The 115,343-nt window shown below is 70.4% G+C and carries 89 protein-coding genes, 1 tRNA gene and 5 pseudogenes (2 of these 95 running past the window's edge); 44 read left to right on the top strand and 51 right to left on the bottom strand.

Features of this window, described 5'->3' with window-relative positions; all coding sequences use genetic code 11:
• From FBY22_RS35215 to FBY22_RS35270, 12 genes are all read left to right on the top strand, one after another.
• Positions 1-882, top strand: the 3' portion of a protein-coding gene (locus FBY22_RS35215; protein WP_174267338.1) for an ABC transporter substrate-binding protein. The gene continues 480 nt to the left of window position 1, outside the view; the window shows 882 of its 1,362 coding nt (coding positions 481-1,362); its start codon lies off the left edge, out of view; it ends in the stop codon at positions 880-882.
• Entirely contained in the window at positions 883-1,851 is a 969-nt protein-coding gene (locus FBY22_RS35220) for a carbohydrate ABC transporter permease (protein WP_142152018.1), read from the top strand.
• Positions 1,852-1,853: 2 nt separating this feature from the next.
• The gene (locus FBY22_RS35225) at positions 1,854-2,747 is read left to right on the top strand and encodes a carbohydrate ABC transporter permease (protein WP_142152019.1); all 894 of its coding nucleotides are present in this window, start codon (positions 1,854-1,856) and stop codon (positions 2,745-2,747) included.
• A gap of 7 nt (positions 2,748-2,754) precedes the next feature.
• Entirely contained in the window at positions 2,755-4,020 is a 1,266-nt protein-coding gene (locus tag FBY22_RS35230; protein ID WP_142152020.1) for a 6-phospho-beta-glucosidase, read from the top strand.
• The gene (locus tag FBY22_RS35235) at positions 4,011-4,982 is read left to right on the top strand and encodes an N-acetylglucosamine kinase (RefSeq protein WP_142152021.1); all 972 of its coding nucleotides are present in this window, start codon (positions 4,011-4,013) and stop codon (positions 4,980-4,982) included. Before FBY22_RS35230 ends, FBY22_RS35235 begins: the two co-directional genes overlap by 10 nt.
• A 218-nt stretch (positions 4,983-5,200) precedes the next feature.
• A complete protein-coding gene (locus FBY22_RS35240) occupies positions 5,201-6,646 on the top strand; it encodes a hypothetical protein (protein WP_142152022.1) in 1,446 nt (481 codons plus the stop codon).
• 14 nt (positions 6,647-6,660) lie between these two features.
• The gene (locus tag FBY22_RS35245) at positions 6,661-7,704 is read left to right on the top strand and encodes a glutamate ABC transporter substrate-binding protein (RefSeq protein WP_142152023.1); all 1,044 of its coding nucleotides are present in this window, start codon (positions 6,661-6,663) and stop codon (positions 7,702-7,704) included.
• 55 nt (positions 7,705-7,759) lie between these two features.
• Complete coding sequence (locus FBY22_RS35250) at positions 7,760-9,088, top strand: hypothetical protein (protein WP_142152024.1); 1,329 nt, start codon at positions 7,760-7,762, stop codon at positions 9,086-9,088.
• Positions 9,085-11,583, top strand: coding sequence for a serine/threonine-protein kinase (locus FBY22_RS35255; protein WP_142152025.1), 2,499 nt, complete (start codon positions 9,085-9,087; stop codon positions 11,581-11,583). The genes FBY22_RS35250 and FBY22_RS35255 overlap by 4 nt, the downstream gene beginning before the upstream one ends.
• A gap of 3 nt (positions 11,584-11,586) precedes the next feature.
• Positions 11,587-12,906, top strand: a complete 1,320-nt coding sequence (locus FBY22_RS35260; protein ID WP_142152026.1) for a PP2C family serine/threonine-protein phosphatase — start codon at positions 11,587-11,589, stop codon at positions 12,904-12,906.
• A gap of 97 nt (positions 12,907-13,003) precedes the next feature.
• Entirely contained in the window at positions 13,004-14,350 is a 1,347-nt protein-coding gene (locus FBY22_RS35265) for a VWA domain-containing protein (RefSeq protein ID WP_142152027.1), read from the top strand.
• Positions 14,351-14,405: 55 nt separating this feature from the next.
• Complete coding sequence (locus FBY22_RS35270; protein WP_142152028.1) at positions 14,406-15,764, top strand: FHA domain-containing protein; 1,359 nt, start codon at positions 14,406-14,408, stop codon at positions 15,762-15,764.
• Between the two features lie 4 nt (positions 15,765-15,768).
• Here FBY22_RS35270 and FBY22_RS35275 read toward each other — a convergent pair whose 3' ends face one another.
• Entirely contained in the window at positions 15,769-16,758 is a 990-nt protein-coding gene (locus tag FBY22_RS35275) for a methyltransferase domain-containing protein (RefSeq protein WP_142152029.1), read from the bottom strand.
• A gap of 67 nt (positions 16,759-16,825) precedes the next feature.
• Between FBY22_RS35275 and FBY22_RS35280 the strand changes: the two genes are divergently transcribed.
• From FBY22_RS35280 to FBY22_RS35295, 4 genes are all read left to right on the top strand, one after another.
• Positions 16,826-17,239, top strand: coding sequence for a globin (locus FBY22_RS35280; RefSeq protein WP_142152030.1), 414 nt, complete (start codon positions 16,826-16,828; stop codon positions 17,237-17,239).
• A gap of 124 nt (positions 17,240-17,363) precedes the next feature.
• Positions 17,364-20,609 (top strand): ABC transporter permease, encoded by a 3,246-nt coding sequence (locus FBY22_RS35285; RefSeq protein WP_142152031.1) that lies wholly within the window; start codon positions 17,364-17,366, stop codon positions 20,607-20,609.
• Position 20,610: 1 nt separating this feature from the next.
• On the top strand, positions 20,611-23,325 hold the full coding sequence (locus FBY22_RS35290) for an FtsX-like permease family protein (RefSeq protein WP_142152621.1): 2,715 nt from the start codon (positions 20,611-20,613) through the stop codon (positions 23,323-23,325).
• A gap of 322 nt (positions 23,326-23,647) precedes the next feature.
• Positions 23,648-24,616 carry an ATP-binding cassette domain-containing protein gene (locus FBY22_RS35295; RefSeq protein WP_142152032.1) on the top strand — a complete coding sequence of 323 codons (969 nt, stop codon included), beginning with the start codon at positions 23,648-23,650 and terminating at the stop codon, positions 24,614-24,616.
• On the opposite strand, the gene FBY22_RS35300 is transcribed toward FBY22_RS35295, so the two are convergent.
• The 9 genes from FBY22_RS35300 to FBY22_RS35340 all read right to left on the bottom strand — a co-directional run bounded on the left by FBY22_RS35300 (position 24,617) and on the right by FBY22_RS35340 (position 33,942).
• The gene (locus FBY22_RS35300; RefSeq protein ID WP_142152033.1) at positions 24,617-25,294 is read right to left on the bottom strand and encodes a hypothetical protein; all 678 of its coding nucleotides are present in this window, start codon (positions 25,292-25,294) and stop codon (positions 24,617-24,619) included.
• Entirely contained in the window at positions 25,291-25,704 is a 414-nt protein-coding gene (locus FBY22_RS35305) for a thioesterase family protein (protein WP_142152034.1), read from the bottom strand. Before FBY22_RS35305 ends, FBY22_RS35300 begins: the two co-directional genes overlap by 4 nt.
• A gap of 2 nt (positions 25,705-25,706) precedes the next feature.
• Positions 25,707-27,371 (bottom strand): energy-dependent translational throttle protein EttA, encoded by a 1,665-nt coding sequence (ettA, locus tag FBY22_RS35310; RefSeq protein WP_142152035.1) that lies wholly within the window; start codon positions 27,369-27,371, stop codon positions 25,707-25,709.
• Between the two features lie 124 nt (positions 27,372-27,495).
• Complete coding sequence (locus FBY22_RS35315) at positions 27,496-27,666, bottom strand: hypothetical protein (protein ID WP_260845265.1); 171 nt, start codon at positions 27,664-27,666, stop codon at positions 27,496-27,498.
• Positions 27,667-27,716: 50 nt separating this feature from the next.
• Positions 27,717-28,052: a hypothetical protein gene (locus FBY22_RS35320; RefSeq protein WP_142152036.1), complete on the bottom strand. Its 336-nt coding sequence runs from the start codon at positions 28,050-28,052 to the stop codon at positions 27,717-27,719.
• 60 nt (positions 28,053-28,112) lie between these two features.
• Positions 28,113-29,531 carry a Cys-Gln thioester bond-forming surface protein gene (locus FBY22_RS35325; protein WP_142152037.1) on the bottom strand — a complete coding sequence of 473 codons (1,419 nt, stop codon included), beginning with the start codon at positions 29,529-29,531 and terminating at the stop codon, positions 28,113-28,115.
• A gap of 267 nt (positions 29,532-29,798) precedes the next feature.
• On the bottom strand, positions 29,799-30,263 hold the full coding sequence (locus FBY22_RS35330; RefSeq protein ID WP_142152038.1) for a single-stranded DNA-binding protein: 465 nt from the start codon (positions 30,261-30,263) through the stop codon (positions 29,799-29,801).
• 178 nt (positions 30,264-30,441) lie between these two features.
• Entirely contained in the window at positions 30,442-32,331 is a 1,890-nt protein-coding gene (locus tag FBY22_RS35335; protein ID WP_142152039.1) for a YfjP family GTPase, read from the bottom strand.
• Between the two features lie 3 nt (positions 32,332-32,334).
• Positions 32,335-33,942 carry a dynamin family protein gene (locus FBY22_RS35340; RefSeq protein ID WP_142152040.1) on the bottom strand — a complete coding sequence of 536 codons (1,608 nt, stop codon included), beginning with the start codon at positions 33,940-33,942 and terminating at the stop codon, positions 32,335-32,337.
• A gap of 320 nt (positions 33,943-34,262) precedes the next feature.
• Between FBY22_RS35340 and FBY22_RS35345 the strand changes: the two genes are divergently transcribed.
• The 4 genes and pseudogenes from FBY22_RS35345 (at position 34,263) to FBY22_RS35360 (ending at position 36,846) form a co-directional block, all read left to right on the top strand.
• Positions 34,263-34,335: transfer RNA gene (locus FBY22_RS35345), tRNA-Arg, on the top strand.
• 500 nt (positions 34,336-34,835) lie between these two features.
• Positions 34,836-34,988, top strand: a pseudogene (locus FBY22_RS46100) (IS701 family transposase); the annotation flags it as partial.
• 700 nt (positions 34,989-35,688) lie between these two features.
• Entirely contained in the window at positions 35,689-36,180 is a 492-nt protein-coding gene (locus tag FBY22_RS35355; RefSeq protein ID WP_142152042.1) for a hypothetical protein, read from the top strand.
• 384 nt (positions 36,181-36,564) lie between these two features.
• The gene (locus FBY22_RS35360; protein WP_142152043.1) at positions 36,565-36,846 is read left to right on the top strand and encodes a chaplin; all 282 of its coding nucleotides are present in this window, start codon (positions 36,565-36,567) and stop codon (positions 36,844-36,846) included.
• Between the two features lie 62 nt (positions 36,847-36,908).
• On the opposite strand, the gene FBY22_RS35365 is transcribed toward FBY22_RS35360, so the two are convergent.
• The 8 genes and pseudogenes from FBY22_RS35365 to FBY22_RS35395 all read right to left on the bottom strand — a co-directional run bounded on the left by FBY22_RS35365 (position 36,909) and on the right by FBY22_RS35395 (position 41,045).
• Entirely contained in the window at positions 36,909-37,775 is an 867-nt protein-coding gene (locus FBY22_RS35365; protein WP_142152044.1) for a tyrosinase family protein, read from the bottom strand.
• On the bottom strand, positions 37,759-38,259 hold the full coding sequence (locus FBY22_RS35370; protein WP_142152045.1) for a tyrosinase cofactor: 501 nt from the start codon (positions 38,257-38,259) through the stop codon (positions 37,759-37,761). Before FBY22_RS35370 ends, FBY22_RS35365 begins: the two co-directional genes overlap by 17 nt.
• A gap of 293 nt (positions 38,260-38,552) precedes the next feature.
• A pseudogene (locus FBY22_RS45495) lies at positions 38,553-38,796 on the bottom strand (hypothetical protein); the annotation flags it as partial.
• Entirely contained in the window at positions 38,778-39,275 is a 498-nt protein-coding gene (locus tag FBY22_RS35380; protein WP_142152046.1) for a DUF5949 family protein, read from the bottom strand. The gene FBY22_RS35380 and the pseudogene FBY22_RS45495, both read right to left, overlap by 19 nt.
• Positions 39,276-39,430: 155 nt before the next feature.
• Entirely contained in the window at positions 39,431-39,721 is a 291-nt protein-coding gene (locus FBY22_RS35385) for a hypothetical protein (protein WP_142152047.1), read from the bottom strand.
• Between the two features lie 182 nt (positions 39,722-39,903).
• The gene (locus FBY22_RS45500; protein ID WP_260845266.1) at positions 39,904-40,194 is read right to left on the bottom strand and encodes a hypothetical protein; all 291 of its coding nucleotides are present in this window, start codon (positions 40,192-40,194) and stop codon (positions 39,904-39,906) included.
• Positions 40,160-40,630, bottom strand: coding sequence for a hypothetical protein (locus FBY22_RS45505; RefSeq protein WP_260845267.1), 471 nt, complete (start codon positions 40,628-40,630; stop codon positions 40,160-40,162). Before FBY22_RS45505 ends, FBY22_RS45500 begins: the two co-directional genes overlap by 35 nt.
• Positions 40,631-40,805: 175 nt before the next feature.
• The gene (locus FBY22_RS35395; RefSeq protein WP_142152048.1) at positions 40,806-41,045 is read right to left on the bottom strand and encodes a chaplin; all 240 of its coding nucleotides are present in this window, start codon (positions 41,043-41,045) and stop codon (positions 40,806-40,808) included.
• 338 nt (positions 41,046-41,383) lie between these two features.
• On the opposite strand from FBY22_RS35395, the gene FBY22_RS35400 reads away from it, so the two are divergent.
• From FBY22_RS35400 to FBY22_RS35435, 8 genes are read left to right on the top strand one after another with little or no spacing between them, the layout of a single operon-like run.
• Positions 41,384-42,790: a glycosyltransferase family 4 protein gene (locus tag FBY22_RS35400; RefSeq protein ID WP_142152049.1), complete on the top strand. Its 1,407-nt coding sequence runs from the start codon at positions 41,384-41,386 to the stop codon at positions 42,788-42,790.
• Positions 42,787-44,214, top strand: a complete 1,428-nt coding sequence (locus tag FBY22_RS35405) for an exopolysaccharide biosynthesis polyprenyl glycosylphosphotransferase (RefSeq protein WP_142152050.1) — start codon at positions 42,787-42,789, stop codon at positions 44,212-44,214. Before FBY22_RS35400 ends, FBY22_RS35405 begins: the two co-directional genes overlap by 4 nt.
• A gap of 9 nt (positions 44,215-44,223) precedes the next feature.
• The gene (locus FBY22_RS35410) at positions 44,224-45,588 is read left to right on the top strand and encodes an O-antigen ligase (RefSeq protein WP_142152051.1); all 1,365 of its coding nucleotides are present in this window, start codon (positions 44,224-44,226) and stop codon (positions 45,586-45,588) included.
• A complete protein-coding gene (gene murJ / locus FBY22_RS35415; RefSeq protein WP_142152052.1) occupies positions 45,585-47,471 on the top strand; it encodes a murein biosynthesis integral membrane protein MurJ in 1,887 nt (628 codons plus the stop codon). Before FBY22_RS35410 ends, murJ begins: the two co-directional genes overlap by 4 nt.
• Positions 47,461-48,216: a polysaccharide deacetylase family protein gene (locus FBY22_RS35420; protein WP_142152053.1), complete on the top strand. Its 756-nt coding sequence runs from the start codon at positions 47,461-47,463 to the stop codon at positions 48,214-48,216. The genes murJ and FBY22_RS35420 overlap by 11 nt, the downstream gene beginning before the upstream one ends.
• Complete coding sequence (locus FBY22_RS35425) at positions 48,213-49,361, top strand: glycosyltransferase (RefSeq protein ID WP_142152054.1); 1,149 nt, start codon at positions 48,213-48,215, stop codon at positions 49,359-49,361. Before FBY22_RS35420 ends, FBY22_RS35425 begins: the two co-directional genes overlap by 4 nt.
• A complete protein-coding gene (locus tag FBY22_RS35430; RefSeq protein ID WP_142152055.1) occupies positions 49,358-50,008 on the top strand; it encodes a lipopolysaccharide biosynthesis protein in 651 nt (216 codons plus the stop codon). Before FBY22_RS35425 ends, FBY22_RS35430 begins: the two co-directional genes overlap by 4 nt.
• Positions 50,005-51,099, top strand: coding sequence for a GNAT family N-acetyltransferase (locus tag FBY22_RS35435; protein ID WP_142152056.1), 1,095 nt, complete (start codon positions 50,005-50,007; stop codon positions 51,097-51,099). Before FBY22_RS35430 ends, FBY22_RS35435 begins: the two co-directional genes overlap by 4 nt.
• 19 nt (positions 51,100-51,118) lie before the next feature.
• On the opposite strand, the gene FBY22_RS35440 is transcribed toward FBY22_RS35435, so the two are convergent.
• Together FBY22_RS35440 and FBY22_RS46105 are read right to left on the bottom strand one after the other, a co-directional pair.
• Positions 51,119-52,435 (bottom strand): glycoside hydrolase family 26 protein, encoded by a 1,317-nt coding sequence (locus FBY22_RS35440; protein ID WP_142152057.1) that lies wholly within the window; start codon positions 52,433-52,435, stop codon positions 51,119-51,121.
• A gap of 295 nt (positions 52,436-52,730) precedes the next feature.
• Positions 52,731-52,955 (bottom strand): hypothetical protein, encoded by a 225-nt coding sequence (locus tag FBY22_RS46105; protein ID WP_174267339.1) that lies wholly within the window; start codon positions 52,953-52,955, stop codon positions 52,731-52,733.
• A gap of 124 nt (positions 52,956-53,079) precedes the next feature.
• Here FBY22_RS46105 and FBY22_RS35450 point away from each other — a divergent pair.
• A pseudogene (locus FBY22_RS35450) lies at positions 53,080-53,559 on the top strand (dimethylaniline monooxygenase); the annotation flags it as partial.
• A gap of 70 nt (positions 53,560-53,629) precedes the next feature.
• Here FBY22_RS35450 and FBY22_RS45810 read toward each other — a convergent pair.
• The 6 genes from FBY22_RS45810 to FBY22_RS35480 form a co-directional block, all read right to left on the bottom strand.
• Positions 53,630-54,523, bottom strand: coding sequence for a chaplin family protein (locus FBY22_RS45810; RefSeq protein WP_142152058.1), 894 nt, complete (start codon positions 54,521-54,523; stop codon positions 53,630-53,632).
• Positions 54,524-54,637: 114 nt separating this feature from the next.
• Complete coding sequence (locus FBY22_RS35460; protein ID WP_313905472.1) at positions 54,638-54,889, bottom strand: chaplin; 252 nt, start codon at positions 54,887-54,889, stop codon at positions 54,638-54,640.
• A gap of 393 nt (positions 54,890-55,282) precedes the next feature.
• Positions 55,283-56,572: a glycosyltransferase gene (locus FBY22_RS35465; protein ID WP_222127824.1), complete on the bottom strand. Its 1,290-nt coding sequence runs from the start codon at positions 56,570-56,572 to the stop codon at positions 55,283-55,285.
• Between the two features lie 11 nt (positions 56,573-56,583).
• Positions 56,584-57,591, bottom strand: a complete 1,008-nt coding sequence (locus FBY22_RS35470) for an alpha/beta hydrolase family protein (protein ID WP_160159948.1) — start codon at positions 57,589-57,591, stop codon at positions 56,584-56,586.
• A gap of 441 nt (positions 57,592-58,032) precedes the next feature.
• Complete coding sequence (locus FBY22_RS35475; RefSeq protein WP_142152061.1) at positions 58,033-64,749, bottom strand: type I polyketide synthase; 6,717 nt, start codon at positions 64,747-64,749, stop codon at positions 58,033-58,035.
• A gap of 35 nt (positions 64,750-64,784) precedes the next feature.
• Positions 64,785-66,506: a fatty acyl-AMP ligase gene (locus tag FBY22_RS35480; protein ID WP_142152062.1), complete on the bottom strand. Its 1,722-nt coding sequence runs from the start codon at positions 66,504-66,506 to the stop codon at positions 64,785-64,787.
• A 738-nt stretch (positions 66,507-67,244) separates the two neighbouring features.
• On the opposite strand from FBY22_RS35480, the gene FBY22_RS35485 reads away from it, so the two are divergent.
• Entirely contained in the window at positions 67,245-68,651 is a 1,407-nt protein-coding gene (locus FBY22_RS35485; RefSeq protein WP_142152063.1) for an MFS transporter, read from the top strand.
• Here FBY22_RS35485 and FBY22_RS35490 read toward each other — a convergent pair.
• A pseudogene (locus tag FBY22_RS35490) lies at positions 68,648-68,953 on the bottom strand (integrase core domain-containing protein); the annotation flags it as partial. The gene FBY22_RS35485 and the pseudogene FBY22_RS35490 overlap by 4 nt on opposite strands.
• Before the next feature lie 60 nt (positions 68,954-69,013).
• Between FBY22_RS35490 and FBY22_RS35495 the strand changes: the two are divergent.
• From FBY22_RS35495 to FBY22_RS35510, 4 genes are all read left to right on the top strand, one after another.
• Positions 69,014-69,256 carry an IPT/TIG domain-containing protein gene (locus FBY22_RS35495; RefSeq protein WP_260845341.1) on the top strand — a complete coding sequence of 81 codons (243 nt, stop codon included), beginning with the start codon at positions 69,014-69,016 and terminating at the stop codon, positions 69,254-69,256.
• A 15-nt stretch (positions 69,257-69,271) separates the two neighbouring features.
• Complete coding sequence (locus tag FBY22_RS46110) at positions 69,272-69,397, top strand: IPT/TIG domain-containing protein (protein WP_399212585.1); 126 nt, start codon at positions 69,272-69,274, stop codon at positions 69,395-69,397.
• A 389-nt stretch (positions 69,398-69,786) separates the two neighbouring features.
• Positions 69,787-70,044 (top strand): hypothetical protein, encoded by a 258-nt coding sequence (locus FBY22_RS35505; RefSeq protein WP_260845268.1) that lies wholly within the window; start codon positions 69,787-69,789, stop codon positions 70,042-70,044.
• 31 nt (positions 70,045-70,075) lie between these two features.
• Positions 70,076-70,882 (top strand): DUF2637 domain-containing protein, encoded by an 807-nt coding sequence (locus FBY22_RS35510; protein WP_142152065.1) that lies wholly within the window; start codon positions 70,076-70,078, stop codon positions 70,880-70,882.
• 1,680 nt (positions 70,883-72,562) lie between these two features.
• Here the strand turns inward: FBY22_RS35510 and ccrA are convergent.
• Positions 72,563-73,873 carry a crotonyl-CoA carboxylase/reductase gene (gene ccrA, locus FBY22_RS35520; RefSeq protein ID WP_260845269.1) on the bottom strand — a complete coding sequence of 437 codons (1,311 nt, stop codon included), beginning with the start codon at positions 73,871-73,873 and terminating at the stop codon, positions 72,563-72,565.
• A gap of 455 nt (positions 73,874-74,328) precedes the next feature.
• Here ccrA and FBY22_RS35525 point away from each other — a divergent pair, with 455 nt between their 5' ends.
• From FBY22_RS35525 to FBY22_RS35535, 4 genes are all read left to right on the top strand, one after another.
• The gene (locus FBY22_RS35525) at positions 74,329-74,736 is read left to right on the top strand and encodes a rodlin (RefSeq protein ID WP_142152066.1); all 408 of its coding nucleotides are present in this window, start codon (positions 74,329-74,331) and stop codon (positions 74,734-74,736) included.
• Between the two features lie 236 nt (positions 74,737-74,972).
• Complete coding sequence (locus FBY22_RS45530) at positions 74,973-75,083, top strand: LCP family protein (protein WP_260845270.1); 111 nt, start codon at positions 74,973-74,975, stop codon at positions 75,081-75,083.
• Positions 75,068-75,601, top strand: a complete 534-nt coding sequence (locus FBY22_RS35530) for an LCP family protein (protein WP_260845271.1) — start codon at positions 75,068-75,070, stop codon at positions 75,599-75,601. The genes FBY22_RS45530 and FBY22_RS35530 overlap by 16 nt, the downstream gene beginning before the upstream one ends.
• Positions 75,602-75,750: 149 nt before the next feature.
• On the top strand, positions 75,751-76,155 hold the full coding sequence (locus FBY22_RS35535; RefSeq protein ID WP_142152067.1) for a rodlin: 405 nt from the start codon (positions 75,751-75,753) through the stop codon (positions 76,153-76,155).
• Between the two features lie 63 nt (positions 76,156-76,218).
• Here FBY22_RS35535 and FBY22_RS35540 read toward each other — a convergent pair whose 3' ends face one another.
• From FBY22_RS35540 to FBY22_RS35555, 4 genes are all read right to left on the bottom strand, one after another.
• Positions 76,219-78,138 carry a long-chain fatty acid--CoA ligase gene (locus FBY22_RS35540; protein WP_142152068.1) on the bottom strand — a complete coding sequence of 640 codons (1,920 nt, stop codon included), beginning with the start codon at positions 78,136-78,138 and terminating at the stop codon, positions 76,219-76,221.
• A gap of 70 nt (positions 78,139-78,208) precedes the next feature.
• Positions 78,209-79,771, bottom strand: a complete 1,563-nt coding sequence (locus FBY22_RS35545; RefSeq protein WP_142152069.1) for a VWA domain-containing protein — start codon at positions 79,769-79,771, stop codon at positions 78,209-78,211.
• A gap of 172 nt (positions 79,772-79,943) precedes the next feature.
• Positions 79,944-80,804 carry an ABC transporter permease gene (locus FBY22_RS35550; protein ID WP_142152070.1) on the bottom strand — a complete coding sequence of 287 codons (861 nt, stop codon included), beginning with the start codon at positions 80,802-80,804 and terminating at the stop codon, positions 79,944-79,946.
• Positions 80,801-83,452: an alpha/beta fold hydrolase gene (locus FBY22_RS35555; protein WP_174267340.1), complete on the bottom strand. Its 2,652-nt coding sequence runs from the start codon at positions 83,450-83,452 to the stop codon at positions 80,801-80,803. Before FBY22_RS35555 ends, FBY22_RS35550 begins: the two co-directional genes overlap by 4 nt.
• A 26-nt stretch (positions 83,453-83,478) precedes the next feature.
• Here FBY22_RS35555 and FBY22_RS35560 point away from each other — a divergent pair.
• From FBY22_RS35560 to FBY22_RS35570, 3 genes and pseudogenes are all read left to right on the top strand, one after another.
• Positions 83,479-83,643: pseudogene (locus FBY22_RS35560) on the top strand (NmrA family transcriptional regulator); the annotation flags it as partial.
• Between the two features lie 722 nt (positions 83,644-84,365).
• Positions 84,366-84,629: a hypothetical protein gene (locus FBY22_RS35565; RefSeq protein ID WP_142152071.1), complete on the top strand. Its 264-nt coding sequence runs from the start codon at positions 84,366-84,368 to the stop codon at positions 84,627-84,629.
• Positions 84,630-84,782: 153 nt separating this feature from the next.
• Positions 84,783-86,090 (top strand): nucleotide sugar dehydrogenase, encoded by a 1,308-nt coding sequence (locus FBY22_RS35570; protein WP_142152072.1) that lies wholly within the window; start codon positions 84,783-84,785, stop codon positions 86,088-86,090.
• Here the strand turns inward: FBY22_RS35570 and wecB are convergent.
• From wecB to FBY22_RS35600, 6 genes are all read right to left on the bottom strand, one after another.
• Positions 86,078-87,178 (bottom strand): non-hydrolyzing UDP-N-acetylglucosamine 2-epimerase, encoded by a 1,101-nt coding sequence (wecB, locus tag FBY22_RS35575; RefSeq protein ID WP_142152073.1) that lies wholly within the window; start codon positions 87,176-87,178, stop codon positions 86,078-86,080. The two genes, FBY22_RS35570 and wecB, sit on opposite strands and share 13 nt — an antisense overlap.
• On the bottom strand, positions 87,175-87,828 hold the full coding sequence (locus tag FBY22_RS35580; RefSeq protein ID WP_142152626.1) for an acyltransferase: 654 nt from the start codon (positions 87,826-87,828) through the stop codon (positions 87,175-87,177). Before FBY22_RS35580 ends, wecB begins: the two co-directional genes overlap by 4 nt.
• Positions 87,829-87,930: 102 nt before the next feature.
• Positions 87,931-88,923: a Gfo/Idh/MocA family oxidoreductase gene (locus FBY22_RS35585; protein ID WP_399212399.1), complete on the bottom strand. Its 993-nt coding sequence runs from the start codon at positions 88,921-88,923 to the stop codon at positions 87,931-87,933.
• A gap of 41 nt (positions 88,924-88,964) precedes the next feature.
• Positions 88,965-90,062 carry a DegT/DnrJ/EryC1/StrS aminotransferase family protein gene (locus tag FBY22_RS35590; RefSeq protein ID WP_222127826.1) on the bottom strand — a complete coding sequence of 366 codons (1,098 nt, stop codon included), beginning with the start codon at positions 90,060-90,062 and terminating at the stop codon, positions 88,965-88,967.
• Positions 90,063-90,222: 160 nt separating this feature from the next.
• The gene (locus tag FBY22_RS35595; protein WP_142152075.1) at positions 90,223-90,756 is read right to left on the bottom strand and encodes a low molecular weight phosphatase family protein; all 534 of its coding nucleotides are present in this window, start codon (positions 90,754-90,756) and stop codon (positions 90,223-90,225) included.
• Entirely contained in the window at positions 90,753-92,225 is a 1,473-nt protein-coding gene (locus FBY22_RS35600) for a polysaccharide biosynthesis tyrosine autokinase (RefSeq protein WP_160159950.1), read from the bottom strand. Before FBY22_RS35600 ends, FBY22_RS35595 begins: the two co-directional genes overlap by 4 nt.
• A gap of 306 nt (positions 92,226-92,531) precedes the next feature.
• Here FBY22_RS35600 and FBY22_RS35605 point away from each other — a divergent pair, with 306 nt between their 5' ends.
• Positions 92,532-93,206, top strand: a complete 675-nt coding sequence (locus FBY22_RS35605) for a hypothetical protein (RefSeq protein ID WP_142152077.1) — start codon at positions 92,532-92,534, stop codon at positions 93,204-93,206.
• Between the two features lie 394 nt (positions 93,207-93,600).
• Here the strand turns inward: FBY22_RS35605 and FBY22_RS35610 are convergent, their stop codons facing one another.
• From FBY22_RS35610 to FBY22_RS35625, 4 genes are read right to left on the bottom strand one after another with little or no spacing between them, the layout of a single operon-like run.
• Positions 93,601-94,794 (bottom strand): glycosyltransferase family 4 protein, encoded by a 1,194-nt coding sequence (locus FBY22_RS35610; RefSeq protein WP_142152078.1) that lies wholly within the window; start codon positions 94,792-94,794, stop codon positions 93,601-93,603.
• Complete coding sequence (locus FBY22_RS35615; RefSeq protein WP_142152079.1) at positions 94,781-95,755, bottom strand: D-glucuronyl C5-epimerase family protein; 975 nt, start codon at positions 95,753-95,755, stop codon at positions 94,781-94,783. The genes FBY22_RS35610 and FBY22_RS35615 overlap by 14 nt, the downstream gene beginning before the upstream one ends.
• Positions 95,752-96,975, bottom strand: coding sequence for a glycosyltransferase family 4 protein (locus FBY22_RS35620; RefSeq protein WP_142152080.1), 1,224 nt, complete (start codon positions 96,973-96,975; stop codon positions 95,752-95,754). The genes FBY22_RS35615 and FBY22_RS35620 overlap by 4 nt, the downstream gene beginning before the upstream one ends.
• Complete coding sequence (locus FBY22_RS35625; protein ID WP_160159951.1) at positions 96,972-99,506, bottom strand: O-antigen ligase family protein; 2,535 nt, start codon at positions 99,504-99,506, stop codon at positions 96,972-96,974. The genes FBY22_RS35620 and FBY22_RS35625 overlap by 4 nt, the downstream gene beginning before the upstream one ends.
• Positions 99,507-100,199: 693 nt before the next feature.
• Between FBY22_RS35625 and FBY22_RS35630 the strand changes: the two genes are divergently transcribed.
• Together FBY22_RS35630 and FBY22_RS35635 are read left to right on the top strand one after the other, a co-directional pair.
• Complete coding sequence (locus FBY22_RS35630; RefSeq protein WP_142152082.1) at positions 100,200-101,507, top strand: glycosyltransferase family 4 protein; 1,308 nt, start codon at positions 100,200-100,202, stop codon at positions 101,505-101,507.
• Positions 101,504-102,121 (top strand): acetyltransferase, encoded by a 618-nt coding sequence (locus tag FBY22_RS35635; protein WP_142152083.1) that lies wholly within the window; start codon positions 101,504-101,506, stop codon positions 102,119-102,121. Before FBY22_RS35630 ends, FBY22_RS35635 begins: the two co-directional genes overlap by 4 nt.
• 135 nt (positions 102,122-102,256) lie before the next feature.
• On the opposite strand, the gene FBY22_RS35640 is transcribed toward FBY22_RS35635, so the two are convergent.
• From FBY22_RS35640 to FBY22_RS35680, 9 genes are all read right to left on the bottom strand, one after another.
• Positions 102,257-103,420, bottom strand: coding sequence for a DegT/DnrJ/EryC1/StrS aminotransferase family protein (locus FBY22_RS35640; RefSeq protein ID WP_160159952.1), 1,164 nt, complete (start codon positions 103,418-103,420; stop codon positions 102,257-102,259).
• On the bottom strand, positions 103,413-104,129 hold the full coding sequence (locus tag FBY22_RS35645; RefSeq protein WP_222127827.1) for a sugar transferase: 717 nt from the start codon (positions 104,127-104,129) through the stop codon (positions 103,413-103,415). Before FBY22_RS35645 ends, FBY22_RS35640 begins: the two co-directional genes overlap by 8 nt.
• Positions 104,126-105,901 (bottom strand): SDR family NAD(P)-dependent oxidoreductase, encoded by a 1,776-nt coding sequence (locus FBY22_RS35650; RefSeq protein WP_142152085.1) that lies wholly within the window; start codon positions 105,899-105,901, stop codon positions 104,126-104,128. Before FBY22_RS35650 ends, FBY22_RS35645 begins: the two co-directional genes overlap by 4 nt.
• Positions 105,902-106,311: 410 nt before the next feature.
• Positions 106,312-108,006: a DUF4012 domain-containing protein gene (locus FBY22_RS35655; protein ID WP_160159953.1), complete on the bottom strand. Its 1,695-nt coding sequence runs from the start codon at positions 108,004-108,006 to the stop codon at positions 106,312-106,314.
• Positions 108,007-108,365: 359 nt separating this feature from the next.
• Complete coding sequence (locus FBY22_RS35660) at positions 108,366-109,835, bottom strand: GGDEF domain-containing protein (protein ID WP_142152087.1); 1,470 nt, start codon at positions 109,833-109,835, stop codon at positions 108,366-108,368.
• Between the two features lie 79 nt (positions 109,836-109,914).
• Positions 109,915-111,534: a response regulator gene (locus tag FBY22_RS45535; protein ID WP_313905477.1), complete on the bottom strand. Its 1,620-nt coding sequence runs from the start codon at positions 111,532-111,534 to the stop codon at positions 109,915-109,917.
• Entirely contained in the window at positions 111,474-112,724 is a 1,251-nt protein-coding gene (locus tag FBY22_RS35670; protein WP_222127828.1) for a PAS domain S-box protein, read from the bottom strand. The genes FBY22_RS45535 and FBY22_RS35670 overlap by 61 nt, the downstream gene beginning before the upstream one ends.
• A gap of 340 nt (positions 112,725-113,064) precedes the next feature.
• Positions 113,065-114,552, bottom strand: a complete 1,488-nt coding sequence (locus FBY22_RS35675; RefSeq protein ID WP_222127829.1) for a glycosyltransferase — start codon at positions 114,550-114,552, stop codon at positions 113,065-113,067.
• A protein-coding gene (locus tag FBY22_RS35680; protein WP_142152090.1) for a HEAT repeat domain-containing protein crosses the window boundary here: on the bottom strand, positions 114,549-115,343 show its 3' portion. 306 nt of this gene lie beyond the right edge of the window; the window shows 795 of its 1,101 coding nt (coding positions 307-1,101); the start codon falls outside the window, past its right edge; the stop codon is at positions 114,549-114,551. Before FBY22_RS35680 ends, FBY22_RS35675 begins: the two co-directional genes overlap by 4 nt.

Consider the following 115,343-nt stretch of genomic DNA (forward strand, 5'->3'; position numbering starts at 1 on the left):
CCGCTGCTGGGCGACGCCTACGGGCTCTACTACAACAAGACGGCGTTCGCGAAGGCCGGCATCAAGGCCCCGCCGAAGACCTGGTCCGAGTTCGAGGCCGACGCCAAGAAGCTGACGATCCCCCAGGGCGACAGCTACAAGCAGCTCGGGTTCATGCCGGACTACCACGGCTGGGAGACGACGACCGAGCACTACTTCGGGCAGTTCTCACCGACCTACTTCGACAAGGCCGGAAAGTCGCGGCTCGCCACCGACCCCGCCTTCGAGGCCGGCTTCACGATGCAGAAGAAGCTGGTGGACGAACTCGGCGGGTTCAGGAAGCTGGAGACCTACCGCTCCAAGCTCGGCGACGAGTGGGGCCCCAAGCACCCCTTCCACACCGGTCAGGTCGCCATGCAGCTGGACGGCGAGTGGCGCCTGGGGATGGCCCTGGACGCCAAGCCGAAGTTCGACATCGGCGTCGCCCCGCTGCCCGTCCCCGACGACCAGGCGAGCCAGTACGGCAAGGGCTACATCACCGGCACCATCGCCGGCATCGCCGCCACCAGTCACAAGCAGAACGCGGCCTGGGAGTTCGTCAAGTACATCACCACGGACACCGACGCGGTGGTGGGCTTCTCCAACGGCATCCACAACGTCCCCTCGACGCTCGCGGCCCTGAAGTCGCCGAAGCTGAAGTACGACCCGCGCTTCAAGACGTTCCTGGACATCGCCGCGAACCCGAACTCCACCACGTCGCCCGCCTCCATCAACGGCGGCGTCTACCTCACGACGATCCAGCAACTCGGCTACGACTACGAGAGCGGAAAGGTCACCGATCTCAAGGCCGCACTGAAGAAGACGGCCGCGCAGATCGACACGGACATCGCGCAGGCGAAGTAGATGTCCGCGATCACCCTGACGTCGAAGGGCCGCAGGTCCGGCCTCGCCGCGAAGCGGCGGAAAAAGGCACTGCGCACCCTCGCCTTCATGTCGCCCTGGTTGATCGGCTTCGCGGTGTTCTTCGCGTACCCGCTGATCTCGACGGTCTACTTCTCCTTCATGCACTACGACGGCTTCAAACCGCCGACGTGGAGCGGCACGAAGAACTGGACCTACGTCTTCGAGCACTACCCCTTCTTCTGGCCGGCCCTGCGCAACACCCTGTGGCTGGTGCTGGTCATGGTGAGCCTGAGGGTCGTGTTCGGCCTCGGCGTCGGCATGCTGATCACCAAGATCAAGACGGGCACCGGGGTGTTCCGCACCCTGTTCTACCTGCCCTACCTCGCCCCGCCGGTGGCCGCGACGATGGCGTTCGCCTTCCTGCTCAACCCCGGCACGGGCCCGGTCAACTCGATCCTGGAGAAGGTGGGCATCCCGGCCCCCGGCTGGTTCAACGACCCCTCCTGGTCCAAGCCGGCCCTCACCCTGCTCGCCCTGTGGGGCATCGGTGACCTGATGGTCATCTTCATGGCCGCGCTGCTCGACGTACCGCGGGAGCAGTACGAGGCGGCCGAGCTGGACGGGGCATCCGCCTGGCAGCGGTTCCGGTTCGTGACCCTTCCCAACATCTCGCCGATCGTGATGTTCGCCGTCGTCACCGGCGTGATCCAGACCATGCAGTACTACACGCAACCGCTCATCGCGGGGAAGGTCGCCTCGGGCGTGATCCAGGGCGCGGGCACCCAGTTCGAGCCCGGCTACCCGGACAAGTCGACCCTGACCCTCCCCCAGCTCGTCTACAACCTCGGCTTCCAGCGCTTCGACTACGGCTCCGCGTGTGTCGTCGCCCTCGTCCTGTTCGCCCTGTCCATGGCGTTCACCGCGTTCCTGATGCGGCGCCGGGGCGGTCTCAACCTGGCAGGTGACTGACCATGACCCAAGTCCTGGAGCGGCCGGTGCGGTTGAACGCGCCGGTCTCCCCCGCCGAACGCACCGCCCGCCGCAGGTCGCTGCTGCAGTGGATAGCCGTCCACTCCCTCGGCGTCGCCGCCGCGCTCTTCTTCGTCCTGCCCTTCGTGTTCGTGTTCCTGACCTCCCTGATGAGCGACACCCAGGCCCTGAGCCGGGACCTGATCCCGCACACCTGGGAATGGGGCAACTACAAGAAGGTCTTCGACACCCCCGGCTTTCTGACCTGGTGGAAGAACACCCTGATCTACGCGGGGCTGGGCACGGTCCTCACCGTCGCGTCGTCGATCCCGGTGGCGTACGCGCTCGCCAAGTTCCGCTTCCGGGGCCGCAATCTGTCGCTGATGCTGGTCATCTCCATGATGATGCTGCCGCCCCAGGTGATCATCATCCCGATGTACCTGTTCTGGGCGAAGCAGCTGGACCTCTCCGGCACGCTGTGGCCGCTGATCATCCCGATGGCGTTCGGCGACGCGTTCTCCATCTTCCTGCTGCGCCAGTTCCTGATGACCATCCCGAACGAGTACATCGACGCCGCGAAGGTGGACGGCTGCGGCGACCTGCGCACCCTGCTGAAGGTCGTGATCCCGATGGCCAGACCGGGGATCGCCGCCGTGGGCCTCTTCCAGTTCTTCTACGCCTGGAACGACTACTTCGGCCCGCAGATCTACGCGTCGGAGAATCCCGGCGCCTGGACCCTGTCCTACGGCCTGGAGTCGTTCAAGGGCGCGCACCACACCGACTGGAACCTGACCATGGCCGCGACCGTGCTGGTCATGGCCCCCGTGATCCTCGTGTTCTTCTTCGCCCAGAAGGCGTTCGTCGAGGGCGTCACGCTCACCGGAGTGAAGGGTTAGACACCGTATGAAGCTCACCGTGGTCGGCGGAGGGTCGACCTACACCCCCGAACTCATCGACGGGTTCGCCCGCCTGCGCGAGACCCTGCCCATCGAGGAACTGGTCCTGGTCGACCCGGCCGCCGAGCGCCTGGGACTGGTCGGCGGCCTCGCTCGCCGCATCTTCGCCAAGCAGGGCCACACCGGCCGTATCGTCACCACCTCCGATCTGGACGCCGGTGTCGAGGGCGCCGACGCGGTGCTGCTGCAACTCCGGATCGGCGGACAGGCCGCGCGCGAGCAGGACGAGACCTGGCCGCTGGAGTGCGGCTGCGTGGGCCAGGAGACCACCGGCGCGGGCGGCCTGGCGAAGGCGCTGCGGACGGTCCCGGTGGTCCTCGACATCGCCGAACGGGTCCGCCGTGCCAACCCGGACGCCTGGATCATCGACTTCACCAACCCGGTGGGCATCGTCACCCGCGCCCTGCTCCAGGCGGGCCACAAGGCGGTCGGCCTGTGCAACGTGGCGATCGGCTTCCAGCGCAAGTTCGCGAACCTGCTCGGGGTGACGCCCGCCGACATCCACCTGGAGCACGTCGGCCTCAACCACCTCACCTGGGAGACCGGCGTACGGCTCGGCGGCCCCGAGGGCGAGAACGCGCTGCCCGCGCTGCTGGCCGAGCACGGCGACGCCATCGCCGCCGACCTGCGCCTGCCGCGTGACGTCCTCGACCGCCTCGGCGTGATCCCCTCCTACTACCTGCGCTACTACTACGCGCACGACGAGGTCGTGGAGGACCTGCGCACCAAGCCCTCCCGCGCCGCCGAGGTGGCGGAGATGGAACGGCAGTTGCTGACGATGTACGGCGACCCGGACCTGGCCGAGAAGCCGGCCCTGCTGGCCAAGCGGGGCGGCGCCTACTACTCGGAGGCGGCGGTGGACCTCGCGGCCGGACTGCTCGGCGCAGGAGGGTCGCCGTACCAGGTGGTGAACACGCTCAATCGCGGCACACTGCCCTTCCTGCCCGACGACGCGGTGATCGAGGTGCAGGCGGCCGTGGGCCCCAAGGGGCCGACCCCGCTGCCCGTCCCCGCCGTCGACCCGCTGTACGCGGGGCTCACGGCGAACGTCACGGCCTACGAGGACCTGGCGCTGGAGGCGGCCCTGCGGGGCGGCCGGGACCGGGTGTTCCGGGCCCTGCTCGCGCACCCCCTGGTCGGCCAGTACGCGTACGCCGACGCCCTCACCGACCGACTGATCGCACACAACCGGGAGCATCTCGCGTGGGCATGACCGCACGTGTCCTCGCCGTCGACGCGGGCAACAGCAAGACCGACGTCGCCGTCGTGGCGGCCGACGGCACCGTCCTCGCCACGGCCCGCGGCGGCGGCTTCCGGCCGCCGGTGGTCGGCGTGGAGGCGGCCGTGGACGCCGTCGCCGCGGCGGTGGCCAAGGCCTTCACCGCCTCCGGGGTGGCGTCCGTCGACCATGTCTCCGCCTGCCTCGCCAACGCCGACTTCCCCGTGGAGGAGGAGCAGTTGGCGGCCGCGCTGCACGCGCGCGGCTGGGGCGGGTCGGTGGAGGTCCGCAACGACACCTTCGCGATCCTGCGGGCCGGCGTCACCGAGCCGCGCGGGGTCGCCGTCGTCTGCGGCGCCGGCATCAACTGCGTGGGCATGCGCCCAGACGGCCGCACCGCCCGCTTCCCGGCGCTCGGCCGCATCTCCGGCGACTGGGGCGGCGGCTGGGGCCTGGCGGAGGAGGCGCTGTGGCACGCGGCGCGCGCGGAGGACGGGCGGGGCGGACCGACGGCTCTCGCCCGCACGCTCCCGGCCCACTTCGGCCACCCCACCATGCTGGCGCTCATCGAGGCGCTGCACCTGGAGACGGTGGCGCCCGCCCGCCGCCACGAACTGACGCCGGTGCTGTTCGCCACCGCCGCGGACGGCGATCCGGTCGCCCGCGCGATCGTCGACCGGCTCGCGGACGAGGTCGTCACCATGGCGACGGTCGCCCTGACCCGCCTCGGCCTGCTGGAGGAGGAGACACCGGTCCTGCTGGGCGGCGGCGTACTGGCCGCCCAGCACCCGCAGTTGAACGACGGCATCCGCGACCTGCTTTCGGCGCGCGCCCCGAAGGCGGTGCCACGGGTGGTGACGGCGAGTCCGGTGCTGGGGGCGGCACTGCTGGGGCTTGACAGGGTGGGAGCGCAACCTGAGGTGCACGAGCGGGTGAGGGCGCACTTCGAGCGCTGACCTGGTGGGAACCGAACTGATTCCGGCGGCGTATTCATGGGCAGGGGGTGGTGCGGGACTCGGGATCGCGCGCCGGTGTCGTGTCTTCCGGGGGGGGCGACCCCCGGGCCCCCGGCGCAGGAGCACTGCGATCCGATCAAGATCCAGTGAAGGCCGGTGCGGATGTCGGTCCCGGCGGCGATACTGGCGGCGACGGATGGCCATGGGGGAGGTCAACAGTGACAACACCGCCGAAGAGCAGTGCGGCGCCACCGGGTTCCGGCGTGCCCACCCTGCCCGCCGTACCGCCGCAGCCCGGGTCGCCCGCGCCGCCGGGCCCCGCCCAGGCGCCGCAGCCCGCTCCCGCGCGCCGCACCGCCTTCGCCGAGGGCGTCGACCGGCTGCGCGGTGCCGCCACGACGGAGCCGGGGCGGCTGCGCATCATCGGCGCGCTGCTCGCCCTCCTGGTCGTCGCGTTCGGCGCGGTCGCCGCCTGGGAGATGACGGACCGGGCGAGCGCCGCGGACGACGTCCTCAACAGCAGCCAGCCGCTCAGCTCCGACGCGGCCGAGATCTACGCCTCCCTCGCCGACGCCAACACGGCCGCGGCCAGCGGCTATCTCGCGGGCCCGCAGGAGAAGCCCTCGGTACGGCAGCGCTACCAGCGCGACATCGACACCGCGGCGGCCAAGCTGGTCACGGCGGCCGCCAGTTCCAAGGCCGGGTCGGAGTCGGCGAAGACCATCGCCGACCTCAACAAGCTGCTGCCGACGTACAAGGGCCTGGTGGAGACGGCCCGCGCCAACAACCGGCAGGGCTTCCCGGTGGGCGGTGCCTACCTGCGCGCCGCGAACGAGACGATGCAGCAGCGGATGCTGCCGAAGGCCGAGGCGCTGTACCAGCGGGAGAACCAGCGGCTGAACTCCGACTACGCGGACGCCAAGGCGTTCCCGTGGGCCGCGGCCTGCCTCGGAGTCGCCGCCCTGGCCGCACTGGCCTGGTGCCAGCGGCGCAACTACCTGCGCACCAACCGGGTCCTCAACCACGGGCTGGTCACCGCCTCGGCGGCCTCCGTGGTGGTCCTGCTCTGGGTGGTCGTCGGCCACACCGTCGCCCGCGCCGGCCTGAACGACTCCTACGACCACGGCGTCCGCTCGCTGAACGTCCTGCACGACGCCCGCATCGCGTCCCTGACGGCCCGCAGCGACGAGAACCTCAGCCTGATCCGGCGCGGCGCGGACACCACCCTGGTCGGCGACAAGCCCAAGGACGCGTACGCCGTCGGGTACGACACGCAGATCGCGAAGCTGGCCGGCTCCCTCACCAGGGCCCGCTCCCTCGCCGACGACACGGCGGGCAGGAAGCCGGTGAAGGACGCCGACGGCTACATGCAGGCCTGGAAGGACCGGCACGAGGTCGCCCAGAAGAAGAACGACCAGGGTGACTACCAGCAGGCCCGCGACAAGGTCATCGGCGTCGGCAAGGACCCGACGAGCGTGTGCTTCGACAACGTCGACGCGGCGCTGCAGAAGGCGCTCACCCACGAGGACCGCGAGTTCCGGCAGGCCGCGCGCGGCGGCCGGGACGCGCTGGACGGACTGCCGTACGGGGCCGCCGTGCTGGCGGTCCTGGGGGCGGCCGGCGCGGTGCTGGGCATCGGCCGCAGGCTGTCGGAATACCGGTGAGAGGGGGCGTGACGATGAACGCACGGCGTCTGGCACAGCGTCTGCGGGCCGGCCTGCGCGGCTGGGGCGGAGTGAGTGCGATGGCGGTCGTGTGCGCCCTGGCGCTGGCCCTCGTCCTGCTGCTGCCCCGGACCCAGTCCGTCGGCGCTGCCGCGACCGGCGCGGGCCAGGGCCTCGCCCACGGGCTGCGGGCCAAGGCGGACAAGAAGTGTGACAACGGCAAGTACCCGCAGGACCAGAGCCTGTCGCCGTCCGGCACCAGCGCCACGCAGAAGAACGTCGACACCATCAAGACCCGGGGGCGTCTGGTCGTCGGCGTGGACACCAACAGCTACCGCTGGGGCTACCTCAACCCCAACAACGCCGACGGCGAGCTGGAGGGCTTCGACATCGACCTCGCCCACCGGATCGCCCGCGACCTGCTCGGCGACGGGGACAAGGTCACGTTCAAGGCCATCCCCACCAGCCGCCGGATAGACGCCATCAACGACGGCGAGGTCGACATGGTGGTGCGCACCATGACGATCAACTGCGACCGCCTCGGCCAGGTCGACTTCTCGGCGCCCTACTTCAAGACGGGCCAGCAGGTCCTCGCGCCCAAGAACTCCTCGATCACCGGGTACAACGCGACCCTCGCCGGCAAGAAGGTGTGCTCCGCGGACACCTCCACCGCCCACGACAACCTGACGACGGACAAGGGCAAGAGGATTCCCGCCTCCACCGACATCGGCACGGTCGTCCCCAACCAGCTCGACTGCCTGGTGAAGCTGCAGCTCGGCGAGGTCGACGCGGTCGTCACGGACGGTGCGCTCGCCGCCAGCCAGGCCGCGCAGGACCCGACGGTTGAGCTCAAGGGCGGCCTGTTCACCGACGAGTACTACGGCGTGGCGATGAAGAGAGGCTCGGAGGATCTGGTACGCCAGGTCAACCGAACCCTGGCGAACTACATCAAGGACGGCGGCTGGGCCGACTCGTACCAGAAGTGGCTGCACCCCACCATGGACCAGAACGGCAGGAAGTCGCCGTCGGCGACCCCTCCCGAAGCCACCTACCGGTGACCGATCATCGACTGACGGACGACTGACGGATGACGACAGCAGCGAGAGGTGATCGATGGGCGTCACGGACCCCGCCGGGCCGGTGATGGACCGGGACGAGGTGGACCGTGCGCTGGCGCGGCTCGGCGCGGAGCACGAGGCGATCGAGACCTCGCTCCTCGCCCTGCAGGACCACGCGGGCCGCAGGCTCCTCGAAGGTGCCGAGCTGACCGGTGTCACCAAGGAGCGCTGGGCGTCCGCGGAGGCGTCGATCACGCTGCTGTGGGCGTACTTCGACGCCTACTCCGACGCGTTGCGCTCCGCACGGGAGATCCGTGCCCGCCGCCGCTGGTCCAGCCGCGAGGACCTGGTGGAGCTGACGGAACTGCTGCGCGGCGAGTCCGTCACGCTCGCCGGTTCCACGACCGCCGTGGCCAACGCGCCGACCCTGCAGGGCGGTTCGGGCCGGCTGAGCGAACAGTTCTCGCTGTCCGCGCTGGTGGACCGGATGAACGAGCTGTACGCGACGAGCCTGGACATGGTCGTCGCGGCCGACGCGGTGTGGTCGGCGCTGCCCGCCCGGATCGATTTACTCGCCGCGGAACTGCAGCGCACCCGCAAGCTCGCCCACTCCGTCGGTGTGCGCCCCGGTGAGCACCCGGCCGGCGACGACCTGGAGCGCATCACGCGCACGCTGACGTCCCTGCGCGAGCAGGTGGTGTCCGACCCGCTCGCGTACTGGGTCCCGGCGCAGGGCAGTTCGGCGCCCGGCGGCGGCCGGCCGGACCTGACGGTGTACGACCGTCAGGCGCGCGCCCTGGAGGACGTGCGCCGGGAGATCGACGCCGTGCTCACCGTCCGGCAGGACGCCGAGCAGCGGCTGATCCGGCTGCGGGACGTGCTCAGCCGCGCCGACCGCACGCTCGCCGAGGCGCGTACCGCGCGCGGCGAGGTCCTCGCGAAGATCGCCGCGACGGAGGTGCCGGTGGTCAGCGGCCCGCCGACCGCGCTGCAGGAGCAGCTGGCGACGGCCGCCGAGTACCGCAGACACGCCCAGTGGCACCGCCTGTCCCCGCTCCTGGAGTCGCTGGAGCAGAAGGCGGAGGACGAACTGCTGCGCGCCCGCGAGTCGTTGACCGCGGTCACCGCGCCGCTGGCGGTCCGCGCGGAGCTGCGCGGCCGTCTCGACGCGTACAAGGCGAAGGTCGCCCGGCACGGGCTCGCCGAGGACCCGTTCCTGATCGAGCGGTACGACGCGGCGCGCCGCATGCTGTGGAGCGCACCCTGCGACCTGCGCGTGGCCGAGCAGGCCGTGCTGCGTTACCAGCGGGCGGCCGCCGAGCTGCTCGGCGCCCCGCGCGTGCCGGGGCAGGGCGGTCCCGAAGACCGTGGGGGTGAGTCATGAGCCAGGTACAGCAGACCTGCCAGCGGCCGGACTGCGAGGGGTTCTACGAGGACGTCGGCGGCGGCGAGCTGTACTGCGACACCTGCGGTCTCGCGCCGGTCGTCGCGCCAGGGGGCCCCTCCTCCGCGCGAGGCTCCACGGGCTTGCGCCCGGCCGGCGACAACGACGGTTCGGGCAGCGCCGGTTCGCGCCCGACCGGCCGCGGCAGCTCGCGTACGTCGTCGCAGTCGTCGAAGTCCCGGCGCTCGGTGTCGGGGCGGCTCTCGCGCTCCCTGTCGGGCCGGTCCACGGGCCGTTCGGTGTCGGTGCGCAGCTCCGGTTCCAGCTCCGGCACGAGTAGCCGCGGCCGGCTGGGCGCGGGCCTGGTGCAGGTGCCGGACGTGCCGCGGCCCGACCCGCGCGCGATGGTGCTGGAGAACCCGGAGGTGCCCGAGCGCAAGCGGTTCTGCTCGCGCTCGGACTGCGGTGCGCCGGTGGGCCGTTCGCGCGAGGAGCGGCCGGGCCGTACGGAGGGGTTCTGCACCAAGTGCGGCCACCCGTACTCGTTCGTGCCGAAGCTGAAGGCCGGCGACGTGGTGCACGGCCAGTACGAGGTCGCGGGCTGCTTGGCGCACGGCGGGCTCGGCTGGGTCTACCTGGCGGTGGACAAGGCGGTGTCCGACCGGTGGGTGGTCCTCAAGGGCCTGCTGGACACCGGCGACCAGGACGCGATGGCGGCGGCGATCTCCGAGCGGCGCTTCCTCGCCGAGATCGAGCACGCCAACATCGTGCGGATCTACAACTTCGTGGAGCACCTCGACCAGCGCACCGGCTCCATGGACGGCTACATCGTCATGGAGTACGTCGGCGGCAAGTCGCTGAAGGAGATCGCCAACGGCCGCCGCACCCCGGACGGCAAGCGGGACCCGCTGCCGGTGGAGCAGGCGTGCGCGTACGGCATCGAGGCGCTGGAGGCGCTCGGCCATCTGCACAGCCGCAACCTGCTGTACTGCGACTTCAAGGTCGACAACGCCATCCAGACCGAGGACCAGCTCAAGCTCATCGACATGGGCGCGGTGCGCAGGATGGACGACGAGGAGTCGGCCATCTACGGCACGGTGGGCTACCAGGCGCCGGAGGTCGCGGAGGTCGGCCCGTCGGTGGCGAGCGACCTGTACACGGTGGCCCGCACCCTGGCCGTGCTGACCTTCGACTTCCAGGGCTACACGAACGTCTTCGTGGACTCCCTGCCCGACCCGGACCACATCGAGGTCTTCCGCGAGTACGAGTCGTTCTACCGCCTCCTGGTCCGCGCCACCGACCCCGACCCGGCCCGCCGCTTCGCCTCCGCGCAGGAGATGGGCGAGCAGCTGACCGGGGTGCTGCGGGAGGTCGTGTCGCTGCAGACGGGACGGGCGCGGCCGGCGCTGTCGACGCTGTTCGGCCCCGAACTGCGGGTCACGGACGCGGAGTTGTTCCCGAAGCTGGACGGCGAGGTGTCCCGGCTCGGGGCGCGGGCGGTGCTGCCGCGCAAGGGGCGGGCCCCCTCGCCCGGGTCCGGCGGCGGTTCCCCGGCGATCGTCAAGCCGGTGAACTCCCCCGCCGCGGCCCTCGCGCTGCCGATCCCCCGCGTCGACCCCGCGGACCCCAACGCCGGTTTCCTGGCGGGCCTGATGACGACCGCGCCGGCCGAGCTGCTCGGGGCGCTCGCGGCGGCGCCCGCGCAGTCGGTCGAGACCCGGCTCAGGCAGATCCGGGCCTGGCTGGAGAACGGCGACTCCGAGGCCGCCGTCACCTCGCTGACCACCCTGGAGGACGAGGAGCCCGACGACTGGCGGGTGGTCTGGTACCGGGGCGTGGCCGCGCTGGTCACCGGCGACCAGGAGGGCGCGGCGCTCGCCTTCGACGCGATCTACGACGCCTTCCCCGGCGAGGTGGCGCCGAAGCTGGCGCTGGGCCTGTGCGCGGAGGTGCTGGGGCAGCTGGACAACGCCGCCGAGTACTACCGGCTGGTGTGGTCGACCGACCCGAGCTACGTGAGCGCCGCCTTCGGGCTGGCCCGCGTCCAGCTGGCCGCCGGGGACCGGCGCGGTGCCGTGGGCACGCTGGAGTCGGTGCCGGAGTCGTCCATCCACTACACGGCCGCGCGGGTGGCCGCCGTACGGGCGCGGCTGCGCGGACGCACGGCCGTGCCCGGGGACGTACCGTTCCTCGAGGACCTGACGGCGGCCGCCGGGCAGGTCGAGGCGCTGGACGCGTACGGTCTGGACCCGGCGCGCCGGGAGCAGTTGTCGGCCGAGGTCCTCGGGTGCGCCCTGGACTGGATACTCTCCGGGGGCCGGGGTTCCGCGCCCGCGGGACGGCGGACGCTGCTCGGCAGCGAGCTGGACGAGCGGGGACTCCGCTTCGGCCTGGAGCGTTCGTACCGCACGCTGGCCCGGCTGGCACGGGGCGGCGAGGAGAGGATCGACCTGGTGGAACGAGCCAACCGTTACCGCCCCCGGACGTGGGTGTAGTTGATGTCGCAGATGCCCCAGTTGTCCGCCTGCCCGAGCTGCGAATGGCCGCTCGAGTCGGGTGACCGTTTCTGCGGTGCGTGCGGATACGACCTGTCCGCACTGCCGCCACGGCCGGACGACCACCCGACGATCGCGCTGAGCAGCCCGGCGGCGGGCCACGACGGCGTGGACCGGCCCGTCGCGCCGGAGCCGGCCGGAGCGGGTACCCCCGCGGCCGCCGCGGCGCCGGCCGAGCCGGGCGGCACGGAGTCGGGCGGTGTCCCGCTGCCGCCGCAGCAGCCGCCGACCGGTTCGCCGGTCTCCCCGGCCTCCGGTGTGCGCTTCGACCGGCCGCCCGAGCCCGAGGAGTACCCGTTGCAGGCGCCCGACCCGCGCGTCGCCGACCTCTCCGCGCCCGGCGGGGAGCCCACGCTGTGCGTGGCCTGCCGGGCGGGCCGCGTGGACAGCGACGGCTACTGCGAGAACTGCGGGCACGCCCAGCCCCGGGAACGCGACCACATGGAGCAGGAGTGCGGCCCGCTGGCCGCCGTCAGCGACCGCGGTCTGCGCCACCACCGCAATGAGGACGCCTTCGGCATCGGCCACACCGCCCTGCCCGACGGCTCCCCCGCCTCGGTGGCGATCGTCTGCGACGGCGTCTCCTCCGCGACCCGCCCCGACGACGCCTCCTACGCCGCCGCCCGGGCCGCGAGCGAGTCGGTGCTCGCCGCCCTGCCCCGGGGCACGCACCCCCAGCAGGCCCTGCACGAGGCGATCGTCGCCGCCTCGCACGCGGTCAACGCCCTGGCCGCCGAGCCCGCCACGGCCCGCGAGCACGCCCCGCACCAGAACGCGCCCGCGTGCACGATCGTCGGCGCCGTCGTCACCTCCGGCCTGCTGGTCGTCGGCTGGGTCGGCGACAGCCGCGCCTACTGGATCCCGGTGGACCGCTCCTCGCCCCCCGCCCGGCTCACCGAGGACGACTCCTGGGCGGCGCAGATGGTCGCCGCGGGCCTGATGAACGAGGCCGAGGCCTACGCCGACGAGCGCGCCCACGCGATCACCGGCTGGCTCGGCGCGGACGCCTACGAACTGGACCCGCACACCGCCTCCTTCAAGCCGGACCGGCCGGGTGTGGTGGTGGTGTGCACGGACGGGCTGTGGAACTACGCGGAGGGGGCCCAGGAGATGGCCGAGGCCGTCCCCGCGGACGCCGACCGGCACCCCCTGCACAGCGCCCGGGTGCTGGTGGGTCACGCCCTGGACGGCGGGGGCCACGACAACGTAACAGTGGCCGTCGTGCCGTTCCCTGCCGTGTCTCAGGGGGCAGGATCGGCCTGAGGCCGAGAACGGGGAGGCCCGGCGGACCGGAGGGGACCGGGCCGCTTCAAGTCATCGCCTCACGGCTGTGAGGTGCGCGAGGGGGATTCGATCAGGCATGGCCAATTTCTCGAAGTCGAACGTGCCGCAGTTCTCGATGGACGTGTACCAGAACGAGTACCTGCCCGAGGGCGGCCGCGAGGTCAACGCGATCGTCACGGTGACCGCCACCGGCGGCGGCACCGTCGGCAGCGCGGTCAGGGCACCTCAGCTGTACTCGCCCGGCCAGGGCCCGTCCGCGGCCGTGGCGGTCATGGTCGACTGCTCCGGCTCGATGGACTACCCGCCGACCAAGATGCGCAACGCCCGCGACGCGACAGCGGCCGCGATCGACACCCTGCGCGACGGGGTGCACTTCGCGGTGATCGGCGGCACGCACGTCGCCAAGGAGGTCTACCCCGGCGGTGGACGCCTGGCGGTGGCCGACGCCACCACCCGGGAGCAGGCCAGGCAGGCGCTGCGCAAGCTCAACGCGGGCGGCGGCACGGCCATCGGCACCTGGCTGCGGCTGGCCGACCGCCTGCTGTCCTCCGCCGACGTCGCCATCCGGCACGGCATCCTGCTCACCGACGGCCGCAACGAGCACGAGTCGCCCGAGGACCTCAAGGCCGCCCTGGACTCCTGCGCCGGACGGTTCACCTGTGACGCACGCGGCGTGGGCACCGACTGGGAAGTGAAAGAAGTCACAGGCATCGCCTCCGCCCTGCTCGGCACCGCCGACATCGTCGCCGACCCGGCCGGCCTCGCCGCCGACTTCACGCGGATGATGGAAACGGCGATGGGCAAGGAGGTCGGCGACGTCGCCCTCAGGCTGTGGACGCCGGTGGGCACGACCATCAAGTTCGTCAAGCAGGTCGCGCCGACCGTCGAGGAGCTGACCGACCGCCGCAGCGAGACCGGCCCGCGCGCCGGCGACTACCCCACCGGCTCCTGGGGAGACGAGTCCCGTGACTACCACGTGTGCGTGGAGGTACCCCCGGCCGGTATCGGCCGGGAGATGCTCGCCGCCCGCGTCTCCCTGGTCGTCCCGCAGCCCGACGGCACCGCGGAGAACCTGGGCGCCCAGGGCCTGGTTCGGGCCGTGTGGACCGACGACATGACGGCGTCCACGTCGATCAATGCGCAGGTCGCCCACTACACGGGGCAGGCCGAGCTGGCCCAGGCCATCCAGCAGGGGCTCGACCTGCGCAAAGCGGGAGATTTCGACGGAGCAACGGCCAAGCTGGGCCGGGCCGTTCAGCTCGCGAGCGTCTCCGGCAACGCCGATACTGCGAAACTGCTTGCGAAGGTGGTGGACGTCGTCGACGCCGCGACAGGTACTGTGCGACTGAAGGCGAAGGTCGCGGAGGCCGACGAGATGACTCTCGAGACACGGTCGACAAAGACTGTTCGTGTAAAGAAGTGACCGTAGAGACCCCACGCGAAGTGACCTAGAACGAACGAAGGAGGGACGCGCCGACATGCCGACCTGCCCGAACGGACACCAGTCGGGTTCCGACGACTGGTGCGAGGTCTGCGGTCACCGCATGGCCGGTGCCGTACCTCCGCCTCCGCCTCCGCCGCCCCCCGCGGGCGGTGGCTACGGCTTCCCGCCGCAGGGCACCCAGCCCGGCGGCCGCCCCCCGCACCTGTCCGCCGTACCGGACCCGGAGCCCGAGCTGTGCCCGCAGTGCCGCACGCCCCGCGAGGGCGGGGCGCCGTTCTGCGAGGAGTGCCGGTGGAACTTCCTGACCAACACGGCGACCTCGTACACCCCGGCCGCCCCGCGCCCGCCGGCCCCCGGCCCGAACGTGCGCTACCAGCAGCCGCCCGGCCCGTCGTACGGCGGCGGTGACTCCTACGAGTACCAGGGTTCCCGCCCCTCGCAGGTGAACCGCCCCGCCGAGTCGATCCCGTCCTTCGGCAGCGAGCCCTCGGGCCCCACCGCCTTCGGCAACGACCCCCGGCCGGGCCCCCCGCCCGGCTTCGGCAACGACCCGCGTCCGGGCGCCCCCTCCGGTTACGGCAACGATCCCCGCCCCGGCGGTGGCCCCGGTTACGGCAACGACCCCCGCCCGGGCGGCCCCTCGAACTTCGGCCCCGACACCTCCCGCCCCGCCCCGCCCGGCCCCGCGCCGACCGCGGGCGGACCGGGCGGTCCCGGCGGTGGCATCCCGCAGGCGTTCCAGCAGCCCGGTCCGGGCCCGTCCGGCCCGCCCGCCCCGCCGGCGTTCCCGCGGGAGACGCAGCGCCCGCCGCAGGGCGGCCCGTCCTTCGGCGGCACCGACGACGACTGGGTGATCTCCCCGCCGTCCTCCGGCCCCGGCGCACCGGGCGGCCCCGGCGGCGGCTACGGCTACCCGCAGCCCGGCTCCACCCAGGCCCCGCCCCCGCCCGGTCAGGGCTTCCAGCAGGCGCCGCCGCAGGCCGGTCCGGCGACCTGGACGGCGACCATCGGGCCGGACCGCGAGTACTTCATGGCGATGATGCAGCGTTCGGGTCCGGAGGCCGCGGGTCTCAACCTGCCCGCGTACTCGCCCGAGCAGCAGCGCACGCTCTCCGGCAACCAGATCACCATCGGCCGCCGCCGCCACTCCACCGGCGACACCCCGGACATCGACCTGTCGGTGCCGCCGGAGGACCCGGGCGTCTCGCACCAGCACGCGGTGCTGGTCCAGCAGCCCGACGGCAGCTGGGCGGTCGTCGACCAGAACTCGACGAACGGCACGACGGTCAACGGCTCCGAGGAGCCGATCCAGCCCTTCGTTCCGGTACCGCTGCAGGACGGCGACCGGGTGCACGTGGGCGCCTGGACGACGATCACCGTCCGCAGGGGCTGAGCGGTCAGCGGGCCGGCAGGGGCCAGACGTACGGCCCCTCCGGATCGTCCAGCCAGACCCACTCGCCGTCGCCGTGGACCGTGACGCCGTACCGCTCACGCCGCGGCATGCCCTCGCGCTCCCACAGGACATAGGCCTCCTGCGGGTCGAGGCTGCCGCGGGTGAGGGCGAACAGGAAACGGAACAGGTCGTCGCCCCGGGCGTGGGCCGGGATGCCGCCGAGGTGCGCCGGTTCCGGCTCGGGACGGCCCTGGCCGCGCAGCGGCACGAAGTAGGCCGGGGTGTGCAGGAAGCGGCCCTCGGCGTGGCCCGCGTCGTCGACGGTCAGGGCGATCAGGCCGGTGACGAGCGGGGTCAGGACCCGGGCGCCCGGCGCGCACTGGGCGAGCCAGGCGAGCGGGACCGAGGTCAGGGTGCAGGTCGCCATGATCCGGTCGAAGGGCGCGCGCTCGGGGACCCCGCGGGCGCCGTCGCCGGTGACGACCACGGGCCGGTGCCCGGCCGCGGCCAGGTGCTGCCGGGCTGCCTCCGTGATCTCGGGGTAGAGGTCGACCGTGGTGACCAGGTCGTCGTCGCCCAGCCGGTGGGCGAGCAGGGCCGCGTTGTAGCCGGTGCCGGTGCCGACCTCCAGGACCCGGTCGCCGTCCCGCACCCGCAGTTCGGCCAGCATCTTCGCCATGAGCGAGGGCTGGCTGCTGGAGGAGACCAGGTCGCCGTCGCGCAGCCGGGTGGCCAGCGGGGCGTCGGCGTACGCGCCGCGCATCCACTTCTCCCGTGCGCCCCGGTCCGGGTTCTCGCCCCACCGCCGCTCGTAGCCGCCCCGGACACCGACGTAGTAGTACGGCACGAACAGGTGGCGCGGAACCGCCTCGAACGCCTCCCGCCACACCGGGTCGCTCTCCCAGGCCCCGCTGAGCTCGATCTCCCGCACCAGCGCCGCACGCGCGGTGGCGGCGAGACCCGCCAGTTCGTCGTCGAGGGTGTGCGTGCCCATACGTCCACTGTGCACCCGGAGAGCACGGGACCTAAGCCTCAAGTCCTGGTTCCCCGGGTCTGAGAGCATGGGGGGCGTGAAAGAGATCCGGCGCGGCACGCTTGAGACGCAGACCTTCTACGAGCAGGTCGGCGGGGAGGAGACCTTCCGCCGCCTCGTCCACCGTTTCTACGAGGGTGTGGCGGACGACCCCGTCCTGCGGCCCATGTATCCCGAGGAGGACCTCGGGCCGGCCGAGGAGCGCCTCACGCTGTTCCTGATCCAGTACTGGGGCGGCCCGACGACGTACAGCGACAACCGCGGCCACCCGCGCCTGCGCATGCGGCACGCGCCGTTCGTGGTGAACCGCGAGGCGCACGACGCCTGGCTGCGGCACATGCGGACCGCCGTCGACGACCTGGGCCTGTCCGAGGAGCACGAGCAGGAGCTGTGGCGGTATCTGACCTATGCGGCCGGCTCGATGATCAACACCCCGGACTGAAACCGGGCTGAGACCGGTCACGATCCGGTCAAGTTCGATCTACAAGCGCTTTCCCGGGACCCCGCGCCTCTGACAGCATCGCCGGAAGGTCCGGACGGCGTCCGGACGGCCACGGGGGGTCGGGGTGACGGGGTTCGGTGCGGTCGCGCGGTTCGTCGTGCTGCGTGCCCGCGCTCACCGCCGGCTCCTGTCCGCCGCTCTGCTCACCGTCCTGCTGACCACGGCGGTCCTCGCCACCCTCACCGCCTACGCCGGCGCGATCGGCGACGCGGCGCTGCGCCACTCCCTGCGGGACCCCCGCAGTGCCGCCGACAGCGCCCTGGTCGTCAAGTCCGAGGTGCCCGCCGACCGGCGGGCCGCCGCCGACACCGCCGTACGACAGGCCGCGCGCCGCACCTTCGACGGGCTGCCGGTGACCGTGCGGACCCTGGTGCGGTCGGGCCCGTACGCGCTGCCCCGCTCACTGCAGCCGCCGGCCGCACGGTCCGGGGAGCCGGACCTCACCTACGTCGCGGCGCTCGATCCCACGCAGGTGCGGATCGTCGAGGGCCGGATGCCCCGGCAGGCCCCCGGCGTCGAGGCGGCCCTGCCGCAGAACGCCGCCCGGCGCCTGGGCCTGAAGCCCGGCGCCCGGCTCACCCTCACCGACCGGCTCGGCGGCCCGAAGGTGCGGGTCACGCTGACCGGCGTTTACCGGCCGGTGGCGGCCGGCGGGCCCTACTGGCGGCTGGACGACCTGGGCGGCCGCGGCATCACGACCGTCGACTTCACGACGTACGGGCCACTGCTCGCCGCCCCCGGCGTCCTGACCGGCGACAAGGTGAGCGCCGGGCAGTCCTCCTGGCTGGTGGCCGCCGACTTCTCCACGCTGACCACCGACCGGATCGGCGAGCTGCGCGCCGCGGCCCGCGCGGGCGGCGCGGCGCTGCGCAGGCAGCCCGCGCTCGGCGGTTCCACGGCCGTGACCACCGGGCTGCCCGACGTCCTCGACCGCGTCGAACGCTCCCTGCTCGTCTCCCGCTCCACCCTGCTGATCGTGGCGCTCCAGCTGGGCCTCCTCGCCGGCTGCGCCCTGCTGCTGGTGGCCCGGCTGCTGAGCGCCGAACGCACCGGCGAGACGCGGGTGCTGCGCGCCCGCGGCGCCTCCCGCGCCCGGATCGCCGCGTTCGCCGCGCTGGAGGCGCTGTTCCTCGCCGTGCCCGCGGTGGTGTGCGCGCCGCTGCTGTCGGGGCCGCTCACCCGGCTGATGGCCGGACAGGGCGCGCTGGCCCGGATCGGCCTGCATCCGGACGTGCCGGCCGCCGGCCGGCCGGGGGTCTGGCTGGTGGCGGCGGGCGTGGCGCTGGGCTGCGCGCTGGCGGTGACGCTGCCGGCGCTGACCGTCGAGGGGCTGCGGCCCGGGCGGGCACGGGCGCTGCCCGGCTCGGTGCGGGCGGGCGCCGACCTGGGGCTGCTGGCGGTGGCCGGGGTGGCGTACTGGCAGCTGGGCCGCCAGACCTCCGGGGCCGTCAGCGGCGACCGTTCGGGCACGCTCGGCATCGACCCGCTACTCGTCGCGGCGCCCGCGCTGGCACTGCTCGCCGGTACGGTGCTGACCCTGCGCCTGCTGCCCCTGGTGGCGCGGCTCGCCGAACGCCGGGCGGCCGGCGGGCGTGGGCTGACCGCCGCCCTGGCGGGCTGGCAGCTCAGCCGGCGTCCCATGCGCGGGGCCGGACCGGTGCTGCTGCTGGTCCTCGCCGTCGCCCTCGGCATGCTGGCCATCGGGCAGGGCGCCTCCTGGAGCCGTTCGCAGGACGACCGGGCCGACTTCGCGGCGGGCGCGCCGGTGCGTGTCCTGGGCGCCGGGGACGGCGGCCCCGGGCGCACCGAGACCTACGCGGCCGTCGCGCACGTACGGCGGACCGCCCCCGCCGTCCGCACCGAACTGCCGCTGTCGGGCGACCGTACGGCGACGCTGCTGGCCCTGGACACCGCGCACGCGGCGGACACGCTGCTGCTGCGCCGGGACCTGGCCTCCGAACCGGTGAGGCCGCTGCTCGCTTCGCTGGGCACGAAGACGCCGTCGGCCGGCGCGAAGGTGCCCGCGCCCACCGCCCGGCTGCGGCTGACGGCGACCCTGCACAGCACACCGGGCACGGCCACGACGGCGGACGTCACGGTGACCGTGGAGGACGCCTACGGCACCCCGTACCAGATACCGGCCGGTGGCCTGCCCTCCGACGGCCGCCCGCACACCCTCGGCATCCCGGTGTCCGCCGGGCCGTTGAAGCTCACGGGGGTGCAGCTCGTGCTGCCGGTGCCGGTCGGCAGGGCGGAGCGACAGCGGCTGACGCTGGGCGCGTTGACGGCCACCGGCACGGACGGACGCGCGCGGAGGATCGATCTGCCCGGCACCTGGAAGGCGGCCTCGTCCAGCGACAGCGACGCGTCGGCGCCGGACAGGAGCACCGACCCCACCACGCCGCGGGTGGGTGGGTCCGGATCGCCGACGGTTAAGTTCGGCACCGGGTACCTGCCGGACGCGATCCACTGGGACGCCGCGACGCTGACCCTGCGGATGCAGGTGGCACAGCCCGCGCCGCGCGAGGTCACGGCGGTGGCCACCGACCGCTTCCTCGCCTCCGTCGGCGCGCGCGCCGGACAGCGGGTGGACGTGACCGTCGCCGGGGAGAACGTGCCGGTACGGATCGCACGCGCGGTACGGGAACTGCCGACGGCCGGCGAGGCCGACGGAGGCGCGCTGCTGATGGACCTGCGGTCCCTGAACCGGCTGCTTCAGACCCGGTACGGGACCGGGGTCACGCCCACCGAGTGGTGGCTCGCCACCGGCCCGGGCGACTCGGCCCGGGTCGCCGCGGCGCTGCGGGCGCTGCCCGACCTGGACCCCGCACAGGTCGTCGTACGGGAGGAGACGGCGGCCCGGCTGCGGGACGACCCGTTCGGCGCGGGGCCGGAGGCGGCGTTCGCCGCGGCTGCCGGCGTGGCGGCGGCGCTGGCCGCGGTCGGCTTCGCGGTGAGCGCGGCGGGTTCCCTGCGGGAGCGGGGCGCCGAACTCGCCGTCCTGCGCGCCCTGGGCGCCCCGCGCCGCCGGCTGGCCCGCATGATCGCCGTGGAGCAGGGTGTGCTGGTGACGATGGCGCTGGTGGTCGGCACGGCGCTGGGGACCGTACTGACCCGGGCGGTGATCCCCCTGATCGTCCTGACCGAGAAGGCCACCCGCCCGGTGCCCGCGGTCCTCGTCGAACTGCCGCTGTCCGAGGTGGCGTTGCTCCTGGCGGCGGTGGCGGCGGCCCCGCTGGCGGTGACGGCGGCGCTGGCGGTGCGGCGGGGCGATCCGGTGGTGTCGTTGCGGGAGCAGGGGGGTGAGTGAGGTGCGTCCGGTCCAGGCGCCCTGGGTCCGTACCCGGCTGCGTTCCGCACCCGGTGCCGCGGTGGCGCTGGCGCTGCTCGTCGTGCTGACGGCGTGTCTGGCGGCGGCGCTGCCGCGGGCGGTCGACCGCTACGAGGACGCCGGTCTGCGACGGGCCGTCGACCGGGCAAGGCCCCAGAGCACCACGGTCGCGGTGTGGGCGCAGCCGCCCTCGCCGCTGCTGTCGCAGGAGCAGCGGGAGGCGGCGCTGCGGCCCGGCCCGCTCGCCGCCCGCTACGAGAAGATCCGGGCCGTCGTCGACAGCCCGCTCGTCCCCGACCGCGGCCAGTCGACGTACGGCGTACGCACCGCCACGCCCATGGAGGCCTCGGACGGCTGGCTGCCGCGGCCCAGCGGGCTGCCCGCGCGGATCTCCCTCGCCGCCCAGCACGGCCTCGGCGCGCACGTCACGAAGGTCACCGGCCGGCTGCCGCGCACCGGCGGACCGGTGACCGCGAGGACGCCCGAGGTGGAGGCCGCCGTCACCGCAGCGACGGCGAAGAGTCTGCACATCCGGCTCGGTGCACGCATCCACGTCCCGGCCGTGGGCCGCGCCTCCCTCGCCGTGCGGGTCACCGGCATCGTCACCCCGCGCGATCCCAAGGGCGCGTACTGGAGCACCCAGCCGCTGCTGCGCACCCCGGCGCTGGCCGTGGTGCCGAGCAACGACCCCAACAAGGACTACTACTGGCTCGGCGCGCTGCTGCTCTCCCCCGACGCGGCCCCGGCACTGCTGGGCACCTCCGCGGTCCCGTGGAGCTACTGGCAGTACGCGCCGACCGCCGGCTCCCTGCACTCGTACGACACCGACCGCCTGCGGTCCGTGATCGCGTCCCTGGAGGGCGGGCCCGGGCTGCGCCGGATCGGCGCGCTGACCGGGCCGACCACCACGGTGAGCACCGACCTCGACCAGGTGCTCGGCACGTACACCGCGCTGCGCGGCGGCGTCCGCCCACTGGTCGCCGTGGCCGCCTTCGGCGCCGGCACGGTCGCGGCCGTCGTCCTGCTGATGGCGGGCGGCCTCGCCGCCGACCGCCGCCGCACCGAACTCGCCCTGCTGCGCGCCCGCGGCGCCTCCCTGCGCGGCCTCACGGGACGGCTCGTCGCCGAGACCGCGGTGGTGGCACTGCCCGCCGGCGCGCTGGGATGCGGCGTCGCGCTGCTCGCCCTCCCGGGCGCCCGCGCCTCGTACGCGATCGCGGCGGCGGCGACCGTCACGGCGCTCGCCTGCGCCACGCCCGCCGTGCGGGCCGCGGTCGCGCACCGGGTCGTCCGCGTGCACGGCGGCCGGGCGGACGTGGCGTCGGTACGGCCGTCCCGGCGCCGTACGGTCGCGGAGCTGACGCTGGCCGCCGTGGCCCTGGGCGCGGTGGAGACGCTGCGCAGGCAAGGCGCGCAGGACAACCAACTCACCTCACTTGCACCGGTGTTGACCGCAGTGGTGGCGGCCCTGCTGCTGGTCCGTCTGCACCCGCTCCCGCTGCGTGCCCTGGCCCGCCCGGCCGCCCGGCTGCGCGGGACGGTGGCCCACCTGTCCCTGGCCCGGGCGGCCCGCACCTCCGCGTCGGCCGTCCTGCCGCTGCTCGCCCTCCTCACCGCCCTCACCACGGCGGCCTTCGGCGGCTCCGTCCTCGCGGGCGTGCACGAGACCCGCGACCGGGCGGCCCTCCTCGCGGTCGGGGCCGACGCCCGCGTCGAGACGTCGGCCCCGCTGCCGCCAGGTCTGGCCGAGCGGGTCCGACGGACGCCGGGCGTGCGGGGCGTGTCCGCGGTGAGCATCGGCTACCAGGCCCAGCCGGGCAACGGCACTCAGTCGGTGCCGCTGGCGGGCGTGGACCCGCGGGCCTACGCGGAGTTGGCGGACCGGACCGGCCTCGGCCGGTTCGGTGAGACCGACTTGACGGCCCGCACATCCTCCGGCGCCGTGCCCGCCCTGGCCTCCCCGGCGGTCGCCGAGCGGTACGGCTCGCGTCCCTTCCCCGTCCGCCTGGAGGACGGCAGCACCATCACCGTCCGCGTCACCGCCGTCCGCTCCCGCACCCCCGCCGTCACCGGAGACGACTTCCTGGTCGTCGACCGCGCCGCCCTGAGCCGCATCGCCGCCCGCCCCAACGCCCTGCTTCTGACCGGCGCCCACCTCGACGGCCCCGCCCTGCGGCGCGCCGCCGGCGACACGGCGAGCGTCCGGCTCCGCGCGACGGAAAGAGCCCGGTACGTCGACTCCCCCCTCCAGTCCGGCGCGGAGAACGTCTACACGGCCGCCGTGGCCGCGGGCGCCGGTTACGCCGTACTGGCCCTGCTCCTGTCCCTGCTCCGCGCCTCTCCCGAACGCGCGTCCCTGCTGGCGAGGCTGCGCACGATGGGCCTGACCCGCTCCCAGGGGCGCCGCCTGCTGGTCCTGGAGTCCCTGCCGCAGGCGGCCCTGGCCGCGGCGGGCGGCGCCCTGACGGGCTGGGCCACCATCCGGCTCCTCTCCCCCGCGATCGACCTGACAACCATCGCCCTGGCCACGCACGACGGACCCGCCGGCCCGGCGGCCCTGCGAACGGACCCGACGTCCCTGGCCCTCCCCGCACTGGCGGTCGTAGCGGTGACGGTGGGCGTGGCAACCGCCCAGGCCTGGTGGACGGGAAGACGGGGCTCGGTGGCGGAACTCCGAGCGGGAGACGCCAGATGACCCCACCACCAACTGCCCCAGCCGCAGGCAGTCCCACCGCTGGGGCAGCACAGACGGCCACACCCCGCCCTCACCTAACCGCAGCCAGTCCCACCGCCGGGGCAGCACGGACGGCCGCACCCCGTCCTCACCTAGCCGCGGGCAGTCGCGCCGCTGGGGCGGCACGGGTGGGCGTATCCCGTCCTCACGTAGCCGCGGGCAGTCGTGCCGCTGGGGCGGCACGGGTGGGCGCGGCGGCGCCCCGCAAGCGCGGGCGAGCGAAACCCCGTGACGGCCACCTCGACCCCGGGCCCCTCACCGACGCCACGCCCAGGAGACCTCGATGACCGCGACCAATCCCACCCTCGCCGACCTGACGACCCGCGCCAAGAACACCCGCACCCGCCCCGCCTACGGCCACGACGCCCTCATCACCTGCGACCGCCTGGTCCGTATCTTCACCACGGACGGCATAGAGGTCCAGGCCCTCCAGGGCCTCGACCTCCTGGTCCGCGAGGGCGAACTCATGGCCCTGGTGGGCGCGTCGGGCAGCGGCAAGTCCACCCTCATGAACATCCTCGCCGGCCTCGACACCCCCACCGCCGGCGCCGCCCGCGTCGCGGGCCAGGACCTGCTCACGATGACCGCGAAGGACCGCCTCGCCTACCGCCGCAGCACCGTCGGCTTCATCTGGCAGCAGACCTCCCGCAACCTCCTGCCCTACCTCACCGCCGCCCAGAACATCGCCCTGCCGATGCAGCTGGCCGGCACCCGCTCCCGCGCGTCACGCCGTGCCCACGCCGAACGCGCCCTGGAACTGCTGGAGTTGCTGGAGATTCCGGACTGCCGCGACCGCCGCCCGCACCAGATGTCCGGCGGCCAGCAGCAGCGCGTGGCCATCGCCGTCGCCCTGGCCAACGACCCCGCCGTCCTGCTCGCCGACGAACCCACCGGCGAACTCGACTCGCACACCGCGGAACACGTCTTCGCCGCCTTCCGCACCGCGAACGAACGCCTCGGCACCACCATCGTGATCGTCACCCACGACCAGGCGGTCGCCGGCGAGGTCCGCCGCACGGTCGCCATCCGCGACGGCCGCACCTCCACGGAGGTCCTGCGCCGCAGCGAGGTCGACGAGACCACCGGCCACGAGACGGTCGTCGCCCGCGAGTACGCCATGCTCGACCGCGCCGGCCGTCTGCAGCTTCCCGCCGAGTACACCGAGGCGCTGGGTATGCGTGACCGCGTCGCGCTGGAACTGGAGCCCGACCACATCGCCGTACGCCCCGACGACAGCGAGGACCGTACGTGATCAGCGGCGGACGCTGACGCCCAGGGCGGCCGCCCCGACTCCCGCCCGTCGTACGGCGATGGACCCGAAGGGAGTACGCAGCCGCAGCCACGCCCCGGAGGAGAACAGGTCCGCGGGCGTCCCGGGCCGCAGGAACCCCACGGACTGAGCGGCGTGGACGGCCCGCACCGGCAGGGGCGTGTCCCCGACCGTGCGGGACCAGATCTCCCGCCCGATCGCGTCCAGTTCGGCCCTGGTACGCCCCTCGGGCGCCAACTCCTGCGTGCGGGACCGGAATTCGGCCACCGCCGCGCCGACCATCGCGCGCAGCCCGTCGGGCGCGGGCAGCCCGGACTCCGGCCGCCAGCCGCCGCGCGGCGGCAGCACGCCGGCCCACGGCGGCCCGGTCACGGCGCCCGGAACGGCGGCCGTGGCGCCCGACTCGTCGACCGTCTCCAGGAGTTCACCGGCGGAGACGGTCACGTCGAGCGTGACGTCGAGACCGTTCTCGTACGGCTTGGCGAGCCGCACCGCGCGGATCGCCAGCACCTCGAAGGACGCCGGCCGCCCGAAGACGGCGAGCGCGGTACCGGCGGCCTGCAGCCGCACGGCCGCCGAACGGTCGTAGTGGATCAGCCTGGAGAGGAAGGCGGCGAGGTCCGCCGCCTCCCCCTCGTCGGCGAGATGGAGCACCGTCATGCGGCGACGGCCTCCTCCTCGGAGTCGTCCCGGTACTCCTCCAGGAAGTCCCGCTCCTCGGCGGTGATCCGGCGCGGCCGCTGGGCCTCGAAGTCGAACGGCACGACCACCGTGGAGGCACGCACGTAGACCACGTCGTCGTCCTTCACCTCGTAGGTGATGGTGAAGGACGCCGCCCGTATCTGACTGACCCACAGCTCGATGTCCACCGGGTGGTGCCGGTGGACGAGCTGCCGCTTGTAGTCGATCTCGTGCCGGGCCACCACCGACCCCTGCTTGAAGTCCTTCTCCGGACGGAAGAGGAAGTCGATACGGGCCTCCTCCAGGTAGCGGACGAAGACCGCGTTGTTGACATGGCCGTAGGCGTCCATGTCCGACCAGCGCAGGGGACAGCGATAGAGATGGCGCAAGATCAGCCCCGGGTCAGCTTCTTGTAGGTGGCACGGTGCGGACGCGCGGCGTCCGGTCCGAGCCGCTCGATCTTGTTCTTCTCGTACGACTCGAAGTTGCCCTCGAACCAGAACCACTTGGAGTCACCCTCGTAGGCGAGGATGTGCGTGGCGACCCGGTCGAGGAACCACCGGTCGTGGGAGACGACGACGGCGCAACCGGGGAACTCCAGCAGCGCGTTCTCCAGGCTGGAGAGCGTCTCGACGTCGAGGTCGTTGGTCGGCTCGTCGAGGAGCAGCAGGTTGCCGCCCTGCTTGAGGGTGAGCGCGAGGTTCAGCCGGTTGCGCTCACCGCCGGAGAGGACACCGGCAGGCTTCTGCTGGTCCGGGCCCTTGAAGCCGAACGCGGACACGTACGCCCGGCTGGGCATCTCGACCTGGCCCACGTTGATGTAGTCCAGCTCGTCCGACACGACGGCCCACAGGGTCTTCTTCGGGTCGATGTTCTCGCGGCTCTGGTCGACGTACGAGATCTTGACGGTCTCGCCGACCTTGATGGAGCCGGAGTCCGGGGTCTCCAGACCCTGGATCATCTTGAACAACGTGGTCTTGCCGGCGCCGTTCGGGCCGATGACGCCCACGATGCCGTTGCGCGGCAGCGTGAAGGAGAGATCGTCGATGAGGACCTTGTCACCGAAGGCCTTGTTGAGGTTGTTGACCTCGACGACGATGCTGCCGAGCCGCGGGCCCGGCGGGATCTGGATCTCCTCGAAGTCCAGCTTCCGCATCTTCTCGGCCTCGGCGGCCATCTCCTCGTACCGGGCGAGACGCGCCTTGGACTTGGCCTGCCGCCCCTTGGCGTTGGAGCGGACCCACTCGAGCTCTTCCTTGAGCCGCTTGGCGCGCTTGGCGTCCTTCTGGCCCTCGACCTTGAGACGGGTCTGCTTGGTCTCCAGGTACGTGGAGTAGTTGCCCTCGTACGGGTACGCGCGTCCGCGGTCGAGCTCGAGGATCCACTCGGCGACGTTGTCGAGGAAGTACCGGTCGTGGGTGATGGCCACGACGGTGCCCGCGTACTTGGCGAGGTGCTGCTCCAGCCAGTTCACCGACTCGGCGTCGAGGTGGTTGGTGGGCTCGTCGAGGAGCAGCAGGTCGGGCGCCTCCAGCAGCAGCTTGCACAGCGCCACACGCCGCTTCTCACCACCGGAGAGGGTGGTGACGGGCCAGTCGCCGGGCGGGCACCCGAGGGCGTCCATGGCCTGCTCCAGCTGGGCGTCGAGGTCCCACGCGTTGGCGTGGTCGAGGTCCTCCTGCAGCTTGCCCATCTCGTCGAGCAGTGCGTCGCTGTAGTCGGTGGCCATCAGCTCGGCGATCTCGTTGAACCGGTCGAGCTTGCCCTTGATCTCGGCGACACCCTCCTGGACGTTTTCCAGGACGGTCTTCTCCTCGTTCAGCGTGGGTTCCTGCATCAGGATGCCGACGCTGTAACCGGGAGAGATGAAGGCGTCACCGTTGGACGGCTGCTCCAGCCCCGCCATGATCTTCAGAACGGTCGACTTACCGGCACCGTTCGGGCCGACAACGCCGATCTTCGCTCCCGGCAGGAAGTTCAGGGTGACATCATCGAGGATCACCTTGTCGCCGTGCGCCTTGCGCGTCTTGCGCATGGTGTAAATGAACTCAGCCAAGAGAAACCGTCCGGCAGCTTGAAATCTGGCAGTGGGCAGATACACCCCATCTTGCCGTACGGCTACCCCTGGGCGGAAACGCGTTCCGGCCGCAGACTCTGACCTGCGGCTTTTACGGCCGGGGTCAGTCGGTGTCGCCGGGGCGTCCGGCGCCCGACCGGATCCAGGGCCAGGCGACGGTGCAGACCACGAAGGGGGCGACGAGCATCGTCAGCATCCACAGGCCGACGCTCGCCGGGGAGTAGATGTAGTACCGCCACCGTTCCGGCAGGAGCGAGGGGGCGAGGAGGAGCACGATCAGGGTGGCTCAGGTGGCCGGCACCGCCGCCGCCATGCGTACCGCCGTCATCGGCGTCGCCCCGGCGACAGGGCGGAAACGGCCACCGCGGCCACCGCCACCGCCCCCACCGCCCCGGCCGCGCGGAAGGCGCGGGTGGAGCGCCAGGACAGGACGGACCAGCGGGACTGTGCGGACAGCACCGAGCCCGTGCTCAGCCATGATCCCGCCGAGATCAGCGACAGCGCCGATCCGAGGGAGCCGACGGACAGCGTGCTGCCGACCGAGGCGGCGGACAGGACCGAGCCCACCGAGCCGATCGACAGGACGGAGTCCTGCGACCACAGGGACAGCACTGAACCAGAGGAGGTGCGGTGTACCCGTGACGCCTGTGGCTCGGTCATGGGGTCATCCTGCCTGCCGACCTTGCGGCTTCGCACGGAATTCCCCGCGCGCTGGCCGCGTCAGCCCCGCGTCCGCGCCTCCTCCTTCTTGCGGACCACGATCAGCGCCGCCCCACCGATCACCACGAAGCCGATCGCGACGCCCGCGATCAACGGGGTCGTGCCGGTGCCACCGGTCGCGGCGAGGTTGGTGTCGTCGGCGGTGCCGCCCACCGTCGCCGGGCTGGGCTCGCTGAGCGTCTGGACCGCGTCGCCGCTCTCGCTGCCCTGCGTCCTGCAGTCGAGGATCCCGGTGAAGCGCTGTTCGAGACCGCCGGTCCCCTTGATGGCGAAGTCGTAGGGCTGGTCCTCCTGCAGCGTGATCGTCATCGTCCGAGAGGCGCCCGCCGGAATGCTGTACTCGGTCCCCATCAGCGAGAACGTGAACGTCTCGTCACCCTGGTTGGCCGCGGTGAGGTCGACACCGCCCTTGGCGCAGTCCCGCACCGCGGAGAGGGCCGGTATGGCCCCCTTCTTCGCCCAGCTCGCGCTCGCGGTCGCCGAGACCGTGGACTCGCTGGAGCCGGCCAGGATCTGCGTCTGGCTGCGGCTGTCGGAGGTGAAGGCACGGCCGACGGGGACGGTGGTCGACCCCTGCACGGTCAGCTCGGCCGAGCCGGCCGTCGCGTCCTCGGGCACGTCGAAGAAGAGCCGGCTGCCGTCGGCGACGGTGGTGAGCGGCTTGCCGTCCTTGCCGACGATCCGTACGCCCGTGATGGCCGCGTCCGCCGGTGGGGTCACCGTCACGGCGGCGGCGTCGGTGTGCACGGTCACCGGACCGAGGAGCTCGCCGGGGTGCCCGGAGACCGCGGGCGGGTCGAGGGTCAGCGAGGCCTTGGGCTCCGCCACGTCGACGGCGCTCTTCTCCAGGTAGTCCGCGAGCCTTTCGGCCTGCGGGTCGACGGCGTCGACGTCGGCCCCGTCCGAGTAGCGCCAGATGGCCACCTGCGTGCCGGCCGCCGCGTCCTGCTCGCTCAGGCCGCCCCGCACACCCGCCTTGGCGGCGAGCGCCGCGAGGTCGTTGACCTGCGGGTAGGAGTTCTGCAGGATCCAGCGGATCCTGCCCGCGTCCCGGTTGGCGCCCAGTGAGGTCCCGCTCCAGGAGGTCTCGTGGTACCGGGCGTCGCGCTGGGTGGGGTTGTGCAGGTCGACGCAGTACGTCTGCAGGGTGCCGCCGCCGTCGACGGACATCTCGAACAGGCCCGCCGAGACCTGCTGGTCGCCGGCTGCCTTGTCGTGGATCACCGCGGAGCCGTAGGTCTTGAGCCCGCCTATGGTGGCGGTCGCCCCGCCCTGGGCATGTGGGGTCTCCGCGGCCACGGCCGCACCCGCACCGGTCAGCGCGCCGGCCGCCACGAGTCCGGACACCACCAACGCGGAGGCGAGCCGGGCCCTGGCCCCTCGCCTTCGCGCGCACAGCGCAGAGAACGAAGCAAACACGAATTCCCCTTCGAGCAGGACCCGTCAGTGTGGGGGAACGGTCCCACCAGCAGAATCAGCGGCCCCGAGCGCACCGGGAGCCATGCCCGGCATCCTAGGGATCCGACGCGCCACCCTTGACAAGTCCGATGATCGGACGGCCGATCCGACTCGGAATCGTTATCGCCGGGACGGTTCGCGGGCAGGGCTTATCGACAAATCCACCGGGTTGTTCGGGCGCATTCGCCGATAAGCCGCAGTCCGGTCAGCTCGGTACGGCTCCTGACATCACGTCACGGGGGCGGGTTCCGCCTCCAGTTGGGCAGGGTCGTCGGAATCGCCGGGCGGGGTCTCCCAGTTGGGCTCCGGCCGCGGTGCCGCGGCCGCCGGGTCCGTCCTGACCGCCCGCCGGAAGGCCGACGTACCGCGGGCGAGGTCGTGGCCGATCGCGATCGCGTCGAGGTCCGCCGACGTCCAGTTCTGTCCCTCGCGCACGTCGGTGCGCACCTTCAGCCTGCCCTGCACGACGACGGGGTCGCCCACGTTGAGGGAGGCCGCCGCGTTCGTGGCGAGCTGCCGGTTGGCCCACACCGTGAAGAAGTTGGTGTGGCCGTCGGTCCAGGTGTTGTTCTCCCGGTCCAGGTACCGCGCGGTCACCGCGAGCCGGAACCGGGCCGACGGTCCCGAGGCCAGCTCCCGGTACACCGGCCGGGTCGCCACGTTGCCCACGGCGCAGATGATCGTCTCGTTCATCGCGTATCCCTCCCTGACACGCGTACGGGCCCGTCCCGTACGGCTGCGTCTGCCGCCGCGACCACGCCTTTCGTGATCGCCGCACCGCCAGACTGCCTCCGTCGGGCCGAGCCCGCAGAGCCCTGTGGACAGCCCCCCGCCTGTGGAGAACTCCGTCACCTGGACGAGCGAACCCCCGTCACACCGCACCCACCCCCGCGACCTTCCCGTACTGCTCCCGCACCTCCCGGTAGCGCAGCAGTTCGGCCGCCACCGGGTCCAGGACCCGGGCCCGTCCGCAGCCGGCGGCGGCCTCCCGAAGTCGCCGTTCCGCCTCCGTGCCGTACCGCCGTGCGGGCCCCCTGGTCGCCATCCGGCAGCTCCACTCGATCAGCGGGCCGCCGACGATGCCGGCCATCATCAGCAGCACCGGCACTCCCAGGTTGGGTGCCATGAAGCCGATGATCTGCCCCAACAGCCACAGTCCACCGACCACTTGGAGGATGGTCATGGCGGCCTGGGCGAGTACGGCGGCCGGCCACCAGCCCGGCCGGGGCGGCCGCCCCGGTGGCAGTCCCGCGCGCGCCGCCAGTTCGTCCAGCGCCTCGGGCAGCCCCTGCGATCCCCGTACGGCCGCCTCGCGCACCGCCTGCGCCCACGGCGCGGGCAGTCCGGCCGAGGCCCGGTCGGCCAGGGTCCGCACCGCATGCTCCACGCGCTGGCGCGCCGTGGCCTCCTCGTCGGCCTGGGCGCGCAACAGCAGTCGTCCGGTGGCCGGTTCGGTCCGGTCCTGGTACCACCGCCACAGCCGCAGCCAGGGTGTCCCGCAGGCACGGTTGGCGTTGCGCGCCCAGGCGCGTTCGGCGGCCTCGCCCGCCGCCGTGGCGCCCACGGCGTCCGCGAGCCGGGCGGCGAACTCCTCGCGCGCCTCCTCGCTCAGGCCGGTCCGCCGCCGGGTGGCGTACACGGGCCGCAGACCGACCGCGGCGGCGTCCACGTCGGCCGAGATCCGGCGCGCCGGGGCGCCGCGCTCCGTCACGAACTGGCCGAGCAGCTCACGCAGTTCACCGACGCCGTCGCCGGTGAGCGCCGACAGGGCGAGCACGGTGGCGCCCGGTTCGCCGTACTCGCCGAGCGCGATCCCGTCCTCGTCGAGCAGCCGCCGCAGGTCGTCGAGGACCTGCTCGGTGGCCTCGCCGGGCAGCCGGTCGGTCTGGTTGAGGACGACGAACATGACCTCGGCGTGTCCCGCCATGGGCCGCAGATAGCGCTCGTGCAGGACGGCGTCGGCGTACTTCTCGGGGTCGACCACCCAGATGACCGCGTCGACGAGTGCCAGGACGCGGTCCACGTGCTCGCGATGCTGTACGGCGGCGGAGTCGTGGTCGGGCAGGTCGACCAGGACGAGTCCGTGCAGTTGGGAGTCGGCGTCGCCGTTCTGCAGCGGGCGCCGCCGCAGCCGGGGCGGGATGCCGAGCCGCTCGATGAGACTGGCCGCCCCGTCGCTCCAACTGCACGCGATGGGCGCGGCGGTGGTGGGCCGTCGTACGCCCGTCTCCGAGATGGGCACCCCGGCGAGCGCGTTGAACAGCTGCGACTTGCCGCTGCCGGTGGCACCCGCGATGGCGACGACGGTGTGCTGTCCGGACAGCCTGCGCCGCGCGGACGCCTCGTCCAGGACGCGGCCCGCCTCGGCGAGCGTGCGGCTGTCGACCCGGGTGCGCGAGAGGCCGACCAGTTCCCTGAGCGCCTCCAGCCGCGAGCGCAGCACGCCGGCGTGCGCGAGCGGGTCGGCGGGCTGCGCGGTGTGCGGGCGGATCTCCAAGGCCGCCGCCTGTTTGGGTGCCGCCCCCTCGGTGACGCGTCGCGCGATGAGCCCGTCGTCCCAGCTCTCGGCCGCTTCCGTGGAGTCGGTACGGCCGGAGTCGTCGTCGCTCTCCACGCGCGCGTGGGCGCGGCCGTCCGCGTCGGTGCGCTTCTGCGCGCGGCCCTCGTCCGAAGCGGCGTCGTCATGCTGGTCCATCTCGGTCACCGTCTCCCCCGCTCGGTCGGCGTGCTCGGTGTGGTCCTGGTCAGTGACGGCGGTCACCGGTCACCTCTCCTTCTGCAGTACGGACAGCGCGGCGATGAGCTCGGCCTGCGGTTCGACGTGCACGTCGAGCGCCTCCAGGGGCGCGAGCCGGCGTTCGCGCTCGGTGAGCAGCACCCGGTCGAGATGCTCGGCGAGCAGCCGTCCGCCCCGGTCGCGCAGCCGCAGCGCGCCGTGCGCGCCGATCCGCTCGGCGAGTCCCTCGCCCGCCGTACGGGCCCGGCGCCCGCCGAGCAGCGTGGTGGCGACGAGCGCCGCGACCGTCTCGGCGTCGGGGGCGACGCCGCGGTCGAGGTTGCGTACCTCCTCCTCGGCGAACTCCTCCAGCTCCCGCCGCCACCGTCGTACGGCCATCCCGATGCGGTGCTCGGCGCTCTCCAGGGACGGATCGCGCGCCGTGAGCTCCGGGGCGCGCGCCGCGGGTTCGCGCCGCCAGGCGTCGTCGACGCGCTCGTCAGCGGCGGTGACGGCGCACAGGAGCAGGGCGCCCAGGCTCTCCACGAGCGCGTCCAGCAGCTCACCCGCCGAACAGTCGAGCGGAAAGGCCCGCCACCGTTTCAGGGCGTCGCCGGCGAGGACGGCCCCGGCCTGCAGCCGCCCGCGCACGCGCGCGTTCTCGCTGTCGTACGCCGCCTCGACGGCCGAGGTGAGCCGCAGCGCGGCCGCGTACTGCGCGGCGGCGGCGCCGGCGAGTTCGGGCATCCGCGCCTTCAGCGAGTCGAGGACGCCGTGCGCGGTACGGGCCATGACGTGCTGCCGGGCGGCCGGGTCCTGCGTCACATGGACGAGCCAGGTCCGCAGCGGCGCCACGGCGCTGGCCGGCAGCAGCCCACCGCCCCAGGCGGACTCGGGCAGTTCGGGCACGGTGAAGCGGGGTACGTCGCCGAGGCCGGCCTTGGTGAGGAGCGCCCCGTACTGCCGGGACACCTCGGAGACCACCTGGTGCGGCACCCGGTCGAGCACCGTCACCAGGGTGACGTCGTACTGCTTGGCTGTGCGCAGCAGCTGCCAGGGGACGGCGTCGGCGTACCGGGCGGCGGTGGTGACCATGACCCAGATGTCGGCCGCGCAGATGAGTTCGGCGGCGAGGACGCGGTTGTCGGCCACCAGGGAGTCGACGTCGGGGGCGTCGAGGAGGGCGAGGCCCGGCGGCACGGTCTCGGCGGTCTCCACGCGCAGCACGCGCGCGGGATCCTCACCGGGCAGCAACAGGTCGTCCGTGGGCTCCCGATGAGGTGCCCACACGCGCGTGAGGTCGGGCAGCACGCGCATGCCGCTGAACCAGTGATGATCCTCCGGATGGCACACCAGGACCGGCGTCCGCGTGGTGGGCCGCAGTACGCCCGCCTCGCTCACCCGCCGCCCGACGAGGGAGTTGACGAGGGTCGACTTGCCGGCGCCGGTCGATCCGCCCACCACCGCCAGCAGGGGTGCTTCAGGCTCTCTCAGGCGGGGCACCAAGTAGTCGTCGAGTTGCGCGAGGAGTTCGTCGCGGTTGGCACGCGCGCGTGGAGCCCCCGCCAGGGGCAGCGGGAAGCGTGCGGCGGCGACACGGTCGCGCAGGGCGGAGAGTGCGTCGAGCAGCTGAGGCCGTACGTCCAAGGTCACCACATGTGAAGAATGCCCAATTTTAGGGGAATTCTGAAGCATATGCGTATGTCTGCGCGCCGACAGGACACAAGGGATGGAAGGGATGACTGGGACGCGGGCACAGTCCAGGCATAACGAGTGCACAACACCCGGTGCGTGAGGGCTCAAAAGCGATGCACGATTCGTACCTGCCTGCGATTATCAGGACCGCTTCACCGAACCTCCACATCGAGCCACGGAGGCGAAGCAACAGGGACAAGGATGCGGGAGCCCTATCCTTGTCCCCGGCAACGTCACGGATCGGCCCACACCCGGGCACCCACGACAGAGGCCACACACCGGCCCCCGTAGCTCAGTGGATAGAGCAGGCGCCTTCTAAGCGCTTGGCCGCAGGTTCGAGTCCTGCCGGGGGCGCACCGTCTCCGCCCTCCTTCGGGAGGGCGTTTTTGCTGGTCAGAGCCAGCATCGGCGGACATGGCAAACCCGGCCCCTCCCCTGGCGGTCAAGGGAGGACTCCGGGGCTGTCCGGCTGTCACCGGGTTTTGGCGGGTGGCCCTGTCGGATACGTGTCGAAGTTCTTTGGCCGAAGATCACCCAGCGTCGAGCAGCTCGGGGAGGTCCCCGGCGGCTTCGAGGTGCTTCTTCAGGTCCGGTAGCTGTCCGTCGACGCGCCGGGCGTCTCGCAGTCCCCAAGTCCCAGCAGGTGCCGGACTTCGGACGGGTCGATCACCTCTTCTCCCAAGCGCCCGACGAAGCATGGGAGCAACGTTCGTGCGGTGACGGCGCGAAGGGCCCGTGCGGCTACCGCTGGGCCGCCCTGCAGATCACTTCCATCGAGGACTTCGACGGCGAGATGCCCACCCACGAGCGGTGGGCACCGGCCCGCCGCAGCATCAGCAAGCCCGAGGAGATCGGTGCGCGTCGCCGGGATGCGCTGTGCCGTCGAGGAAGCCTTCCAGGCAGCGAAGAACGAATGCGGCCTCGACCAGTACGAAGTCCGCCGCTACACCGGCTGGATGCGGCACATCAACCCGGCCATGCTGGCGCATGCCTTCCTGGCCGTCATGGCCGCCGATGCCGCGGCAAAGGGGGCAGCCCTCACCGTGGCAGACGTTCGGCGACTCCTGGCAACTGGCCACTCATCCATCGCTGTTCACCAGCCCTTCTGCGGCGCACGCGCACTGAGATGGTCACACTGGCGCAGAGGACGCCAAGCCGTCGCCCGCCGCTGCCACTATCAGCGTCGGCTGCACACGATCGAGGGGCGGCCCGGAAAAGAGAACACGGGCCGGCAACTAGTAGTCGGCGGCCTTGACCGGCCGGGACGGAACCGAGACGGAGCACCGCAGGGCTGACCTGCGCTTACGGCGCCCTTGGGCTCAATCATCGCCGACTGAGTCGGTCTGCCCGGCCCGCGTCCCCGGTCCTGAAGAGAGCGCCTCGGCCGATCCGAGTCGCCGGTGACGTCACCCGCTCGACCCCGACCGGGGCAACCGTGCCGCGTTCCCCGGCGAGATAGCGGCAGGTCCGGGGGGCCGTACTGATTGCCCTTCGGGCCACTCATTCACAGTAATGGGAACCGCGGTACGAATTTCGTGCTTTAAACGCTTCTGACCTGATGTTTTCTGTCGATCACGGTCTCCTGGCGCCTCCTGCGGCCCGGGGTGAACAGGATGGCTGGATTGCCGCCGATCGCGTTGCGGGGCCTTCTGAAACACGGGGACATCCCCACCAGCTTCCTCATTCGCACACAGAGAAAGGCGCGGAATGCCATCCTTCAAGCGCTTCGGGTCCGCTGTCGCGTCGGCCGCGGTCCTGACCTCCCTGGCCATGGCTCTCTCCCCGGCGGCCACAGCGGCCACGACCCCGCAGATCACCAAGCATGTCCCTGTCGTTCAGGAAGTGAAGACCCAGGCCAGGTCGCTGACCTGCGCCGCTCTGAGCGCTCAGCTTTCTACGCAGCTGGAGGCCGCCCAGACTGCTCTGGCCGCCACGCCGCCCGATGTCGTCGCGGCCCAGGCGGCCATCACCGCGGCCCAGGCTACGGTCGTCCAGCTTCAGGCTCAGCTGTGTCTCCCGACGCCCCCCGTGACGCCGATCTGTGCGGCTCTCGCTCTTCAGCTCCAGCAGGACCTCAAGGCCCTGGTCGCGGCGGTGACGGCCATCCCGCCGAACCAGGACCAGATCACTCTGGCGCTGAACGCGGTGCTCACCACCAGCGCGGCACTCAAGGCCAACGCCTGTGTGAGCGCCGCCTGACCGACCGCTCCTCGCGCAGTGCCGACCCGAGGAGTTGTCAGGGAGGGCCGCTGATTCACTGAGCAAGCCCCACCTCGGTGTCTCCCAATGTGACGTTGGGATGAAGGGTCTTCACAGGCGGCAGCCTGTGAAGACCCTTCTTTCTTCGAGCATGCGGCAGAGCACTCGTTCGTGGGGCACGGTGGGAAAGTCCGTCCCGTCCACCTGACGCCCCGCTACACTCCCCGCCGCCACGCCACTGACCAGGTGCGTGCGCGTGCGTGCGGGTCTTCAAAAAGGGTGACGCACCGATGAACGCCGTGACCCTGCGCGAGGCTCGGCGTTGAAGGGGGAGTGCGACGGCGAGTGGTGCCGACGCACTTGCCTATCCAGAAGGAGAACGTGATGTCTCGCATCGCGAAGGTGGCCGCGGTCGCGCTCGGCACCGGTGCCGTCGTCGTCAGCGGCGCCGGCCTGGCCATGGCCGACGCCGGTGCCCAGGGCGCGGCCGTGGGCTCGCCGGGCGTGCTGTCGGGCAACGTCGTCCAGGTCCCGGTCCACATCCCGGTCAACGTATGCGGGAACACCGTCGACGCGGCCGGCCTGCTGAGCCCGGCCTTCGGCAACACCTGCGCCAACATCAGCGGCCACCACGACAACAGCGGTGGCTACGGGTACGACAACTGACGCACCCGCGGGAAGAGCCCCGGCACCTCTGGCGCCGGGGCTCTTCCCGTATCCGGGGCCGATCAGACGTACCGGTAGATCCGGCTGACGTCCTCCATCTGGTCCGGCGTCACGTCCCAGGGCGGCATCTTCTCGTGCCGGGCGACGATCCGCCCGTGCTGTTCGTCGCCCACGCCGGGCGGCTTGGCCGGCAGATAGCGGGCGCCCTTGTGCCGGGCCTGCCAGCGGGTCCACTGCAGATCGACGAAGGCGTGGTGGAGCCAGAACACCGGGTCGTTGACGGAGGCACCACCGACCATCGCGCCGCCGACCCAGCGGTGCACGCGATTGTGGTTGCGCCAGGTGACACTGCCCCGCCCGGTCCCCCACCCCTCTAGCTTGTTGCGGAAGCCCTTGGTGACGGTGGAGTTCCAGGGCGAGACGTCATAAACGCGCTCGCTGAGTGCCGACTCCAGCTCGCTTCGCGTAGGCAACGCGATGGGGGCACGGGCCCGCCCGAGGTCCCGGGTCAGGAACTTCCCGTCGGTGACACCCTCCTTGATGGTCCAATGGCCGGCCGCATAGGCGAACGGCCCGGTCGTCACCCGGTGGTCCGTGCGGCGCCCGTTCCCGCCGAGCAGGTCCGCGGTCCAGGGCGTCGAGGCCGCGGTGCGGTCGCGGGTCCAGTCCCAGTACGGCACGCTCACCGAGGAGTCGACCCTGCGCAGCGCTTTCTCCAGCTCCAGCAGGAAGCGGCGATGCCAGGGCAGGAAGGAGGGCGTCATATGCGCCGCGCGCAGACCCTTCTCCCCGTCGGAGGTGTAGTGCTCGATGTGCGTCCGCACGAACTCGTCGTACTCCCCCCGCCGTTTGACCTCCAGCATCGCGTTCACGAACCGCCGCTTCTCGCCGCTCGTCAGCGTGCTGACGTTCTTACGCGTGTACGTCATCGTCTTCCCCCATGTGCAGGTGTCCCCCCATGTCCGTCTGTTCGTCGCTCCTCGGCCTTGGCGCCATGTCCCGCAGGTGCTCCCCGGGCCCCACCTCGTCGACGGCGGCGCGGGCGGCCTCCAGGGGAGTCGCGTAGGAGCGGTAGTGGTCGACCATGCTCAGCCAGGTGCCGTCGGCCCGGCGCATCAGATGCAGCGGGCGTCCGTCGATGGTGACCTGCCAGTGCTCGCCGACGGCGCCGTGCGCCGCCATCGCGGTGGCGGTGGTCCTGAAGCCCTGGATGCGCCGGCCGTGGTAGGTCTCGTCGAAGGCCTCCTCGCCGAGCCGGGGCCCCCCGCTCGCGGGCCTCGAGGCGGCGACGACGGGCGCGAGGGCCAGCGCCATCGCGGGCGTCAGCAGCCCCCGCAGCATCTCCCGCCGTGTTCCGGCTCTCGTCGGCTCCCCCTCCGCGCCCACCGCCACCCCGCCTGCACTCACAACCATGACTCGCTCCTCGTCCGATCCGGGTCGCTCGGTTCTCCGAAGCGCTAACCGACCGTCGCGCCGTGCGGTCACCGTCGCGGGACCAACAGATGGACACAGGGTGCGCGGACCGACAGAGACAGTGCGTGGAGGCTGACGGCCGGACACGGGGTGCGGACGCCGCAGACGGCCATGAGCCGCGGGGTGTCGACGGACAGACACGGGCTGCGGGCGGGGGCCGACGGACGGACACAGGCACGTGAGAGGCCCCGGAGTGGTCGCGGTCGTCCGGGCCCGGCGGGTACGTCGTCCGGCTACAACCCGGGAGCGAGACCCAGGTTCGCGCCGGGAACCGTCTGCACGACCGGGGCCGGTACGCCCGCCTCAGGCGGCTTCAGGTCGGGCAGCCCGCCGCTGACCGGCAGCCGTGGCAGGACGTGCTCCGGGATGAGCCGGCCTTTGACGTACCGCGGCCCGCCGGGCCGGCGTCGGCAGGGGGATCTCGCCGCCGAGCCTGGGCAGTTCCATGCCCACCGCCGTCAGCCGCGCAGCCTGCGGGCCGGCAGGACGACGTGCGCCGCCGCGTTCAGGGTCTCCTCGGCGCCCACGAAGGCGGTGAAGGCCTCCGGGTCGACAGGCTTGCCCGGCTCGGCCTCGGGCCAGGGGCGGGAGGTGAACACCAGGTAGGCGTAGCCCCGTTTGGTGACCGCGGCGAGCCATTCCGGCGGCGGGGTGCACTGGGCATTGGAGCCGGGCAGGGTGACGACGGCGTGGCCGCCCTCGACCAGCAGGCTCAGCGGCAGGCTCGGCCTGGCAGCTGCGTCGGTCAGCTCGCCACCGAGGGAGAGACCGACGCTTCCCAGCAGTTCGGCGACGGCGGCCGACGCGGCCTCGAGGCCGGCCGCTGCGTCGCCGAGAGAGTAGACGAGCAGGTAGGGCATGTCGCCATCGGGGGCCTTGCCGCTCCAGGCCATCACGACGAGGGTGCCCAGTTCGGCGGGGCCGAGGGGGCGGGTTCCGCTTGAGGTTGAGGTCACCGCGCGACCTTATCGACGGTCCGGAAGGCCACCGGGCGGCTTCTCACCCGACCGGGGGACGGTCCCCGCCCTCTCCACACGAACGAGGGACTCGCCTCGAACAGCCCACGGTCCTACGCGCATTCGGTTCCGGAGTGCTTCTGTGCTGGAGTGGCTCAGTGCTGGAGCGGAAGGCCGCCGAGCAGTCCGCCCTTCTTGTTCAGCGCACCCGTGGCACCCTTCGCGGTGCTCAGCAGGGAGTCCTTGTTCTCGGTGTCGAGCGCGTTCGACTGGTGCTGCAGCGGCATCACGTCGCGGGGCTCGATGTGTCCGCTGGTGAGCGTGTTCACGGCGCCGTTGAGGCTGGTGGGCGTCACGTCCGAGGCGCTGTAGGCGAACGCGGGCGCGGCGGCGCCGGCGAGGGCGACGGTACCGGCAACGACAGCGGCGGCCTTCAGATACTTCATCGGGTTCCTTTCATCGGGCAACTCACGGCACCAGGGGAAATCTGGCGCCGTGCCCAACGATCCACGCCCAGCAGGGAAACCCCGCACGCAGAAAACGTTTCTCATCCTCATATGAAAGGCCGCCCGGCCGCCTCGCTGAGGATCGGCCGGGCGGCCAGGTGCGTTGAGCTCTCGTCCCCAGGTCACGCGATGGGCAGCGCCGGCGTCGCAGGGAGCGATGGCGTCGACACCGGCAGACCCGGCAGAATCCCGGCGGGCAGGTTGCCGCCGAGCAGGGTCGCGGTGACGGTGCTGACCAGCCCGCTCACCACGCTGGTGACGGCCGGCACCACCTGGGTGACGTCCCCGGAGGTGACCGCCTGAAGTAGCGCGTCGATCGCCTTCTTCAGCGCGGCCAGGGCGTCGCCGGTGAGGTCGGCGGCGGCCCGCGGCTTGGCGTCACTGCTGTTCTTGGCGAACGTCAGGACGGACACGGCCGGCCGGGGCCGGCGGAGCGGCAGAGGTCGCGGGCAGGGCAGGCATCGCCGGAGCGGCAGAGGTCGCGGGCAGGGCAGGCATCGCCGGGGTTACGGGCGCCCCCGGGACAGCGGCGGAGACCTTGGCGAGGGCGTCGGTGGCGGCCTTGCCGAGCGTGCTGGCGTCGGCGGCCGGAAGCCGGCCGTTGTCGGCCTTGAGGACGGTGTTCAGCAGGTCGGTGACCGGGGTGAGGACGGTGCCGAGATCGCCCAGGCTCTTGACCGGGGCGAAAAGCGCGTCCGCGCCGGGGACGGGCGCATGGGCCGCGACCCGGACACGCTGCTCCCGAGCCGACGCGCCGTCGGCCGCCAAGGCGGCCGGTGTGGCGATAGCGGCGAGGAGGGCGGCGCAGAGGACGGAGGACGCGATACGCGGTGCGGGCAGAGCACGCATGCGTGTTCCTTTCGGTGGTGCAAGGACCTGTTGCCCACCGTGGAATCACCAGTCGCGCCCTGCAACCGGACGGCCCCGTCCGGGGCAACGCCAACCGGCCGCTCGCCCGCGGAGGAACCACGGGAAGGCGGCCGGCGAAGGGCATTCGCGCCTGGGGCGGCGACGTCGAGGGACGTCAGTCGTTGACGCACTGGTTGCCGAACACGGGGTTCAGCAGACCGGTGGTGTCGGTGGTGTTACCGCAGACGTTGACCGGCGCGTGGATCGGCCTCTGGAGGACGTTGCCCGACAGCACACCCGGCGAGTGGGCGGCGACGCCGTGCGCGTCGGCGTCGGCGGAGGCGAAACCGGCACCGCCGGCGACCGCCGCAGCGGCGGCGGTGGTAAGAACCAGGCCCTTCGCGATACGCGACATGGAGAAGTGCTCCTTGGAGTTGACACAACTTCTGGGCGGATGCCCGTCGCTGTGTCAACGCATGACGCACGAGCGGGTTGTGCCGCCAAAGGAGTGATCCGGCGACAGGCCGTTCTTCATCAATCGGCATTCTTGTGCGATTTCAACTGATTCGCGCGGACAGTGGCCAGAGTCGCGCACCTCCTGACGCAGCCCTGCGGTCGGCCGATCGCACGCTTCTCGCTCTCCGAGGCTGTTCGATCTCGGCACCGCTCTGCAGCTCGGTGGTGACCAGCCGGCCGTCCGGCTCGTTCCCCAGCGGGACGCCCGAGCGCCACCCGTGAGCGAGGAACCGCGCAATGCACCTGCCAGCACCCGACCCCCGACCCCGGGTCCTGCACATCACGCAGCCGGTGGAGGGCGGGGTCGCCCGTGTCGTGACGGACCTGACGCGGGCCCAGCTCGCGGCCGGTCTGCGTGTCTCGGTCGCCTGCCCCGCGAGCCGTCTCGCCGACGAACTGAGGTCGCTGGGCGCCGAGGTACACCACTGGGGGGCGACCCGTTCACCGGGCCCGACACTCGTTCGAGAGGTACGCCGACTGGTGCGAGTGGTCGCCAGGGTGCGCCCCGATCTGGTGCACGCGCACAGCGCGAAGGCAGGGCTGGCCGGGCGGCTCGCGGTGCGCGGGCGCGTCCCCACGGTGTTCCAGCCGCACGCCTGGTCGTTCGAGGCGGTCGATGGGGGCATGGCGGCGCTGGCGCTGCGCTGGGAGCGGTGGGGGGCGCGCTGGGCGTCCCGGGTGGTGTGTGTGAGCGAGGCGGAGCGCGCGACCGGCGCGCGCGCCGGGATCGCCGCCCGCTGGGCCGTCGTGCCGAACGGCATCGATCCAGGGCGTTTCCATCCCGCGGCCGTCGACACGGTACGGGCCGCGCTGCTTCCGGACGCCGATCCGGCGGCCCTGCTGGTGGTGTGCGTGGGGCGACTGTGTCGGCAAAAGGGGCAGGACGTCCTGCTGGACGCCTGGCACACCGTGCAGGACCGGGTCCCTGAGGCCCGGCTGGTGCTGGTCGGGGACGGGCCGGACCACGACGAACTCCGCTCCCGCGCATCCAAGTCGGTGGACTTCGCCGGGGCCGTGCCGGATGCCGCGCCCTGGTACCAGGCCGCCGACCTGGTCGTACTGCCCTCGCGCTGGGAAGGCATGGCACTCGCCCCGCTGGAGGCGATGGCCTGCGCACGCCCGGTGGTCCTGACGGACGTGGACGGAGCCCGCGAAAGCCTGCCACCGGCCCTGCGGCCGGCCCGCGGCCCCCTGAAAACCCCCGCCAACCGGGCTCCCGTCTCCACGCCCGGCCCCCCCGGCTCGCGATCGGGCCACCGCAGTCCGGCCACCAGGACCGTCTCGAGCGGCCCCGACTCAGCACCCGGTCGCCCCGGCCCAGGAGCGAGCTCCCGGGATCCGGGCGCCGCCTCCGCGGCGGGCCGCCACGGCGGCCCCGCGTCCGACTCCGGGAGCCCCGCGGCCGTCCCCCGTTGCCTCGTCCCCCCGGGAGATCCGGGAGAACTCGCCGACGCCGTGTCCTCGTTGCTGCTCGATCCGTTGCTCCGTGAGTCGCTCGGGCATCTGGGGCGCCGGCACGTCCTGTCCACGCACGACGTACGGCACACAGCCGAGGCGGTGGCGGACGTGTACCGCGACCTGCTCGGCGGCGTGTCCGACGCTGCCGCCGTGCCCTCCGAGTACAGGGAGTCCATCCACTCGTGACCGCGAAAGGCACCGTCCCCTGGCCCGGCGGGCAGCAACGGGACCCCGGATTCTCGCCCGTCTCGGTCATGCCCACGCGCATCGCCGCGGCCGGCTTCCGGTTCCCGGCCAACCACCCTCCGGCGCGCCCCGCCTCCCTGGTGCCGCTGCTCGCCGCCGACGTCACCGCCGCCGTCCTCGGCGCCGTGGCGTTCGCGGGCGTCGAGCAGGGCCCCCTGCTGCTGGCCCTCCTGGTCGCCACGTCGGTGCTGCTGCGCCCGCAGCCCCCGCACTCCGCCTCCGGCGTCCTCGACGAACTCCCAGTCGTGTGCGGCCGGATCGCCGTGACCTGGGCGGCGCTCGCGGCGCTCGTCGGGGCGTACGCCCCGGCGCACGCGCTGTCCGCCCGCACCCTGCTGCTGGGCTTCCTGCTCCAGTCGACGGCGGATTGCGCCAGCCGCGGCCTGGTGCACTGGCGCCGGCGCACCGCCCTGCTCAGCCGACCCCGCACCGCCCTGGTCATCGGCCCGGCGGCGACCGCCCAGCGCGTCGCCGCCGCCGTCCTGCGGCACCCGCGCTGCGGGGTGCTGCCGGTCGGGATCGTGGCCGAGCGCCCCGAGGGCACCAGTGGGCTGCCGGTGCTGACGAGCGGTCAGGAGGTGCAGCGGGCGCTCATCCAGAACGGCGTACGGGACGTGCTCGCCGTCCATCCCTCGGTACGGACCGAGCAGGGACCGCTGCTGCGGGCGCTCGCCGAGTCGGGGTGCACGGTGTGGGAGGTCGACGCGGACTCACCGTCGTACGCGACCCGAGACCAGCTCGCCGGGTTCTCCTGCCGACGGCTGGACATGGGGCACGGGCCGCGGCGCGGGAGCGCGGGCAAGCGGCTGCTGGACGTACTGGTCTCCGGGACGCTGTTGCTGCTGGTCATTCCGGTGCTGCTGATGTGTGCGGTGGTGCTGCGGGTCAGCGACGGACCGGGGGTGGTCTTCCGGCAGGAGCGTATCGGCAAGGACGGCCGCCCCTTCACGCTGCTGAAGTTCCGCACCCACCGTCCGGTCGACGAGCGCGAGTCGGCGACCCGCTGGAGCGTGGCCGACGAGGCCCGCATGTCGTGGTTCTGCCGCTTCCTGCGCCGCACCTCGCTCGACGAGCTGCTCCAGCTGTGGAACGTCTTCTGGGGCGACATGAGCCTGGTCGGCCCGCGTCCAGAACGCCCTTACTTCGTCGCCCAGTTCAGCCAGCGCTACCCCGGTTACGCGGCCCGCCACCGGATGCGGACCGGGATCACCGGGCTGGCCCAGATCAATGGTCTGCGCGGCGACACCTCGATCGAGGACCGGGCGCGTTTCGACAACGCGTACATCGACAACTGGTCGCTGTGGCAGGACGTCTGCATCCTGCTGCGCACCGCGGCCGCACTCGTACGGCCGACGGGGAGCTGAGCGACGCCCATGAGCCATGCCCTGTCCCTGCCCCGCGTCCGCGAGTGGCCGCCGGTGCTGCCCGTGCTCGCCGTGCTCGTCCTGCTCGGTCTGCCGCTCACGCCCACCGGGGAGAGCGGCGCGGGCCCCGCCGACACGGTCTCCGCGTTGGTGGTGCTGTTCTGCGCGATCCGTCTCGTACGCGGCCGCCGGCGCCCCCTGTCCCGTACGGCCGCCGTGGTGCTGGGCCTTCCGGTGCTGGGGCTCGCGGTCGCCGCGATGGGGGCGTCCTCGCCGGGCACCGGGATCACCGGTCTCGGCCGTTACCTCCAAATCTTCGTCCTGGTGCCCGCCGCCGTGCTCCTGCTCATCCGCGGCCGTCGTGACTTTCGGCTGCTGGCCTGGTCGTTCGTGGGGCTGGCGGTGTGGCAGGGCGCGATCGGCGTCCACCAGTACCTCACCGGTACCGGCGCCTCGTACCAGGGCGAGGACGTCCGCGCGGTGGGCACCTTCGGGCCGACGGACGTGATGGGCATGGCGACGGTCGTGTCCTTGGGTCTGGTGTGCGCGCTGGGTCTGGCGCTGGGCCGGGCCCCGGTACGGCAGCGGGCCGTCGCCGTGTGCTGCGCGCTCGCGCTGCTCCTCCCGCTCGCCCTGTCCTTCAGCCGCGGGGCGTGGATCGCGACGGCGGCCACCTGCGCGGTGCAGCTGGTGTTCGCGGGGGCGCGGCGGGCGCTGAAGGTGAGCGCCGCAGCGGTCGCCGCCGGGGTGATCCTGGTCGGTGGTTTCGGCGTTGGTTCGGCGATGCTGCGGGAGCGGATCGACAGCATCACGCGGGTCACCGACGCGCCGGACCAGTCCGTGACGGACCGGTACACGATGTGGGCGGCGGCCGTCGGCATGTGGCGCGAACAGCCGCTGACCGGCGTGGGGTTGAAGGGGTTCCCGGACCACCGGGACAGTCACGCCTCACTCGCCCTGTCCTCGGGCAGCGACACGGAGGGTGCGGGCGCGGCGTTCCTCAAGCAGCCGCTGCTGTCCCCGCACAACATGTACCTGCTGGTGCTGGCGGAGCAGGGCCTCGTCGGGGCCGTCGCCCTGATCGGCAGCTGGCTGGCCCTGCTGGTGTGCGGCCTGCGCGGGCTGTGGCGGGCGCGGGTGGCGGGCACGGGGCCGGACTGCGCCCTGATCGGCACGGGCCTGCTCGTCTGGCAGCTCATCGACTTCGCGTACGCGGACATCGGCGGCCCGTCGACGGTGCTGACGGCGGTGGTCTTCGGGACGGTGGCCTGGTGGTCGCTGGTCGGGGCCGACGGGACCGGACCCGGCGCACGGCAGGCACCTCCGGCGGTCGAACCGGCCCTCGGCGGTGCCGAGGAGGCCACGTCACGATGACGGTGACTCCCCCGGACAGCCCGCGGATCACCCACGCCACCGGCCCCGCACCGCACCCCGGGACGCCGACGAACCCGGCGGGGGTACCGGCGGGCCGCTCCTTCAGGGAAGCGTCAGACGTCCCGGCAGTGCCGCCCCCGACGGACCCGTGGGGCGCCCAGGACCACACGGAGGGATGGTCCTCGGGAAGCGCCCCGCACATCGTTCCCGCGGGCACGCGCACCACCGCCACCCCCCACGGCCCCGTCGGCTCCCGACCCTCCCCGATCCCCCCGGCCCCCCGCCCCGGCGACGACCAGGAACCGGCCGGCGACCCCGATGCGGCCACCCCCTCCGGACGGTTTCTCGCCAAGGCCGCTCTCGTCACCGCCGGCCTGTCCGTCGCCGGAGCGTTGCTCGGCCTGGTGCGGGACCAGGCGCTGGCCCGGTTGTTCGGCGCCGGGAGCGAGATGGACGCCTTCCTGGTGGCGTGGACCGTGCCGGAGTTCGCGGCGACCCTGCTGATCGAGGAAGGGCTGGCGTTCGCGCTGATCCCGGCGTTCAGCGCGGCGCTGGCCCGGCGGGCGCAGGGCGGGCCCGGCGACCCCGTCCGCGCTCTGGTCGGCGCCACCCTGCCCCGCCTGACGCTGGGCTTCGTCGCCACGGCCGTCCTGCTCATCGTCACCGCACCGCACCTGGTCGAGGCCCTCGCCCCGGGCCTGCCCCACCCCGCGCTGGCGGTCGACTGCACCCGGCTGACGGCGACCTGCGTGCTCGGTTTCGGGCTGGCCGGCTACTGCAGCGCGGCCCTGCGCGCCCACCGCCGCTTCCTCGCCCCCGCCGCGATCTACGTCGCCTACAACACCGGCATCATCACCGGGATGTTCGCCCTGGGCGGCCGCTGGGGCGTGCGGTCGGCGGCGGTCGGCGTCGCGGCGGGCGGGTGCCTGATGGTCGCCGTACAACTGCCGTCACTGTGGCGGCAGTTGCGCAGGCAGGCGGCGACGGTGGCCGTTTCGGCCCCCGACCGGGCGCGGCCCATGGAGTTCGCCCTCGTGGCCACCGTCCTGCTCTTCGCCCTGTGCCGGCAGTCACAGGTGCTCATCGAGCGGTTCCTCGCCTCCCACCTCCCGGCCGGCGCCATCTCGCACCTGAACTACGCGCAGAAGGTCGCCCAGATGCCGATGGTGCTGTCACTGATGCTGTGCACCGTCACCTTCCCGGTGGTGGCCCGCGCCCTGGCCGAGGGCGACACCGAACGGGCCCGCGTCCGGGTGGAGCGGGACCTGTCGCTGGCCGCGTGCATCGTGCTGCTGGGCACCGCGGTGGTGATCGCCTGCGCCCCGCAGATCGTCGAACTCCTCTTCCAGCGTGGCGCGTTCACCCCCAGGGACTCCGCGGCGACGGCGGGCGTCATGCGCGTGTACGCCCTCGGGCTGCTCGGCCAGACCCTGGTCGGCGTCCTCGTCCGGTCCTACTTCTCCGCGGGCCGCCCCACCTGGTACCCGGTCGGCGCGATGACCGCCGGCATCGTCGTGACGGCCTGGATCGGCGCCTTCACGGTGCTGACGTGGGGTGTCGACGGCATCGCGACCGCCAACGCCGCCGGCATCACCGTCACCGCCGCCCTGCTGCTGGGCGGCATGGGCCGGGGCGGCATCCCGATCCGCACCCGCCGGGTGCTGGCGGAGCTGACCAAGCCGCTGCGCGCCGCGGTGGTGGCGACGCTGGCGGGAGCCTTCGTGGCGCACCGCATCGCCGCCCCCGTGTCCGCCCTCGCCGCCGGCTGCCTCACCGCCACCACGGTCTTCCTCCTGCTCGGCCTGGCTCTCGGCGCCCAAGGCCTCGACCCCGCCCTGCACTCCGTACGCACCGTCACACGAAGGCTCTCGCATGGCCGTTGACTCCCAAGACACCGGCAGACGACTCGTCCCGGGACCGGTTCCGTGGGTGGCGATGTACCACTCGGTGGCCCCGTGCCAGGACGACCCGTACCGCATCACGGTCACGCCCGAGCGGCTGGAGACGCAGCTGCGGTGGTTCCACCGGCGGGGCCTGAGGGCCGTCTCCCTGGCCGAGCTGCTCGCAGCGCGGGCCCGCGGCGAGGGCCGGGACCTGATCGCGCTGACCTTCGACGACGGGTACGCGGACTTCGTCGACAACGCCCTGCCCATCATGGGCCGTTGGGACTGCGGTGCCACCCTCTTCGTCCTGCCGGGGCGGCTCGGCGGCAGCAACGCCTGGGACCCCAGGGGCCCGCGCAAGGCGCTCCTCACCGCCGACGGCATCCGGCACGCGGCCGCGGAGGGCGTCGAGATCGGCTCGCACGGGCTCACCCACCTCGACCTGACGAAGGCGGACGACGCCACCCTGCGGGCCGAGGTCCGCGACAGCCGGGCCGCGCTGGAGGAGTTGCTGGGTGGCCCGGTCGCCGGGTTCTGCTATCCGTACGGGACGATCGACCGGCGGGTCGTCGGTGCCGTCCGGGACGCCGGTTACGCGTACGCCTGTGCCATCGATCCCGGCCCGCTGACGGGCCCGTACGCCCTGCCCCGCGTCCATGTCGGGCAGAACGACCACGCCGTACGCCTCTTCCTCAAACACCGGCTGCACCGGCTGCGCCGCCGTCCCGTCGGGGGGTCGCGATGAAGGTGCTGCACGTGATCACGGGCCTCGGGGTGGGCGGAGCCGAGCAGCAACTGCGGCTGCTGGTACGGCATCTGCCCGTCGATTGCGACGTCGTCACGCTGACCAACCCGGGTGCGGTGGCCGACGGTCTGGTCGCCGACGGGGTGCGCGTCACCGACCTCGGCATGGCCGGCAACCGCGACCTGGCCGCGCTGCCCCTCCTGGCCCGGCTCATCCGCTCGGGTGGCTACGACCTCGTCCACACCCACCTGTACCGCGCCTGCGTCTACGGCCGGCCGGCCGCGCGTCTCGCCGGCGTACGGGCCATCGTCGCCACCGAACACTCCCTGGGCGACTCGCAGATGGAGGGCCGGCGGCTGACGCGCGGGGTGCGTTCCCTGTATCTGGCCAGCGAGCGGCTGGGCCGCTCGACCGTCGCCGTCTCCCCCACGGTCGCCGAGCGCCTGCGCCGCTGGGGCGTCCCGGCGCCCCGGATCGCGGTCGTCCCCAACGGCATCGACCTACCCCGCTTCCGCTTCGACCCCGACCGGCGCCGTCGGACCCGCCGCCGCCTCGGCCTGCCTGACGACGCCTACGTGATCGGTGGCATCGGGCGCCTGGCCCCCGGCAAACGCTTCAACGTCCTCGTCCACGCCCTCGCCCGCCTCCCGCTCGATCACTGGCTGCTGCTGGTCGGCGGGGGCGGCGAGGAGAACGCCCTGCGCCGTACCGCGCACGAGGCCGGCGTTGCCGACCGGGTCCTGTTCACCGGCGAGCGCCCTTACGTGCCCGACGGCACCCCGGGCCCCGACCTGCCCTCGCTCGCCTCCGCGATGGACGTGCTGGCCTCGCCCTCCCCGGAGGAGGCCTTCGGCCTGGCGATCGTCGAGGCCCTGGCCTCCGGACTGCCGGTGCTCTACGCCTCCTGCCCGGCGATCGAGGACCTGCCCCCGCAGCAGTCGGCCCCGGCGCGTCGGGTCCCGTGCGGCGTCGAGGAGTTCGCGGCCGCCGTCGCCGCGACCCGCGCGCGGGGCCCCGCTCCCCGTCCGGTCCCCGAGGCCGCCCGCCACTACTGCATCACCCGCAGCGCAGCCCAGCTCATGGGCGTGTACACGGCCGCGGTGTCCCCGTCGTCCCCGTCTCTCCAGGGAGCCCCCTCGACATGACTGAAACCCTCACCGCCCACCGCAGTCCGGCCGCCGCCCGCTCCAGGACCCTGCCGCCCTGGACCCTGATCGCTGCCGGCATCCTCGCCGGCGGCCTCCTCGGCGGCGGTTACGGCCTGGTGAAGCCGCCGACGTACACGGCCACCAGTTACGTCGTCGCCGTACCGACCTCGAAGTCCGACCCGGCGTCCGCGCTGGGCTTCGCGCAGGCCTACGGCCGGGTCGCCACCCAGCTCGCGGTGCTGGGGAACGCGCAGGTGTGGGCGGGCGTACCGGTGCGGACGCTGCAGTCCAGCGTGCAGGCGGCGACCTCGCCGGACGCCCCGATGGTCGCCATCACGGCCACCTCCTCCCGGCCCGGCCTGGCCGCCGACATGGCCAACGCAGTCTCGCGCGCCCTGACCCAGCACTCCGCCGACACCAGGAGCGAGACCAACGTCGAGCTCCAGCAGTTCGCCCGGGCCGCCAGGCCGACCGCGCCCTCCTCCGCCTCACCGGCGGTGACCGGCCTGGTCGGCGCGAGCGCGGGCGGCCTGCTCGGCGGCCTGGTGCTGCTGGTCCGGCCCCGCCGCACGGCCGACGGATCCGGACACGCCCTGTCCCTGCCGTCCCCCGCCGTCGCCGCCGAAGCCCACGGCCAGCTGTGACGTACACGAGCGAACTGATCACCGACGAGGCCGTCTTCGCCGGGCTCGGCCCGGAGTGGGGGCGGCTGCACGGCCGGTGTGCCGGCGCGACGCCCTTCCAGAGCCATGCCTGGCTGCACTCCTGGTGGCTGTCGTACGGCAGGCGCGGGCGGCTGCGTCTGCTGCTCGTGCGGGACGGCGGTGAGCTCGTCGCCGCCGCTCCCCTGATGCGGGTGCGCCGGCCCGTGCCCGCTCTGGTGCCGCTCGGCGCGCCGATCTCGGACTACGGCGACGTGCTGCTGGACGACGGGCGCGGTGAGGACGCGGTCGCCGCGCTCACCGAGGGCCTGTCCGCCTGCGCCCGGACCTCGCTGATCGACCTGCGCGAGGTGCGGCCCGGCGGGGCGGCCGAGCGTGTGTACGACCGCTGGCAGGGCCCCCGGCGCCGGGTGGCCGACTCGCTGTGCCTGGAGCTGCCCGCCGTGCCCATGGCCGAGCTGGTGGCCCGGCTGCCGTCGTCGAAGGCCCAGCGCGTGCGGGCCAAGCTGCGCAAGCAGGAGGAGCTCGGCGTCGAACGGCATGTGGTGGGGCCGGGCGAGGTGGACAAGGCGCTGCAGCGGCTGCTGGAGCTGCACGAACTGCAGTGGCAGGGGCGGAAGATAACGTCCGAGCATCTGCGGGAGCGGTTCCGTGAGCATCTGGTGCGGGCGGTCGGGCCGATGGTGCGTTCGGGGGACGCGGTCGTCACCGAGTTCCGGCTCGACGACGACGTGGTGGCCGTCGACCTGACCCTGCTGTCCCCGCTGCTGGCGGGCGGCTACCTGTACGGCGCCCATCCATGTCTGCGTGAACGCAAAGCGGACGTGGCGGTGATGCTGCTCGACGCCTGCGCCCGGCACGTCCGCGGCACGCTGAGCCTGCTGCGCGGCGACGAGCCGTACAAGTACCACTGGCGGCCCGAACCCGTCGTCAACCAAAGGCTGTTGCTGGCCCGGCGGCGCACCACCCCGCTGCTGGCCGCGGCCCTCTGCGACGTGGCCGCGCGGCAGCGGGGCAAGGAAGCCGTGCGGGCCGTGCGGAAGTGGAGGGAGCGCGGTGGCGGCGGGCCTTGAGACACCCGCCGCCTCCGGGTCACCGGCTGCGCGACCACCAGTCGAAGCGCAGGCACAGCTTCCCGCCGAGCCAGTACTCGACCCAGTCGCCGAGCTCGACGGGCGAGCAGTTGGCCGGGTGCGTCGGTGTGGGTGTCGTGACCGGGGTCGTGACAGGGGTCGGGACCGGCGTCGGCTTGGTGGGCTGCGGGGTCGGGGTCGCCTCGTCGGTGCGGCCGAAGAGGACGGACCGGTAGACCGCGGACGAGAGCGGGTTCTGCCGGCACTCGAAGACGCCGTGCGGGCAGTAGTCGGTGAGCGTGTTGTAGAGCGGCATGTGCTCGTCCATCCAGGCGAGCATCCGCTTCATGTACTCCGCGTTGTCGCCGTTGCGGAACAGGCCCCATTCCGGGTAGGAAATGGGCTTGCCGTGCGATTTGGCGAAGTCCACGTGTGCCTGCAGGCCGTAGGGCTCTTTCACCTGTTCGTCGAACGACAGCCCGGATGGCTGATCGTACGAATCCATGCCGATGATGTCGACCGTGCCGTCCCCCGGATAGCACTGCGTCCAGGGAATGGCGTCCCGGCCGCGGGTCGGTGCGAAATCGAACCGGAATTTCTGGCCCGGCACCGAGCGCATGGTGGTGACGATCCTGTTCCAGTACGCCTTCCAGGCCTCCCGGTCCGGCCCGCAGCGGGAGGTGTACGTGATGCCGTTCATCTCCCAGCCCAGCACGATCACCGTGTCGGGCACCTTCAGCTCCACCAGCCGCTCCGCCAGGGCCCTGAAGTGACCGTCGAACGTGCCGGCCGCGCCCAGCCGCAGAAGCCGGCTCACGCGCGCGTCGGAGACGCCGTCCTCGTTGTGGTCGAGCATCGGCACGTTGAGGACAAGCATCCGGTCGGCCCGCTCGCTGCGCCAGTCCGCCCACACGTCCAGGAAACCGGGGGCGCCCTCGATGTCGCTCCAGTGGTTGCCGGGCAGATAGGTGTGGCCGACGCGCAGGTCGGCGCCGCCCAGCCAGGTGCTGAGCTCGGCCATACGGGCGATGCCGCTGGCACCCGAGTCGAGAAAGGCACCGAACGCGGGCCTTTCCGGGCGGGGTTGGACGGCCGGCGGGGTGACGACGGCCGACGGGCCGGTGACGACGGGCGGTTTGGTGCCGACGGCCGAAGGCGTCGCGGTCGACGGCAGTGGCAGGGTCGCTGGGAGCGCGGGCGCGGGAGCGGGCGGGTCACCGACCCGCACCACCCCCGCAGCGAAACCGGTGCCCGAGGCCAGCACGGCGGACGCGGCCACGCTCGCCGCCACGACGGCCAGCACCCGGGACCGCGAACGTCGCTTCTTTCGGTCCATGCCCGCTCCTTATCTGAAATCCAGTTACTGACACTCAGTCATACGAACAGGGATTACGCCACCGCCGTTACGGCCGACGAGTGAGAAGACATTCATGACCGTGTCGCTGTTTGACATCCGCGTCCCCGCCGTTCTCCTGCGGATCGACCAGAATCCCTTTCATCACGGCACGCTCGGGGCCGTGCGCTCGCTCGGCAGAGCGGGAGTCGAGGTCCATGTGATCGCGGATTCCACGGGAAGTCCGATTTCCCGGTCGCGTTATGTGCGGCAGATACATCCCCCGCCGCCACCGGGTTCATCCGCGCACGAGATCGCCCTGTCGCTGCGCCGGGTGGCCGCGCGGCTCACCCGTCCGGCCGTGCTGGTCCCGACGGACGACGCGAGCGCCGTCGCGGTGATCCCGCTGCGCGGCGACCTCGTCCCCGCCTATCTGCTCCCGGCGATGCCGGCCGGACCACCCGAACTTCTCGCCGACAAGGCCGAACTGGCCGATCTGTGCGCCGCCCTGGACGTGCCGCACCCCTCCACGCTGGTCCCCGACAGCCCCGCCCAAGCCGCCGGCGACGCCTGGCGTCTCGGGCTGCCCGTGGTGGCAAAGTGGAGCCGCCCCTGTACGTCGACCGAACGGGCCTGGTTGCACAGCCCGGCTGTGCTGGAACGACGTGCCGCCGCCTGGGAGCGCCCCGGGTGGCAGTCGGCCTGCTCACCGCACAGCGGCCTGGGTCCAGGCTGGCGCAACTGGTTCTGCTCCGAACGCCCCGGCCTCTTCCGCCGTCTGCCGAAGCGGACGCGGACCCGAATCACGGCCTCGCCCTGGGGCCGGCGGGCGCCCGGTGGGTACGGGACCGTCCCCCGATCTGCGCGACAGCCTCGGCACCATGACGGACGGTTCCCCCGAGGTCGGCCGCGACTTCGAGTCGTCGTGTCCCGGTCTGTTCCCGGCCGGTCTGGTCACGGCCTCGGGGTTCGGCCCGGCGATGCGGTTCGTGCACGGTGCGGCCTACACAGCGGGCGCGTTGGTGCGGGGGGTGCGGCGCCATTTGCGGGTCCGCCCCCTCAGCGGGACGATCCCGGCGCCCGGACGGCCCTTCCCGAGCGAGACCCGGACGCGGGCGTACGGCTGATCGCTCTCCCCCGCACGGGCGCGGGTGCCGGACGAGAACCCGTCCGGCACCCGGTGTGATCCCCTCGGCACTACCGCCGGGACGCCGCTCGGCCTCGTCGGTACAGCGCGACCCCGGCCACCATCATCGCGGCGCTCGCGCCGGAGGCGGCAAGCATGGCCTCACTGTTGCTCCCGGTGTGGGGCAACTGGGGCGGCGGAGTGTGGTGGTGGCCGCCGCCGTGCGGAGGCGGGGTGCTCTCATCACCACCGTAGGGAGGCGGGGTGCTCTCATCACCACCGTAGGGAGGCGGAGTGCTCTCATCACCACCGTAGGGAGGCGGAGTGCTCTCATCACCACCGTAGGGAGGCGGAGTGCTCTCATCACCACCGTAGGGAGGCGGAGTGCTCTCATCACCACCGTAGGGAGGCGGAGTGCTCTCATCACCACCGTAGGGAGGCGGGGTGTGATCCCCTCCACCACGGGGCGGGGGCGTGGTCTCGCCGTACGGGGGCGGGGTGTGGTCTCCCCCGTCGTTGGGCGACGGAGAGTGGTGCTTGGGCGGTGGCGTGGGGTCGTCGTGTCCGGGAGGCGGCGTGTTGTCGACATGCCCGGGTGGCTGGGTGTGGTCGCCGTGGCCGCCGTAACCGGTGTCGCCGTAGCCGGAGTCGTCGTCGCTGTACCCCGTTTCGTCGTCGTAGGATTCGTGCGATCTCTGGGGTGCGGGGTGCTTGGGGGAGCCCGAGCCGCTTGCACACTGGTTACCGAACGCCGGGGCGAGTCCGGCGACCGCGTTGACGGAGTTACCGCAGGCGTTGACCGGCATCTCGACGGGGACCTCGACATTGTTGCCGGACACGACGCCCGGCGAGCCCTGTACGGCCCCACCCGCCTGCGAGACGGCAAGGGCGGAGCTGCCGTACAGGGACAGGATGGTCGTCGCGGCGGCGGCCGCGACCATTCCCTTGCTCAGGGTCTGTCGCACTCTCGTTGTCTTCCTGCTGGGAGAAGTGGGAAAAGCCGGCCCTGGAACGGGGAGAAGAAGTCCAAGGCCGGCCACGACACAGCCGCAGCGGCTCGTGCGTTGAGCGTTACGTCGTCAGTGGTTGATGCAACGGTTACCGATCACGGGGCTCAGCAGAGAGGTGACGTCGGTCGAGTTGCCGCACTCGTTGAGCGGAGCGTCGATGGGGAACTGGATCACGTTGCCCGAGAGGAACCCTGGGGAACCGATCGCCAGACCCTCGGCCTCGGCGTCCGCGAAAGCCGGGGCGGCCATACCGAGAGCCATGATCACACCCGCGACGACAGCGGCGGTCTTCTTCATGAGCTTTCCCTTCTCTGCGGTCATGTCCTGGTGACGGCCGAAACCGAGCGAGCCCAGCTTGGACGGCTCGCACCATGACCTACAGGCTGCACAACGAGGGATAGACAACCGAAGAAACCGCGGAACGCGCGCTGCAGGATAATTCACTCGAACGCCTCGTGTTGAATCTTCGATTTTCCCCGGGAGGAGTAAGAAGCACCCTCCTCAGGCAGTGTCGGAAACCTGAAAAGCGGCCCGGGCGGTTTGCCCTGAAGGGGGGGTTGTCCGCCCGATCCACTTCCGCCGATCCGCCAGCTGGGTGATCCGCGTGCCCGCAGCCAGCCCTCACTCAAGGCGTCGGTGAGCCGTGACATTACCCAATCAAGGGAGTGGTCGGCGCGGCTGTGGCGATGCCCGGTCCAGCGAAGTCCCTCCGTCCTACAGATAAGTGTTCAGTACTCTGCAAGCCTGGGAAACTCCGTTTTCTGAACTAAGTGCCCGGCCAAGCCTCGATGCCGCGTCGGCGTAAGCCGTACCAGTGAGAATGCGGAGACGTTGGGTGAGGTTGGAAGCCGTCAGACTGCGGGCCGGCAACGGCTTGGGCCCGGCGCCCAGGCCATGCACCCGATCTGCCCAGTAGAATTGATCGCCGAAGAATGGGCAGACAAGCGACGGCTTTCCGGCACGCAGCGCTGCTGCTGTGGTTCCCGCCCCACCGTGGTGGATGATCGCAGCCATTCTCGGAAACAGCCAGTGGTGAGGTGTTTCCCGCACCGCTAGCATGTCGGGCTCACTCGCTCCGGGTAGACCAGCAAGCACTCCGCGCAGTCCTGCTCGTCGCAGCGCCTCCCGTACGAGTTCGCTGGTGGCCGCGGGATCCTTGGGCGTCATGCTGCCAAACCCGAAATAAACGGGTGGTGGGCCATCGGCGAGGAAGTCCAGCAGCTGCCGGGAAGGTTCCCAGGATGGCTCTTCGTGATGCCAGAATCCAGTCATGTGGACGTTCCTGCCCCAGTCGGGCGGTCTCGGCACAATCGAGGAACTGAACGCACACAGTACAGGCGCGCGACGGATACGACGCATCGAAGCCCGCAGGGACAAGGCCGGCAGGCCGAGGCCCTGTCGGCGCCATTCTTTGATGAAGGGACGGAACATGAGCCAGGAACCGGCATCGACCGCGTCAAAACTCAAGCGGTTACCCAAGGAGCCGAGCAGCTTGGCGGCCGGCATCAAAGGATGCGGAAATTTTCTGGTGGGCTGGCTGGGCTGGAAGTGAATGATTGCGTGTGGAACACGCAGGAACTGGCCGAGGTGAACGCCGAGGAAGCCAAAAGAAGGGGCGAGAACCAAGTCGGCCCCCTTCGCGCCAGCCTGTGTCTGTTCCAGTAGATTGGCGATGTGGGGGCTCAATACTCTTCGCATGCCGAGGATGAAGGAAACCGGATTACGCCCCGTTTCCAGAAGTTCCCTTCCCTCTGCTGACTCGATGATCTCTGCGGGGTCCGCAACGAGGGGATGAAAATCAATCCCGGCCTCTCCGATGAGAGGCGAGTGGCGCACGCTGGCGACGATGCGGACTCGATTCCCGCAGCGAATTAGCTCTCTGCCCAAGGCCACACAGGGTTGAACGTCGCCGCGGGACCCCGCAGCGAAGATCATCACTGTTCGCCCCATGCCATCCCTTTCTCGGCCGCGTCTGCATTGCACCATGACCGACAGGACCTCCATGGAAAGCTGCACTACTTGAGTGATCTCATCACGGCAGGCCAGATGACATGCAGTTCTCGCTGCCAATACGGCCAGGCATGCGTGCCCGGCTGATAGAAGTGAGTCGTGACCCCTACGCCCGCCAAGCGGAGCGCAGAAGCGAACCTTTCCATCGGCTTCGGAAGCATCGCTTCAGCTACTGCGCCTACAAGTACCTGATCGTAGCTGCGGTGAAGGTCCAACGGGCCCGGCACGCCATTGCCTGACGAGAGATGCACGTGCGTGCCCCGGAAAGCATGTGGCATGGCGGAAGGGTTGTGCGCCTGCCAGACATCGGAATTCTTGACGGGGTCGCCCCAGACCCGTTTAATGTCGATGCCGTCCCTCTGGGAGCCGAGTGCCAGGGCAATTCGGACAGCGGGGTCGTTCAGATCGACGTAGGAACTCATTGCGCCTACGTACCGGTACATTCCTTGGTGGTGGGCCGCATAATTGAGAGCGCCGAAGCCTCCCATGGACAGACCAATGATCGCCCTCGAGGAACTGGCTCGGTATGTCCTCTGCATAAGGCGCACCAGCTCCCCCGTATGAAACGTCTCCCACCGTGGCTCACCGGCATGCCAGTCACTGTAATACCCGGCTTTCCCGGCATCAGGCATTACCAGGAGCACGTCTGACGACTGCGCCAATTCCTCGATATCGGTCTCGCGAGTCCAGGAAGTGTAGTCGTCATCACCGCCGTGCAGCATGTACAGGACTGGGAAGTTCACCTTCGACTGTGCCCAATTTTTGGGCAGAATGACTCGAACGGGGATGACACTCTTCATGGCCGGCGAACTCACCATGAGGTCCTGCGTGCGGGAGTCGATCCTTTTCACGGAAACAATGTGCGCCTCCGGGGCGACCGGCAGGCCGTCAGTGTCTGCTGCCGCCGTCGACACTCCCGCGGTCATCAGTAGAGTAAGGAGCGAGAGATATGTAACGTGCCGGAGGCTGCGCAGCCGAAGGCGGCCGGCAAAAAATCTGGCCAAAAGATTCACGCCGCGAAGTCTCCTTGAGAGGACATGGAGGTGCCGGGAATGAGGGATCCCGAACCAGACCATGCCTGCATTCCACTGCTAAGTACCAGTGGACACACCGGAGGCAGAGCAAAAAAAGACCCACGCTCTCGCACGCTCCGAGCATAGGAAAAGCTTTACCGGTTCCTTTGCGTCCTTACCGCAATGCACTCCCCCGGCACGCCCCGCCAGAAGGGTGAACATATGCCCTTGGTACTTGCGGCATATGCCGAATGTTGCGTCACTGGAGATATCCAACCGGTAGGCAGCCCGTACCTCTCGGGGGTGCGGCTTGGGTCGCTGTAGCAAAGCAGGAGGCTACGGCCGTGCCCAAGCCGCGATGGGCCACCTGGGGGTGTTGGATCGCCAGTCGGTGCCACGGGTGTGGCACCGACTGGTCGGTTGAGCTGCCTCAGACGGAATTTATCCGTGCTCAGCGGGTCGGTGTTCGACCGCCCTCAGGGACCGCGTCAGGTGGCGAGCGATCGTGGCAACGTGTGGCGGATCGATGAGGGAGAGGTGATCACCCTCAACCGGGACGATCTCGAGGGCGGGGCACAGGGGTCCCCAGCCGAGATCCGCCTCCGACCTGCGGTAGCGCGGGTCGAGGGCCGTGGTGAGCGGTTGCGCTTGCTGAGCACGGTAGAGGACTACGGGACCGTTGTACGGTTGCGGTGTGTAGCGTTCACCGACACGCGCGTCGAGATACGAGGTCCGCTGGTGTTCCATGATCCCAGGGCTCATGTCGAGGCCCGACTCGGCCACCAGGCGCATGACCAGATCGATCTGCTGATCCTCGGGGGTAGCGGCCAGTTCGTCGTACGGCAGTTGAAGGTCATGCCCATAGGTCTTCCGTACGTACTCGGCGAAGCGGCCGAACCGCTCCAGCAGTACGTCCTGCGAGTGCAGGCCGGGCAGAGCAGCGGGAAGGATCGTGTCCACGAGGCCGAGGAAGCTGATGTCCTCTCCTGCTGCCCGCAACTGTTGCGCCACTTCGTAGGCGAGGCAGCCGCCGAAAGACCAGCCGAGAAGTCGAAACGGTCCGTGCGGCTGGATGTCTTTCACGAGGTCTAGATAGTGCGCCGCTTTCTCTTCCATCGTATCGAGCGTGCTGATCCGCTCCATCCCGTACACAGGCTGGTCGGGCGGCAGCAGTGCCGTCAGCGGCCGATAGACGGAAGTCGGTCCCCCGGCGGGGTGGAATGTGAACAGCGGAGCCTTTGCCGTGCCTGCCCCAGGCTTTCGCAACGTGGTAATGACGGACTCGGCGGCTGGGTTGACTGCCGGCCGAATGAGGTCTGCCACCCCGGCCAGTGTCCGCTGCGCCAGGATGTCCGCTGCGGTGATGTCCAGGCGGACATCACCGACTCGGCGCCGGATTGCCATCACGAGCTGCTCAGCGGTGCCCCGATCTCCGCCGGCCGTCACGAAGTCGGCTCGTACGTCGCTGGGCGGACTGTGCAGGACCTCCGTCCAGGTGCTGGCAACCAGGCGCTCGGCGGCATCCCGCGGTTGGATCTTCGACGGCAGGACGGGGTGCGGCCGACGGCTGGGTCCGCTTTCGGGCGTGGACGGCGCCTGGTCATTGTCGGCGCCCAGTCCGAGGTCGCTCAGCAGGGCGTCGGCGACCTCCCGCAGCGTCGCGCCCCGCAACATGAGGTCCGTGGGCAGGGTGACAGCGAAGTCCTGCTGGACGGCGTTACGGATGCGTACGGCCATCAGCGAGTCAAGGCCGAGTGCCGGAAGGGAAGCCGTCTCGTCGAGGTCAGCAACGCTGAAGCCCATGATGGCGGCTGTGCGTTTCACCAGCCGTTCGAAGACCTTGTCAGCCGCGTCGGCACCGAGTGCTGCGACACCGTCGGGGCCGGCCCAGTCGTCACCGGCGGTGGTGTCGTCTGCGAGCGTTTCGCAGAAGAAGGGGATGTCGAGCATGCCGGGGAATGCCTCGAGCACTCGACGCGTGTCGAGGTGCACGACACCTGTGTGCGTGCGGTTGCGGATGATGAGGGTGTGCAATGCGTCCAGGCCTTCGGACAAGCTCAGGCCCTCCAGCGCCATGTCGCGCTGGGCAGGGGCGGCGCCGGTGTCGCGCCAGGGACCCCATGCAATCGAGAGGGCGCGCTTGCCTTGGGCCCGGTGCTGGTGCGCCAACGCGTCCAGCCATGCGTTGGCGGCCGCATAGGCGGCCTGGCCCGGCGAACCGAGAAGTGCCGCTGCGGAGCTGTAGGAGACCCACCAGTCCAGTGCGCGGCTGCCGAGTGCCTTCTCGAGTTGCAGTGCTCCCGTGACCTTGGAGCGCAGGACCGCGTCGATGTCGGTCGGGGCGAGGTCGGTGATCATCCGGTCATGGAGGACTCCGGCGCAGTGGGCGATCCCGCGCAGGGTGTGCCCTTCGCTGCATGCGCTGTCGACCAGTCGTGCCGCTACCTCAGGGTCTGCGATGTCTCCCTGCACCACCGTGATCGAGGTGGCGCCGCCCAGCATCTCGGCGATGGTCTTCTGTGCTTCCGGCGAAGGAGGCCGCCTGCCGTTGAGGATCAGGCGGCCCGCGCCTTGGTCGGCGAGGCGGCGCGCCGTCGCCAGGCCCAGACCCGTGAGGCCGCCGGTGATGATGTAGGCACCGCGGCGCCGGACGAACGGCGCCTTGTGCTGCTGTTCCGTCAGGTCGGCGCGGGTCAGACGGGCGACGAGACGGGTTCCCAGCCGCCAGACGACTTCGTCTTCAAGACCGTCGCCAAGCAGTTCCTGGACGAGGTCATCAGCGGAGCCAGGGTGCATGTCGAGGTCCACCAGGCTCGCCCTCAGGCCGGGCTCCTCCAGGCACAGGACGCGGACGAGTCCGCGAAGACAGGCCAGGTCCGGTACTCCGGCTTCAGCCTGTGAGGTCGAAACGGCCCGTTCAGTGACCAGCCAGAGTCGTGGAGGTGTGGCAGGGGCATTGGACGCGAGGTGTCTGGCGACCTGTGCGGCTGTCTGCAGCGCTTCTGCATGGTTGGCCTGTGCTGGAGGGGACAGCAGGAGGACTACGGCTCGGTTGGCGTGGCGCTCGGTGCCGGCCAGCCAGTCGGCGAGTACCTGGTCTGTGTGGTCCTGGGAATATGTGCCGGCTGTGGTCTGTACCCGTCGCTGCTTCAGGGCTGCCTGGAGGGCTGTGGTCACAGTGGCGTTCGACCTCGCGGAGGCCTCGTCGCTCAGCACGAGCGCGCTGTCGAGTCGGCCGGGCAGCGGGGCGGGCGACTTTTGCCACTGGATCTCATAGGTAAACGCTTCCAGTGGCGCCGGTACCTCTGCGCGTTCCGCGGAGTGCAGTTGGACGCCCTGGGCCGTGATGCGCGTTCCTGACCCGCTCGCGACTACGTTCCAGGCCGGCAGGGCGTCGGCCTGGGGCGTCGGTGCTTCGGCGGATGGCGCGGGGTTGGGTGCGGTGGAGTGTGCTCGGATGCTGAGGGGCTCGTCTGCCGTGAGGTTGTGAACGTGCATGCGGTGCACGGCGACAGGCACGGTCTGGGAAGGATCAATTCCGGGGACAGCGTTGTGCGCATCAGCGGTGCTTGTTCCGGCCGGCGCGTAGAGCACTGCAGTGAGCGCTTCTTCGACGGCCCGGGAGACCCATTCCCCCTCTGTGGCTGGTGCCCAGTGGCTGGTGAGGTCTGGATGCGTTCCGGGGGTGTCTTCGGGTGTGTCTTCGGGTGTGTCTTCGGGGGGCTCTCCCAAGACGCGGACCTGAGCTGATGCATAGCGATGCCAGGTGCCGTCGGTGGCACGGGCGTTGATCGTTACGGCGGCGTCTTCTTCGCCGGGTGCCCACATCACAGTGACGGGCGTGCTGCCGGCGATCGGCAGCCATCCGTGCAGGGCCAGGTCCTCGATCCGCACACAAGCGCTCTCGTCGCAGTCCTGGGCTTCCCGGGCTGCCGCGATCATGATGGCGGCGGCTGCGGGCAGGGTGAGGACCGGACAGCCATGGAGGTGGCTTTCGGGAGCGGGGGCAAGGCCGGCTCCCACGTCGGTTTGCCACAGAATGGTGTCGTTGCGCGGATCGTCGGTACGCGTGCCCAGCAGGCCGTGGCCTACGTCGGAGGCAGCGGTTGCCCGTCCTGGGCGGCCGAACCAGTAGCGTTTGTGTCGCCACGCCGGAGTGGGCAGGGCGACGCGCGTCCCGACAGGCCACAGGCGGTCTTCGTTCAGATGAACTCCGGCAAGGTGCAGTCGGGTGAGTGCCGTGCGCAGGTCGACTGTCTCATCTCCCTCCTTGCGCAGCAGGGGGATGACCGCTGCCCCGTGGGCGTGGAGTGTCTCGTTCAACGGGACGAGCGCGATGGGGTGGGGTGAGATTTCGAGGAAAAGGTCGTGCCCGTCTGCCGCGGCCGCCTCAACCGCCTGGTAGAGGCGAACGGGGCGGCGGAGATTGGCACACCAGTAGTCGGCATCGGCGTGGACGTTTGCACGGGGGTCTTCGTGCACGGTGGTGTACCAGGGGACGTCCGCGCGTCGGGGACGCAGCGCTGCCAGCGCGTGGTGGACCCTCGGCAGCACCGGATCGACTGCCGCGGAGTGACCCGCTCCCGCTACCTCGAGGAGCCGGGCGAACACTCCTTGGGCCACCAGTTCTTCCACCAGCGCCTGCACAGGCCGCGCGGGTCCAGCCACGGTGCACCTGAGGGGAGAGGAGTGCACGGCGATGCCGACGCCGGGGTGACGCGACAGGACCGCTGCGCGGGTCTCGAGTGGAAGCTCGACGGCGGCCATCGCCCCGAGGCCCTGTGCGTCGATGGCGGCCAGTTCCTCGGACCGGCGCAGAATCACGCGCAGAGCGTCAGCCAGGTCGAGTGCTCCTGCGGTGACCGCAGCACTGACTTCTCCCATTGAGTGACCGATGACGGCCGCTGGGCGCACACCGTAGGCTTCCAGGGTTCGCGCCAGAGCGATCTGCATGCCGAACAGCAGAGGTTGGACGTGGTCGACGTGGGTGGGAGACGGCGAGGGGGTCAGCATGCTGCTGAAGGGGAGCCCCGTTTCGGCCAGGTAGATCGGGTCGAGGTCGCGCACGGCTGCGGCGAAGAACATGTCCTCTTGGAGGAGTCGCCTGCCCATGCCCTGCCACTGGGATCCGTAGCCGGAGAACACAAAGACCGGCCGGCGGGTAGCGGCCGATCGTCCTGCCGGGTCGTCGGGTGGCGGGGGGACGACGCCCGGCAGCTCCTCGCCGCGCGCCAGAGCGGCCAGTAGTGCTGCAGCGTCCTGGCCGGTGCGCGCGGTAATGGCCGCGCACTTGGGGCCTCGCCGGTGGCGGGCAAGCGTGTGCGCGATGTCCACCAGGGCGGGTGCGTCCTCGGCCGCGGTCAATCGGGCAAGGCTGGCTGCCGCGTCAGCGATGCGATCCGTTGACCGAGCCGAGACCATCAGTACGTGTGGGCCGTCGTGGCAATCGTCTTCCGTCTGTCCTCCGGGAAGGGGCAGGACACGCTTGGTAACGGGTGCCTGTTCAAGAACGACGTGCGCGTTCGTGCCGCCGAAACCGAACGCGGAGACACCGGCCCGCGCAGGCCGGGAAGGCCGCTCCGGCCAAGGGGTGACGGCGGTGACGACCCGCAGCCGCAGGGCCGGGAAGTCGATGTGCGGGTTGGGGGTGTGGAAGTGCAGGCTCTGCGGGATGCGCTGATGGTGCAATGCCAGGACCGTCTTGATGAGACCGACGATGCCCGCGGCTCCCTCGAGATGGCCGAGGTTGCTTTTGACCGACCCGATCAGCAGCGGCTGGTCGACCGGCCGGCCGCAGCCCAGTACAGCACCCAGTGCACTGGCTTCCATGGGGTCGCCCAGGAGGGTGCCGGTACCGTGTGTCTCGACGTAGTCAATGCTGTCGGCCTCAACCTGTGCGTGGTCGAGCGCTGTGCGCAGAAGGCTCTCCTGAGCTGCGGGGTTGGGGGCCATGAGTCCCGCAGAGCGTCCGTCGCTGTTGACAGCGGTGCCCTTGATGACGGCCAGGATCCTGTCGCCGTCGCGCTGGGCATCGGCGAGCCGTTTGAGCACGACAACCCCGCAGCCTTCTCCTCGGGTGATGCCGTCAGCGCAGCCGTCGAAGGGCTTGCAACGTCCATCGGCGGCCAGGGCTCCGGCCTCCTCGAAGGAGGCCGTGACCACAGGAGACAGCAGGATGTTCACACCGGCCGCCAGGGCGGTGTCGCACTCACCGCTCCCCAGGCTCCGGCAGGCATTGTGCACGGCGACCAGGGACGACGAGCAGGCCGTGTCGATCGTGAGGCTGGGTCCGTGCAGATCGAAGACGTACGACAGTCGATTGGCGGCGATGCTCCCGGCCGCCCCGGTACTGGTCCAGGGAGTGAGTCGCGAGGGATCAGACGTGGTCAGATGACCGTATTCGAGGGCGCTCAGTCCGACGAACACACCGGTGTTGGTGCCTTCGATCCCGTGCGCCGGCACTCCCGCGTGGTCCAGGGCTTCGCAGCACACCTCCAGCAGCAGTCGTTGCTGAGGGTCCATGACCTCGGCTTCGCGCGGGGTGATGCCGAAGTAGTCGGCGTCGAAGGCCTCGATGTCGTGGAGGAAGGCACCGTAAGGGCTGGTGTCCTCAAGCAGTTTCGCGGCGCCGGGGCCGGTGGCGAAATCTCGCCACCGTCTGCTCGGCACCTGCCCAGTAAGGTCACTCCCCGTCAGAAGGTGTCTCCAGAAGGTGTCCGCCCCGCTGATGCCACCGGGCAGGCGGCAGCCAATGCCGACCACCGCGACAGAGCATGCTGCCGAAGGGGCCACGCGAACGTGGTCGCTGTCTGGGCCGAGCTCCTCAGCGAGGGGCTGCTCGGGACATGCTCGTGGCTCCCCGCTTTCGACAGCATCTTGTCGGACGGGACACAGGTGCTGCACGAGACGTTCCACGGTTGGGTGTTCCCACACCAGGGTGGCGGGCAGCGGGCGTTTCAGCAGCCGTTCCAGACGTCCGGCCAAGTCGACTGCGTCACGGGAGGTCAGGCCGTAGGCCGCCAGCGGAGCGGCGGGGTCGATTTCTTCCTCTGGCACCCTGCAGAGGTCACTGACGAGTTGACGCAGGGCTGCCCGCAGCCCCGGTGCGGAGATCGGGTCGTCCTCGGATTCCGTGGCCGCTTCGGTGTTGGGTTGCATGATCTCTCCCCGGGTGCTCCGTCGTGTAGGGCCCGCTAATCGCCGGTGCGTGCCGCCCAGGTACCGGCCAGGTACAGGTCACGGCATGCGCTGCGGGCGACCTTGCCGCTGGTGGTGTGGGGAACCGCCCCGGGTTGCACGAGAAGGAAGTCGTGGACGGCAAGTCCATGCTCGGAGGCGACTGCGGCCCGGACAGCGCGCGTCACCTCCTCGAGAACGGAGGCGGCATCCGTAAGGTCCCTGCCGTGCTCAGCGACGACGACCAGGCGTTCCCCGCCGGCAGTGGTCACCGCGAACGCGGCGATATGGTGAGGCCGGATCACCGGATGCGCCTTTTGTACCGTCTCTTCGATGTCGTGCGGATAGTGGTTGGTGCCGTCGACGATCACCAGATCCTTGAGCCGGCCAGTCACGTAGAGTTGCTTGTCGTGCCACACCCCAAGGTCTCCGGTACGCAGCCAGGGCTCACTTCCCTCGAGAACTGCGCGGAAGGTGGCCTCACTGCTTTCGGCGCAGCCCCAGTAACCGCGTCCGATGTTCGGTCCACGAAGCCAGATCTCCCCGACCTGCCCCTCTTCTCGCCGCCTGTGCGTCAAGGGATCCACGATGGCGATCTCCTGGCCGGTCGGCCGGCCGCATGCGACGATTTCGATGACCGCCTCCTGGTCGCCGTCCTCCACGACGTGGGCAACCCCCTCCCGCAGGGACTGCTTGTCGAAGGCGGTGACCGTCGGCTCTTCGCCAACGGGAGAAGCGGAAACGAAGACCGTGGCTTCGGCAAGCCCGTAGGAGGGGCGCATGGTCGTGCGTTTCATACCGACCGCCGAGAATGCCGCCTGGAAGCGATCCAGGGTTCGCGGCGCGATGGGCTCGCTTCCGTTGACCATGGCTGCAACGGAGCCGAGCGCCAAAGCGGCCCGTTCATCGCCAGTCACCCGTTCGACACAGTAGTCATAGGCGAAATTGGGTGCCGCGGTGATGGCACCTTTGTGCTGAGAAAGCAGGCTCAACCAACGGCCCGGCTGTTGGATGAACGCCAAGGGATCCATGAGAACCGAAGGGATATGCCCCATGATGGGCAAGGCGACCGCGAGCACGAGACCCATGTCATGGTAAAGCGGCAGCCATCCCACAGTACAGTTGCGCCCTCGGTGGATGTCATAAGCATCGAGCGCCTGCCGAGCGTTGATGCACACATTGGAATGTGTGATCTCCACGCCCGACGGAATCCGGGTGGATCCGGAGGTGTACTGCAGGTAGGCCACATCACTGGGTTGGGGGTCTCGATCCTCGACAGGAGGCTGCTTCGCAAGCTCCCGCACGTCCCATTCAGTGACGACGCCGCAGCGGGACACGATGCCTTGGGCGGCGCAGAAATCCGTGAGGGGCTGGCGGTGGTCCTCCACGGTCAACATCAGGACGGGGGCCGCGTCCTGAAGGACGGCCGCAAGTTTGTCCTTGTGGCCGGGAAGGAACGGGGTGAACAGCGGGACGGCGATCGCTCCCGCGCAGATGGCACCCAGAAAGCCGACGATGTATTCGAGGGACTGCGGCGCGACGATCGCGACTCTCTCACCGGATGCCCCCATGTGTCGCAGGCCTGAGGCTGTGACGCGTACTCGGGTATCGAGTTGCTTCCACGTCAGCGATGTGACTGTTCCCCCGCTGTCAGTGCTGTGGTCGACGAACGTGAAAGCCGTTTCCTCCGGGGTGCGCGCGGCCGCGTGGGCTAGCTGATGGCTGAGTGTCTCTGTCACCGACGATGGCACTGACTCACCGACCTTCGTTTCAGCACGGCAAAGAGCCCCGGGATCAGTCGGGCACAGCCGAACGGGATATCACACGGCGCAGTTTCTGATTAGGAATGCATAGCAGCACAAAGAGTGAAACACGACATCGACCCCTTCTCCACAGGACACGCCGCCACCTGGACGGCGGGCGGCCCGTACATCGGGCAGGGCGTTTTGGAGCATGCCTACGGCCAATGTCCCCAGGTCGGGTCCGTTGTTCCGGAATTGCGCGCCTCGGCGGGCGTGGAGTCGCGCGGGCTGCAACACTGCGGTCGTCGCGGTAGGCCAGTCGAATGAACCACCGTGGCGACGCCTGGGAGGCCTGCGCTTCGAAGACGACGGCGGCTTCTGCCAGATGCCAGCCGCTGCTCCCCAGACAAGTGGGGGTAGGCCCCGGTTTCTCCCAGCCCCATGGCCGCGTCTGCTGAGAACAGCTCGCCGCGCCGATCGTGTCCCTATGAGACAACCTGGACGTGGCACAAAGACGCCCGGATGAAAAGCGCCTCGACACCCCCGACCACCTGATGCGCCCATCGGCGGGGCCTGCGCAATATCCACCGGGGAAATCGCGTTGATGGATGTCTCAGCGAAACCGGCCTCGCCTGCCTCGCCGCGGCGATGCACACCAGAAAGGTCAGTGGTTGACCGTCACGACAGATTGGTTGCCGACACAAATGTCAGGAGCATCGTGACAGGTAGGGAATCATGGGTCGACTACGTGTACTAAGCATCGTCACAGCTGTCGTCCTGGCGACCTTCTTGACGGCCCTGGACAACACGGTCGTGAATCTAGCCCTCCCGCAGATGCGCACTGAACTCGGCCTGACAGACACTGATGTGAAGTGGGTGGCGACTTCATACCCTCTGGCCCTCGCCAGCTTCTTGCTGTTTGCCGGGCGCCTAACGGACGGAAAGGGTCGACGCTGGTCCCTGCTGACAGGTGTCGCCGTGTTCACGGTGTCGTCGGCCTGCTGCGCTTTGTCGACCACGGGAGTGGTGCTGGCCTGCCTCCGCGGTGTCCAGGGCGGCGGCGCCGCCTTCATCTTGCCCGCGTCGCTTGCCTTGATGTCGCACGATCTCCCTGACCGGGTACGGACTGCGGGCTTTGGCGCAACGACTGCCGCGATGGCCTCTGCTTTGGCCTTTGGACCTGTGATCTCCGGCGTCGTCACGCAGCACGTTGGATGGGAGTGGCTGTTCGTCATGAACGTCCCGCTCGGCGTAGCCAGCTTCGTTGTCGGTGCCCTCGCCCTGCCCAGCGGCCCTCGTTCACAACAGGGCACACATGATGCAGCCGAAGGGTTGCACCGTCACATCGCGCTGGCGTGCCTGTCCATCGCCTCCTTCGTCTACTGCCTGATCCAGGCGCCCTCCACGGGGCTCGGTGAGCCGTCCGTGATCGTCTCAGGGATCACCGCCGTCAGCGGTGCGATCGTGCTGGTGTGCAAGAAGCGCAGCAAGCGCGGCAGTAGCCCCGCGGTGGGGCAACTTCTTCGAGCCCGACCCTTTGCGGGCGGGCTCATCACCCAACTCCTGTGGGGCCTGGGAGTGAGCGGTGTGTACTTCTATACGTCCCAGTTCCTGCAGAGTGCCTTACACCTCAGCCCGACAGAAGCTGGGCTGACATTCACTCCGGTGGTTTCGGCTCTCTTCCTCACAGCCCCATTCGTTTCCGTCATGGCCAAGCGGTGGGGAGATGGTCAAGTCGCCGCTACAGGTCTGATGTCAGTGGCCGTGGGACTGCTGCTGATCGCCCTCGGCAGTCTTCAGGGCAAGCTCCTCGGACTCTTGCCCGGCCTGGCAGCGGTAGGAGCCGGCTCCGCCTTGGCTCTTCCGCTGACGACTCGCGCCCTGGAATCTTCACCCGTCCACCTATCCGGGTTCGCCGCCGGCCTGTTCAGCGCTACCCGCGAACTGTCTGGGGTGCTCGGTATTGTCTTGGTCGGTGCAGTAGTGACAGTTGGAGATTATGCGTCCGTGGCTCGGGGAGCCACACAGGGGCAGGCATTCTTGACGGGCTACCAGCTAGGTCTGTGTGTGGCAGCAGCACTCGTGGCAACCGGAGCACCTGTGGCCGTGTGGGCCCTGCGCCCCATCAAGTGCACGCCCTAGTTGCATTGACCCGCAGGGTTGTTCACGCGGCTGATGGGTGGGTGGCCGCCGAGTGCGGTGTGGCAGCGGTGGTGGTTGTAGGTGTGCGGGAAGTCTGCCAGGGCTGCTGTTCGTTCGTCGTTGCGGGTGTAGGGCCGCAGGTAGGCCCCCTCTTCGAGCAGGGTGCGGTTGAAGCGTTCGACCTTGCCGTTGGTGTGCGGCCGGTAGATGCGGGTGAGTTTGCCGGTCGCGCCGAGGTCGGTCAGGGCCTGCTGCCAGGCGAGGCTCTTGCGGTAGGGCCAGGCGTTGTCGGTCAGGACCCGCGCGAGCAGCCGAAGCGTGCAGACTGTCGTCTCGACCGGTCATGGTGCTGTACGTACGAGGTGCGGGCGGCGGCTGCTGCGCGGGGTTCCGCCCGGGGCCCACCGGCCGGAGGAGTGATGGTCACACTGACCGGTAGCAATCTGCTCAACGTCAGCACCGTGTGGTTCGACACCACCAACGCCGCCTCCTTCACCGTGGTGTCGGCAACACAGATCACGGCCATCGCCCCACCGGGCACGGGCAGTTCACCGATCCACGGTGATCACCCGGGGGGCGCAAGCAACCCTGTCGCCTTCTCCTAGGTCCCCAGACCCGCCCTGACAGCACTGGTGCCGAGTAGCGGTCCGACGTCCGCCGGCACCGGAGTCACCCTCACAGGAACCGGTTTCACCGGGGCCGCCACGGTCGCTTTCGCTGGATCCTGGCGACATCGTTCACCGTGAACTCGGCCGGCCAGATCACTGCCGTGACACCTGCCGGAAGCGGCGGGGCCGCCGTCGTGACCGTCACGACTCCGGGGGGCACCAGCGCCCCGGACGCCTTCCACCACAGCGGGCGGTACCGCCCGCCGGCCGACCTACACCCGCAACCTGCCTTGATCACGATCGAAACGAGCCGCACCCTTCGCCGTTTCGGGCGGGGCTAATATAAAAGCACAGTTGGCCGGGATGCCCGTAAAGCAGTAAGTAAGTGTTGTGATTGATCAGCATTCCCCGCCTCGCACGATGGCCTGCAGGTCTGCCCAACACCCACCCTGCACAACATGTTTGTCTGGCTAATAATTCACCCGTTCGCGGCGCAACCGCCGACCGGGGACGTCGTTAGTCGCTACATGACGAAGGCAAGCGAGGAACAGACCATCGACCCCCTCCCGAAGAGGACTCGCCCGAAAAGTGTCCGTGTCACGCGACTGGGCTCCTTCACTTACATTCCAAAACCCGCCAGCGACGAAACGTTGAACGGGGTTCTCGCGAAGGGGGGACTGTCCATCACGCTTGATGCAACCGATGAGGACCTGCAGGATTTCATGCAGGCTTTGAGTGTTCTGGAAGGCGGTCTTTCAAGACGCTGGATGGAGTTGGAAGCCTGAGTGCCGACACGAAAAGACGGGCAACCACGCCATGCACGAAGAAGGCCCAACCCCCTATTCCGATTTTTCCGCCGAATTTTCGTACGGCTATAATGACGCCAACGAATATCAGGCCCAAGCTGGAATTCTCTATCATCCTTTGACGCCGCCGGAGTCAGACTGGGATCCTGCAGAAGAGCTGGCCTTTATGCTGCGTGATGCTGTCGAGGCGGAGCAGGCCCGAATTCCGGCAGCACGCGGCGGGGAACCTGCGGATGCGAGATCTCATCGGGAGAACTTGGCGCAGATCACCGCAGAGTTGCCCCCCATCAAGGCCGCGACCCCGGGCCATCGCAGGACGCGAGCACGACACAAAGACAAGCTACTCACTCTCAGTTACTGCACTGGCGCAGTGGTGGCCGTCATCGCGGCGACAGTCAGCGTGTTCGGTGGCGTGTTTGCCTACGATCCGCTTCTGTTCATCGCCGCAGGCCCCACCGCCAGCAGCGTCGTCTCCTGGTGGCCTCTCCTGATCTTCGGCCCGTGGCTGGTGGCGTCGCTGTCCATTCTGCGCCACGCGCTGCACCGGCGCCGGTCCTTGCACTCCTGGTGCGTGGTCTTGGTGTTCTCCTCCATCGCCATGGCCTTGTGTATCGCCCAGGCCCCGAACGACCTCATGGGCAGGGCGGCGGCTGCGATGCCGATCTTCGCGTCTTTGACCTGTTTCCAGCAGTTGGTACGCCAGATCACCCTGACCAGGCCACCCCGGCGTCCATTGCGCCGACACCGACTGCGGCCGACGGAGGCGCCCGTTGGTGGCGTGCCGTCGAACAGCGGACCTCACAGCTCCGTCAGGTGACACTGCCGGCAAGACGGCTCATGCGAGCGGACAGCTGTCCATGGTGACCCATGCGAGCCGCTCCAGGCACGCCTCGAGTGGGTCACCCTTCTTCATCACGCAAGAGGGTGGCCGCCGCCAGCACTGGCGGCCCGGATAGTCGCCCACACAGGACCCAAACGGTGCCGCCGCCGCTTCGCCGACAACGGCGGCACCGGGGACCCCTCCGGCCCAGGCGGCGACGTGGGGAGGACCGGATCAGCCCACACCGCAACCCTGCAAGCGGCGCAGCCCCGGCGCCAGCGGTGTGCCGCCGAACGGAGGAGCACAGACTCCGAGCACAACACCAACGGACGCCTGGGGGCGGCCCTCGGATTCCTTGACGGCCCTCGGCTTCCTCCCGAGTCGCGGCTCACCTTCCACGAGCTTCCGGATTGCGAGATCAGCCGTGCGGGCCGAATAAGGGACCCCACGGCTCTCGTGGCGTCGGCGTGGGAACGGTTGTACGGGACCGGCGGAAAGGACCAGCGATCAGACGCGAAGCAGCAGCCATCGGCCGCTCGCCGGGTAATCACGATCCGCGAGAAGCGGATGCCCCTCTCCGCCTATTTACCACGTCCCCGCTCCTCGTCCCGGGTCCGCCGCCCGGCCGGTCACGGCCGGCCGCCGCCGCTGGCTCCGCCGGGGCTCGCACGTTGCCGAGACCCGGCTGACCAGCCACACCGGGCAACGCTGTACCTCGCCATGCATGGCGGCCCGGCAAGCGTGGCAGCCTGTAGGGCTATTTCCAGCAGGTCTGGAGAGTGCAAAGTCCCAGTTCCATTCGGTGGAATGACCCATTTCAGATGTCCGGTGTCACGGTAAGGGGGCGGGACCGCCACCCGACATTCAGAAGCCCACCCTTCGAGCTCTTCTGTGCCTGAGGACGGGGCCGGGAGTGTGCAGCGGGTCCTCCCACAGGACGTTCAGAGCAAGCAGCCCGAGGCTGTCGGGGACACTGAGAACGTTCCAGTAGCGCCCGGCTTCCAGCAGGGCGGTGCCCGTTCCGGAGGCCCATTGCCGTTTGCACGTTCGGGGGTCGGAGGAGGCCGCAGCAAGCCACTCCACGCTGCGCATCCATGCTGAGTTCCACATGTGATCTCCTGAAAGGCCTCGTCGGGAACGCGCCTTACCCATGGCTGTGCACTGAGTGCGCATCTGCAGGTCAAACGGTGATCATGCTGATGGTTGCCGGAAGGCCGGGGAAGGGTGGCGAACCCTGGCGCTTCGGAGATCACCGTTGTGGGTGACAGCAGGCAGCCAGGGCATCGGCAATGTCGCGTGATGCCCGGGTTTGTGCTCGCGAGGTTCCAGGCGGTGAGGGCCATTGAGCGCCGCAGGTCCCATGAAATCGTGTGAGTGCCGGTTTGCGTGACCTATCACGATGCGAATCCCCGCAGTGGGACGCACATGGCGTTCCGGTGCGTAGCGTGTTCAACGGTTCGGGATTTGTGGGTACACTTGCAGCGTTACACGCGGGCATATGGCGGCCGAGCAGGGCCCCTAAGAGATATGTAGCTTACCGGTTAATCGTGCTACCCATGTCTGACTCCATGCAAATGGACCGGCCGGAGTTTCATCAGACCGGTTCCTCGCGTGGAGTTGCAGAGCGGGCCCGACTGTCTCCCTTTCCGGTCGGGCCCGCTCGAGGTCGATTCGGACTTACCTACGGAACGTCCTGAGACGGTGCTCCCCGATCTTCTCGCGGGCGTTTGGATCGGTAACACCCAAGCCGGGATGAGGGGCGAGACACAGAACGCCTACTTTCCCGATGTGCTGATTAGTTTGAACGCTGCGGGCCGCAACCCCGACTTCATCCAAGGTGTATGTCGCGGAAAGGGCCGGCACCACATGCCCCAAGGCGATGAGTCTATTGACTTCCCACTGCTCGTGGAGGTTTGCGCCGTGACTCCCGATGATCCTCTTCAGGCGCATCCAAAGGTATCTGTTGTCATAAAGGTGCTCGTAACCTGTGCTCGATCCACAGGTCACGACGGTGCCCCCACGCCTGGCAAGGAAGACGGAAGCGCCAAAGGTCTTCCTCCCGACGTGCTCGAACACAATGTGCGGGTCCTCCCCGACCATGTCGCGGATGGCTCGCCCCATCCTCTTCCACCCCTCGGGCTGCTGCAGAATCGCGGGGTCACCATCCTCGAGGTCGGCGCGGTTGATGACCGCATGGCATCCGAGCGCCTTCAACAGCTCTGCTTTTTCAGCCGAGTTGACAACGCCGACAGGGATCCCGCCGCCGTTGAGGACGAGCTGAATGGCGTAGGATCCCAGCCCTCCGGTAGCGCCCCAAACAAGAACCACATCTCCTTGCTTCATCTGCGCTCCGCGGTCGCTCACCAACATTCGGTAAGCAGTGCTTGCGCATAGCGGATTGACTGCCGCCTCCTCCCAGGTCAGAGCAGCAGGCTTAGGCATCAACTGGCTGGCCCGCACCACTGCATAATGCGCAAGCCCTCCATAATTGGTCTCGAAACCCCAAGCCTTCTGCCCCTCTCCAAGCATTCCGTCCCGATGGGTGTCGTGGTCCTGCTCGTCGACGTAGGCGGGGGAAATTACAACATGATCACCCACCTTCCATTTTCGTACGGAAGAACCTGTCCTGACGATGACTCCCGATGCGTCGGAGCCGACGATGTGGTAAGGCAAGTCGTGACGTTTCTCCCAGCCGCCGGCCTTACCCATCTGCTTGAGGAACTGGAATGTGGGGATCGGTTCGAACATCGCCGTCCACACAGTGTTGTAGTTAATCGAACTGGCCATGACAGCAATCAACGCCTCATCGGGCGCCAGATCCGGCATGGGTACCTTGTCAATGACAATGGACTTGCGTACGTCCTTGTCCTCCATGGACTGAAAGACGTCGATGTCCTCCTCGCGCACAGTGGCAGCTGGGAAATAGTCTGGGACCGGGAGGCCTTCCAGGTCCGCTGCCTCGGCACCAGCGATGACCGCTTCGGACATGGACGTCTGCATCATGACTCCCTATTGACCAACGTCGGCGACGTTACTGCCCCCGCCCTTTCCGTTCCCACCCCCGCACTTTCCGTTCCCAGGAAGCCCTCACCCAGCCAGTAGCGCAAGCGCAAGGAAAGCAGTGTGCTCCAGCCCCCGGAAAAATCCCAGGTCAACTGGGCAGTGCACACTCCCGGTCCGCCGAGTTCTTCTCCCCTAATGGAGCAGGACGCCGCACCTGCACTCGACCGCGCAGTTCCTCATACCTCGGGTGAGAGGCCAGTGGGACACGCGACGGAGGAGACGGCGCCGGCTGGGGGTGACGCACGAAGCGACCCCGGAGAACGCTTCACCCTGCCGGGGTTCACCTACGGCCATTGGGGTGAAGGGGAGCAACCACGCGGTCCGGGCGGAGTTGTTCAGGGCGCTCCGGTGGACGGGGTTACTCCAGAAGGGACCAGCAAGTGATCAAGAAGGTTATGGCTGCCGCGGTGGTCGCCGCTTCCGTTGTCGGAGCCTCGGCGGTCTTCGCGCCCCAGGCGCTGGCCATCGGGAACGATGGTGGCGTCAGCACCGCCAACGGCAACGGTGCCGCGCAGATCTACGGCAACCAGGCGACGTACGGGAACATGAGCCCGCAGATGGCCCTCATCCAGGGTTCGCTGAACAAGCCCTGCCTCGCCCTGCCCACGAAGGTCAACACCCAGTCCTTGACGACGGTCACCACCGCCCTCCAGGACGTCCCGATCCTCTCGGCTCCGCAGAACCAGCAGTGCACCGAGAACTCCACCCAGGCCAAGGGCGACGAGCCGCTGTCGCACATCCTGGACAACATCCCGGTCCTGTCCGGGAACGGCGCCAACAACAGCTGATCGGGTGACGCACGCAGCGGGCCGCCGGATTCTCGGCGGCCCGTTCGCCTGCCTTCCTCGGATGGCGAAAAACCCTTTCTGTTTCCGGAAATCACTGCGGCGCATACTCATTCCGGGAATGGTGCTGCCGGCTGCCGTCCCTCTTCTCGGTAACTCCGCGTTCCGGGCTTCCGGCGCATCTGGCGAAACTCAACAACGGCTCTGCCGAGGGCGGGGCCCAGCTCACCGTTCGCACCGTGCAGGACATGACCCACGTGCCGATCGACCACTTCCTGCAGATCGACTTCCGACGGTTCATGGACGCCGTCGACCAGGTCGACGGGGTGGAGGTGTGCACGGCGCGCTGAAGGACTCGGCCACCAAGCTCGACCTCGCGCCCGGCCGGCACCGGCTCGGCGGCGGGCGGTCTCTGCAGTACGTCCGCTCACGCCATGTGGACGGTTCGGCTGACCTGGGCCGGATTCAACGTCAGCACCGGTTCCTGGTCGCGGCGTTGCGCGGACTGATGTCCCGGCATGTGCTGACCGACCCGGAAGCGATGCTGCGCATCGGCCGCACCCTCCTCGGCGCCGCTTCCGTCGACCAGGGCTTCGGGACTGGTGACCTGGTGGAGCCGGCGTCCCTACTGAGCCGAGTGCCGCTGTCAGGCACCGAGTTCGCCACGGTGCCGATCGCCGGCTTCAACCCGGCCATCAAGGGCGTCGGCTCGACACTGCGCTGGGACCCGAAGAAGTCCGACCAGGTGTTCGCCGACCTGTGTGCGGACCGGCCGCTGATCCCGGCGGGACAGAACCCCCTCCCCGGCGATCCGCCGGACATGCGCTCCTCCCTGCCCGTCCGGGGAAGTTCACTCGCGTGTCGGTAACGAGATAACACTTTCTCCTCCACACTGGTCCGAATGGGGCAAACGGCGCAACCAAACCCCCACTCGGTGGTTGGTCAAAACGCGGCTCTGCAACGGGGTCCGCTCTCCGAAACTCTGCACCGGAGTCCGCTCTCCGAAGGGAAAGAAACATGAAGAAGCTGTGGGCAAGCGCGGCCATCGCCGCCTCCATCGTCGGCGCCACGGCCGCGACCGCCGCCCCTGCCTTGGCGATCGGCAACGACAACGGGGTCACCACAGTGAACGGCAACAGCTCCGTCCAGAAGTACGGCAACCAGGCCACGCACGGCGACATGAGCCCCCAGCTCGCGCTCGTGCAGGGTTCGCTGAACAAGCCCTGCCTCGCCCTGCCCTCGAAGGTCAACACCCAGACCATCGGGACGGTCACCACCGCCCTCCAGGACGTCCCGATCCTCTCGGCCCCGCAGAACCAGCAGTGCACCGAGAACTCCACCCAGGCCAAGGGCGACGAGCCGCTGTCGCACATCCTGGACAACATCCCGGTCCTGTCCGGGAACGGCGCCAACAACAGCTGACCGCAGCACCGCCGAAGCGGGTCGCCGAGCACATCGGCGGCCCGCTTTCGTGTGCCCGGGCGGCTACTTGGCGTACAGCGCCTCGATCTCGTCCGCGTACGCGGCCCGCACGGCGTGCCGCTTGACCTTCAGGGACGGGGTGAGCAGGCCGTTCTCCTCGTTGAACTCGCCCTCGACCAGCGTGAAGGCGCGGATCGACTCGGCGCGCGAGACGGCCTCGTTGGCGTAGTCGACGGCCCGCTGGACGTCGGCGCGCATCCGGGGGTCCCGTACCACCTCGGACATCGGGGTGTCGGCGGGCAGCCCGCGGACGGACAGCCAGTGGGCGACCGCCTCGGGTTCGAAGGTGATCAGGGCGGCGACGAAGGGACGGTTGTCGCCGACCACGATGCACTGGCCGATCGGCGGGCGGCTGCGCAGCCGGTCCTCCAGGACGGCCGGGGAGACGTTCTTGCCGCCGGAGGTGACGAGGATGTCCTTCTTGCGGCCGGTGATGGTGAGATAGCCGTCCTCGTCGAGCGCGCCGAGGTCGCCGGTGGCGAACCACTCGTCCTGGAGCACGGCGTCCGTGGCCGCCGGGTTGTTCCAGTAGGCGCCGAAGACGATGCCGCCCTTGATCAGGACCTCGCCGTCGTCGGCGATGCGCACCGCGGTGCCGGGGACGGGCTGGCCGACGGTGCCCGGGCGGGGCCGCAGCGGGGGCACGATGGTGGCGGCCGCGCTGGTCTCGGTCAGGCCGTAGCCCTCGTAGACGATGATGCCGGCCGCGTAGAAGAAGAGGTTGAGGTTGCGGTCGAGCGGGGAGCCGCCGCTGATGGCGTAGCGCATGCGGCCGCCGAGTTCCTTGCGGACGCGGCGGTAGACCAGCAGGTCGTAGAGGGCCCAGGCGGCGTACAGGGCGGGGCCCGGGCCCTTGCCCCGGTCGAGGAACTTGTCGAGGTACGCCGCTCCGAAGCGGACACCGACACGGTCGGCGCGGTCGAAGGAGGCGCCCCGGCCGATCTTCTCGGCGGTGGCGCGGCCGGTGTCGTGGATCTTCTCGAAGAGGTACGGCACGCCGACCAGGAAGGTGGGGCGGAACTCCTTGAGGGCGGGCCGGAGTTCGTCGGGCCTGATGCTGGGACAGTGGCCGATCTCGATGCGGGCCATCAGACAGGCGATCTGCAGGGTGCGGCCGAGGATGTGGGCGAGCGGGAGGAAGAGGAGGGTGGAGGCCTGCTGGCGGGTGACCTCCTTGAAGATGGGGTGCAGCAGCTCGACCGTGTTGGCGGCCTCGGCGTGCAGGTTGGCGTGGGTGAGCACACAGCCCTTGGGCCGGCCGGTGGTGCCGGAGGTGTAGCAGATCGTCGCGATCGTGTCGGGCGTCAGGGCGGTACGGCGCTTGGTGACCTCCTCGTCCGGGACGTCCCGGCCGAGGACGGTGAGCTCGGTGAGCGCGTCTTCGTCCAGCTCCCAGGTGCGGGGCGGGGTCTGGTGGCCGGCGGTTCCGGTCGTCACCGTGGCGGTGTTGCCGGCGGTCTCGGTGACGGCGAAGCGGGCGCCGGAGTCGCGGACGATCCACTCGACCTGCTCGGCGGAGGAGGTGGCGTAGACCGGGACGGTCTGGCCGCCGGCCGCCCAGATGGCGAAGTCGAGGACCGTCCACTCGTAGCGGGTGCGGGACATGACCGCGACCCGGCCGCCCGGTTCGAGGCCGGCCGCGATCAACCCCTTGGCGACGGCGCTCACTTCGCGGGCGAAGGCGGCCGCGGTGACCGGCTGCCAGGTGCCGTGCAGCTTGCGGCGCAGGATCACGGCGTCCGGGGCCTCGGCCGCGTTGGTGTAGGGCAGGTCGGCGGTGCTGCCGGTGGTGGGTGTCTTCGCCATCGGCGCGGTGCGGGCCTCGCGCACCGCGCCGGACGCGTCCCTGACGACCTCGACCCTGGTGCGCGCGGCGAGGTCACCGCGTTGTTTCGCCCGCTTCAGATCCTTGCGTACGCCCATGACGGCTCCCGGTCGGCTCGGACTGGGAGCACAACTTACTCGCAAGTAAGGAGGAGTCAATGGGGCCGGATCATTTCATGCCGCTCGCCTCGTCGATCGCCTCCGCCAGCTGGTCGACGTCCTGGTCCTCGGTCTTCTTCGCCTGCGCGTGGGCCCGCTCGCCGAGTTCGCCGAGGCCTGGGTTGCCGGGGAGGGAGCCGACGTCGTCGGCCTCGGAGGCGCGGGTGCGCAGGGTGTCGGCGAAGTAGGCGGCGATCGCGGTGACCTGGAAGCGGCTGGGGGCGCTCCACACGTCGTCGTGCAGGGCGTCGGTCTCCAGCTGGCCGGACTCCTCGTGCGGGGCACGGGACTTCGGGTCGAGCCAGCGGACGCTCGCGGTGGCGAGATGGCCGTCGGCACCGGGCTTGGTGCGCACGGCGTACAGGGCGGTGACGGTGTGGCCGGGGCCGACCTCGCCGCCGTCGACGTTGTCGTCGCGGAAGTCCTCGTCGGCGACCTTTCGGTCGTCGTAGCCGACGAGGTGGAACTCGGCGACGGTCTCCGGGTCGAAGGCGACCTGGGCCTTGGCGTCCCGGGCGGTGAGCTCGATGTTCTGCGGGAGCTGGTCGACGAAGACCTTGCGGGCGTCGTCGTCACCGGAGACGTAGGCGGTGTGGCCGTCGCCCTTGTCGGCGAGGCGTTCCATCAGGGCGTCGCCGTAGTCGCTGCCGACGCCGACCCCGAAGAGGGTGATGCCGTGGTCGCGGCGTGCGCGGGAGACGCGTTCGAGGATGGAGTCGGCATGCGTGTCGCCGGTGTTGGCGAGACCGTCGGAGATCAGTACGACCCGGTTGGTGGCGCCCTCGCGCAGGCCGTCGGTGGCGGTGGCGTAGCCCTTCTCGACGCCCGCGCCGAGGTTGGTGGAGTCCTCGGTCTCGAGGTCGTCGACGGCGTCGTGGACCCTGCCGCGGTGGCCGCCGAGGCGGGTCATCGGCAGGACGGTCCGCGCCTCGTCGCTGAAGGTGACCAGGGCGACCGAGTCGTCGTCGCCGAGCCGGTCGGTCATCGTGTCGAGGGACTTCTTCGCCAGGTCGAGGCGGCCGGGCTCGCCCATGGAGCCCGAGACGTCGACGACGAACGTGAGCGCGGCGGGCGGGCGTTCGCCGGAGTCGGCGGCGCGGGTGGCGAGGCCGACACGGACCAATGACCAACTGGCCCTGTCGGTGCGGGCTCCGTCGACGGTGACCGAGAAGCCGTTGCCGTCGGGGCGGTCGTAGTCCTGGCGGAAGCTGTTGACGAACTCCTCGGGGCGCACCTGGGAGGGGTCCGGCAGCCGGCCGTCGGCGAGGACCCGGCGGGCGTAGCCGTAGGAGGCGGTGTCGACGTCGAGGGCGAAGGTGGAGAGGTGGTCGGCGGACGGACTGTCGTCCGGGCTCTGTCCGCGCTGCTCCCCGGCCGCCGCCGAGCCGGCCGGGGCCGGGAGGCCGCCGGTGCGGTTCGAGCGGTCCGCCGAACTCGTGTTGCTGTCCTGGCCCGCGCTGCACGCCGTGAGCAGCAGGCCGCCCGTCGCCGCGAGGGCGAGCAGGGCGACGCGCAGCCGTCGGGTACGACGGTGTGCCGTGCCGGGCCCTGGTGTTGGGTACCGCTGCTCCATCTTCCGTGCCCCCTCTGCCGATTGACCGGTTGTTCGAACGGCCGTGTTGGCGTCGCCGTCTGTGACTGTGACGGCGGAGGGGGCGGGAACGTGCGTGACGAACCGTTGCGGATGGATCTCGAAGCGGCCACGATCATGGCCCGCCGAGACCGGTGGGTGACCCTCCGTTGACCTAGGAGACCACGTCCTTGCGGGCGAAACCGCGGAAGGCCAGGGCGAACAGGACGAGCGCGTACGTTATGGAAATCGCCGTGCCCTGGATCATGCCGGACCACTCCGGATGCGGCTGCACGGCGTCCGCCCAGGCGAACTGCCAGTGCGCGGGCAGGAAGTCCCGCCAGTGGCCGAGGGCCGTCACGGCGTCCAGGACGTTGCCGACGATGGTCAGGCCGACCGCGCCGCCGACCGCGCCGAGCGGCGCGTCGGTCTTGGTCGACAGCCAGAACGCCAGCGCGGCGGTGACCAGTTGGGATACGAAGATGTACGCCACCACCACCAGCAGGCGCTGCGTGGCCGTGCCGGTGTCCAGCGCGCCGCCGGTGGGGATCTGCAGCGGGCCCCAGCCGTAGGCGGCCGTGCCGACGGCCAGGGCGACCACCGGCAGCAGGATCATCGCGGCGAGGCTGAGGCCGAGTCCGACGACGAGCTTGGACCACAGCAGGCGGGCGCGCGGCACGGGTGCGGCCAGCAGATAGCGCAGGGAGGACCAGCCGGCCTCCGAGGCGACCGTGTCCCCGCAGAACAGGGCGACCGGGATGACCAGCAGGAAGCCGGCCGACACGAACAGGTTGACGGCGGCGAAGTTGGCGCCGGACGCCGTCGCCGTGTCCATCAGCGTCACCCGGCCGTTGCCCTGGCTCGGGTTGCCGATCGCGAAGGCGATCAGCAGTACGAACGGCAGGGCGGCGAGGATCGCGCCCATGACTAGCGTGCGGCGGCGCTTCAACTGCCGTATCAGCTCGACCCGCAGGGGCAGGGTGCGGCCCGCGCGGTAACCGGAGGCGGTCTCGGTGCGCTCGACGAGCGTGCTCATGCGGAACCTCCGATCAGGGTGAGGAAGGCGTCCTCCAGGCGGCGGTGCTGGCCCACCGACTGGACGGGCACTTCGAGCCGTACGAGCTCGACGACCAGGCGCTGCGCGCTGCCGTCGGGGTCGAGCCGGACCAGGAGGCCGCCGTCGGCGGGCACCGCGGAGGCGACGCCCGGCAGGGTGGCGACCTTCTCGACGACCGGCTCCTCCACGGGAGCGGCGGTGCCGACGAGCAGGGTGTCGCCCGAGCCGACGATCTCCCCCACCGGGCCCGCCTGGACGAGCCGGCCGCGGTCCATGACGACCAGGTGCGTGCAGGACTGCTCGACCTCCGCGAGGAGGTGGCTGGAGACGATGACCGTACGTCCGGCGGCCGCGTAGCGGATCATCACCTCGCGCATCTCGCGGATCTGCGGCGGGTCCAGGCCGTTGGTCGGTTCGTCGAGGATGAGCAGGTCCGGCAGGCCCAGCATGGCCTGGGCGATGGCCAGGCGCTGGCGCATGCCCTGGGAGTAGGTGCGCACGGCCCGGGCGAGCGAGTCGCCGAGTCCGGCGATCTCCAGTGCCTCCTCCAGATGGGCGTCCTCTGGCGGGCGGCCGGTGGCCTGCCAGTACAGCTCCAGGTTCTCCCGGCCGGACAGGTGCGGCAGGAAGCCCGCACCCTCCACGAAGGCGCCGACCCGGGAGAGGACCGGGGCGCCGGGGCGGATGGCGTGGCCGAAGACGCGGATCTCACCGGCGTCCGGCTTGATCAGGCCCATCAGCATGCGCAGGGTGGTCGTCTTGCCCGCGCCGTTCGGCCCCAGCAGGCCGAGGACCTGGCCCTTCTCGACGCGGAAGGTCACCTCCCGCACCGCGTACCGGTCGGCGGAGCGGGCGTACCGCTTGCTGAGTCCGGTGATCTGCAGCGGGATGTCGGCGAGGTCGGGGTCGGGCGGCGGTGCCGCGGTCGTGCGGCGACGGCTCGTCAGGAGCAGGGCCAGGGCGATGACCGCGCCGGCCAGCGGCAGCCACCACACCCACGACGGCAGCGGGGCAACCGCGGTCGTCACACCGGGCGCCGTCGGCACCGCCAGGGCGCCCTTCAGCGAGACGGTGTACGTCGCCGGGGCGGTCGGGGAGGCGTAGCCGAGGTCGGTGGAGGCGAGGACCAGACGCAGCCGGTGGCCCTGCTCGACCTCGTGGTCGATCGCCGGGAGGGTGATCGTGACGTCCTTGCCGGCCTTGGCGCCCTCGACGCGGATCGGCGTCACCAGCTGCGAGGGCAGCACGGGGGTGCCGCCGCCGGGCCCGACGTCGTACACCTTGGCGAAGAGCACGGCGTCGTCGCTCGTCGACTTCACGTGCACGGTGACGGTCGGCGATCCGGTGACGCGCAGGCCGGTGCTGAGCGGCGCCGACTCGAACCGCGCGTACTGGCCGGGGAAGTCCAGCGAGACGCCGACGCCGAGCGAGGACAGCTGGGCGAGGCCGCCCGCGCCGCCGAGGCCGGGCAGGGCCGAGACCCCGGGCGGGGTGGCGCCGGGCGGGTTGTCGAAGCGCTGCTGGGTGCCGCGCAGGGCGACCGGGCGCCGTCCGCTCGCCAGGCCCGGGTATGTGGTGTCGGTGGCGCCGCGCAACTGGGCCGCGCCGCTGGTGGAGTCGACACCTCCGGTGCGGGTGACGCGGAAGGCCGGGCCGGTGTCGGTGCCCTTGTCGTCCTTGAGGTACCGGTCGAACCAGGCACGCACGCGTGACTGCGTCCGCCCGGTCTCCATGTCGCCGCCGTCGTGCCCGCCGGCGATCCAGTCGACGTCCACCGGGGCGCCGTTGGCGCGGATCGCCTTCGCGGCCGCGTCCGCCTGGCCGAGCGGGAAGAGGGAGTCGGTCTGGCCCTGCATCAGCAGGGTGGGCACCTTGATGCGGCTGCCGACGGCGGAGGGGGAACGGGCCTGGAGCAGCTCGCGGGCCCGGGCGTCGGGGCTGCCCGACTCGGCGACCCGCTCGTACATCCGGCACAACCGCGGTTCGAATTTCTCGCAGCCGCCGCCGGAGTTGACGAAGATGCCGGCCCACAGCTTCTTGAAGACGCCGTTCGGGAACAGGGCGTCCGCGAGGTTCCAGTAGGTGATCGCCGGGGCGATAGCGTCCACGCGCTGGTCGTAGCCGGCGGCGAGCAGGGAGATCGCGCCGCCGTACGAGGCGCCGGCGACGCCCACGCGCGGGTCGCCCGGCTTGTCGAGCTGGATCTGGGGCTGCTCGGCCAGCCAGTCGATGAGCTTGGAGACGTCCGCGACCTCGCCCTTGGGGTCGTTGAGGCCGATTTTGCCCGTGGACCTGCCGAAGCCCCGGGCGGACCAGGTCAGTACCGCGTAGCCGTCTCTGGCGAGGTCCTCCGCCTGCTGCCGTACGTCCTGCTTGCTGCCGCCGAAGCCGTGGGCCAGCAGCACGGCGGGCCTGCGGCCGGCGGGGCCGGACGTGAAGTACGAGGTGTCGACGCGGACACCGTCGATGGCCATGATGCGGTCGGTCTCGTGCACCGGGGGCTTGCTGTCCGAGGCGACAGCCGTCCACGTTCCCGCGCCCGCGAGTACGACGACAGCGGCCCCGGCGGCCAGCAGCCGTCGGGGCCTCCGCAGCAGCCCTCGCCGGTGGGGCAGTCGAAGATCCATGCGTCAACGGTACGGGGCGTCGCTGAGAGTTCGAAAAGGCCGTGCGCGCCTCCGGTGTGAACTGGACGATCCTGCGTCCGGGCGGCTTCGCCTCCAACGCCTACGCCTGGATCGAGACCGTCCGTACGCGGCGCGCAGTGCTCGCCTCGTTCGCCGACGTGGCGCTGCCGGTCGTGGACCCGGCGGACATCGGCCTTGGGGAACATCGGTACAGCCTTTGGCGCTGAGATGGGTCATGGTCCGGTCGCGTTCGGTGCGACACGGAGTGTCCGGGGTGAATCCACCGCGAGCGCGTTGGATGATGAGGCATGGCGCGCGAGGAGAGCCGCGGGTGGGCTGAGACCGCCATCGCCGGATTGCAGGTCCGTGGCGATGGTGTGGCTGCGATACGTCTCCTCGGGTGGGAGTGCGTTCTGCCGCTCTCGGTAGTCAGGACGGTCGTTGTCGCGCCGCTGGGCGGATGGCCGCCCGTTCCCACGCCGATGACGGTTCCGGGCGTTGAAGCGGCGACCCCGCCCGTGGCCTTGGAGCAGCAGGCGCGTTGAGCCGGTGGACGCGCGCACTTGTACCCCGAGCCGGCGCTCGTGCCGGCGGCCCTCCGATCCCTGCCCGGCACCGGGGGGCCGCCGCGTGTGACGACGGGCTACTCGCCCTGGTCGGAGTACGTGTCTGAGTCCTCGATCTCACCCTGCCCAGCCCACCGCACGCGCCGGTAGGGGACCTGGTAGGGCAGGCGGTAGGGGAATCGGAGGCTGCCTACCGCACAGGCTCGGGCGGACTTACCTGCGCAGTCCGTATCGCTGCGCAGGGCCGATCAGAGGTCACAAGTCGCCGGAGTCGACGTCGCCGACGTGGTCGAACCCCTTCAGTGGGCGTGCCGGCTCGGTCGTGCGTGCCGCCTGACGCGATGGCTGTGACCCGCAACAAGGACTGCTACCTCTGCGCCTATTACCGGCGCATTGCCGCCCGCCGCGGTCGACAACGGGCACTGATCGCTGTCATGCGCAAGCTCGTCAGAGCGATCTGGCACATCCTCCGGAACAAGCCCCGCTACCAGGACCTCGGGCCCGACTGCTTCACCCGACCAGAACCCGAACGTGCCATGCACCGAATGACCAAGGAAGCCAACCGTCTCGGTCTGACCGTACGCTTCGAACGCATAACCGCGACGGCCTGAACACGTGTCAGAGTCAAGGTCGGACGATCGCTGGACCCTTCGTGTCGGCTCACTGAAATGAAGCTGCGGAGATAAGGTGCGTAGGGCTTTGTCAATGCGTGTCGGCTATCTTCGGTCGCCTGCGCAGCTGGTTGCCGCTCGGAGGAAATAGCCGTGCAAATCTGTGTGGTGGCGCTCGGAAAGATCGGCCTGCCGCTGGCCGTCCAGTTCGCGGCGAAAGGCCACTACGTCATCGGCTCCGACGTGGACGAACGAGTCGTGCACCTGGTAAATGAGGGCGTTGAGCCTTTCCCCGGCGAGGCTGAACTCGCTGAGAGGCTGAAGAGCGTCGTCGGGGCGGGGCGGCTGCTGGCCACCACCGACACGACCGCGGCGGTCACGCACGCCGAGGCGGTCGTGCTGGTCGTTCCGGTATACGTCGACGCCCAGGGCATGCCCGACTTCGGCTGGATGGACCAAGCGACGCAGGCGGTGGCGCGCGGACTGCGGCCGGGCACACTCGTGTCCTATGAGACGACACTGCCCGTCGGTACCACTCGAGGGCGCTGGGCGCCCATGCTCGAGCAGGGCAGCGGGCTGACCGCGGGCCGGGACTTCGCTCTCGTCTTCAGCCCCGAAAGGGTGCTGACCGGACGTGTATTCGCCGACCTGTGCCGCTACCCCAAGCTGCTCGGCGGCATCGACGTGGCCTCCGCCCGCCGAGGTGTCGAGTTCTACGAGTCCGTCCTCGACTTCGACGTACGCGACGAACTGCCTCGTCCCAACGGCGTCTGGGACCTCGGCTCGGCGGAGGCCGCGGAGTTCGCGAAGCTGGCCGAGACGACCTACCGTGACGTGAACATCGGGCTGGCGAACCAGTTCGCACGGTTCGCGGACCGCATCGGCATCGACATCGAGCTGGTGATCGACGGCTGCAACTCGCAGCCGTACAGCCACATCCACAGGCCTGGCATCGCCGTAGGCGGTCACTGCATTCCCGTCTATCCGCGGATGTATCTGTGGAACGACCCGGACGCGACAGTCGTGCAAGAGGCCCGTACGGCCAATGCCTCGATGCCCGAGTACGCGGTACGGCGGCTTGCGGAGGTGTACGGCGACCTGACCGGCGCAGGCGTGCTCGTATTGGGCGCCGCCTATCGGGGCGGCGTCAAGGAGACAGCGTTCTCCGGGGTGTTCCCCGTCGTCGAGGCGCTGCGGGCGCGCGGCGCCGAGCCGTACGTGTCCGACCCGCTGTACACGGCCGATGATCTGAGGGCACTCGGCCTGCCGCCGTACAGCGGACAGACAGTCACCGCCGCTGTCGTCCAAGCCGATCACGGCGAGTACCGAGAGCTCGGATCCGACCGGTTCCCGGAGGTGCGCGTCGTGGTCGACGGGCGGCGGATCGCCGACCCCGATCGATGGGCCGGGGCCGAGGTGATCCTGCTCGGTGCGCCGACCCGGACGGCTCAGCGGGCTTGAGATCCGCTCACACGATCTTCCAGCGCCCGCACCACACGGGGTGCTGCTTCGCCGTCGCCGTACGGCACGCCGCGTGAGCTCTTGGGCGCAGGACGCAGGACGGTGTCACGCCATGCCTGGGAGCCCAGTGCACAGGGATCCGGCACGAGTGCGTTCCAGCCGCCCCGGAGCGTTTCGGGCCATTCCGTCTCCGTACGGAGTGTCGTGCAGACGCGCTCCAAGAGGAACGCCTCTTTCTGGAGTCCTCCCGAGTCCGTGATCACACCACGCGAGCCGAGCACCGTGCGGATCAGCTCGGCGTAGGGAAGGGGGCGGCCGATACGGAGGGAGCCGCTGTCGAGCTTGATGCCGAAGTCCTCTGCACGTGCGAGCAGCCTGGGATGGGCGGCCAGGGCGACGGGAACCGGCAGACTGGACAGGGCATCCACGAGAGCGGCCAGGCGATCGGGACGATCCGTGTTCTCGGCCCGGTGCAATGTGGCGAAGAGGTAGGGCTCCTGGGCGTCGACGAAGGCCGGAAGTGCGGCGGTGGCCTTGTCCCTCAGCACCTTGTCCCTGATGCGCAGGCACGTGTCGACCATGACGTCCCCGGTCAGGACCACACGGTCGGCCAGGCCCTCGGCTGCCAGGTGGTGCACCGCCTCCTCGGTGGGTGCGAGCAGCAGATCGGCAGCGTGGTCCGTGAGGACGCGGTTGTGCTCCTCGGGCATCCGCCGGTTGAAAGAGCGCAGGCCCGCTTCCAGGTGGGCAACGGGGATGTGCTGTTTGGCAGCGGAAAGGGCGCCGGCAAGAGTGGAGTTGGTGTCTCCGTAAACGAGCACCCATTCAGGGTGTGCGGCGGCGATGACGGGATCGAGGGCCGCCAGGATGGTACCGGTCTGCACTCCGTGGGTGCCCGAGCCGACGCCCAGGTGCACATGGGGCTCGGGGATGGAGAGGCCGGTGAAGAAGACGTCGGACAGATCGGCGTCGTAGTGCTGACCGGTGTGGACGATCATATGATCGTGCTCTGTATCGCCGAACGCTGCGGCGACTGCGGCAAGTTTGACGAATTGGGGTCGCGCCCCGACTACGCTCATGACCTTCATGGGCTCGACTTTTCTCGGTATTGAGCTGAAAGCTCCGTCAGAATTCCGTCGTTCTCCGAGTAGAGATTCCCATTGCTCGGGCACTCCCAGAGTCCGACCCGATCCGGCAGTGCGCGCAGACGCTCGCCGGCAGGTCCCACCCATCCGATCCGTTGGGCAGGGACACCGGCGACGAGGGCGAAATCCGGCACGTCCTTGGTGACGACGGCCCCCGCGGCGACCATCGCCCAGCGGCCGATGCCGACCGGAGCCACACACACTGAGTGTGCGCCGAGTGACGCGCCCTCAGCGACCCGGACCCCGACCGCCTCCCAGTCACCGGCGCGCTTCAGACGTCCGTCCGCGCCGACGGCGCGAGGACTGCGGTCGTTCGTGAGGACGACCGCGGGCCCGACGAAGACGCCGTCGGCCAGCTCGGCAGGCTCATACACCAGCGCATGGTTCTGAATCTTGACCCTGTGGCCGATCTTCACCCCGGGTCCCACATAGACACCCCGGCCCACGACGCAGTCGCAGCCGAGCACGGCTTCCTCGCGGATCTGCGCGAGTTCCCACACAGTCGTACCCGGGCCGAGCACGGCCGACTCGTCGACCTGCGCACCGGGCGCGATCCGCACCTGCGCAAACGCCACCTCACCGCTTTGGTTCATGTGCTGAGCAACGAGCACTGACTGCTCCGGGTACTGGTCTCCGGGTACTGCTCTGCGGGTAGCCTCGCCAGGCTGGTTCCTGGCCCCCGGCAGGGGTGCTCGTCATGACCGCTGGGGGACCACCGCCAGGGTCGGCGTGCGCGGGCTTCGCAGGCTCACGGATGCCTTCCGCCGTGCCGAGTCGAGGACCGCCTCCGCCACCTCCACCGTCCTCAGCCCCTGATCGAGCGTGACAATGTCCGTGGCCTTCCCGTCCACGGCATCACGGAACAGCTCGTGCTCGACGAGGAGCGGCTCACGCTTGGGGATGGCGTAGCGGACCATGTCGCCCTCGGCCACACCGCGGAAGGCGCGCAGGGCCTCCCACTCGGTGGCCACCGCTCCGTTGGCGTGGAAGGTCAGGTCTGCCGTGAGAGTGTCGGCGACGAGGCAGCCACGCTCGCCGGTCACCGACGTGTAGCGCTCCTTGTGGGGGCTGAGCCAGTTGACGAGGTGGCTGACCAGGGTGCCGTCGCTGAGGTCGCCGACCACGGAGACCATGTCCTCATGGAGTCGGCCGCTCTTGGACACCGTGCGCGCGCAGAGCGAGACGTAGTCGTGGCCGGTGACCCAACTGGTGAGGTCGATGTCGTGGGTGGCCAGGTCCTTGACGACCCCGACGTCGGCGATGCGGTGCGGGAAGGGTCCCTGGCGCCGCGTGACCACTTGGAAGACGTCCCCGAGTTCTCCCGCCTCGAGTCGGCAACGCAGGCTCCGCAGGGCCGGGTTGAACCGCTCGATGTGTCCGACACCGGCGACCAGTCCCGCTCTGTCGAAGGCGTCGACCAGTCGCTGTGCGGCCGTCGCCGAGTGGGCGAGCGGCTTCTCGATCAGCGCGGGCACGCCGTTGTCGGCCAAGGCCAGGCCGACCTCCTCGTGCGACGCCGTGGGACAGGCGACCACCGCGTAGTCGAGTCCACGCGCGAGCAGCTCATGCAGGGTGGGGACGACAAGGGTGTTCCGGCCGGCACCCGTGGTATCACCTGCCGGGTCCATGACGCCCACCAGCTCGACGCCGTCGAGCGACGACAACACCCGGGCATGGTTGCGTCCCATGGCTCCAAGGCCGATGAGCCCGGCCCGCAGGGTGCGCCGGCTCACCCGACTCTTCCGGCATCGTTCACGGCCTGTGCGATCCGCTCCAGCTCGGCCTGCCGCAGGGTCGGGTGCACCGGGAGGGACAGAACCTCCGTCGCTGCCCGATCGGTCTCGGGCAGGGGCGGGCTGCCCTGGTCCTGATAGGGCCTGAGTCGGTGGATCGGGGTCGGGTAGTACACCGCGCTGCCGATGCCCTGTCGCGCCAGGTCCCGCTGCACGGAATCCCGGAGACCGCCCGGGATGCGGACCGTGTACTGGTGGTAGACGTGCCGCGCACCGTCGGCCTCCTGCGGAACGGACAGCGCCTCGATGCGGGTGTCGAGCACCTTGGCGTTGGCTCTCCGCCGCTCCGTCCAGGCCGGCAGCTGCTTCAGCTGCTCACGGCCGACGGCCGCCGCGACGTCGGTCATCCGCATGTTGGCCCCGACGATCTCGTTCTCGTAGCGCTGCTCCATGCCCTGGTTCCGCAGAAGCCGAAGGGTGCGGGCGAGGTGCGGGTCGGCGGTCGAAATGATGCCGCCCTCGAGAGCGTGCATGTTTTTCGTGGGATAGAAGCTGAAGCATCCCGCCTCACCGAAGGTGCCGACGGGGCGTCCGTGCAGCGTGGCTCCGTGCGCCTGACAGGCGTCCTCCAGTACGGCGAGCCCATGGCGTGCGGCAACTTGCATCAGCTGGTCCATGGGCGCGGGGTGCCCATACAGATGCACCGGCATGAGCGCGGCGGTGCGCGGACCGATCATCGCTGATACGGCGAGCGGGTCGAGGCAGTAGGTGCTTGACGTGATGTCGGCGAAGACTGGATCGGCGCCTACCAGGCGTACTGCGTTGGCGGTCGCCGCGAACGAGAACGAGGGCACCACGACCTCGTCTCCCGGTCCGATGCCCAGAGCCATGAGGCTCAGCTGCAGGGCGGAGGTTCCTGAGTTGACCGCTACGCAGGCGCGGCCGGCGACCAATTCGGAGAACGCGTCTTCGAACGCGGCCACTTCCGGGCCCTGGACGACACGGCCACTACGCAGAACGCGTACGGCCGCAGCGATCTCGGCTTCTCCGATCACGGGTCTGGCCGCCGGGATCGATGGAAGGGAGCGGGTCACTGGACTTCTCCGTTCGGGGGGCGAAAGAGAGTCGACCCACGTTCAACTGCTGCTTGCCTCGTCCGGTTTTCCTGCGCGCCGCGCATCCACCCTTATGGATGATCGCGGTACGACCGGCTCCACCGCCCGAGGCGAGACGGCGACATCGATGACGCATCGCTCACAGCCGAACCAGTCCGCTCACCTCCCTGGCGATCTCCAGGGCACACTCGTACAGCTCCTCACGAGGCCCGCCCCAGGGGTCCGAGATGTCGTCCTCGGTCTGCGGGACCGGGGCCGCGGTACCGCGACGGTTGGCAGCCGCTGCCACCACGGCCTCGAATCCGCCCCGACCCTCCCCTGCGGTTCCCCCGTTCGCGAGCCGCACGAACTCCTTCAGGGTGAAGCAGCGCCGCATCGCCGCCGGGGCGAGGCGGACGGCCGCCTCGCGGTGCTCGCGCGCGAGTCCGAGGACCAGTGGGGCACCCGCCATGAGCTGTGCGGTGAGCGGCCGGGAGACGAATCCGGAGCCGTCGCCGCCCAGCCGTTCCAGGACCGCCCGTGTGGTCTCCTCCATGCGGGGACGGTGACACGCCTGCGTACCGGCGCTCTCCGGCCGCAGGACCGAACCCGGCGGCAGCCTCGCCGCCAGAAGGCGCTCGGCGAGCACCGAGCGGTACACGTTGGCCGTGCAGACGAACAGGATCCGAGTCATGTCCCGTCCGTGGTGCGCGTCACCGCCGGGGCGGCCGCATCCTCCGGCGTGGCCGACGTACGCGGAGCGGGCAGCTCGCCGTAGGCGCCGTAACGGCCGTAACGGCCGCCCTTGGCAACCGGAGCCATGCTGAACACGGTGCCGAGCACGCGCGCGCCCACGCGCTCCAGCGATTCCTTGGCGGTGCGCACCTGGTCCCGGTTGGTCTTCCCGGCCCGTACGACGAGCAGCGCGCCCTGGGTGAGAGAGGCGAGCCCCGCGGTGTCGGCGACCGGCAGCAGCGGCGCCGTGTCGATGATCACGACGTCGTACATGTCCGCGAGCTCGCGCAGCACCTCTTCCATACGCGCCGAGGCGAGCAGTTCCGCGGGGTTCGGCGGCACAGCGCCGCTGGCGAGCACCGAGAGCCCGCCGGCGACCTTCTGCATCACATCCTCGACACGGGCCTGTCCGATGAGCACCGTGGTCAGACCGCCGTCCTGGACGAGGCCGAAAGCCGGTGCCACGCAGGGGCGGCGGAGGTCGCCGTCCACGAGGCAGGTGGAGACGCCGGCCTCGGCGAGGGACCGGGCGAGGTTCATCGCGATGTTCGTCTTGCCCTCACTGGGCACCGAGCTCGTCACCATGATGATCCGCGGCGGATCGTCGACCTGTGAGAACTGCAGGTTCGTCCGCAGCTTGCGGAACGCCTCGGCACGCTCGGAGTACCCGTCGGCACTGATCAGCGGCTGCCTTGGGGCGTTCCTGTCGTACGGGATGGTGGCGAGGCCGGGCATGTCGGTGAAAGCACCCAGTGCCTCGCTCGTCTTGAACGTGGTGTCGAGCATCTCAAGGAGGGCCACCAGCCCGGCGGCGAGCAGCAGGCCGCCCACCACACCCGCGGCCAGGTTGAGCAACGGGCGGGGCTCTGTGGGAGAGGTCGGGGCGACGGCTGCCTCGGTGACGCCCAGGGAGACCGGGGAGACCGGGCGTACGGGCGCGTCGTCATCGGCCCCGTCGCCCTTCTTGGATGTCGAGGAGACCGGCCGCTTGGGGGTCTCCAACTGCTCGACGACCGAACTGAACCGCTTTGCCACGGCGTTGGCGATGCGCGCCGCGCGCCGGGGCGAGGTGTCCCGGACGGTGATGTCGATGAGCACGGTCTTGAGCGGGACGACGGCGGTGATCCGGGACGCCAGCTCCTCCGGAGTGGTGTGCAGCCGCAGCTGTTTCACCACCGGAGCGGTGACCTGACGGGTCCTCACGATCTCGGCGTACGACTGCACGCGCGCCTGCGAGAACGTCTGCCCCTGGTTCAGATCGATGGTGTTCTCGCCGGCGCGGGTGGCGACGAAGAGCTGCGTCCTCGCCTCGTAGACGGGGGTGCTCGCGCTTGTCACGGCGAGCGCCGTCCCGACCGCGAGAACCAGACAGACCACGACCGTCGGCCATCGTCTGGCAAGAGCCTTCAGGAATCCTTGGAGATCCAAGCTGCACCCCTCACGGGACTGAGGGAACCACCCGAATCGGGGCTTTCTGTTCCCTATGGACGATGTCGACCATAGGGACTCGGACTCGTCGAAAGAGGGATCCGCCCCTTGTGTCGCCCCCTCGAAAGTCCCTTGCGACGCGCACCGCGCGAGCCGGGACTGGGCCAATCCGGTGACTTCTCGCGCCATCAGACCAACGAGTGTCGTTATGTTCTCTTTGCGCCATGTATCCAGGTCTTGGTGTCCACACCGAATGACGGCCGCCGCACGATCAGGCCCGGACCCAAGTCGAGGAGATTGAAGAAGATGACAGCATCACGCAGATGGCGGGCCGCTCTGGTGTCGGCGGCCTCGACTGCCATTCTCATCGGAGCACCGCTGATCGGGGCGCAGGCCGCCTCGGCGCTGCCGTACCCGCCGCCGCCCCCGCCCCTGTCCGTCAGCACCACGACGGTGACAGCCGGGGATTCCCTGGACTTCAGCACCGCCGCCGGGGTGTTCGCCCCCAGGTCGAGCGTCACGGCGCTGCTGGAATCGACCCCGGTCGTGCTCGGCCACTTCCGGGCCCGGGCCGACGGATCGGTTTCGGGGACCGTGACCATCCCGGTGAACACCATCACCGGCTGGCACGTGTTCCGGCTCACCTCGTCTCATCCCGACCCGAGCGTCGGCGTCAGCATCTACGTGCAGGGCAGTGTGAAGCCCACCCCGCCCCCCAGGCCGCCCCACCACCCGGGCAAGCCCGGGCACCACGGCACGCCGGGACACAGTGGCCACAACGGAGGTGGCGTCGGACGCAGCGACTCCCACGAACTCGCCGCAGCCGTCGACCCGGCGAGCTACCCGGACGTGAGCCGGCACACCGAGAAGCTCGCGGCGACGGGCAGTGACAAGGCCCTGGTGATCGGCGGCACCGCGACCGCCCTCCTCACGGCCGGTGGTGGCACGATGCTGGCCGTGCGCCGTCGTCGCAGCTCCTGACGATCAGAGCGTGCCCACAGCAGGACCACGGCGTCCCGGCCCCGGCCGGGGCGCCGTCCGCGTGCCCGGCACCAGCCGTTGCGGCAACGGGTGGCGCGGCGTCGCCGCACGGTGCTCCTGGCCACCGCTCCCTGTGCATCGGAGCCACCGCGCTTCTCTCCCGATCCGAGCCGGTCGCGGCCCGGGGGCGTCCCAGCAGTGCCCGACGATCCGGCCTGCCGAGGCCGCACTCACCGACGGCAGGCCGGCCTCACCAGGTCGAACACGAGGACCGACCCCGGGGCTTGGGGAGGGTTTCGAGGACCTTCGCCCGCAGGCTTCGGCGGCGAAGTCGCCTCCGGCTCCCCTCGTCCGGCATGAGGTACCCCTGGCGGCCCCTGGGCGTCCAGTCGGGTCACATCGTCCCCGCCCGAACCACATTCCTGTACAGCCGTTCGAGCTCGGCGACCTTCAGGGAACCACGCTCGGTCTGGCCGATCAGCTGGATGTTGGCAAGGCGATCGGCGGCATCCAGTGGCCCCGTGCCTGAGAGGGCATCAGCCAACGTGCTGACCAGCGGATCGGGAAGCAGATCCGCCAGCAGGCCGTCCGCCAGCAGTTCCCGGTAGGGCGCGATGTCGGAGAGCAGCAGCCGGCACCCGGCAGCCGCGGCCTCGAGCACAGAGGAGCTTCGCTGGTCGGACCGGGGGACCGAGATCGCCACATCGCTCGCGCGCATCAGGCTGAACATCTCGGCCTGGCAGAGTCGCTGATCGACGAGGGCGACCCGGCCGGCCAGGTCTTGTGCCCGGGCGCGCAACAGCCCGAGATATTCCTCCTGCGCCTGTCTGGCGGCCGCGTGAACCGGCTGGTGACCCGCCACCAGCAGGAGGAACAGGTCCGGCCGGACCCGCGCGACGCGGGAGAAGGCCGCGAGGATCTCGTGTGTCCGGTAGACCTCCGACGTGCTGCGGACCGACAGCGCGACCGTGGCTTCCGCCGGAATGCCGTACTTCGCGCGTGTCACCCGGGGGTCGGCGTCGTGTCCGACATCCAGCAGCACGTCCGGTACTCCCCAGGACAGGACCGTGATCCGTGAGCGGAGGATCCGGTACCGGCTCGCGACCAGCTCAGCCATCTCCCGGGAGGTCGGCACCACGCGCGCGGCCCGCCGCAGCGCCAGCCGAGCGACCAGCGCCCGGCCGGGATGCCGGTCCGCCGCGCGCAGTTCGGAGCCCCACGGCGTGACAAGCAGCGGCACTGCCGGGCGGGCCGGCAGCAGAAGGGAGAGCGCCCCGTGCACACCGAGCGAATGCACGTGGATGACATCCGGCCGCGCCCCGCGCACCTCGCGGCGCAGCCAGTGCCCCGCGCGCAGCACCCGCAACGGCCGGCCCCCTCCGGCGGGGGCGGACGTGATTCGCCAGTCGTCGGGACCCGGGCCCCCGTGCCAGCTGCAGACCGTCACCTGATGGCCCCGCAAGGCCAGGTCGTCCGCCCAACGCCGGGTGTGCGCCGACGTGGCCGGCGCGAGCAGGACGACGCGCAGCGGCGCGTCCGACGCAGCGTCCACGCCCCGCCGTAGCGGGACGTGATCACGATCCTGCACGGTGCTCCCTGAGTACGAAACGGCCCTTGCCCGCCGCTGCTCGCAGCCGCCTGGTCGGGCTCCTCGTGTAGCGCTCCCACACGGTGCCCACCGCCAGCCATCGTGGGTCGGCGAGCGCGCGTCCAGCCGCGGTCAGCAAAGCGGTGTGCAGGCAGTGGTAGGCGAAACTGGCGGGCGCGTGGTGCCGCAGGTCGTATCGGGTCCAGTACCCCAGGTCGAACTCGGGCAGCGCCTCGCGCAGCCGGTCCGCCACGCGCTCGTGGACGGTCCCGCCCTGATGCCCACTCAGCTCGCACAGACCGAAGAGGGCGAAGACCGCACCGTTGAGAATGTGACTGACCGGGTCCGACGGGCACTCCTCGGGGAAAGGGCGCCCCAGTTGGTCGTAGTGCGAACAGCCGCCCGCCTCCAGCGGCCGGAGCATCAGTTCCACCGCACCCTCGCTCGCATCGAGAAAGGACCGCTCGCCGGTCGTGGCGTATGCACGCAGCATCACGGACACCGCCAGGCCCTGAGCCATGGCGGAGTACCAGCCCGGGCGTACGCCGTACCGGGGCACCGGTACCGGATAGCGCCAGCCGCCATTGCTGTCCTGGCCGGCACGCAGCCAACCGGCCTGGGTCAGCAGAGCCTGGATGCCCGGCGGCCGGTCGTCCGCAGCGGCAGGGGACCATCCGACGGCGAGCGCGCGGGTGTGCTGGGCGAGCGCGTACAGGCTGACCGAGACCGGGTTCCGGTACGTTGCGCCGGTCACGGCGCGCGTCACCACGACGTGCTCGTGGTCGAGCACGCTCCCGGCGGTCATCGGCCGCAGGTCGAGCGGGTATCTACCTGGTTGGCCGGTCGGCGTGTCACCTGGCGGTGTCGTCACGTCGACCGGGAAGCTCGGCCGCCGCAGATCGCGTACCGCCTTCCCCGCCATGCCGGCAAGGGTTGCCGTGGACCACGTCCTGTCCTTCATGCCTTCCTCCAGCGGAGCGGCCGGCGTCGCCCCCGCGCGGCCAGCGCCTGGTGGTACAGCTCGTCCACCTGGCTCACTGTCCCGGCGATGTCGAACTGCCGGAGCGCGAGTTCGCGGCCGCGGCCGGCCATGCGGAGACGTGCTGCTGGATCGGCGACCAGTGCGTTCACGGCCTGTGCCAGTGCCGCCGCGTCGGCGGGCGGGACCAACAGGCCGGTACGGCCGTGCTGGACGGTGTCCGGCAGGCCACCGACCTCAGTCGCCACCACGCCCTTACGCATGAGCAGCGCCTCCACCACGGTGTAGCAGGCGGACTCGTCCATGGAGGGGTTCACCAGTACGTCCAGCCCGGCCATGACCGAGCTGATGTCGGACCGGAAGCCGGTGAACCGGATCCGGTCGGCGACGCCGAGCCGGGCGGCACGGCGTTCCAGCTCTCTCCGGTACTCTCCGTCGCCGACCAGCTCGTCGCCGACCACGAAGAACCTGGCGTCTGCGTTCTGCCGCAGAATCAGCGGGACGGCGTCAATGAAGACTTCATGCCCCTTGACGCCGACCTGGCGGAACTCGCGCAACTTGCTCGGATACATGTAGGCGACCATGCCGATGGCCGGCGTGTCGCCGTCGAGCCCGAACTCCCGGCGGAACGGCCCCGGCGGCGTTGCCGGATCGAACCGGTGCACGTCGCAGCCGTAGTAGCTGACCGCGACCGACCGCGCTCCCATGGCCTGGTAGCGGTGAGCGATCGCCCGGCATGACCCGAGCACCAGGTCATCCCGACGCAGCGAGAGCCACTCCAGGATCCGGAAGGGAGCCATCCGTAGATGCACCAGTCCTGGAACCTGGGACACGACCAGCGCCGGCCCATGGGCAAACGACGCCACTCGTGCCGCGAGCATCGCGATGATCAGATGCGAGTGGATGACATCCGGCTTGTACTCCCTGACGAACTTCATCAGCCGCCACTGCGCGGCCATCAGCCCGGGCAACTGCCTGATACGACGGGACAGTCCGAACCCGATGATCTCCACCCGGACGCCCCCGACCTTGCGCAGCCGGTCGGCGAGCGGCCCTTCGCGGGGCAGCACCGCGCAGACCTCGTGGCCCAGCTCGGCCAGCCCCCGCACCTGATCGTGGAACCAGCTCCCACCGACGGCGGTCGAGGTGATCTGAAGGATGCGCAACCGCCGCGGGTGCTTCCCGCTCCCGAACGTACTCATGACGCCACCGGCGCAGGCTCCGACGCCAGTACCGGTGCCGACGCCCGTAGCGGTACTGATTCCGGCACCGGTGCCGGTGCCGGTTCCGACCCCCGTGATGGGCCGACCGGAACCGGCTTCGCAGCCAGAATGATCAGCATCAGGGCGGCCAGCAGAGGGGGCACCAGCAGCACCTCACCGAACAGCGAGCAGACCCCGGCACCGACCATGGCCAGCAGCGCCGCCTCACCCGCAGGATCACCTGAGCGGATCGCCCGCCAGGCCCGGCGGCCGCCGAGCAGGGCAAGTGCGCCGATCCCGAGCGCCCCCACAAGCCCCGTCTGCGAGAGAACGGTCAGATACGTGTTGTGCGCGAATTCCAGGAGCGGGAACTGTAGGAACATGACCTCGTAATCACCGGTGGCTTGGTAATAGGCGGGCAACTGGGCGGCGAAGTTCAGGTATCCGACGCCGAAAGCCGGGTGCGCCTCGAACATCCGCAGGGCGCTGCTCCACAGATCGAGCCGTACAGCGGAGTTGGCGTCCGGGGCGCCGCCGAGGATCGAGTCGAACCGGGCCGCGATCGCCGCGGGCAGCAGCGGCAGCATGCAGGCCGCGCCGGCACCCAGGGCCAGGGCACCGCGCAGTGATCTGCGGGCGGCATAGAGCGCGATCATCGCGATGCCCGCCAGATAGGCCGCGCGGCTCAGCGAGTACGCAACCCCCAGTGCGAGCACGACGACCGCGGCGGCGGTTGCCAGTCGCGTCAGGCGCCCCCGGGCGGCCGAACAGCGTCTGATCAGGACCGCGGTCGCCATGACGAGCAGAGCCCCCACGGCGTTGTGGTTGGCTGTGCCCTCTTGGGTGATGGCCAGAACAGCAGTGTCGGCGGGCGTGAGGTCCGCCTTCATGGCGAAGATGGACCCGGCTTGGGCGATTTCGATCACCGCCAGAATCACACTGCCGCAGCAGAACACCGTGAGCGCTCGGTCAAGAGCGGGTCCCGGTGGCGCGATCAGTGGTACGAGCAACAGCGGCGCGCACGTCAGCAGCAGGTACTGCCAGTTTCCGGTTCCCTGCAGCCGGGTGTCGCCGACCACGGCGCTGGCGGCCGCCATATAGGCGACCGTGCCCACGGTGATCAGGGCGCCGATCAGTTTCGGCCACGCGATTCCCGCGCCGGAGACGACGCGACCCAGCAGGCAGACGAGCATCAGGGCGGCCAGCCGTCTCGGGCTGATGAGCGATGTCCCGATGTCCGACTGCGAGAGCGGGATCGCGGCTGCGAACACATACAGACCCGCGTCCGGGATCAGCAGGCAGGCCACGACGACGACCGCAAGGCCGACGGCGGCGCTGACCAGGCTGACGGCGGGGCCGTACGCCATCGCGAGGTAGCCGACACCTGCCACGGTCACAAGTCCCGCCGCGACCAGGGGGGTTCGCCTGAACATCATGGACCTCACGTACCTCGGATACACGGTCTGCCGGCGGTCGCCGCCCCACTTGGCCACCAGTCGGCCGACCGGTCGGCGCGCAGGGGCGGGCTGCCCGCTCTCGGTGGCGGGCCGAGCCGGAGGGTGCTGGCCGGCGCGGACGCCCCACCGCACACCCCTGCCGATCAGCACCGCGAACACCAGGTATCCGGCCGAGTCGGCCACGCCGGCACCGACTGCCGCACAGCGGGGGGTCAGGACTGCGAGCAGAGCGACGTTGACCATCCCGGCGATCACGGTGGCCACGATGACCGGCCGAAGCAGGTCGGTGGCCGCCAGATAGGCCTGCAGCGAGCGGCCCATGCTGAACAGCACCAGGCCCGGGAGCATCGCCCAGATCACCTGCACGGCACCGGAGTACGGCCGCCCGTAGACCGCCGGGATCAGGATGGGCGCAGCTGCCGCCACCATGGCGGCGGACACGGCGGCGGCGGCGAAAACGGTCCGGGCGATCCTGGCCGCCGCCCGCGCGTCGACGGCACCCGACGTGACCGCGGGAAACATCACCAGTGCGACCGCCGTCGGAAGCAGGAACATCGCCTCGGCCACGGGCAGTGCGACGGCGTACATGGCCACGGCCGTCGCCCCGGCGAGCAACTGGATCACCGGCACATCGAGACGCAGCATTCCGTAGTGGATGAGATTCGGGAGATAGGCCCTGAGGGCGAAGCTGCCGAAGGTCCGGGGGGACACCCGTTCACCATCGTCGTGGACCCGGGTCGTGGTCGCGATCAGCAAGACCCCGGCGCAGAGCAATTGCCCGGTCAGCGCGGACAGAAAGCAACTGGTGGGGGTCAGTGACCCTGCGGCGAACAGGCCGCAGACTCCGACCAGGTGGCAGGCCGCGGGGACGGTGCTCGCGAGGTTGTACGTCCTGACCCGGCCGCGGCCGATCTCGGCCGTGCCGAGCAGCGTGGTCAGCAGGGTCACCGGGCACATGGTGGCCGCGACCAGAGCAAGCCGGAACGGCACACCGAGCAGCACGGCCGGCAAGAGATGACCGAGCAGCAGCCACAGCCCCGCCAGTGCCGAACCGGGAACCAGGGAGAACGCCACGGTCCACCGGACGATCTGGCGGTACGCGGTGTGCGAGGTTCCGGCGAACCGGGCGTTGGCGCTGTCCATGCCCAGGACCGTGACGATGCTCAGCACAGTGGGGACCGAGATCATGACCGCGAATGTGGCCCGGCCGTGCACCCCCAGGTCCCGCGCTGCGATGACGCCCGCCGCGAAGCTCATCGCCGTGGCGAGCAGTCGCGTGGTCAGTGTGCCTCCGATGGCGGCCGGGCTGACTCCCGGCAGTCGGACGCGGAGACCTTTCATGATCGACTGCACCACGAAAACGGCCTCCGGAGTTGCGAAACGGGATCGGTACCGCAGGGACGGCGGATGTGGTCACCGCCTCGGCACGCGCACAATGTAGCGGCATGAGTAACTCAAAGTGGCAAGTTGAGCACACAGAGTAGTAGCGTTTCTCCGCGTCGAGCCGGTTACCGCCGGCGTATGCAGACGCCGGACAGGGCTGTTGCGGCGTGGACGACCCGGCCGGACAGGGGAACGCCGTGGTGAAAGTGCTCAGTGTGGTCGGAGCACGTCCGCCGTTCGTCAAGCTTGCGCCGATCGCGTGGCAGCTCACCCAGCCGGCCGGGGCCGACGGACTGATCGCCGACTCCGGCGACCTACAGAAGGAGGGGCCGGCGCTCGGTGCCCCGTGCGGCACCGCAGGGCGGCTTCGGCGGAGGTGAGGACATGAGGATCTGGATCTTCAACCATTACGCGGCCCCGCCCGACGGCGCCGCCGGCACCCGGCACTACGAGCTGGGACGTGTGCTGGCGGCGAAGGGGCACGAGGTTACCGTCTTCGCCAGCAGCTTCAGCCATTTCAGCAGGCGCGAGGAGCGGCTCACGCCCCGGCAGAAGATGGCCACCCGGACCATCGACGGCGTCCGCTTCGTCTGGGTCCGCACTCCGCCGTACACCGGCAACGGACACCGCCGCGTGTTGAACATGGCCCACTACGCGGCCCGGGTGCTCGCGGTGCAGCTCCGCCTGAACCGGCCGGACGTGATCGTCGGCTCCTCGGTGCACCTGCCCGCGGTGCTCGCCGCCTGGCTGGCGGCCCGCGTCCGCCGCGCGCGCTTTGTCTTCGAGGTGCGCGATCTGTGGCCGCAGACCCTGATCGACATGGGCGCGCTGCGCGCGAACGGGCTGCCTGCCCGGCTGCTCCGGCTGGTCGAGTCCTTCTGCTGCCGGCAGGCCTCCGCCGTCATCTGCCTCCTGCCCGGGGCCTCCGACTACCTGCAGGCCCGCGGCGTCCCGGCGCACAAGATCCGATATGTACCGAACGGGATCCCCGACCTCCCGCCGCCGGGGGATCCGAGCCTGCCTGTCGGCCCGGACGGTGAGGACTCCGCGGACCCGGCCGCCGACCTGATCGACCGGATCAGGCGCTTGCGCAAGGACGGTTTTCTCACCGCCGGCTACATCGGCTCGCACGGTCCGGCCAACGGGGTGGCGACCATTGTCGCGGCCGCGGCGGAGTTGCGGACCGCCGGCCATCCGCGGGTCGCTGTGGTGCTGGTCGGCGACGGCCAGGAGAAGGCCGCGTGCCAGCAGCTCGCGCTCCGGCACGGCCTGGACAACGTGCTGTTCTGGCCGCCGGTGCCGAAGCGGGCTGTGCCGGCCGTGCTGGCCGAGCTGGACGTGACGCTGTTCTGCCTGCGCGATATCGCGGTCTTCAAGTACGGCCTGAGCAGCAACAAGCTGTTCGACTACTTGGCGTCCGGCAAGCCGGTGCTGTTCGCGAGCAATGCGCCCGGCGGCCCCGTACGCGAGTCCGGCGGCGGCGTGTGCGTGCCCGCCGAATCCCCGGCGGACATGGCGGCCGGGCTGGCCGGGCTGGCCGCGATGAGCCGGTCCGAACGGGAGCGGATGGGTGAGCGCGGCCGCCGCTGGGTGTACCGGCATCATGGCATGACCGCCCTGGCGGACGCGTTCCTCGACGCGGTCTCGGCACCGGCGCGGCGCGAGGAGCCGGTGACGGAGGTGCGGCCGTGACGCTGCACATCGTGGGCGCCGGCGGCTTCGGCAGGGAGACGCTGGACGCGGTGCGCGCGATGGCCGCGGCACCCGAGGTGGTCTTCGTGGACGAGCACCCGGCAGCCGCCGCGGTGGCGGGCTGTCCGGTGCTCGTTCCCGGGCAGTTGGCCGCGCCCGACGGACAGCGCAACGAGTTCGTCGTGGCGATCGCCGACGCCGACGCGCGCCGCAGGCTGGCCCGGGAGTTGGAGGATCGTGGCATGCGAGCGGCAACCGTGATCGACCCCCGGGCGGTGGTCTCCCCCGGCGCACGGATCGGGCGCGGCTGTGTTGTGCTCGGCCAGGCGTTCATCTCCACCGGCACCGTCATCGGCGCACATGTCCAGGTCAACTACCAGGCCAGCATCGGTCACGACACGGTGCTCGACGATTTCGTGACGATCCTGCCGGGGGCCAACATCGCCGGGAACGTCACCGTCGGCGCAGGGTCCACGGTGGGCAGCAACGCCGCCGTGCTGCAGGGCCGGCGGATCGGGCCGTCCGCGATGGTCGGCGCCGCGGCACTGGTGACCCGCGATGTCAGACCGGGTCAGTTGGTCGTGGGCGTGCCCGCCAGGCCCCGGGAGTCCTGACCGTCCGGTTCGGTCAAGGGCTCCTGGGCACCGGATCCCGACGCGACCAGGCCCACCCCGAGCATCGCGGCCGGGACCCGGGCGCGGTTGTGGCCCTCGCGCCCAAGTCGTGCGGGCCGGCACGTCATTGCGCGGTCAGCGGGCACCGACCGGCATCGGCCGGTCCATTGCGTTCGCCGCCGTGGTCGCCCGCTCTACGGCGGTGCTCACCGCGTCGGCGATCTCGGCCACCTCCGCCTCGGTCAACCGGTGATGAACCGGCAGCGAGAGCATCGCCTGGGCGACGGCCTCGGTCACCGGCAGTTCCGCGGCGAGCCCGGTGCCGCCGCCCAGCCGGGCGAAGAGCGGCTGCCGATGAACCGGCGGGAAGTAGATCCGTGCCTCGATTCCCCGGTCCAGCAGGTCGGCGAGCACTTGGTCTCGGATGCCGGGAAGCAGGCAGGTGTAGAGCGCCCAGGTGCCCCTGGTGTCGGACACCTGATGGGGCGTGGTCAGGCCGGGCAGCCCGGTCAGCCGCCGGGTCAGCGATCGAACGATCTGCTGTTTGCGCCCGAGGATGCCGTCCAGCTTGCGCAGCTGCACCCGGCCGATCGCGGCCTGCATCTCGGTCAACCGCCAGTTGTAGCCAAGGCTTTCATGCTGGTAAAGACCGGTCTGACCATGGTTGCGGAGCAGTCTCAGCCGCTCCGCGACGCCCGGGTCGTCGGTCAGCACGATGCCGCCCTCACCAGTGGTGATGTTCTTGGCCGGGGTGAAGCTGAACATGGCCGACCGGCCGACGGTGCCGACCGGTCTGCCGCGGTACTGGGCGCCGGCCGACTGTGCGGCGTCCTCCAGCAACGGCACGCCGGCCGCGGCGCACACCCGCGCCAGCCCATCGAGGTCCCCGGGCTGCCCGGCGTAGTGCACGGTCATGACGGCCCGGGTGGCCCCGGTGATGCGGGCCGCGACCGATACCGGGTCGAGGTTGAAGGTCCGGGGATCGATGTCGGCGAACACCGGGGTGGCCCCGACGTGGCACACCGATGTCGCGGTGGCGACGAAGGTCATCGACGGGACGATCACCTCGTCGCCGGGACCGATGCCCTCGGCGAGCAACATCGCTTGCAGCGCGGCCGTACCGGTGCAGAACGTCACACCGAACCGCGCCTGATGCCGGTCGGCGAACTCCTGCGCGAAGGCTTCGTTCTCCGGGCCGTTGGTGAGAACACCGCTGCACAGGACCCTGCGTACCGCCTCCGCCTCCTCCTCACCGAGGTCGGGACTTGCGAGCCGGATCCGGACGTTGCTGTCAGGCACCTGAGAGCATCCTTTCTGGACTGCGGGCGATCGGATCTTTGTCGTGGCTGGCGGTGGCTCCGCCCCCGGCCAGGACCGTCCAGACGGTGAGGAACATGATGGCCAGGTCGAGCCGGAAGCTCTGGCGCAGGACGTACCGCAGATCCCACTCGATGCGCTCCGGCCAGCTCAGCCGCTGCCGCCCGTGCACCTGCGCCAGGCCGGTCAGGCCCGGGACGGCCAGCAGTCGCAACTGCTGACGATCGGTGTACCGGCGTACCTGGTAGGGCAGCGTCGGCCGCGGCCCGACCAGACTCATCTGTCCGCGCAGCACGTTGACCAGCTGGGGCAACTCGTCGAGAGACGTACGGCGCAGTACCCGTCCGACTGCGGTCACCCGGGTGACGTCGGCGTCACCCGGTGTGTCCGGTCCGTCCGGGACGTTCGTCATCGTGCGCAGTTTCAGCAGCACGAACGGGCGGCCGCCGCGGCCGACGCGCTGCTGCCGGAACAGGACGGGTCTGCCGTGCGCGAGCAGGTGCGCCAGCGCGGCGATCGCGCAGAGCAGCGCGGCCGGCACGATGATCAGGCAGACCACGACCAGGTCCAGTAGTCGCTTGCCGCGGTACGGCTTGCGGTGAGGCAGCTGGTTGCCGCCGGGCCGCGCGGTGGACGCCTGCGCAATCGCCCAGCCTGCCCGGTGCCGGCCCGGTACGGGCGGGGCGGTCACCTGCTGGCCTCCGCTCTGCCGGGCTGGCCGGGCAGCACGGCCTGGTCGGCCGACTCCTCGGGACCGGCCGCCGTGGCGAGGAGCGCCAGGGCGGCGCGTACCTCTTCGGGATCGGTGAAGTGAGCGATGCCGGTGACCTCACCGGCATCGAGTGCCGGCACCGGCACCTGTCTGACCAGCGGATGCCTCGGCCGGTGGTCACGTTCCCCGGCGCCCAGCAGGTCCTCGGTCAGCTTTTCGCCGGGCCGCAGCCCCGTGAAGACGATCTCCACGCGCCGTGACGCTGCGGCGGCCATCCGGCGGGCGAGGTCGACGATGCGGACCTGGTCTCCCATGTCGAGGACGAGGACCTCGCCGCTCTCCCCGACCGTCACAGCCTGCAGCACCAGCTGGACGGCTTCGGTGGCCGTCATGAAGTAGCGGGCGACGTCCGGATGAGTCACGGTGACGGGGCCGCCCGCGTCGATCTGCGCGGACAGCGAGCCGAGCAGCGAACCCCGGCTGCCCAGGACGTTGCCGAACCTGACCGACACCCAGGTCCCGGGAGACTCACCGGCCATGTGCGCGGTGAGCCGCTCGGTGATCCGCTTGGAGGTGCCAAGGACGCTCACCGGGTCGGCCGCCTTGTCCGTGGAGACGTTCACGAACGACCGCACGCCGCAATCCGCTGCCGCTCGCAGCACGTTCAGCGTGCCGGTCACGTTCGTCTTCAGCGCCTCTGCCGGATACCGCTCGAGCAGCGGCAGATGTTTCACCGCCGCCGTATGGAACACGATCTCGGGGCGGGCCTGCGCGAAGACTTCATGGATGCGGGAGGCATCCGTGATGTCGGCCAGCACGACCTCGTCGGAATCGAGCAGCGCACGGCCGTGCAGCGCGAGCTGGATCGCGTGCAGAGCTGATTCGTCCCGGTCGAGCATCACCAGCGACGCGGGTCCCAGACGGTGCAGCTGGCGGCACAGCTCCGAGCCGATCGAGCCACCGGCGCCCGTGACGAGGATGCGGCGCCCGGCGAATTGAGCGGCAGCCGACTTCATGTCCAGGCGGACCGGATCGCGACCCAGCAACTGGGTGATCCGCGGGTCGCGGACGTCGTCGATCCGTGCCGGGCCGGCGACCAGTTCCTCGATGCGCGGAATCACCTTGGTGGACAGACCGACCGACTCGGCCAGGGTGATCAGCTCGCGGATCACCTGGCCGTCGCGGCACCCGCCGGCGATCGCGATCACCATGACCGTCGCCCCGGTCTCCGCGGCGACCTCCGCCAGCCACTCCCGCCCGCCGCGCACTCGGATCCCACAGATCCGCAGTCGGCGCTTGGCCGGGTCGTCGTCCAGCAGGGCGACCGGTTGGTACTGCGCGCCAGGCTGACACATGAGCCGTTGCACCAGTTGCGCTCCGGCACTGCCCGCGCCGAACACGATCACCTTGACGGCGGTCGGCGCGGGCCGTCGAGGTCTGCGCCGGACGGTCGCCGCCGCTGCCCTGACGGTGATCATGCCAAGCACGCCGACCAGCGCGGCCAGTCCCGCCACGGCCGGCCTGACTCCTGCCAGGGGCAGTCCCGCCTGACACATACCCCACAGAAGGAGCCCGGTCAGCGCCGCGGAGACCAGTACCGCACTCAGTTCCGGGCCGGTCTCGGCCTGGTAGCGCCCGGAGTAGAGCCCGCACATGGCCCCGGCCAGCACCGCTGCCACCCCCGTGACAGCACAGACGACGACCGGATCGCCGGGTCCGACGAGCAGGTCGGAAGCGCCGCTGCTGGTCATGCCTGCGATCAGGAGGCCGCATGTCCAGGCGACCGCGTCCAGGGCGGCCTGCACCGCCGGTCGGCGACACCGGCCGACAACGCCGGACCAGCCCCTCGGCCGGGCCCGGCTTTCCTGTGCGGTGTGGAATACCGCAGGATGAACCGCTGTCAGCTTGTCTTTGCCCGCGCATTCCCCACGCAAGGTGAACCCCGATCAGCAGGATGTCAATTGCCGAAGACCTATTTCGGCACTTCATTGAGGGCATGTCCACGGACGCTGCCGCGTCCTTTCGGGTGGATCAGAATATTTCTTGTGATCCCGCGGACTTTGATTTTCCGTGGGTACGATTTCGCCGCCTGCCTGAACGACTCCCGCTGCACCCTTCTTGAGCGGGTGTGGGCCCCTCGAGATTCACTCGATCGGCCCGACTACTTCACGCACGGCTGCATACGCACCTTGGTGATCTGCGGCCGCGCCAACGGCTGCGAGGGCACCACGGGGGGCCGATCCGAAGCCGGTTCCACCAGACGAACGTCCACTTCTCGCGTCTGACCGGGCAAGAGTTCCACCTGCGTCCCGAGCACCGGGTGACCACGCTCCTCGGTCGACGACAACAGAAGTCGCCGCCCGTCCAGCGTCGCGCCGGCGAACCGCGCACCGGAACTGGCGTACAACGAAAGCCAGATGCTTGTGGAGCCCGGGGGGTGTGAGTGCCGGGGATCGTCGGAACGGAGAGTGACGAGGGGAGGCAGGCCCACAGCGGGAGCACCGTTCGTCAGCCTGATCCGCACCACGCTGGAACGGGTACCGCCCTCGCAAGGACCAAGCTCGTAGGCCAGCGACCGCCCCAGGTAGTAGTCCATTTTGTTGCCCGCCGAATTGTTGACCACGAGATAGGCGAACGGCCCTGTCCTCTCGGGGACATCGCCGGCCAGCCCGGCTTTTTCGAGTGCCGACTCGGTGGAGGCGTCTCTGCTCCACACACGCAGTCGGCCATCGCCGGCGTTCTGCCCCAGTGCCTGGAGGAGGGCCACCGAATCGTGCCCGTGGCCCAGCAAGGCAGCAGCGACTGACTGCGCGACCTGCACCAGGAAACGTTTTCGCTCGGCATTGCTGTACGACGCGTAAAGGGTGCTCTCGGTGAGCTCCACGGTGTTCTCCGCCGTCAGCAGCTTTCCGTCCGGAAGTCGGACCGGGCCCGTGGCTTTGAGGACACGGGCGAGTCCTACAGGATCGGTTGCGATGGCCCCATCGAGACGTTGCCCCGTAAGTCGCTGCCACAGGCCCACCCAGACCTGCGCCGCATACGGAAAATGAGCGGACAGATTGGAATTGGCCAGCCCCTGGGTACTCTCGGTACCGCTGTACCGGCGGTCGAACGCCGGTCCGAAGTTCGCCACGGGGGTGTTGGTACGCGGCAGCGTGTCATCCGACGCAAAGTCGTGCAAGGTGATGCCACCACGGTCGGCGGTCAGGATACCGAAGGCGCCTACCAGGCCACCGGTGCCCCGGGCCTCGGCATTGTTCTGGAAGGCAAGAAAGTAGGAGCGTGGCGCCGTGCCGCCCAGAACAGGCATGAGCAGCCGCGTCGTCGACTCCGCCTCGGAGACCGAGTCGGAAAGGCGCGCCACCCGGTCGGACAGCCGCTGCCGTGCCAGGTCGAGGCGACTGACCATCGTCGAGCCGGGCAAGCCATCCAAAGTCGTTTGGACTCCGGCCAGTTGACGGTGCACGCCCCCCAGCAGGTCCGTGACGGACGAAAGCCGGCGGAGGTCGACGCGCCCCTGGTGCACCATCCGCCCGGACGCGAGCATCTGCTGCAGTCGCACAGCCTCCGGCAGCACCCCGGTGACCATGTCGTCGGCGGCGACGCTCAGCCCCCGGGCAGAACGGAGCGGGGGGCCCATCAGTGGAAGACTCTCGGCTGCGCTCCACACCGGCGTGCCGGCCGCGCTCCGGGCGGCCGCTGTGTGTTTCCGGATGTCGTCCAGCACCTCGGCCGAGGGCTGACGATGACCGATCATCTCCGTTTGCAGTCGGTCAGTGGCCACCTGAGCAGCGGCAAGATTGGTCTGGACCGTGCGGAGCTCCCACACCAGGACACCGGCCAACGCTGCGGACAACAGACCGACAGCTCCGGCGCCCCAGAGGACGGTTCGGTGGCGGCGCCGTAGCATCACGCCCGCGAATGCCCGCGTCCTCGCCACAGCGCCCTTCCGGCTGCATCCCGGATCCTTCCCTGCCTCCCCTGCCTTGCCTGCCTTCCCTGCCTTCATCGCCTACCCATGAATCGAAGGGTCCACCGGAACCAAGCATTTGGATTGGATCAGTAATGACAGTCACTGAGACCGTTGCAAACTTCACCGCGCCACGTGGCGGGAAAGTCGGTCCGAACGGCCTATCAGGTTGACTCGTGAAGTCCGGGAGTCTCCCCGGGGCCGGGACGACAGGAGTCCGGGCCCCAGCCCGGGGACGAGAGCGACTACAGCGCGGATTCGAAGAACGCGGCCTGGTTCTTGCCTGCCGTCTTGGCTTTGTAGAGAGCGGTGTCGGCGTCCCGCAGGGCTTCTGCAGGCGTGATCGGTCTGGTGACGCTCCTGACCCCGATGCTCGTCGTCACGTGCACCGAATGGCCGGGCCCGAGGGTGAAGGGGGCCGTGATGGAGTCGAGAATGCGCGTGGTGTATTCGTGCAGCGTGCTCGCGTCCACGCCTTCCACGAGGAGTGCGAACTCGTCGCCGCCGAGTCTGGCCACCAGGTCCTGCTCGCGGACCCTGCCCGTCAGCCGCCGTGCGACGTCCACCAGCAGTTCGTCTCCGACCGAGTGTCCCAGCGTGTCGTTGACGTCCTTGAAGCCGTCGAGATCGAGCATCAGCAGTCCTGCGCAGGCAGTGGTGGAGCACCGCTCGAGGGCGGTCTCCAGACGTTCGTTCAGGAGCGTGCGATTGGCCAGACCCGTCAACGGGTCATGGGTCGCCTGATGACTCAGAAGCTTCTGGAGCTCCGCCTGCTCCTGCAGGGAGGCGGCGAGGGCCAAGGCTCGCGTCCGCGCGGCGGCGGCCGTCTCCTGGGCGTACTGGGCCAAGAACGCGATGCGCAGCACCAGCAGCAGCGACAGGGCCGCCATCATGCCGACGATCACGGTGACATGCATTGGTTGATCCCGAACGCCACCGACGTCGGCGAGCACGATCAAGGGCCCCATCAGGATGAGCGCGATCAGGATCGAGAGTCGCCGCCGGGGCATCCTCTCCTGGGTCTCGGCGAGTCGCAGCGGCCGGGCAACGGAGGAGTGCAGCGCCGCCGACCCCAGCAGGAGGGACGAGACCATCCACCCCACTTCGGACACGTTCTCCGCGAGCGCGGTCCCATGCGTCGCCTCGGTCCCGTAGTAGAGGCCGTCGGAGGCGAGCAGGACGAGCAGCCATCCGATGCACATCAGGAACGACGGTGTGCGCGTGCCGGTGGTGAACATCAGCCACGCGGCCAGGGACAACAGCACCAGGTCGGTGACGGGATAGGCGGTGGACACCGCCATCGGCCACGCGGCAAGCCGGCTGCGCAGGTAGGGGGCGATGATGAACGCCCATGCCAGAGTGGCGAATCCCAACGTGACGATTCCCGCGTCCAGCAGCCCCGCCCAGTGCAGCCGGCCCGCGTGCTTCCGGGCCAGGGTCACCAGACCGGCGGTGAACAACACGTAGCTGCCCAGGTAGAACAGGTCGGCCACGCCGGGAAACGGAACCTCGGCACCGCGGATCTGGTAGAGACCCCAGATCGTGTCCGCCACCGCGTACGGTGCCATGGCTGCCGCGAACAGATACCACGGAAGGGCCGACGGCGGCTTGTTCCTGGCCACCCCCACCAGGATCGCGAAGACGACCGAGGCAGAGATCAGCACGGCCAGCATGTAACGCGCCGAGGAGGAGGTGAGCAGGAAGGTGACGATCACCGCGGTTCCTGTTGCCGCGTACGTCCAGGCCGCAGCCTCCCGGCCGGCGAGCAGCCCGGCCCGAACGTTGACCACGTCCTCATCCCGGTCCGCGTCGGCGAGGACGGGACCGGAGCGTCTCCAGGGTGCGGCAGGCTCGGTCGAGCTCCTCCTGAAGGCGGGGGGCGGCCTGAGTCAGCGGGGCCGGATCTCCGGCCTCGGCGTAGTGTTCCAACTCCGCGCAGCAGTCGGCGAGGCCCTGGGCTCCGATGTTGCCGGCAGCGCCTCTGAGACTGTGTGCCACCTCTGCGATCTCCTCGCTGTCGTGGCGGTCCAGCGCGTGGAAGAGTGCGCTGGTCATCTCGGGGGCGCGGACGAGAAAGTGGTCCACCAGCCGGTCCACCAGTTCGTTCTCGCCCGGGGAGCCGTCGCCGCGCAGTTCGTTCAGCCGCTGCTCGATGGAGTCGCGCGGCACCTCGTCGTCTGTCTGCTGGTCGGCCGGGTTGACCCAGCGGGCGAGGGTTGCTTCCAGCTCGTCCGCAGCGACGGGTTTGGTGACGTAGTCGTCCATGCCCGCGGCCAGGCATCTCTCGCGGTCCTCGGCGAGAGCGCTGGCGGTCATCGCGATCACCGGCAGGTGCGTGTCCCCGTGCGCTTCGCGGCGGCGCAGTTCCCGGGTGGCGGCGTAACCGTCCATCCGGGGCATCTGACAGTCCATCAACACACCCTGGTAGGTGTGTTCTTCGACCATCCGCAGGGCCTCGATGCCGTCGGCAGCGGTATCCGTGCTGTAGCCGAGGCGGGCGAGCATGCCATGGGCCACCAACTGGTTGATCTCGTTGTCCTCGACCAGCAGCAGATGGCCGCGCCGGGGTGGCCGGGGGATGGCCGGAGCGGGCGCCGTTGCTGCGGTCGTCACGGGAAGTGTCCCGCTGGCGACTTCGACCAGGGCATCCATGAGTTGGGACTGCTGGACGGGCTTGGCCAGACTGCGGGCGATGCCGGCAGCGTGCAGTTCGGCAGCGGGCAGTTGGGCGCCGGAGCTGAGCAACAGCAGCCGTACACAGGCGAAGGTCCGATCGGTGGTGATGCGGCGGGCCAGTTCCAGGCCGTCCATCCCAGGCATGTGCATGTCCAGGAGGGCCAGGGTGAAGGGGCGGCCCGCAGCCGCTGATTCGTGCAGGGCGACCAGGGCCTGGGGGCCGCTGGAGACCGTCGTCGGCTGCATGTGCCATCTGCGCAGCTGAGCATCAAGGATCAGCCTGTTGGTGTCGTTGTCATCGACGACCAGGACCCGCAGCCCACGGAGCGTGCCGGGGTCCAGAGGGGCCGGGGGTGGTTCAGGGGTGTCCGGTGTGCGCACGGGTACGCGGAAGAAGAACTTGCTGCCCTGGCCGGGCCGGCTGCTGACGCCGATGGAGCCGCCCATCGCCTCGGTGAGCCTCCGGCAGATGGCCAGGCCAAGACCGGTTCCTCCGTAGCGGCGGGTGGTTGAGGCATCGGCCTGGGAGAAGGCGTCGAACATCCGCTCCTGATCGGCCTCGGCGATGCCGATGCCGGTGTCGGCCACTTCGAAGCACAGCCATGGCACATGCCCTGTGGATGGCCGGGGCCGGTCCGGGCGGACGCTGAGTACGACCTCGCCCGCTTCGGTGAACTTCACCGCGTTGGATGCCAGGTTGAGCAGAATCTGCCGCAGTCGGCCGGCATCCCCGTACACCGTCGCGGGCAGTTCGGGATGGCAGTCGCTGAGCAGTTCCAGGCCCTGGGCCTGGGCGGTCTGCGCCACCAGCGAGACGACCTCTTCCACCAGCACCTGGGGGCTGAAGGCAACGCTGTCCAGTTGGATCTTGCCGGCTCCAGCTTGGAAAAGTCCAGGATGTCGTTGATGAGCGACAGCAGTGCCGAGCCGGCGGCCTGAATGCCCTCGGCATAGCGGCGCTGCTCGGCATCCAGCGTGGTCCCCAGCAGCAGGTCGCTCAGCCCGATGACGCCGTTCATGGGGGTACGGATCTCATGGCTCATCGAGGCGACGAACTGAGACTTCGCCTGGGACGCGGCGATCGCCTGGTCGCGCGCCTCCGCCAGGGCGGCTTCGGCATGCTTGCGCTCGCTGATGTCACGGACGAAGGCGTTGAAGCAGCGCGCCTTCGCCGACTTCATCCGCCACACTGTCAGTTCGACCGGGATCTCGTGGCCGTCGTGGTGCAGGGCGCTCAGCTCGATGCGGCGGCCCAGCACATGAGTCTCACCACCGGCCAGCACCCGCTTCAGACCTGCCATGTGTGCGGCGCGGTACCGTTCAGGGAGAATCGTCTCGCTCAGCGGACGCCCCATCACCTCGCGGTGGCTTAAACCGAACAGCTGCTCGGCGCTGCGGTTCCAGTCGATGACCAAGCCGTCCTCGTCGATGGAGACGAAGGCGTCCCGGGCGGTCTCGATGACCGAGCGGGCCTGCTCCTGCAACAACCGCAGGGCTTCCTCCCTGCGCCGCTGGCCCTCCGCCTCACGGACGAACCCGCGCACTTCGAGGGGCTCGCCCGCGGGGTCCCGCACCACCCAGGATGTCGTCTCGGTCCATATCCAGTGCCCGTCGGCGTGCCGCAGCCGCAGACACACCACCACCCGGCCGTCGCGCAGCAGATCCCGCTCAGCCCACTCGAACTCCTCCACGTCGCCCGGATGCACCCAGGAACCGACCTTCGTCCCCACGATCTCCTCCGCCGGCCGCCCGAACAACGCCGACGCCGACGCGGACACCTCCTGGTAGACGCCCGGGACCGTGCGGCGGAAGACCATGTCCGCGGAGTTCTTCACCAGAATCCGAAACCGCTCCTCGTCGTCGGCCGCGTATTGCCCTGGTGCGTCCGGGGGCTTGGGTTCCATCATCCGCCTCCACGTGTCGTGCACGACCGCAAGCTGCGGCCGGGACTGCCGACAGACCGGTCGCGGTCTCGTCGGCACGGCGTCTGCGAGCGACGTGTGATGAGCAGCGTCCGCTCACGGTGCGACCCCGAACCACAAGGTCAGCCACCTGCCCAGCGGTTGCGGTTGCGTAGGACTCTTCAAGCGAAGGACGAACGAGGGAAGATCGCAAATCGGGCCACGGGCCGCGCCCTTGGACGGAGTGGGCAGGCCTGGCCAGGACTTACCGGCGGGCTGCGGCATTCGGGTGACCGGTTGCCCGTCACCACTTGCCCGCCGCGTCGTGGACCAGTCCCCTGACGGTGACTCGGTTCCGCTTGACCGCTCACGCACGATCGCCTCCGCGCTCCTTCACCTGACCGGAGGTGCCGAATCCGGAGCGGGTCATCGAGCCCCACGCCTGGGGAGTCCGGCACAGCGCGTCCCACAGACCGCGCAACCGCCACCACGCCGTCAACTGGCGGTATCCGATGTTCTCCGCGACCACTCCGACGAGGGCGCCCCAGACGTCCCGCCATCGTGTGAAACGGTGGAAGGCGTACTCCTCCACCGCGACCGAGACCAGGCTGACGACGATGGCGTAGGCGTAGGCGGCGAGCAGGAAGCGCCACAGGAAACCGACGTCGACCGCGCCGATCAGCACGCCGAGCGGGACCAGGACGAGGCTCGCGAGCTCCACCACCGGGGCCAGCAGTTCGAAGACCACGTAGAAGGGCAGGGCCACGAGGCCGATGCGGCCGTAGCGCGGGTTGCAGATCATGCCACGGTGCTTGAGCAGGATCTCCGTCAGGCCCCGGTGCCACCGCCGCCGCTGATGACCCAGAACCTTCAGCGTCGAGGGCGCCTCGCTCCAGGAGATCGGCTCGGTGACGAAGACGATGCGGTAGTCGCGGCCCTGCTCGCGCATGTACCGGTGGAGACGGATGACCAGTTCGGCGTCCTCCCCGATGCAGTCCCGGTCCATCCCGCCGACCGCCACGACCGCGTCCCGGCGGAAGAGACCGAAGGCGCCGGCGATGATCAGCAGGCTGCCGACCTTGGACCATCCGGTGCGGCCGAGGAAGAAGGCGCGCAGATACTCGACGACCTGAACCCGTCCGAGGAGGTCCCGGGGCACATGCGGCTCGACGACCCGTCCGGCCACGACGGTGCAGCCGTTGGCGAGGCCCACCACACCGCCCGTGGCCACCACCCGCATGGGGTCGTCGCTGAAGGGTCTGGCAACCGCGAGCAGCGCCTGCGAGTCGAGGATCGAGTCGGCGTCCACCATGCACAGCAGCGGATAGCGTGCCAGGTTGATCCCCACGTTGAGCGCGTCGGACTTGCCTCCGTTCTCCTTGCGGGCCACCACCAGGGGAACCGGCCCGCCTCTGGGCAGATGGACCGAGGTGATCCTGCCGCGTACGGGGACATCGTCGGGCACCACGTACTCCACCTCAACCAGGTCGAAGGCGTCCCGCAGGGCGTCCAGCGTGCCGTCGGTGGAGCCGTCGTCGACCACGACCACCTCGAACATGGGATAGCGCAGCAGCAGCATGGCCCGGATCGCTTCGACGATGCCGACCGCCTCGTTGTGGGCGGGCACGATCACGGACACGGGCGGGGTGAAGGGGCTGCTGGACGCGTCGTCGTACCCGGCGAAGGACGCCCGCCGCAGCCGTCCGACGAACTCCACGACTGCAATCAGGATCAGCACCAGGTAGGAGGTGTTGATGGCCAGGAAGTAGACGATGACCACTTCGTCGCAGACGGCGATCAGGCTGTGCGCCGAGCCGGTCAGCCACGCCCACGGATCCGCGGCGACTGTACTCACAGCGCCACCTCCGCACGGACGTCGTGGTGTGCCCCACCGACCGCCGCTTCGGCCAGTACGGCCCTGGCCTGGGCGGCGGCCGGACCACCGGATGGATCGTCCGCCGCCGCGCGCAGCGCCGCACGCCCTGTCGGGCCGAGCCGTAGCAGCGCTCGGGCTGCGGTGCCCGCCACATGTGGGTCGGGGTCGTCGAGCAGGTCCGCGAGCGGGCCGGTCGCGGCGACGGCACCCAGATTGCCGAGTGCCCCGGCGGCCACCATGCGCAGGGCGACCGGCCGTCCCGGCCGGACGGCCGCGAGCAGCGGCTCCAGGCCCTCGGGCATGCCCAGCCTGCCCAACGCCCGTGCAGCTTTGATCCGCACCTCGATGGAGGGGTCCTGGTGCTGCGCGCGAGCGATCCGGGAGGTGTGGGAAACCGCGCCGGTCGCGCCGAGAACCTCGATCGCCACGGCCCTGACGAGCGGCTCCCGGTGCTCCAGTCCAGCCGCGACATTCCGATGTGCCTCCGGTCCCAGGGAGACCAGCGCCATGGTGATCACGCCGGGGGGTTGCCTCCGCGCTCCGCAGAGGGACTCCAGAAGGTGCGGGACGGCCGCCGGTCCCCCGCACCGGCCCAGCGCCCGTGCGGCGGCCAGGCGTACATCCGGGTCACGGTCGGTCAGCAGTCGGCACAGCGACTCGGCCGCCGGGCGGTGGGAGAGTTGCCCGAGCACCTGTGCTGCGCGTCCCCGCCGAACCGCGCTGCGGCTTCCCAGGTCGGCGACTGCGTCCACGGCGGCCCCACGCAGCTC

It is taken from the genome of Streptomyces sp. SLBN-31 (genome assembly GCF_006715395.1).
GTDB lineage: Bacteria > Actinomycetota > Actinomycetes > Streptomycetales > Streptomycetaceae > Streptomyces.

Bases quoted from the DNA above. Each gene is read 5' to 3' on its own strand.
- FBY22_RS35220 (WP_142152018.1), top strand. From the start codon at position 883: ATGTCCGCGATCACCCTGACGTCGAAGGGCCGCAGGTCCGGCCTCGCC.
- FBY22_RS35225 (WP_142152019.1), top strand. From the start codon at position 1,854: ATGACCCAAGTCCTGGAGCGGCCGGTGCGGTTGAACGCGCCGGTCTCC.
- FBY22_RS35230 (WP_142152020.1), top strand. From the start codon at position 2,755: ATGAAGCTCACCGTGGTCGGCGGAGGGTCGACCTACACCCCCGAACTC.
- FBY22_RS35245 (WP_142152023.1), top strand. From the start codon at position 6,661: ATGAACGCACGGCGTCTGGCACAGCGTCTGCGGGCCGGCCTGCGCGGC.
- FBY22_RS35250 (WP_142152024.1), top strand. From the start codon at position 7,760: ATGGGCGTCACGGACCCCGCCGGGCCGGTGATGGACCGGGACGAGGTG.
- FBY22_RS35255 (WP_142152025.1), top strand. From the start codon at position 9,085: ATGAGCCAGGTACAGCAGACCTGCCAGCGGCCGGACTGCGAGGGGTTC.
- FBY22_RS35260 (WP_142152026.1), top strand. From the start codon at position 11,587: ATGTCGCAGATGCCCCAGTTGTCCGCCTGCCCGAGCTGCGAATGGCCG.
- FBY22_RS35265 (WP_142152027.1), top strand. From the start codon at position 13,004: ATGGCCAATTTCTCGAAGTCGAACGTGCCGCAGTTCTCGATGGACGTG.
- FBY22_RS35270 (WP_142152028.1), top strand. From the start codon at position 14,406: ATGCCGACCTGCCCGAACGGACACCAGTCGGGTTCCGACGACTGGTGC.
- FBY22_RS35275 (WP_142152029.1), bottom strand. From the start codon at position 16,758: ATGGGCACGCACACCCTCGACGACGAACTGGCGGGTCTCGCCGCCACC.
- FBY22_RS35280 (WP_142152030.1), top strand. From the start codon at position 16,826: ATGGGGGGCGTGAAAGAGATCCGGCGCGGCACGCTTGAGACGCAGACC.
- FBY22_RS35295 (WP_142152032.1), top strand. From the start codon at position 23,648: ATGACCGCGACCAATCCCACCCTCGCCGACCTGACGACCCGCGCCAAG.
- FBY22_RS35300 (WP_142152033.1), bottom strand. From the start codon at position 25,294: ATGACGGTGCTCCATCTCGCCGACGAGGGGGAGGCGGCGGACCTCGCC.
- FBY22_RS35320 (WP_142152036.1), bottom strand. From the start codon at position 28,052: ATGACCGAGCCACAGGCGTCACGGGTACACCGCACCTCCTCTGGTTCA.
- FBY22_RS35330 (WP_142152038.1), bottom strand. From the start codon at position 30,263: ATGAACGAGACGATCATCTGCGCCGTGGGCAACGTGGCGACCCGGCCG.
- FBY22_RS35355 (WP_142152042.1), top strand. From the start codon at position 35,689: ATGCCATCCTTCAAGCGCTTCGGGTCCGCTGTCGCGTCGGCCGCGGTC.
- FBY22_RS35360 (WP_142152043.1), top strand. From the start codon at position 36,565: ATGTCTCGCATCGCGAAGGTGGCCGCGGTCGCGCTCGGCACCGGTGCC.
- FBY22_RS35365 (WP_142152044.1), bottom strand. From the start codon at position 37,775: ATGACGTACACGCGTAAGAACGTCAGCACGCTGACGAGCGGCGAGAAG.
- FBY22_RS35370 (WP_142152045.1), bottom strand. From the start codon at position 38,259: ATGGTTGTGAGTGCAGGCGGGGTGGCGGTGGGCGCGGAGGGGGAGCCG.
- FBY22_RS35385 (WP_142152047.1), bottom strand. From the start codon at position 39,721: ATGAAGTATCTGAAGGCCGCCGCTGTCGTTGCCGGTACCGTCGCCCTC.
- FBY22_RS45505 (WP_260845267.1), bottom strand. From the start codon at position 40,630: ATGCGTGCTCTGCCCGCACCGCGTATCGCGTCCTCCGTCCTCTGCGCC.
- FBY22_RS35395 (WP_142152048.1), bottom strand. From the start codon at position 41,045: ATGTCGCGTATCGCGAAGGGCCTGGTTCTTACCACCGCCGCCGCTGCG.
- FBY22_RS35400 (WP_142152049.1), top strand. From the start codon at position 41,384: ATGCACCTGCCAGCACCCGACCCCCGACCCCGGGTCCTGCACATCACG.
- FBY22_RS35410 (WP_142152051.1), top strand. From the start codon at position 44,224: ATGAGCCATGCCCTGTCCCTGCCCCGCGTCCGCGAGTGGCCGCCGGTG.
- murJ (WP_142152052.1), top strand. From the start codon at position 45,585: ATGACGGTGACTCCCCCGGACAGCCCGCGGATCACCCACGCCACCGGC.
- FBY22_RS35420 (WP_142152053.1), top strand. From the start codon at position 47,461: ATGGCCGTTGACTCCCAAGACACCGGCAGACGACTCGTCCCGGGACCG.
- FBY22_RS35425 (WP_142152054.1), top strand. From the start codon at position 48,213: ATGAAGGTGCTGCACGTGATCACGGGCCTCGGGGTGGGCGGAGCCGAG.
- FBY22_RS35430 (WP_142152055.1), top strand. From the start codon at position 49,358: ATGACTGAAACCCTCACCGCCCACCGCAGTCCGGCCGCCGCCCGCTCC.
- FBY22_RS35440 (WP_142152057.1), bottom strand. From the start codon at position 52,435: ATGGACCGAAAGAAGCGACGTTCGCGGTCCCGGGTGCTGGCCGTCGTG.
- FBY22_RS35460 (WP_313905472.1), bottom strand. From the start codon at position 54,889: ATGACCGCAGAGAAGGGAAAGCTCATGAAGAAGACCGCCGCTGTCGTC.
- FBY22_RS35465 (WP_222127824.1), bottom strand. From the start codon at position 56,572: ATGGAGGTCCTGTCGGTCATGGTGCAATGCAGACGCGGCCGAGAAAGG.
- FBY22_RS35475 (WP_142152061.1), bottom strand. From the start codon at position 64,749: ATGCAACCCAACACCGAAGCGGCCACGGAATCCGAGGACGACCCGATC.
- FBY22_RS35485 (WP_142152063.1), top strand. From the start codon at position 67,245: ATGGGTCGACTACGTGTACTAAGCATCGTCACAGCTGTCGTCCTGGCG.
- FBY22_RS35505 (WP_260845268.1), top strand. From the start codon at position 69,787: ATGACGAAGGCAAGCGAGGAACAGACCATCGACCCCCTCCCGAAGAGG.
- FBY22_RS35510 (WP_142152065.1), top strand. From the start codon at position 70,076: ATGCACGAAGAAGGCCCAACCCCCTATTCCGATTTTTCCGCCGAATTT.
- ccrA (WP_260845269.1), bottom strand. From the start codon at position 73,873: ATGTCCGAAGCGGTCATCGCTGGTGCCGAGGCAGCGGACCTGGAAGGC.
- FBY22_RS35535 (WP_142152067.1), top strand. From the start codon at position 75,751: ATGAAGAAGCTGTGGGCAAGCGCGGCCATCGCCGCCTCCATCGTCGGC.
- FBY22_RS35540 (WP_142152068.1), bottom strand. From the start codon at position 78,138: ATGGGCGTACGCAAGGATCTGAAGCGGGCGAAACAACGCGGTGACCTC.
- FBY22_RS35545 (WP_142152069.1), bottom strand. From the start codon at position 79,771: ATGGAGCAGCGGTACCCAACACCAGGGCCCGGCACGGCACACCGTCGT.
- FBY22_RS35550 (WP_142152070.1), bottom strand. From the start codon at position 80,804: ATGAGCACGCTCGTCGAGCGCACCGAGACCGCCTCCGGTTACCGCGCG.
- FBY22_RS35555 (WP_174267340.1), bottom strand. From the start codon at position 83,452: ATGGATCTTCGACTGCCCCACCGGCGAGGGCTGCTGCGGAGGCCCCGA.
- wecB (WP_142152073.1), bottom strand. From the start codon at position 87,178: ATGAAGGTCATGAGCGTAGTCGGGGCGCGACCCCAATTCGTCAAACTT.
- FBY22_RS35580 (WP_142152626.1), bottom strand. From the start codon at position 87,828: ATGAACCAAAGCGGTGAGGTGGCGTTTGCGCAGGTGCGGATCGCGCCC.
- FBY22_RS35585 (WP_399212399.1), bottom strand. From the start codon at position 88,923: ATGGGACGCAACCATGCCCGGGTGTTGTCGTCGCTCGACGGCGTCGAG.
- FBY22_RS35595 (WP_142152075.1), bottom strand. From the start codon at position 90,756: ATGACTCGGATCCTGTTCGTCTGCACGGCCAACGTGTACCGCTCGGTG.
- FBY22_RS35605 (WP_142152077.1), top strand. From the start codon at position 92,532: ATGACAGCATCACGCAGATGGCGGGCCGCTCTGGTGTCGGCGGCCTCG.
- FBY22_RS35615 (WP_142152079.1), bottom strand. From the start codon at position 95,755: ATGAAGGACAGGACGTGGTCCACGGCAACCCTTGCCGGCATGGCGGGG.
- FBY22_RS35620 (WP_142152080.1), bottom strand. From the start codon at position 96,975: ATGAGTACGTTCGGGAGCGGGAAGCACCCGCGGCGGTTGCGCATCCTT.
- FBY22_RS35630 (WP_142152082.1), top strand. From the start codon at position 100,200: ATGAGGATCTGGATCTTCAACCATTACGCGGCCCCGCCCGACGGCGCC.
- FBY22_RS35650 (WP_142152085.1), bottom strand. From the start codon at position 105,901: ATGACCAGCAGCGGCGCTTCCGACCTGCTCGTCGGACCCGGCGATCCG.